The sequence below is a fragment of the Streptomyces shenzhenensis genome (assembly GCF_003688995.1).
Classification (GTDB): Bacteria; Actinomycetota; Actinomycetes; order Streptomycetales; family Streptomycetaceae; genus Streptomyces; species Streptomyces shenzhenensis_A.
The window spans coordinates 1-115,343 of the sequence record NZ_PENI01000030.1 but is presented as its reverse complement, the minus strand read 5'-3'; the positions used below and the strand labels follow the sequence as shown (position 1 = coordinate 115,343).

91 protein-coding genes and 3 pseudogenes (1 of these 94 running past the window's edge) are annotated in these 115,343 nt (G+C 70.7%); 57 read left to right on the top strand and 37 right to left on the bottom strand.

Translation table 11 applies throughout. The features are described 5' to 3' along the window. Both CTZ28_RS34815 and CTZ28_RS34810 read right to left on the bottom strand, forming a co-directional pair. Positions 1–299, bottom strand: the start of a protein-coding gene (locus tag CTZ28_RS34815; protein ID WP_183154738.1) for a 3-oxoacyl-ACP synthase III family protein. It extends 742 nt beyond the left edge of the window; the window shows 299 of its 1,041 coding nt (coding positions 1–299); its start codon is at positions 297–299; its stop codon lies beyond the left edge, outside the window. 47 nt (positions 300–346) lie between these two features. Then, a complete protein-coding gene (locus CTZ28_RS34810; protein WP_121893730.1) occupies positions 347–1,372 on the bottom strand; it encodes a beta-ketoacyl-ACP synthase III in 1,026 nt (341 codons plus the stop codon). Between the two features lie 424 nt (positions 1,373–1,796). On the opposite strand from CTZ28_RS34810, the gene CTZ28_RS34805 reads away from it, so the two are divergent. From CTZ28_RS34805 to pqqE, 9 genes are all read left to right on the top strand, one after another. After that, on the top strand, positions 1,797–3,191 hold the full coding sequence (locus tag CTZ28_RS34805) for a DNA-binding protein (RefSeq protein WP_121893729.1): 1,395 nt from the start codon (positions 1,797–1,799) through the stop codon (positions 3,189–3,191). Positions 3,192–3,250: 59 nt separating this feature from the next. Next, positions 3,251–5,497, top strand: a complete 2,247-nt coding sequence (gene katG / locus CTZ28_RS34800) for a catalase/peroxidase HPI (RefSeq protein ID WP_398657358.1) — start codon at positions 3,251–3,253, stop codon at positions 5,495–5,497. Between the two features lie 340 nt (positions 5,498–5,837). Then, complete coding sequence (locus CTZ28_RS34795; RefSeq protein WP_121893727.1) at positions 5,838–6,299, top strand: MSMEG_3727 family PQQ-associated protein; 462 nt, start codon at positions 5,838–5,840, stop codon at positions 6,297–6,299. Between the two features lie 23 nt (positions 6,300–6,322). Then, entirely contained in the window at positions 6,323–8,023 is a 1,701-nt protein-coding gene (locus CTZ28_RS34790) for a PQQ-dependent dehydrogenase, methanol/ethanol family (RefSeq protein WP_121893726.1), read from the top strand. Between the two features lie 48 nt (positions 8,024–8,071). Continuing rightward, on the top strand, positions 8,072–8,167 hold the full coding sequence (gene pqqA / locus CTZ28_RS34785) for a pyrroloquinoline quinone precursor peptide PqqA (protein ID WP_121893725.1): 96 nt from the start codon (positions 8,072–8,074) through the stop codon (positions 8,165–8,167). Positions 8,168–8,276: 109 nt separating this feature from the next. Next, on the top strand, positions 8,277–9,164 hold the full coding sequence (gene pqqB / locus CTZ28_RS34780; protein ID WP_121893724.1) for a pyrroloquinoline quinone biosynthesis protein PqqB: 888 nt from the start codon (positions 8,277–8,279) through the stop codon (positions 9,162–9,164). A gap of 4 nt (positions 9,165–9,168) precedes the next feature. Then, the gene (gene pqqC, locus CTZ28_RS34775) at positions 9,169–9,867 is read left to right on the top strand and encodes a pyrroloquinoline-quinone synthase PqqC (RefSeq protein WP_121893723.1); all 699 of its coding nucleotides are present in this window, start codon (positions 9,169–9,171) and stop codon (positions 9,865–9,867) included. A 5-nt stretch (positions 9,868–9,872) separates the two neighbouring features. After that, positions 9,873–10,202, top strand: a complete 330-nt coding sequence (gene pqqD, locus CTZ28_RS34770; protein WP_121893722.1) for a pyrroloquinoline quinone biosynthesis peptide chaperone PqqD — start codon at positions 9,873–9,875, stop codon at positions 10,200–10,202. After that, positions 10,195–11,352 (top strand): pyrroloquinoline quinone biosynthesis protein PqqE, encoded by a 1,158-nt coding sequence (gene pqqE / locus CTZ28_RS34765; protein WP_121893721.1) that lies wholly within the window; start codon positions 10,195–10,197, stop codon positions 11,350–11,352. Before pqqD ends, pqqE begins: the two co-directional genes overlap by 8 nt. On the opposite strand, the gene CTZ28_RS34760 is transcribed toward pqqE, so the two are convergent. The 5 genes from CTZ28_RS34760 to CTZ28_RS34740 form a co-directional block, all read right to left on the bottom strand. Next, entirely contained in the window at positions 11,312–11,851 is a 540-nt protein-coding gene (locus tag CTZ28_RS34760) for a manganese efflux pump MntP (protein WP_121893720.1), read from the bottom strand. The genes pqqE and CTZ28_RS34760 overlap by 41 nt on opposite strands. A gap of 169 nt (positions 11,852–12,020) precedes the next feature. Next, a complete protein-coding gene (locus tag CTZ28_RS34755; RefSeq protein ID WP_259471942.1) occupies positions 12,021–12,452 on the bottom strand; it encodes a hypothetical protein in 432 nt (143 codons plus the stop codon). Positions 12,453–12,837: 385 nt separating this feature from the next. Further along, the gene (locus CTZ28_RS34750; protein WP_259471941.1) at positions 12,838–14,157 is read right to left on the bottom strand and encodes an MFS transporter; all 1,320 of its coding nucleotides are present in this window, start codon (positions 14,155–14,157) and stop codon (positions 12,838–12,840) included. Next, positions 14,154–15,377 carry an ornithine--oxo-acid transaminase gene (rocD, locus tag CTZ28_RS34745; RefSeq protein ID WP_121893717.1) on the bottom strand — a complete coding sequence of 408 codons (1,224 nt, stop codon included), beginning with the start codon at positions 15,375–15,377 and terminating at the stop codon, positions 14,154–14,156. Before rocD ends, CTZ28_RS34750 begins: the two co-directional genes overlap by 4 nt. 2 nt (positions 15,378–15,379) lie before the next feature. Then, positions 15,380–16,609, bottom strand: a complete 1,230-nt coding sequence (locus tag CTZ28_RS34740; RefSeq protein WP_121893716.1) for a M24 family metallopeptidase — start codon at positions 16,607–16,609, stop codon at positions 15,380–15,382. Between the two features lie 137 nt (positions 16,610–16,746). Here CTZ28_RS34740 and CTZ28_RS34735 point away from each other — a divergent pair, with 137 nt between their 5' ends. The 4 genes from CTZ28_RS34735 (at position 16,747) to CTZ28_RS34720 (ending at position 20,137) form a co-directional block, all read left to right on the top strand. Further along, positions 16,747–17,637: a LysR substrate-binding domain-containing protein gene (locus tag CTZ28_RS34735; RefSeq protein WP_183154737.1), complete on the top strand. Its 891-nt coding sequence runs from the start codon at positions 16,747–16,749 to the stop codon at positions 17,635–17,637. Between the two features lie 283 nt (positions 17,638–17,920). Beyond that, on the top strand, positions 17,921–19,009 hold the full coding sequence (locus tag CTZ28_RS34730) for a 3-oxoacyl-ACP synthase III family protein (protein ID WP_121893714.1): 1,089 nt from the start codon (positions 17,921–17,923) through the stop codon (positions 19,007–19,009). 9 nt (positions 19,010–19,018) lie between these two features. Beyond that, on the top strand, positions 19,019–19,228 hold the full coding sequence (locus CTZ28_RS34725; protein ID WP_121893713.1) for a hypothetical protein: 210 nt from the start codon (positions 19,019–19,021) through the stop codon (positions 19,226–19,228). Between the two features lie 66 nt (positions 19,229–19,294). Then, the gene (locus CTZ28_RS34720; protein ID WP_121893712.1) at positions 19,295–20,137 is read left to right on the top strand and encodes an SDR family NAD(P)-dependent oxidoreductase; all 843 of its coding nucleotides are present in this window, start codon (positions 19,295–19,297) and stop codon (positions 20,135–20,137) included. A gap of 194 nt (positions 20,138–20,331) precedes the next feature. Here the strand turns inward: CTZ28_RS34720 and CTZ28_RS34715 are convergent, their stop codons facing one another. Then, entirely contained in the window at positions 20,332–21,306 is a 975-nt protein-coding gene (locus tag CTZ28_RS34715; protein WP_121893711.1) for a beta-ketoacyl-ACP synthase III, read from the bottom strand. Positions 21,307–21,756: 450 nt separating this feature from the next. Here CTZ28_RS34715 and CTZ28_RS34710 point away from each other — a divergent pair, with 450 nt between their 5' ends. From CTZ28_RS34710 to CTZ28_RS34700, 4 genes are all read left to right on the top strand, one after another. Further along, positions 21,757–22,011, top strand: a complete 255-nt coding sequence (locus CTZ28_RS34710; RefSeq protein WP_121893710.1) for an acyl carrier protein — start codon at positions 21,757–21,759, stop codon at positions 22,009–22,011. Positions 22,012–22,113: 102 nt separating this feature from the next. Then, positions 22,114–22,731, top strand: a complete 618-nt coding sequence (locus CTZ28_RS46675; RefSeq protein ID WP_147481237.1) for a hypothetical protein — start codon at positions 22,114–22,116, stop codon at positions 22,729–22,731. Further along, entirely contained in the window at positions 22,643–23,974 is a 1,332-nt protein-coding gene (locus CTZ28_RS34705; RefSeq protein WP_121893709.1) for an acyl-CoA dehydrogenase family protein, read from the top strand. The genes CTZ28_RS46675 and CTZ28_RS34705 overlap by 89 nt, the downstream gene beginning before the upstream one ends. Next, positions 23,871–25,019, top strand: a complete 1,149-nt coding sequence (locus CTZ28_RS34700; protein ID WP_310887640.1) for an ACP S-malonyltransferase — start codon at positions 23,871–23,873, stop codon at positions 25,017–25,019. The genes CTZ28_RS34705 and CTZ28_RS34700 overlap by 104 nt, the downstream gene beginning before the upstream one ends. Here the strand turns inward: CTZ28_RS34700 and CTZ28_RS34695 are convergent, their stop codons facing one another. Next, positions 25,020–25,910, bottom strand: a complete 891-nt coding sequence (locus tag CTZ28_RS34695) for a tetratricopeptide repeat protein (RefSeq protein WP_147481235.1) — start codon at positions 25,908–25,910, stop codon at positions 25,020–25,022. A 944-nt stretch (positions 25,911–26,854) separates the two neighbouring features. On the opposite strand from CTZ28_RS34695, the gene CTZ28_RS34690 reads away from it, so the two are divergent. Further along, positions 26,855–27,040 (top strand): hypothetical protein, encoded by a 186-nt coding sequence (locus tag CTZ28_RS34690; RefSeq protein WP_121893706.1) that lies wholly within the window; start codon positions 26,855–26,857, stop codon positions 27,038–27,040. Positions 27,041–27,416: 376 nt separating this feature from the next. On the opposite strand, the pseudogene CTZ28_RS48870 reads toward CTZ28_RS34690, so the two are convergent. The 9 genes and pseudogenes from CTZ28_RS48870 to CTZ28_RS34645 all read right to left on the bottom strand — a co-directional run. Next, positions 27,417–27,557 (bottom strand): annotated as a pseudogene (locus tag CTZ28_RS48870) (DUF6584 family protein); the annotation flags it as partial. Between the two features lie 278 nt (positions 27,558–27,835). Beyond that, on the bottom strand, positions 27,836–28,198 hold the full coding sequence (locus CTZ28_RS34680) for a DUF1304 domain-containing protein (RefSeq protein WP_121893705.1): 363 nt from the start codon (positions 28,196–28,198) through the stop codon (positions 27,836–27,838). A 73-nt stretch (positions 28,199–28,271) separates the two neighbouring features. Continuing rightward, positions 28,272–29,222: a hydroxymethylglutaryl-CoA lyase gene (locus CTZ28_RS34675; RefSeq protein ID WP_121893704.1), complete on the bottom strand. Its 951-nt coding sequence runs from the start codon at positions 29,220–29,222 to the stop codon at positions 28,272–28,274. A gap of 116 nt (positions 29,223–29,338) precedes the next feature. Further along, positions 29,339–30,136, bottom strand: coding sequence for an enoyl-CoA hydratase/isomerase family protein (locus CTZ28_RS34670; RefSeq protein ID WP_121893703.1), 798 nt, complete (start codon positions 30,134–30,136; stop codon positions 29,339–29,341). A 1-nt stretch (position 30,137) separates the two neighbouring features. Beyond that, positions 30,138–31,400 (bottom strand): CaiB/BaiF CoA transferase family protein, encoded by a 1,263-nt coding sequence (locus tag CTZ28_RS34665; protein ID WP_220795489.1) that lies wholly within the window; start codon positions 31,398–31,400, stop codon positions 30,138–30,140. 36 nt (positions 31,401–31,436) lie between these two features. Then, entirely contained in the window at positions 31,437–33,593 is a 2,157-nt protein-coding gene (locus CTZ28_RS34660; protein ID WP_121893702.1) for a hydantoinase B/oxoprolinase family protein, read from the bottom strand. A gap of 28 nt (positions 33,594–33,621) precedes the next feature. Beyond that, on the bottom strand, positions 33,622–35,682 hold the full coding sequence (locus CTZ28_RS34655) for a hydantoinase/oxoprolinase family protein (RefSeq protein ID WP_121893701.1): 2,061 nt from the start codon (positions 35,680–35,682) through the stop codon (positions 33,622–33,624). Between the two features lie 50 nt (positions 35,683–35,732). Continuing rightward, positions 35,733–37,007, bottom strand: coding sequence for a hydroxymethylglutaryl-CoA reductase, degradative (locus CTZ28_RS34650; protein ID WP_121893700.1), 1,275 nt, complete (start codon positions 37,005–37,007; stop codon positions 35,733–35,735). Between the two features lie 325 nt (positions 37,008–37,332). Beyond that, a complete protein-coding gene (locus CTZ28_RS34645) occupies positions 37,333–37,836 on the bottom strand; it encodes an ATP-binding protein (protein WP_183154735.1) in 504 nt (167 codons plus the stop codon). Positions 37,837–38,055: 219 nt separating this feature from the next. On the opposite strand from CTZ28_RS34645, the gene CTZ28_RS34640 reads away from it, so the two are divergent. Further along, positions 38,056–40,029 carry a helix-turn-helix domain-containing protein gene (locus CTZ28_RS34640; RefSeq protein WP_121893698.1) on the top strand — a complete coding sequence of 658 codons (1,974 nt, stop codon included), beginning with the start codon at positions 38,056–38,058 and terminating at the stop codon, positions 40,027–40,029. Here the strand turns inward: CTZ28_RS34640 and CTZ28_RS34635 are convergent. The 6 genes and pseudogenes from CTZ28_RS34635 to CTZ28_RS34615 form a co-directional block, all read right to left on the bottom strand. Further along, positions 40,006–40,668, bottom strand: coding sequence for a cysteine hydrolase family protein (locus tag CTZ28_RS34635; protein ID WP_121893697.1), 663 nt, complete (start codon positions 40,666–40,668; stop codon positions 40,006–40,008). The genes CTZ28_RS34640 and CTZ28_RS34635 overlap by 24 nt on opposite strands. 86 nt (positions 40,669–40,754) lie before the next feature. Beyond that, positions 40,755–41,750 carry an ABC transporter permease gene (locus CTZ28_RS34630; protein WP_220795487.1) on the bottom strand — a complete coding sequence of 332 codons (996 nt, stop codon included), beginning with the start codon at positions 41,748–41,750 and terminating at the stop codon, positions 40,755–40,757. A gap of 34 nt (positions 41,751–41,784) precedes the next feature. Continuing rightward, positions 41,785–42,645 carry an ABC transporter permease gene (locus CTZ28_RS34625; RefSeq protein WP_121893696.1) on the bottom strand — a complete coding sequence of 287 codons (861 nt, stop codon included), beginning with the start codon at positions 42,643–42,645 and terminating at the stop codon, positions 41,785–41,787. After that, entirely contained in the window at positions 42,642–42,782 is a 141-nt protein-coding gene (locus CTZ28_RS50025; protein WP_259471944.1) for an ABC transporter ATP-binding protein, read from the bottom strand. The genes CTZ28_RS34625 and CTZ28_RS50025 overlap by 4 nt, the downstream gene beginning before the upstream one ends. Before the next feature lie 144 nt (positions 42,783–42,926). Then, a pseudogene (locus CTZ28_RS48860) lies at positions 42,927–44,396 on the bottom strand (ATP-binding cassette domain-containing protein); the annotation flags it as partial. A 19-nt stretch (positions 44,397–44,415) separates the two neighbouring features. Next, positions 44,416–46,011, bottom strand: a complete 1,596-nt coding sequence (locus CTZ28_RS34615) for an ABC transporter substrate-binding protein (protein WP_183154734.1) — start codon at positions 46,009–46,011, stop codon at positions 44,416–44,418. Between the two features lie 301 nt (positions 46,012–46,312). Between CTZ28_RS34615 and CTZ28_RS34610 the strand changes: the two genes are divergently transcribed. From CTZ28_RS34610 to CTZ28_RS34540, 15 genes are all read left to right on the top strand, one after another. Beyond that, complete coding sequence (locus CTZ28_RS34610) at positions 46,313–47,596, top strand: metal-dependent hydrolase family protein (protein ID WP_183154733.1); 1,284 nt, start codon at positions 46,313–46,315, stop codon at positions 47,594–47,596. After that, positions 47,593–48,363: a TetR/AcrR family transcriptional regulator gene (locus CTZ28_RS34605; protein ID WP_121893693.1), complete on the top strand. Its 771-nt coding sequence runs from the start codon at positions 47,593–47,595 to the stop codon at positions 48,361–48,363. Before CTZ28_RS34610 ends, CTZ28_RS34605 begins: the two co-directional genes overlap by 4 nt. 343 nt (positions 48,364–48,706) lie before the next feature. After that, on the top strand, positions 48,707–51,040 hold the full coding sequence (locus CTZ28_RS34600) for a M4 family metallopeptidase (RefSeq protein ID WP_121893692.1): 2,334 nt from the start codon (positions 48,707–48,709) through the stop codon (positions 51,038–51,040). A gap of 282 nt (positions 51,041–51,322) precedes the next feature. Next, positions 51,323–53,002, top strand: coding sequence for an ABC transporter substrate-binding protein (locus tag CTZ28_RS34595; RefSeq protein WP_121893691.1), 1,680 nt, complete (start codon positions 51,323–51,325; stop codon positions 53,000–53,002). Then, the gene (locus CTZ28_RS34590) at positions 52,995–53,930 is read left to right on the top strand and encodes an ABC transporter permease (RefSeq protein ID WP_259471940.1); all 936 of its coding nucleotides are present in this window, start codon (positions 52,995–52,997) and stop codon (positions 53,928–53,930) included. Before CTZ28_RS34595 ends, CTZ28_RS34590 begins: the two co-directional genes overlap by 8 nt. Next, on the top strand, positions 53,927–55,015 hold the full coding sequence (locus tag CTZ28_RS34585) for an ABC transporter permease (protein WP_183154732.1): 1,089 nt from the start codon (positions 53,927–53,929) through the stop codon (positions 55,013–55,015). The genes CTZ28_RS34590 and CTZ28_RS34585 overlap by 4 nt, the downstream gene beginning before the upstream one ends. A gap of 5 nt (positions 55,016–55,020) precedes the next feature. After that, complete coding sequence (locus CTZ28_RS34580) at positions 55,021–55,710, top strand: alpha/beta hydrolase (RefSeq protein ID WP_121893690.1); 690 nt, start codon at positions 55,021–55,023, stop codon at positions 55,708–55,710. Next, a complete protein-coding gene (locus CTZ28_RS34575; protein WP_121893689.1) occupies positions 55,707–56,723 on the top strand; it encodes an ABC transporter ATP-binding protein in 1,017 nt (338 codons plus the stop codon). The genes CTZ28_RS34580 and CTZ28_RS34575 overlap by 4 nt, the downstream gene beginning before the upstream one ends. Then, positions 56,720–57,694 (top strand): ABC transporter ATP-binding protein, encoded by a 975-nt coding sequence (locus CTZ28_RS34570; protein WP_121893688.1) that lies wholly within the window; start codon positions 56,720–56,722, stop codon positions 57,692–57,694. The genes CTZ28_RS34575 and CTZ28_RS34570 overlap by 4 nt, the downstream gene beginning before the upstream one ends. After that, positions 57,691–58,455: an amidohydrolase family protein gene (locus CTZ28_RS34565; protein WP_121893687.1), complete on the top strand. Its 765-nt coding sequence runs from the start codon at positions 57,691–57,693 to the stop codon at positions 58,453–58,455. The genes CTZ28_RS34570 and CTZ28_RS34565 overlap by 4 nt, the downstream gene beginning before the upstream one ends. Next, positions 58,452–58,901 carry a cytidine/deoxycytidylate deaminase family protein gene (locus CTZ28_RS34560; RefSeq protein WP_121893686.1) on the top strand — a complete coding sequence of 150 codons (450 nt, stop codon included), beginning with the start codon at positions 58,452–58,454 and terminating at the stop codon, positions 58,899–58,901. The genes CTZ28_RS34565 and CTZ28_RS34560 overlap by 4 nt, the downstream gene beginning before the upstream one ends. A 40-nt stretch (positions 58,902–58,941) precedes the next feature. Continuing rightward, positions 58,942–59,790 (top strand): creatininase family protein, encoded by an 849-nt coding sequence (locus CTZ28_RS34555; protein ID WP_121893685.1) that lies wholly within the window; start codon positions 58,942–58,944, stop codon positions 59,788–59,790. Positions 59,791–59,887: 97 nt separating this feature from the next. Then, positions 59,888–60,541, top strand: coding sequence for a cyclase family protein (locus tag CTZ28_RS34550; protein ID WP_121893684.1), 654 nt, complete (start codon positions 59,888–59,890; stop codon positions 60,539–60,541). Then, a complete protein-coding gene (locus CTZ28_RS34545; RefSeq protein WP_121893683.1) occupies positions 60,538–62,112 on the top strand; it encodes a gamma-glutamyltransferase in 1,575 nt (524 codons plus the stop codon). Before CTZ28_RS34550 ends, CTZ28_RS34545 begins: the two co-directional genes overlap by 4 nt. A 144-nt stretch (positions 62,113–62,256) precedes the next feature. Next, complete coding sequence (locus CTZ28_RS34540) at positions 62,257–63,030, top strand: hypothetical protein (RefSeq protein WP_121893682.1); 774 nt, start codon at positions 62,257–62,259, stop codon at positions 63,028–63,030. A gap of 178 nt (positions 63,031–63,208) precedes the next feature. On the opposite strand, the gene CTZ28_RS34535 is transcribed toward CTZ28_RS34540, so the two are convergent. Together CTZ28_RS34535 and CTZ28_RS34530 are read right to left on the bottom strand one after the other, a co-directional pair. Further along, positions 63,209–64,234 carry an ADP-ribosylglycohydrolase family protein gene (locus tag CTZ28_RS34535; protein WP_121893681.1) on the bottom strand — a complete coding sequence of 342 codons (1,026 nt, stop codon included), beginning with the start codon at positions 64,232–64,234 and terminating at the stop codon, positions 63,209–63,211. Beyond that, a complete protein-coding gene (locus CTZ28_RS34530) occupies positions 64,231–65,199 on the bottom strand; it encodes an ADP-ribosylglycohydrolase family protein (RefSeq protein WP_220795483.1) in 969 nt (322 codons plus the stop codon). The genes CTZ28_RS34535 and CTZ28_RS34530 overlap by 4 nt, the downstream gene beginning before the upstream one ends. Before the next feature lie 142 nt (positions 65,200–65,341). Here CTZ28_RS34530 and CTZ28_RS34525 point away from each other — a divergent pair, with 142 nt between their 5' ends. From CTZ28_RS34525 to CTZ28_RS34510, 4 genes are all read left to right on the top strand, one after another. Continuing rightward, complete coding sequence (locus CTZ28_RS34525; protein WP_121893680.1) at positions 65,342–66,352, top strand: LacI family DNA-binding transcriptional regulator; 1,011 nt, start codon at positions 65,342–65,344, stop codon at positions 66,350–66,352. A gap of 10 nt (positions 66,353–66,362) precedes the next feature. Continuing rightward, positions 66,363–67,709 (top strand): ABC transporter substrate-binding protein, encoded by a 1,347-nt coding sequence (locus tag CTZ28_RS34520; RefSeq protein WP_121893679.1) that lies wholly within the window; start codon positions 66,363–66,365, stop codon positions 67,707–67,709. Continuing rightward, positions 67,706–68,578 carry a carbohydrate ABC transporter permease gene (locus CTZ28_RS34515; RefSeq protein WP_259471937.1) on the top strand — a complete coding sequence of 291 codons (873 nt, stop codon included), beginning with the start codon at positions 67,706–67,708 and terminating at the stop codon, positions 68,576–68,578. The genes CTZ28_RS34520 and CTZ28_RS34515 overlap by 4 nt, the downstream gene beginning before the upstream one ends. A 77-nt stretch (positions 68,579–68,655) precedes the next feature. Continuing rightward, positions 68,656–69,408 carry a carbohydrate ABC transporter permease gene (locus CTZ28_RS34510; protein WP_183154731.1) on the top strand — a complete coding sequence of 251 codons (753 nt, stop codon included), beginning with the start codon at positions 68,656–68,658 and terminating at the stop codon, positions 69,406–69,408. A 93-nt stretch (positions 69,409–69,501) separates the two neighbouring features. Here the strand turns inward: CTZ28_RS34510 and CTZ28_RS47360 are convergent, their stop codons facing one another. Then, entirely contained in the window at positions 69,502–69,663 is a 162-nt protein-coding gene (locus CTZ28_RS47360; protein WP_183154730.1) for a hypothetical protein, read from the bottom strand. Positions 69,664–69,932: 269 nt separating this feature from the next. Beyond that, positions 69,933–70,337, bottom strand: coding sequence for a hypothetical protein (locus CTZ28_RS46670; protein WP_147481234.1), 405 nt, complete (start codon positions 70,335–70,337; stop codon positions 69,933–69,935). Between the two features lie 223 nt (positions 70,338–70,560). Between CTZ28_RS46670 and CTZ28_RS34505 the strand changes: the two genes are divergently transcribed. The 10 genes from CTZ28_RS34505 (at position 70,561) to eutC (ending at position 82,198) form a co-directional block, all read left to right on the top strand. Continuing rightward, a complete protein-coding gene (locus tag CTZ28_RS34505) occupies positions 70,561–71,295 on the top strand; it encodes an SDR family NAD(P)-dependent oxidoreductase (protein WP_121893676.1) in 735 nt (244 codons plus the stop codon). Between the two features lie 93 nt (positions 71,296–71,388). Then, complete coding sequence (locus tag CTZ28_RS34500; protein ID WP_121893675.1) at positions 71,389–72,108, top strand: SDR family NAD(P)-dependent oxidoreductase; 720 nt, start codon at positions 71,389–71,391, stop codon at positions 72,106–72,108. A gap of 55 nt (positions 72,109–72,163) precedes the next feature. Further along, positions 72,164–73,051: a nitrilase-related carbon-nitrogen hydrolase gene (locus CTZ28_RS34495; protein WP_121893674.1), complete on the top strand. Its 888-nt coding sequence runs from the start codon at positions 72,164–72,166 to the stop codon at positions 73,049–73,051. 60 nt (positions 73,052–73,111) lie between these two features. Beyond that, positions 73,112–73,954 carry a polysaccharide deacetylase family protein gene (locus CTZ28_RS34490; RefSeq protein ID WP_121893673.1) on the top strand — a complete coding sequence of 281 codons (843 nt, stop codon included), beginning with the start codon at positions 73,112–73,114 and terminating at the stop codon, positions 73,952–73,954. A gap of 124 nt (positions 73,955–74,078) precedes the next feature. After that, complete coding sequence (locus CTZ28_RS34485; protein ID WP_121893672.1) at positions 74,079–75,179, top strand: sugar ABC transporter substrate-binding protein; 1,101 nt, start codon at positions 74,079–74,081, stop codon at positions 75,177–75,179. 32 nt (positions 75,180–75,211) lie between these two features. After that, a complete protein-coding gene (locus tag CTZ28_RS34480) occupies positions 75,212–76,756 on the top strand; it encodes a sugar ABC transporter ATP-binding protein (RefSeq protein ID WP_183154729.1) in 1,545 nt (514 codons plus the stop codon). A 57-nt stretch (positions 76,757–76,813) separates the two neighbouring features. Continuing rightward, positions 76,814–77,857 (top strand): ABC transporter permease, encoded by a 1,044-nt coding sequence (locus CTZ28_RS34475; RefSeq protein WP_220795481.1) that lies wholly within the window; start codon positions 76,814–76,816, stop codon positions 77,855–77,857. 245 nt (positions 77,858–78,102) lie between these two features. Further along, positions 78,103–79,938 carry an ABC transporter substrate-binding protein gene (locus tag CTZ28_RS34470; RefSeq protein WP_183154728.1) on the top strand — a complete coding sequence of 612 codons (1,836 nt, stop codon included), beginning with the start codon at positions 78,103–78,105 and terminating at the stop codon, positions 79,936–79,938. Positions 79,939–79,946: 8 nt separating this feature from the next. Continuing rightward, positions 79,947–81,356 (top strand): ethanolamine ammonia-lyase subunit EutB, encoded by a 1,410-nt coding sequence (locus CTZ28_RS34465; protein ID WP_121893669.1) that lies wholly within the window; start codon positions 79,947–79,949, stop codon positions 81,354–81,356. Next, positions 81,353–82,198: an ethanolamine ammonia-lyase subunit EutC gene (gene eutC, locus CTZ28_RS34460; protein WP_121893668.1), complete on the top strand. Its 846-nt coding sequence runs from the start codon at positions 81,353–81,355 to the stop codon at positions 82,196–82,198. Before CTZ28_RS34465 ends, eutC begins: the two co-directional genes overlap by 4 nt. On the opposite strand, the gene ctaD is transcribed toward eutC, so the two are convergent. Beyond that, complete coding sequence (ctaD, locus tag CTZ28_RS34455) at positions 82,175–83,923, bottom strand: aa3-type cytochrome oxidase subunit I (protein ID WP_121893667.1); 1,749 nt, start codon at positions 83,921–83,923, stop codon at positions 82,175–82,177. The genes eutC and ctaD overlap by 24 nt on opposite strands. 261 nt (positions 83,924–84,184) lie before the next feature. Then, positions 84,185–86,044: a sigma-54-dependent Fis family transcriptional regulator gene (locus CTZ28_RS34450; RefSeq protein WP_121893666.1), complete on the bottom strand. Its 1,860-nt coding sequence runs from the start codon at positions 86,042–86,044 to the stop codon at positions 84,185–84,187. 225 nt (positions 86,045–86,269) lie between these two features. Between CTZ28_RS34450 and CTZ28_RS34445 the strand changes: the two genes are divergently transcribed. From CTZ28_RS34445 to CTZ28_RS34405, 9 genes and pseudogenes are all read left to right on the top strand, one after another. Further along, the gene (locus CTZ28_RS34445) at positions 86,270–88,183 is read left to right on the top strand and encodes a hydantoinase/oxoprolinase family protein (protein ID WP_121893665.1); all 1,914 of its coding nucleotides are present in this window, start codon (positions 86,270–86,272) and stop codon (positions 88,181–88,183) included. 29 nt (positions 88,184–88,212) lie between these two features. Continuing rightward, a complete protein-coding gene (locus CTZ28_RS34440; RefSeq protein WP_121893664.1) occupies positions 88,213–88,641 on the top strand; it encodes an acetone carboxylase subunit gamma in 429 nt (142 codons plus the stop codon). 37 nt (positions 88,642–88,678) lie between these two features. Then, a complete protein-coding gene (locus tag CTZ28_RS34435; protein WP_121893663.1) occupies positions 88,679–90,808 on the top strand; it encodes a hydantoinase/oxoprolinase family protein in 2,130 nt (709 codons plus the stop codon). Between the two features lie 38 nt (positions 90,809–90,846). Next, positions 90,847–93,150 (top strand): hydantoinase B/oxoprolinase family protein, encoded by a 2,304-nt coding sequence (locus CTZ28_RS34430; protein ID WP_121893662.1) that lies wholly within the window; start codon positions 90,847–90,849, stop codon positions 93,148–93,150. A 44-nt stretch (positions 93,151–93,194) separates the two neighbouring features. Next, the gene (locus tag CTZ28_RS34425) at positions 93,195–94,250 is read left to right on the top strand and encodes a zinc-dependent alcohol dehydrogenase family protein (protein ID WP_121893661.1); all 1,056 of its coding nucleotides are present in this window, start codon (positions 93,195–93,197) and stop codon (positions 94,248–94,250) included. A gap of 98 nt (positions 94,251–94,348) precedes the next feature. Next, entirely contained in the window at positions 94,349–95,155 is an 807-nt protein-coding gene (locus tag CTZ28_RS34420) for a hypothetical protein (RefSeq protein WP_121893660.1), read from the top strand. A 108-nt stretch (positions 95,156–95,263) separates the two neighbouring features. Further along, positions 95,264–96,097, top strand: a pseudogene (locus CTZ28_RS34415) (alpha/beta fold hydrolase). Next, a complete protein-coding gene (locus CTZ28_RS34410) occupies positions 96,090–96,686 on the top strand; it encodes a TetR/AcrR family transcriptional regulator (RefSeq protein WP_121893659.1) in 597 nt (198 codons plus the stop codon). The pseudogene CTZ28_RS34415 and the gene CTZ28_RS34410 overlap by 8 nt, the downstream one beginning before the upstream one ends. 22 nt (positions 96,687–96,708) lie before the next feature. After that, positions 96,709–97,095, top strand: coding sequence for a hypothetical protein (locus CTZ28_RS34405; RefSeq protein ID WP_121893658.1), 387 nt, complete (start codon positions 96,709–96,711; stop codon positions 97,093–97,095). A gap of 25 nt (positions 97,096–97,120) precedes the next feature. Here CTZ28_RS34405 and CTZ28_RS34400 read toward each other — a convergent pair whose 3' ends face one another. From CTZ28_RS34400 to CTZ28_RS34370, 7 genes are all read right to left on the bottom strand, one after another. After that, a complete protein-coding gene (locus CTZ28_RS34400) occupies positions 97,121–97,987 on the bottom strand; it encodes a serine/threonine-protein kinase (RefSeq protein ID WP_183154727.1) in 867 nt (288 codons plus the stop codon). A 32-nt stretch (positions 97,988–98,019) separates the two neighbouring features. Then, positions 98,020–98,898, bottom strand: a complete 879-nt coding sequence (locus CTZ28_RS34395; protein WP_121893657.1) for a TauD/TfdA dioxygenase family protein — start codon at positions 98,896–98,898, stop codon at positions 98,020–98,022. Positions 98,899–98,935: 37 nt separating this feature from the next. Then, on the bottom strand, positions 98,936–99,631 hold the full coding sequence (locus CTZ28_RS34390) for a hypothetical protein (RefSeq protein WP_183154726.1): 696 nt from the start codon (positions 99,629–99,631) through the stop codon (positions 98,936–98,938). Continuing rightward, a complete protein-coding gene (locus tag CTZ28_RS34385; protein ID WP_121893737.1) occupies positions 99,576–100,706 on the bottom strand; it encodes a GSCFA domain-containing protein in 1,131 nt (376 codons plus the stop codon). Before CTZ28_RS34385 ends, CTZ28_RS34390 begins: the two co-directional genes overlap by 56 nt. Positions 100,707–100,719: 13 nt before the next feature. Then, positions 100,720–109,824, bottom strand: a complete 9,105-nt coding sequence (locus CTZ28_RS34380) for a non-ribosomal peptide synthetase (protein ID WP_121893656.1) — start codon at positions 109,822–109,824, stop codon at positions 100,720–100,722. After that, on the bottom strand, positions 109,824–113,801 hold the full coding sequence (locus CTZ28_RS34375) for a non-ribosomal peptide synthetase (RefSeq protein WP_121893736.1): 3,978 nt from the start codon (positions 113,799–113,801) through the stop codon (positions 109,824–109,826). The genes CTZ28_RS34380 and CTZ28_RS34375 overlap by 1 nt, the downstream gene beginning before the upstream one ends. A gap of 1,258 nt (positions 113,802–115,059) precedes the next feature. After that, the coding region (locus CTZ28_RS34370) for a VOC family protein (protein ID WP_121893735.1) at positions 115,060–115,343 on the bottom strand (284 nt) is incomplete at its 5' end.

Below are 115,343 nucleotides of genomic sequence, written 5' to 3'. Positions count from 1 at the left end.
GAGGGGCAGGGCTCATCCGGGGTAGTGGTGGCCACCAGGATCAGCCCGAGCTGCTCGGCCGTGAGTCCGGCTGACATCAGGGCACTGCTGACCGCCTGCGCAGCCATGTCCGACGTGGCCTGGTCATCGTCGGCGACGTGTCGACTGCGGATGCCTGTTCGCTCCAGTACCCACTGCTCGGGCATCCCCACCATCGTGGCTGTGTCCGCGAAGGTGCGGACCCGGGGCGGCAAGTACGTGCCTATGCCGGTAATACCGATAGACGTGCGTTGTTCGTGAACCGCAAAATCGGAAGACACCGGGTTTCCTCCCCATTATTCGAAAAGTGCGTTCTGTGGCGCGGGCGTCAGCCACTGCTCGGACGAGCCGGCACGCCATGAATCGGTTTGACATCGGGCCAGTTCAGCGCAACTGAACCCCAGGTCAGTCCGCCCCCGAAGGCCGTGAGCAGGGTCCGGGCCCCCGGCTCGACCCCATCGCGGGTCGCCGCGTCCGCCATGGCCAAGGGCAAGGACGCCGCAGCGGTGTTGCCCACCTCGGCGATGTTGCCGAACCGATGACTCGAATCGACGCCCAGCCGGTCACCGACGGCGTCGACGATGCGCTGGTTGGCCTGATGGCTGATGAAGACATCGACCGATTGGGACGGCCACCCGGTGCGGGACAGTACGGAGAGGCAGGAAGAGGTCATCCGCTGAATCGCCTGCGCGAAGACACTGTGGCCCTGCATGCGGAAGTACCTGTCCTCCTTCGGGGCAGGCACGTCACGATGCGGAGCTCGCGAGCCACCCGCAGCGATCGCGATGAGATCGCTGTTGCTTCCGTCGCTTCCCAGGTCGAAGGCGCGGATCGCTCCGGGCTCCTCCTCATCGCCCTGTTCCAGCAGCACGGCTCCGGCGCCGTCGCCGAATATGACCGCAGTCCCTCGATCCGAGGGATCAATGATCGACGTATAGACCTCTGCCCCGATCACCAGAGGACGGGCACACACGCCGGAGGAGATCAGCGATGAGGCCAGTGCGAGCCCGTAGACAAACCCGGAGCACACAGCCGAGATGTCCACAGCCGGCACATCGACCAGGCCGATTCGGGCGGCCACCTCGGGCGCGGTCGCGGGGCATGGACGATCGGGGGTGGTCGTGGCCAGCAGAACGAAATCAGCGTCCATCCCCGCGGAGCTCAGAGCTCCGGCCCCGGCGACGGTCGCGAGGTCCCCGGTGCCCGTCCCCGGTTCGACCCAGCGACGGCGATGGATGCCCGTGCGGGTACGGATCCAGGTATCCGACGTCTGCAATCGGTCCTCGAGATCCTCATTGGCAACGACACGTTCCGGCAGACACACACCCATCCCACGAATCACACTGGCAGACATGGCTATACCTCCCCCTCGCTTTTCGCATGCTCCGCTGGCCCAACCTGGGCCGACGCATGGCACAGGTGAGCGAGACCGCCTACGCCAAGGCGCATTGCCACGCCCGCAATCACTGCGCGTACGCGTCGCTTCCACCTGTCTCCCGTGCGCCATCAGGAAACCCCGCACGCGAATCGCCGGGGAAGAGCATCCGGCACCGAGCGCGTGAACGCGTTGAACGGCGCTTCACGGGACCGCGCAGTGATCAGTTCGGTGGGTCGCCGCAGCCCGAAAAGCGGTGATCAGTCGCTTCACCTGGGCGGATGCTTTATCGGCACCCCCAACCTAGGGTGGGGAGTACAGGTCGTGACACAACCTGGGACGAGTGACGAAGCAGAAAGACCCGCATCGGACGTCGGGGACGCACCAAGGGCAGTTGTGAACCATGAGGGATGCACATCGGCTCGAACCCATCCCGGTGCACCCGGGCGGCGGCAGCGTGCTCGCGGCGTGGGAACGGTTCGTGCAGGGCGAGGATCACGTCCTCGGGATCCGGCCTCTCGTCGCGATCTCCTGGCATCGCTGCCGGGAGCAGTACCAGGTCGATCCGCACCTCGCCAAGGCTCCCGTGGCCGTCGCGGAGCCCGACCACACGCCCGAGCACGACGTCGTATTCGCCGAGCTGGGTTTCCGTGCCGCCTCGGTGGCCCACGAAGTCGGCAGCCTCGGTGGCGCGGTCACCGTCACGGATGCCACCGGCCGGATCCTGGCCGAGTGGGGTGATCAAGCCACGCTCGCCCGCGCCGGCGACTCCAATCTGGCGCCCTGGTTCTGCTGGTCCGAGCGCGCGGTCGGCACGAACGGCATGGGTACGGCGCTCGAGACGCACGGCCCGGTACCGATCAGGGGCGCCGAGCACTGGTGCGAGGCTTTCCACAGCTGGGCCTGCGCGGGGGTCGCGGTGCGAGACGTGGTGACCAGGGAACCGATCGCGGTCCTGAACATCTGCTGCTGGCGCAGGCAACTCCCCGCGTCCGCGGAAAGCTGGCTGGCGAACGCGGTCACCATGACCCAGGACTCGCTGAAGAGACGCGCCCGTGACAGCGGCGCCGAGTTGGTCGCGGCCTACACACAGGCCAGGGCGCGTTCCGGTACGGCGCTCGCGGCGGTGGACACCGCGGGCAAGGTGGTGGTCGCCGACGACGTGGCCAGCGTGCTCCTGGGCGTGCCCGCGTGCACCCCGGCGGTCGATCCCACGCTGCGCTGGAACCCCGGGCTGCCGGAATTGATCACAGCTGCCCGGTACGCCACCAGCCAGGCGGCCCGCAATCCCGACTGGGTCGGCTCGACAGAGATCTTCGCCCGCCTCGCCGACGAGCCGACATCGGTCAGCATCCGCCCCGTCTTCACCTCGGGACGTCTGATCGGGAACCTGGTCTCGTTCGGTGCCTCCGACGGGGCAGAGCTGCCGCAGGCGGAGGGTCCCGCGCACCCCCGGGTACAGCCGCGCCGGCTCGTCGCGATGCGCGACAACCGGATGGTGCTGCTGCGGCTGCCGGAGGTCTCCTTCGCCGAGTCGCAGGGAAACAACGTGTGGCTCGCCACCGATCAGGGGCGACTGCGAGCCGCCTCCCTGAGCCTCGACAAGCTCGACAGTGAGCTGGCGGATGCCGGCTTCCTGCGGGTGCACCGCCGGTATCTGGTCAACCTCAGCCGCGTCCGGGAGATCGAGCGCGGGCTCAAGGGCGAACTGTCTCTGGTCATGGACGACCGGGCGGATGAAATGGTGCCGGTCTCCCGGCGGAACGCGCCGGCCGTGCGTCGTGCGCTGCACCTCTGAGCCCCTGTTCCCGGAAGGAGGTTCCCGTGTCCGACAGTCCGAACGCCCTTGTCGGCGAGATGCACACCGGGCGCGCGGGCGGCCTCGGCCTCTCTGTCCCGGCCGGGCACCGCAGCCACCCGACCGGAGGCGCGAGCAACCGCGACTGGTGGCCGAACCGGCTCAACCTGGCGGTCCTCCGGAAACACCCCGCCATGGCCGACCCCATGGGCGAGGACTTCGACTATGCCGAGGAGTTCCGGACGCTCGACCTCGACGCCCTTGCGCGGGATGTCGACGAGGTCCTGACGACGTCGCAGGAGTGGTGGCCGGCCGACTTCGGCCACTACGGGCCCCTCGTGCTCCGGATGGTGTGGCATTGCGCCGGGACGTACCGCGTCGGCGACGGCCGCGGTGGCGCGAGCGCCGGCATGCAGCGTTTCGCGCCGCTGAACAGCTGGCCGGACAACCGCAACCTCGACAAGGCGCGCCGGCTGCTCTGGCCGGTGAAGAAGAAGTACGGCCGCAGGATCTCCTGGGCCGACCTGATGGTCTTCGCGGGCAACCGCGCCCTGGAGACGATGGGTTTCAGGACGTTCGGCTTCGCCGGCGGCCGGGCGGACGTCTGGGAGCCCGACGAGGACGTCTACTGGGGTCCCGAGCACGCCTGGCTCGGCGACGAACGCCATGGCGGCGTCCGGGAGCTGGAGCCCCCGCTGGCCGCCGACCAGATGGGCCTCATCTACGTCAACCCGGAGGGACCGAACACCGTCCCTGACCCGCTCGGCTCGGCCCGGGACATCCGCGAGACGTTCCGGCGGATGGGGATGAACGACGAGGAGACCGTCGCGCTGATCGCGGGCGGCCACACGTTCGGCAAGACCCACGGCGCGGCCGATCCGGACGCCTGCCTCGGCCCCGAACCCGAGGGCGCCCCTCTCGAGGGGCAGGGCCTGGGCTGGAAGTGCGGCTACGGCACCGGAAAGGGCGCGGACGCCGTCTCCAGTGGGCTCGAAGGCACGTGGACACCCACGCCGACGAGATGGGACAACAGCTACTTCGAGACCCTGTTCGGCTACGAGTGGGACCTGGAGCTGAGCCCCGCCGGTCTGTGGCAGTGGATCCCGAAGGACGGCGGCGGGGCCGGCACCGTGCCGGACGCCCACGACCCCTCGACGACACACGCCCCGACGATGCTGACGACGGACCTGGCGCTGCGATCGGACCCGGTCTACGAACCGATCTCGCGGCGCTTTCTGGAGAACCCGGACCAGCTCGCGGAGGTGTTCGCCCGGACCTGGTTCAAGCTGACGCACCTCGACATGGGCCCGATCCAGCGCTACCTCGGACCGCTGGTTCCCCGGGAGACGCTGCGCTGGCAGGATCCGGTCCCCCCGGTGGACCACGAACTCGTCGGGGCGACGGACATCGCCGTGCTCAAGGGCCGGATCCTCGCCTCCGGACTTTCGGTCTCCCAGCTCGTCTCGACCGCGTGGGCGTCGGCCTCGACGTTCCGCGTCAGCGACAAGCGGGGCGGGGCGAACGGCGCGCGCATCCGCCTTGAGCCGCAGCGGAGCTGGGAGGTCAACGACCCCGGCACACTGGCACAGGTGCTGCGCACCCTGGAGAAGGTCCAAGAGTCCTTCAACGGCTCCCCGACAGGGGGCAGGAAGATCTCGCTCGCCGACCTCATCGTGCTCGGCGGGGCCGCAGCCGTCGAGCAGGCCGCCAGGACCGCCGGCCACGACATTCAGGTCCCCTTCGTGCCGGGACGCACCGACGCCACGCAGGAGTGGACCGATGCGGAGTCCTTCGCGGCGCTCGAACCGCTCGCGGACGGATTCCGCAACTACCGCGGCAGGGGCGGCCGGCTGCCGTCGGAGCACCTGCTGATCGACCGCGCGAACCTGCTGAATCTGAGCGTGCCCGAGATGACGGTCCTCGTGGGCGGCCTGCGGGTGCTGGGCGCCACCTACCAGCAGTCGTCGCTGGGCGTCTTCACCTCCACGCCCGGGGCGCTGACCAACGACTTCTTCGTGAATCTGCTCGACACCGGCACGGAGTGGAAGCCGGCCTCCGCGACCGCGGAGATCTTCGAGGGGCGCGACCGCGTCACCGGCGAGGTCAGGTGGACCGGTAGCCGCGTCGACCTCGTCTTCGGCTCCGACTCCGAGCTGCGTGCCGTCGCGGAGGTCTACGCGAGCGACGACGCACGGGAGAGGTTCGTGCGGCACTTTGTCGCCGCGTGGGACAAGGTCATGAACCTCGACCGGTACGACCTCGCCCGCCCCTCCGCCGGGGCCCGGATATCGGGAGACGCGTCGTGACCGGTCCGGGCCGGTGAGCGATCTCGTCGCACCGACGAATCGATGCCGGCGGTGGCACATCGGCTGCGAACGGCGGCCGGCTGCGGACGAACGGCATGAGCGGTCCGGACCTGCCCGCTGCCTTGTCGGTGTGATCCAACCGGCGTAGCGTGTTTGTTGACCATCATTTTGTCCGCCTTTGTCGGTGTGATTCACCCGACGTAAGGCGCTCTTGGACTGCCGATTGCAGCCGGGTGCCGGGCGACACAGAAAAGGAAATTTCGAGGTCGATTCGGAGACCGTTTTCACCCCAGAGATATTCGGGACGAAGAGATATTCGGGACGAGGAGAGTGAAGCCCGATGACGACCGCGCAGGAGCGAGCCGACCTGCTGGACAAGATCGGGTTGGCCGCACAGAACAAGGCAGCGCTGGGTCAAGTGCTGGGAACCGGACGTATCGGGCGGGCCGTCGAGAGGTCGGATGGCCACATGGAGGCCACCATCCGCATCAACCCGGATGAGCTGACCTGGGATCCCTCCATTCTGGTCATGCCCCATGGAGGCGATATCGAGCTCGAACTCGTCAATGACGACCTGAACACACACTGCGCGCTCCTGCCGAGCAACGGGGACCGGAAGTTCATCTGGTTGGTGAACCATTCACGGGGACACGCGACCCTCAACCTCGACGGGCCGGGCTACTACTGGTTCGGCTCGACCACGGGCAATGACGAGGGCCGGGGGCTGACCGGGGCCGTCGTCGTCCTGGGGGACGCTCCGCCGGAGGCTCGCCTGGACCGTCCCGAACAGCCGCGGCCGTAGGAAGAAGCAGGAGGTCGAGGAACATGACCGTCGACTACGTGGACGCGGGTGTGGCTGTCGACCAGGGAGCCCTGAGCGGCAAGGTCGCGGGCGGGGATGTCGCGCCGCCGGTAGTGGCCGGTGTCGACTACGAGCGCATACTCAATGCCCGCGAGGAACCTCAGAACTGGCTCACCTACTACGGCGCCTACGACGGGCAGCGGTACAGCCCGCTGGACCAGATCAACACGGAGAACGTGAAGCGCGTCGTCCCCGCCTGGGTCTTCCAGGCCGGCACGACCGGCCTGATCGCGGGCGCGTCGACCTACTCGTTCGAGGCCGCCCCGATCGTCGTCGACGGGGTCATGTTCCTGTCCGGCTGGGACGGCTGGGCGTGGGCCCTCGACGCGAAGACGGGCGTGGAGATCTGGCGGTACAAGCACGCGGTCCCCTTCGACGTGTCCTTGTGCTGCGGGAACGTGAACCGTGGGGTCGCCGTGGCTCAGGGGAAGGTCTTCTTCGTCACGGCCAATGCCCGGCTGCTCGCACTCGACGCCACCACCGGCAAGCGGGTCTGGGACAAGACCTATGGAGACGTCCGGGCCGGGGAGAGCGCCACCCTCGCCCCGCTGGTCGTGAAGAACATGGTCATCGTCGGAAGCTCCGGCGGCGAGTTCGGCGTACGCGGCCACCTCGACGCGTTCGACCTCACCACCGGCGAGCACCAGTGGCGCTGCTACACGGTGCCGAAGCCCGGGGAGCCCGGCTCGGAGACCTGGCCCGCCGAGGGCGAGGCCTGGGCACGGGGCGGGGCGAACTGCTGGGTCACCGGCACCTTCGACCCGGAGACGAACCTGCTATACGTCGGCACCGGCAACCCGGCGCCCGACTTCGACGGGGGCGTCCGCGAGGGCGACAACCTCTTCACCGACAGCATCATCGCCGTGGACGTGGACAGCGGTCAGATCCGCTGGCACTACCAGTGCACCCCGCACGACGTGTGGGACTACGACAGCATCGCCGAGTGCATCCTGTTCGAGGAGGACGGGCGCAAACTGCTCGGGCACTTCGACAAGAACGGCTACTTCTTCGTCCTCGACCGCACGAACGGCGAGCGGGTCAGGATCACTCCCTTCGTGGACCGCATCACGTGGGGCGCGATCACCAGGGACGGCCAGGTGACGGCCAAGGTGTACCCGGACAAGGAGGGCGAACCGGTCCACTTCTTCCCGGGTCCGGCCGGCGCCAAGGAATGGACACATGCGGCCTACAGCCCCAGGACCGGTCTGTTCTACGTCCCGGTCCAGGACACCGGGGCCACGGCCACCCGGTGGCGCCGGGAGTTCAAGGAGAGCATTCCGTACTGGGGCGCGGGCGTTCAGGTGGACATCGAGGACATGGCCGGGTCCATCAGCGCGTTCGACACCACCGGCGAGGAGAAGTGGCGCTGGCGCAACGAACTCCCGATGTGTGCCTCGGTGCTGGCCACCGGCGGTGACCTGGTGTTCGCCGGTGAACCCTCCGGAGAGTTCAACGCGTTCGACGCCCGCACCGGGGAGCTGCTGTGGCAGTTCCAGTGCGGAAGCGGCCACCACAGCAGCCCGACCACCTACATGGTCGACGGCAGGCAGTACATCGCTGTGCCGGTCGGTTGGGGCGGGTGGGCCGAGGGGTTCCTCCCCGGCATGCTCGGCGCGGGGCACGGAAGCGCCCTGATCGTCTTCGCCCTCCCGGAATCGTCGTAGCGCGTGACCGGAACCTGCCGCAGTTCGGGGCAGAGAGGAGGTGGACCCATGGAGTCGCAGCTCGCTGTGTGGGAGACGCCCGAATTCGAGGAGATCGGAGTCGCGGCCGAGGTGACCATGTACGTCGCTCGGCTGGCGGACTAGCCGAGGTGGGACGGCGCCGGACCTGGTCCGGCGCCCTCCGGCCGTTCGGGGCGGCCACAGACGGCCGGGCCGGCGACGGACCCGGATCTTCGACCAACGGAGTGTCGGTGTGATCCTGCGAGTGCTGGGCTCGGCGGCGGGGGGCGGCTCCCCGCAGTGGAACTGCGGCTGCCCGGTGTGCACGGCGGTCCGCTCCCGGGCCGGGCTCGCGCGCACCCAGTCGTCGATCGCTGTCAGCGCCGACCGCCGCCGGTGGTTCCTCATCAACGCCTCGCCCGACATCCGCGCCCAGATCGAGGCCTTCCCCGGTCTGCACCCGCACGGTGACCGGACGACGCCGCTGGAGGCGGTGCTGCTCACCGACGCCGAGCTGGACCACACGCTGGGCCTGCTTCTGTTGCGCGAGGCCCGCGCCCTGCTGCTGTACGCCACGCCGGCGGTGCACGAGACCCTGAGCGCCGGCTCGGGGATTCTGCGCACACTCGAACGCTACTGCCCCGTCGATTGGCGGACAGTGACCCCCGGCGCCCGCCTCGCCCTGGCGGACGGGCTGTCCTGCCGGGCGTTCGACGTGCCCACCACCAAGCGCGCTCGGTTCGGCCCCGGGGCGGACCACGGCCGCGTCGTGGGCTACCGGCTGACCGACGAGCGCAGCGGCGGGACACTCGTGTACCTGCCGGCGGTGCAAGCGCTGACGGCGGCCCTGCGCGCGGAGATCGAGGGCTGCACATGCCTGCTGATCGACGGGACCTGCTGGCGCGACGACGAGCTCGTACGGCTCGGTCTGGCCGGCAAGACGTCCCGGGAGATGGGCCACCTGCCCATCGACGGCCCTGACGGCAGCCTGGCGCAGCTCCCGTCGCTGGGCGTGGAGCGGACGATCTTCGTACACCTGAACAACACCAACCCGGTCCTCCTGGAGCACACTCCCGAGCGGCGTACGGTGGAGGAGAGGGGCATGGAGGTAGCCATGGACGGCCTCGAGGTCCAGGTGTAGGGCCGTGACAGCGCCCACCACGAGCACCGGCGCCGACGCCTTCGTCGAGACGTTGCGGGCCCACTCACGGCGATACCACGACCAGCACCCGTTCCATGTCCGGATGAACGCAGGCTGGCTGAGCCCCGGGCAGATCCGGGGCTGGGTGGCCAATCGCTTCTACTACCAGGAGAACATCCCCCGCAAGGACGCCGCGATCCTCTCCAACTGCCCCGACGTCGAGGTCCGCCGCCGCTGGATACGACGGATCCTCGACCACGACGGCACCGCCGCCGGCGAGGGCGGCATCGAGGCGTGGCTGCGTCTCGGCGAGGCCGCCGGGCTGACCCGCGAGGAGATCCTGGACCACCGGCACCTGGTACCCGGAGTGCGGTTCGCCGTCGACGCCTATGTGAACTTCACGCGGACCCGGCCGTGGGTGGAGGCGGTGGCGTCCTCGCTCACTGAGCTGTTCGCGCCCGACCTGATGGCGGCGCGGCTGGCCGCGTTCGAGCGGTGGTACCCGTGGCTCGACCCCACGGGCCTCGCCTACTTCCGCGCCCGTCTGGAGCAGGCACCCCGCGACTGCGAGCACGCCCTCGAGGTGGTCACCGCGCACTGCCTCACCGCCGAGTCCCAGGCGCGCGCCGTCGACGCGCTGTCGTTCAAGTGCGACGTCCTGTGGAGCCAGTTGGACGCCATCGACCATGCCTACCCGGAGTGACCGCCATGGACCTGACCCCTACCGGAGCGACCCAGACCAGCGCCACGACCCGACCCGGTGTCACGGTGTCCGACGCGGACCGGCCCCGGCTGGCGCGCCATGTCAGGCTGACCTTCTCCCGGACCCGGCAGTGTCAGGTCCTGCTGCACCCCGAGACGGTGGTGGTGCTGAACGGCACCGGCGCGGACATCCTCGAACTGTGCGACGGCCGGCACACCGTGGCCGAGATCGTGACCGAGCTGGGCACCCGCTACCAGAGCGTCCCCGACGACGAGGTACGGCAGTTCCTGACCCGGCTCGTCGCCCGACGCTGGCTGGAGGTCGGCGATGGATAGCCCGTTCGGTCTGCTGGCCGAGCTCACCTACCGCTGCCCACTGGCCTGCGCGTACTGCTCCAACCCGCTGAACCTGGCCGACTACCGGGACGAGCTGACCACCGACGAGTGGCGGCGAGTGCTGGCCGAGGCCGTCGACCTGGGGGTGCTGCAGTGCCATCTGTCCGGCGGGGAACCGCTGCTGCGCCGCGACCTGGTGGAGATCGTGGCGGACGCCCACGATCTGGGCCTCTACACCAACCTGATCACCAGCGCCCTCGGGCTCTCCCGTCCGAGGGCCGAGCAGCTGCGGGCGGCCGGTCTGGACCACGTACAGATCAGCATCCAGGCCGACGAGCCGACCAGGTCCGACCGGATCGCCGGGACTCCGTCCTTCCAGCGCAAGATCGAGGCGATGGGCCTGGTCAAGGAGCTGGGCTGGCCGCTCACCGTGAATGTGGTGCTGCACCGGCTCAACATCGACCGCGTCGCCGACGTGCTGGCCCTGGCCGAGAGGGTGGGCGCCGACCGGGTGGAACTGGCCAACACCCAGTACTACGGCTGGGCCTGGCGAAACCGTGACGCGCTGCTGCCGAGCCGGGCCCAGCTCGAAGCGGCCGAGGTCGTCGTACGGGCGGCGCGCGAGCGGTTGCGGGACCGCATGGACATCATCTACGTCCTCCCCGACTACTACAGCCGCTTCCCGAAGCCCTGTATGAGCGGCTGGGCCTCCCGGCAGCTGACCGTGACACCGAACGGCGACGTCCTGCCCTGCCCGGCCGCCCATTCCCTGCCGTTGCCGCGGGCCAGCGTGCGGGAGGATCCGTTGGCGCGGATCTGGGCCGAGTCCCCGGTGATGACCGCGTTCCGCGGGACCGACTGGATGCCGGAGCCCTGCCGGAGCTGCCCCCGGCGGGAGCTGGACTTCGGCGGCTGCCGCTGCCAGGCGTTCCTGCTCACCGGCGACGCGGCCCGTACCGACCCGGTCTGTCATCTGTCGCCCGACCATGCCCTGGTCGCCCGGGCGGTCGAGGCCGCCAACGCGGACTCGCGGGCCGACGAACTTCCGCTGGTCCCACGCCCGCACGGGGTTCGCCGGCCGGCCGGGGTCCCGGGTGGAGCGGAGCCGGCTAGCCGCCGAACCACAACGGCAGCGCCACAGCGGCGATGATGAGGGTGACCCCGCTCAGCAGGTCCGAGCGGATCCGGACGAGGCGCGCCGCAACCCGCCCGAGCCGGAGCCCGACCAGCGACATCACCGCCGTGATGACGCCGAAGACGGCGGCCGAGAACCAGGGCGAGAGCCCGATGATCCCCAGGCTCGCCCCGGCGAACAGGTTGTCCAGGCTCAGTGTCAACGGGATACCGAACAGCGCCCACGGGTGGTCCAACTCGTCCGGCTCGGGGTTCCGCAGGGCCGAGATGACGAGATAGAGGCCGTACCCGCCGAGCGCGGCCGCGCCCACCACATCGGCGACGCCCCCGAGGGACTCCCCGATCTGGCGCCCGATCAACAGCCCCACCAGCGGCATGATCGCGTCCCACAGCCCGAAGGTCAGCGCGACCTGCACCGCACGCTTCAGACCGAATGGGACGGTGCCGAGCGCGATCGACACGCGGAAATTGTCGAGACTGAGCACGAAGCCCAGGACCAGCATTTCCCAGATCATGGCAACGCCACTTCCCGACGACGACCGACGCCGGCAGGAATGGCCCTGTATCGACCAGCATTCGCCACAACTAAATATGATATCGCAGGCGATCCACCCAATAAACCAACCAAGCCGCCCCTCGAAAACACGGGATAGCACGAAAATCCCAGGCTTCGACGGCTCCGGCCTAGTGCCAGGCGTAGACGCGAACAGGGTCCAGGTGGAGTTCATTGGGACCCAGGCAATCGGCGGCCCAGGTAGCGAGACGCGAGCCGCAGGAGCACGCCAGGTTAGGGCCGTGCGCACCGGTGGGGCCGCAGCACCCGCTCCAGTTGTCCCCGCAGGTGAAGTGGGTGAGGCGAGGCAGGATGTCGTCGGGGTGGACAACGACGCTGTCGCGCTGGCCCGCGGAGACAGTGGCCCAGGTGTCGAGCCGCAGCAGCTCGCGGCCCGTGTTGTGGGGGTGACGGCGGGGTGCGGCGGCCAGGGCGAAAGGCGCGCCCCACGGGTCGGGGTCGATGGCGTAGTGCCCGCGCGGGACGGTGGATCGGGCCCGCCCGGTCTTCTTGTCCCGGCCGTCGTCCGGGTCGCCGACGTCGGGGACAGAAGACAGAACCACCAGGTCCCCGGTAAGCGCCGTCCCGCACTTGGCGCAGTAGAAAACAGTCACATGTGAGCTTCTACCGCGTTGCGGACCGGCCCGGCACGTGGAATATCGCCGGCCTGACGATCGCCACATGAGAAATCCGCCATCCTGCCGCGGCTTGGTCGGTAGGTGTGATCGTCGGCGTGCCGGGACGGGTATAGTCGATCTTGGGCTGGTCGCCGTGACCGAGGGCGGCTGGTGCTGCGTCGGTGGTCCAAGGAAAGACGTCCCGCTTCCTGCGGGGAGATGCAGGTGCAAGGCCTGCCCGGCGCTCGATCGCCCCGGCAGCTCTGGGTGTGTGCTGCCGGGGCAGGGCCGCTCGGGCAACGGCGCTTGAACCGAGCGCTCGCGCGGAGTGTCAGAGGAGTTCTTTGCTGGTCTCTTTCGACCAGCAGACGGCCGCGATGGTGATGAGAGAGGCCAGGGCGCTGTAGCCGGCTACGGCCTGCCCGGTGCCGAAGCTGCTCAGCAGGGCGACGCCGATGAGCGGGGCGACGCTGCCTCCGGCGATGCCGGCGAGCTGGTAGCCGATGGAGGAGCCGCTGTAGCGGACGTTGGTGGGGAAGAGCTCGGTGATGTAGGCGCCCATGGGGCCGAACATGGCCGCCTGGCCCACCAGACCGACGGTGATCGCGAGGATCGCCGCTCCGGCCGATCCGGTGTCGAGGAGCGGGAAGAAGGCGAAACCCCAGAGTCCGACGGCGGCCGCGCCCGCGAGGTAGACGGGGCGTCGTCCGACACGGTCGGACAGGACGGCGAAGGCCGGGATGGCGACGAGTTGGAACACTGAGGCCACGATCACACCGTTCAGCACGAGGGACCGTTCCAGTTCCAGCTGCTGGGTGACGTAGGTGATGGAGAAGAGGGCGAACGTGTAGTAGGAGACGTCCGAGGCGATCCGCATGCCGATGGTGACCAGCAGCGGCTTGCGTTGGGTGCGGAACACCTCACGCAGGGGGTGATGCGAGGCGGGTTGCTCGGCGATCTCCTTGAACAGGGGGGATTCCTCGACGGTCTTGCGGATCCAGAAGCCCACGCCGATCAGCAACGCGCTCAGCAGGAACGGGATGCGCCATCCCCAGGCGTTGAAGGCATCCTCGGAGAGGACCGCGTTGGCGAGGGCGAGGGCTCCGACGGCGAGCAGGTTGCCCATGGGCATGCCGATCTGGGGCCAACTGGCGTAGTAGCCGCGGCGGGCGGCGCCACCGCTGGCTTCGCCGTGTTCGGCGACGATGGCGACGGCGCCGCCCCATTCGCCGCCCAGGCCGAGGCCCTGGCAGAAGCGGAGGACGACGAGCAGGAGGGGGGCGGCGATGCCGAGGGTGCCGTATCCGGGCAGCAGCCCCATGAGGAAGGTCGACAGGCCCATAAGCATCAGGGTGGCCATGAGTGTGGACTTGCGGCCGTGCCGGTCGCCGAGGTAGCCGAAGAGGATGCCGCCCAGGGGACGCGCGATGAAGGCCACGGCGTAGGTGGCGAAGGACAGCAGGGTGCCGGTGAGCGGGTCGACGTCGGGAAAGAAGACCTTGTTGAAGATCAGTGCGGCGGCCGAGCCGTAGAGGAAGAAGTCGTACCACTCGATGGATGTGCCGACGAAACTTCCGATGATGGCTTTACGGAGTCTGGTGCCGGAGCCGGCGGCGGTTGGCACGGGTGTGGCGACGGGCGCTGGTCTCACTGGCCTGTCCTTTCGTCGAGTACGGCTGCCAGTTGCTCGATCGCCCAGGTCAGGTCTGTGGTCTCGGCGATGATGGGTGGAGCGAGGCGGATGGTGGCGCCATGGGTCTCCTTCGCGAGGACTCCGCGCCGCATCAGCCGTTCGCAGATCTGCCGCCCGGTGGCCACGGCGGGGTCGATGTCGACACCTGCCCACAGGCCGCGGCTGCGTACGGCGGTGACGCCGTGGCCGATCAGCTGGTCGAGTCGGCCGGCCATGTCCTCTCCCAGTCGCTGGGCGCGCTGTTGGAGGCTGCCGTCGCGCAGCAGGGCGATCACGGCGCGGCCGACGGCCGCGGCGAGCGGGTTGCCGCCGAAGGTGCTGCCGTGCTGGCCGGGTCGGAGTACGCCCAGGACGTCCCATCCGCCGACGACCGCGGAGACGGGGAGGATGCCTCCGCCGAGTGCCTTGCCCAGGAGCATGAGGTCGGGGCGGACGTCTTCGTGGTCGCAGGCGAAGGTGCGTCCGGTGCGGGCGAGTCCGCTCTGGATCTCGTCGGCCACGAACAGGACGTTGCGGTCGGTGCACAGGTGCCGGACCGCGCGCAGGTAGCCGTCCGGCGGTATGACGACACCGGCCTCGCCCTGGATCGGTTCGATGAGTACGGCGACGGTGGTGGCGTCGATCGCGTCGGCCAGCGCGTCGGTGTCTCCGAAGGGCACGGAGCGGAAACCGGGTGTGTAGGGGCCGAAGCCGGCGGTGGCGTCCTTGTCGCCGGAGAAGGAGATGATGCTGGTGGTACGGCCGTGGAAGTTGCCGTCGGCCACGACGATGGTGGCCTGGTTCTCGGGCACTCCCTTGATCTCGTAGCCCCATTTCCGGGCGATCTTCAGGGCGCTCTCCACCGCTTCGGCGCCTGTGTTCATCGGCAGGACGGCTTCCGTGCCGGTGAGGTCGGCGAGTTCGGCGCAGAACGCGCCGAGTTGATCGTGGTGGAAGGCCCTGCTGGTCAGGGTGACGCGGCTGAGCTGGTCGACGGCGGCCTGCACGAGCCGGGGGTGGCGGTGGCCGAAGTTGAGGGCCGAGTAGCCGGCCAGGCAGTCGAAGTAGCGGACCCCGGTGGTGTCGGTCACCCAGGCTCCGTCCGCCTGGCTGATGACGACCGGAAGCGGTGCGTAGTTGCGGGCGGTGTGGGCCTGTTCGAGAGCGAGGGCCGTGCTGCCGCTGGGCGTGTTCTCCATGGTCAGTTCACCACCGTCAGCTCGTGCGGCAGTCGGTGCAGCACCTCGTGGCCGTCCGCGGTCACCAGCACGAGATCCTCGATCATGATGGCTCCGGTGTCGGAGGAGTAGGCGGGGGTCTCGACCGCCAGCACCATTCCCGGCCGCAGCAGCCGGTTCTCGGCCGCGCTGATGTAGGGCGGCTCTTCGTGGAAGGTGTCGATACCGACCGAGTGGCCGTAGTGACCGCGGGTGAAGGCAGGGTAGCCGCCGGCGCGGATGTGCTGCTCGGCCGCGCGGAACACCTCGCGGACCGGCGTACCGGGGCGGATGGCCGCGCGGGCCTTCTCGTGTGCTTCGAGGAGGACGTCGTACAGGCGGCGCGCGGCGGGCCGGATGGTGCGGTAGGCGTAGGTGCGGCCGCCGTCCCCGCGGTAGCCGTCGACGGTGACGCCGCAGTCGAATTTGATGAGGTCGCCGTCGGCGAGGCCGCTGTCCGTCTCCGAGTCGACCCCGATCTTGGTGGACGAGCCGACCGCGGGCAGGATCCACTGGTCCGAGTACCCGGCGTAGCGGGGAGCGGCCATGGCCGCGGTGAGTACGCCCTGTTGGTAGCGGTGGCGCAGGTCGAGGGCGGTGAGCCCCGGGCGCAGGTCCGTGACCGCATGTGTCATACCTGCCTCGGACAGCTCGGTGGCCCGCCGCAGCCGGTCGATCTCGAAGTCGAACTTCACACTGCGCAGTTCATAGAGGTCGTCGGTCATGTCGGTCCACGTCAGCTCCGGGGCGAAGGCGGCGACGCGGCTGATGGTGTCGTGCAGGACATAGCGCAGATCGGTGCCGATGGTGCCGTTGAGAAGGCTCCGGTCGGCGAGCACCGAGCGCAGCACCTCGTCCTGCTCGGCCGTGTCGTACTGAGCCGGCCTGGCATGCTGCACCGTCGGCGCGGAGGCGCCGGTGAGATCGGCCGCGTCCCGCAGTTCCACCCAGACGCGGAAGGGGCGGACGTCCTCGAAGCCGGACACCTGCCGGGCCTGGTCGGCCTCGAAGTCGCTGATCACCAGGGCAGGGGGCTGCGCGGGGTCGGCCGGGACGACGGCGACGACCGTCCCCAGCATCCGCCACCACTCCATCAGGAAGTAGCTCTGGAAACCGGTCACATAGAAGACGTTCGAGGGGGTGTAGGCGACGTAGGCATCCAGGCCCCTGTCCTGCAGCCGTTTTCGGATGGCGTCGATGATCTGAGTGCGCATGAGTCGTCCTGGAAGAAGGCATGGCGGCAGCCGCAGAGATCATGACCGCCGGTGACCCTCCTACCGTGGCGTCCGCTGTGTGATACGTCCAATATCTAACTGTTGGCTCTGTGAGTCGCATGCGATATGAACAGGGTATGGAGATCAGACAGCTGCGTTATTTCGTGACTGTTGCCGAGGAGTTGCACTTCGGACGGGCCGCCACACGCCTGCACATGTCCCAGCCGCCGCTCAGCCAGCAGATCCAGCGTCTCGAACGGCAACTCGGCTTCGCTCTCTTCGAACGCACACGACGCTCGGTCACGCTGACCCGAGCCGGCCGGCTCCTGCTGGAAGAGGCGCGCCGCGCCCTCGCGCAGGCCGACCGCACCGAGGACATCGCTGAACTGATCCGCTCCGGCACCGCGGGCACCGTCCGCATCGGTTTCGTCGGCTCCGCTCTGTACGGAGTGCTGCCGCGCGCGTTGCGCAGTTTCCGCGAGCAACTCCCCGAAGTGCACTTCTCCGCCCGGGAGATGGAATCCAACGACCAGATACGGGCCCTTCAGGACGACATCATCGACCTCGGTTTCACCCGTCCCCCGCTCCCCCTGGGCGGCCTCAGCAGCCTGGACATCCACGAGGAGGAGCTGCTCGTCGCCCTCCCCCACGATCATCCGCTGCACCGCCGTGGAGGCCCTGTGGCCCTGGCGGAACTGGCGCAGGAACCGTTCGTCCTGTTTCCCCCCGAGCACGGCAGCGGCTTCTGGTACACCGTCGCACGGGCCTGCGGCGACGCGGGTTTCTCACCACGTGTCGCCTACGAAGGCGAACACATCCACACCATGATCGGCATGGTCGCGGCCGGCCTGGGTGTGTCACTTGTCCCTGCCTCCGCGAGTCAGCTGCAACTCGCCCAGGTCCGCTACGCGCCGCTGGCAGGACCACCCGTACGCCTGGGACTCAGCCTCATCTGGGACGAAACCCGAGCGGTACCGGCCTTGAAGAACCTCATTTCCGTGGCCGCATCTGCCGCACACGAAAGGTGAAGCGGGCAGCTCCTTGTGGTTCGTCGGTGACCGGCGACCCTGCTCTCCGGTTCAACGCGTTCACGCATCGGCGTACGGGGTGGGTCGCGTCCCGGCATGCCGATCATGCCTACTGGTAACCAGCCACGCCACCTTCTGGAGGCTCAGGTGGGTGGGCCACCTACAGTCGACATACTCGTCCGCTCTCTCGTCCCGTGCGCGGATAGGCCTTCCCTAAGGGCAACTCCCCTACGCGCATCCCCGGCCGTGCCCGGTGGCCGCCTCTTCGATCCTGGAGACCGAGATGACAGCTGCGCCCACCGCTGAGTCGATCGGCGTACTCGGCATGGGGACATACCTCCCTGCCCACCGCCGGAGCAACGAGGAGGTGGCGGCCATGGCCCCAGGTATCAGCGCCCAGTGGATCGCCCGGCGCACCGGCGTCCTCCGTAGACATATCGCGGCCGCTCACGAAGCCGCTTCCGACCTGGCCGCCGCAGCCGTCACGCGAGCGTTGGCGGCGGCCGGTCTCGACGCCGAGCAGCTCGACCTGATCATTGTGGGCACCGGGACCCCTGACGAGTTGGGCCCCTCCACGGCCTGTCGTGTCCAGGCGCTCATCGGAGCCCACCGCGCGGTCGCCCTGGACGTGACCGCTGCCTGCGCCGGGTGGGTCTTCGGTGCCCGCGTGGCACGGGACTGGCTGCTCCAGGACACAAATGCTCGCTATGCGGCAGTCGTGGGAGTCGATGTGTTCTCGCGTTTTCTCAACCCCGACGATCGCAGCACCGCCGTGTTGTTCGGCGACGGCGCCGCCGCGTCGGTGCTCGGGCCGGTGGCCGCCAGCGGCGGCTTCCAGGACTTCCACCTCGGAACGGACGGCAGCGGTGCCGACCTGGTCCTGATCCCCTCGGGGGGCAGCCGTCACCCGGCCAGCGCCGCCACCCTGGCAGACAGCGGCCACACCGTCCAGATGCGCGGACCGCAGATCACCTCCTTCGTCGATTCGGCATTTCCGCGCGTCGTCTCCGCATGTCTGGACCGTCACGGCCTCGGCGTGAAAGACATCGACATCTATGCCAACCACCAGCCCAACCCGGTTCTTCTCACCAGACTGGCCGAGAAAGCAGGTATTCCGTCCGACCGACTGGTCATCGTCGGTGACACGGTCGGCAACATCGGCGCGGCCAGCGCGCCGTACGCCCTGGCCGCTGCCGCCGACCGAGGTCGACTCGCTCCTGGTTCACGCGTACTGATCACTGCGTACGGCGCCGGGCTGGCCTGGGCCGGCTCTCTGCTCACCTGGACCGGCGCCCCCGTGCATCACCAGGCATCCGACGACGGCGACCACTCAGCGCCCGACCAGACCGGTACGCCGTCCACCTCACCCTGAGGGATCCTCATGAACTCCCCGTTTGTGCAACTGGCCTCCCTGGTCACCACCGTCCATATGACGCAGGTATCCGACCTGAACCGTGCGCGCGATATCGGCCGCCCGGACTTCGACGCCGGGGTCATCGACTGCCTGCTCAGGGTGCTTCACGCGGACCAGAGTCCTGCCCTGCGCCCCGACGCCCTGCCCACCGCGGCCCAGAAGTCGCATCGTGCGTGAGTGTGCACCGCACCCGCCCTGAAGCCACCTCTCCGTCCCCTCTCCCGCTATCAGAAGGGTTCTTCGATGAGTGCTATGGATCTGTTCCGTCTGGAGGGCGCCCGCGCCCTGGTGACGGGCGCCTCTCGGGGCATCGGCAAGGCCGTCGCCGAAGCCCTCGCCGACGTGGGCTGCGATGTCGCCGTGACCGCCCGCACGACAGCTGCCCTCGACGACACTGTGCAGGCGGTGGAAGGCCGCAACAGGAAGGCCGTTGCCATCGCCGGGGACCTCGCCGAGCAGGGTGTCGCGGCCGACCTCGTCGACCGGGCGGCCTCGGCTCTGGGCGGCCTCGACGTCGTGGTGCACAACGCGGGCGTCACCCCGGCTGATGAGAACGGCGCGCCCGTGGTGGCTCCGCTGCAGGACCAGCCCCAGGATGTCTGGGACGCCGTCATCTCGGTCAACCTCAACGCGACGGCCGCCCTCTGCCGGGCAGCCCACCCGTATCTGGCCGACTCGGACCGGGCCAGCCTCGTCCTGATGTCCTCCTCGGCCGCGCTCATCGGCTTCCCCATGATGGAGTCGTACGGCGCCAGCAAGGCCGCGCAGGTCTCCCTCTCCCGCAGCCTCGCGGTCGGCTGGGCCCAACAGGGCATCCGCGTCAACGCCTTGTGCCCCGGCTGGACACGTACGGACATGACCGCGTTCGCCACCGAGACCGGGCCGCTGTCCGACTGGCTGGCGAGCCATGTACCGCTCGGCCGGTGGGCCACCGTGGACGAGGTGGTCGGCGCCGCGCTCTTCCTCGCCTCACCGGCCTCGTCGTACGTGACCGGCCACGCGCTCGTCGTCGACGGCGGGCTGGCCGTTCCGGACGCGGGCCTGGCGGGTCGCTCCCTGCCCCCGTCGCCTTTCGCCGCGGCCTGACCGCCGGCTCCACCGGTACCCCCGGTCCGGGGGAAGGGCCGCGAATCGGCCCGCCGGCTCAACGGCGGTCGTCGCGGAAGACGGCGCCCTTCTCCCGGGCCAGACGAAACACCAGTGCCGCAGGACCTCGCCGGTCCTGCGGCTTCTCCGGTGGCCCGGGCCATGCAGCGCCGGTCCGATGGACTACGGCACTCTCACGGGCAGACGAACACCTGTCCGGCATAGGTAAGGCCGGCGCCGGCGGCGACCGCAACGACGATGTCGCCTGATTTCACCCGTGATTCCTTGCGCAGGTGGTCGAACGCGATGGGGATCGATGCCGCTGACGTGTTGCCGGAGTACTTGATGTCGTCAGCGACGATCACATCGTCTCGCATGCCCTGCGTCCGCAGCGCTTCCTCCGTGGCCTTGATGATCCTCAGATTGGCCTGGTGCGGCAGCAGGACATCCATGTCGGCGGGCGTGAGCCCTACGGCGTCGAGTGCCTGGACCGCCGCGGCCGGCATCCGCGTGATCGCCCAGCGGAAGATCGTGTTCCCGGCCTGCTGGATGTACCGGTTCTCGTTCAGACGCAGCCTCTCCGCCTGCTCCCCCGCGCTGCCCCACACCACGGGGCCGATCTCCGTCGTTCCGCTCGCCCCGACCAGCGCAGCCCCGGCTCCGTCGGCGAAGATGACCGCGGTTGTGCGGTCCCGCGGGTCCACGAAGTCGGTGAGCTTCTCCGCCCCGATCACCAGCACGTAGCGGGCCGACGCGGCACGGACCAGGTCGGAGGCGACCGCGAGTCCGTAGCAGAATCCGCTGCAGCCCGCATTGAGATCGAATGCACCGGCGTCGGGTATGCCGATCCGATGGGCGACTCTGGCGGCCGCATTGGGAATCTGCGCTTGCATCGAGCAGTTCGGCACGATCACGGTGTCCACCGACTCGGGTGAGACCCCTGCGTCGGCCAGCGCGTTCTTGCCGGCTTGTACGGCCATGTCGATGAGCGACTCGTCGCTGTCGGCGAAGCGTCGCTCGCTGATGCCGACACGCTGCCGGATCCACTCGTCGCTGGTGTCCAGACGGGCGCAGAGTTCGGCATTGGTGACGACACGGTCCGGTTGCCGGCTGCCCACGCCCAGGATCCGTGAGCCTCCGGACGGCCGTGGCCGCAGTACGGGGCTCATCGCGCACCTGCCATCAGCGAAGCATCTCGGTCCAGTTCGGCAGCGGCCACGCGTGGGTCATGTGTGATCGGCATGCTGGATGTCGCTCCTTTGCCACTCGTGAAAGAAAGAGATCATCCGCTCCGTGTGAATGCCCGGCGACTGGCCGAGGCCTATCGGTAAGACGGCTCTCATTCGGTGAGTGTTCGGTAGCGGATGAGGGTGCAGGTACTTCATTCAACGGAACCCACTCACACAGAGGCCAGATGCCTGACCATCCGGGCGCGTGAACGCGTAGAACGCTTGTGGCGCACGTTCAACGCGTTCACGCCCTCGCGAGGCGTTGGTCATTCCCTTCACGTGCGTCCATGGTGCTTCCTGGGGATGCACTGGAAGACGGGGACGCGGCCGGGCGCCGGTCGCCCCTGTCCCAGCGCTGCCGCGTCCACGAGCCACCGAAGAAGGATCACCATGTCCGACACGTACGACCGCCTGGCGCAGCTGCTGACGGCGAAGTTCGACGTACCTGCTCAGGCGATCGGCCCGGAAGCCACTCTCCACGACCTCGGTCTCGACTCGCTGGCCGTGGTGGAGCTGTTCGTTCATGTGGATCAGGAATGGCACATCCCGGTCGACGAGGACGAAGCCGAACCCGAGCAGACCGTTCATCAGGTTGCGGCCTACGTCGACGCATGCGCTGTCCGACAAGGTCCGAGAACGGTCTGAGGGGACGAGCGCACCACGCCAACGCCAGATATCGCTCTGATCGCCAGCCACCCGATTGCACGACGAGACGCAATGCCGGCACTTCACGTTCGAGGGGACAACATGGCAGGATCCACTTCCGTGCGCGAGGTGTTTGGCTCGCTCCTGCACAGCGGAGTCAGCGATTCCGTGCGGGAAGAGACGACGCGTCTGTTCAGTCACGACATTTTTCGGCCGCGCAGCAATCTCAACGATGCCGAGCGGAGCAGTCTGATTGTGCAGCGGCTTCGGCACATCTGCGAAGGGGCCTCAGTCCCCAACCTTGTCCTGGATCCGGAGCGGATGCTCGCCTACACCGCTGCCGCAGCCGTCGTGGACCCTTCGCTCTGCGTCGCCATGCTGACTCATTTCGGGCTGTGCCTTTCGTTCCTGGAGGACTCAGGGAGCGATTCTGACTGGTTGCAGCACTTCAAGAACAAAATCGCGAGCGGCCAGACCATAGGGTCTTTCCTGATCACCGAGATCGGGCACGGAAACAGTCACCTCGCGGGACGTACCGAAGCCGTCTACGACAAGGGCACCGACGGGTTCATACTCAACACGCCCGACATGGCTGCTCAGAAGTTCATGGGGGGGCAGCTGCGAGGATGCCGTGTCCAGGATCGGCGTGGTTTTCGCGCGGGTGATCGTCGACGGACAGGACCGGGGGTCCTTCCCCTTCATGGTCGAGCTCGCGGATGAGTCAGGTCCGCGTCCCGGCATCCGTATGACGACGGTGACCACCGACGTCGTACCCCAGCGATGCTCCCTCATCGAGTTCGACCATGTCTGGCTTCCCCGGGCCAACTGGCTGAGCGACAACGCGTCGATCGGTGCGAACGGCGAGTTCATCGATCCGCTGGAGAGTCAGGACGCGCGGCTGGCACGGTCCCTGTCGACGGGTCAGAACGTGTGGGCCGGCGGGGCCGGGGCGCTGGCGGCTGTCAGCCGTGTCGCTGTCGCATCGGCCCTGCGTTTCTCCACCCAGCGCCGTACCGCCGCTCGCATCGGGCCTGCTCTTCCGGTTCTCGACTACTCGACTCAGCAGCGCCCCCTCTTCAGCTGTCTCGCCGAAGCCACGGCCATTTCGTGCCTGGCGAACACCTTCCGCTCCGCGCGGATCGATCTCATCAAGGCCTGGCGGCGAGGTGAACGCCCCACAGTAGGAACGGACACCATGACCTGGGCGCCGTGGGCTTCCGTCCACCGGGACATGGCCATGGGCAAGGTGATTGCCGCCAGATCCGCCGAACGCATCACGCGCGAGTGCCGACTGCGCTCGGGAGTCCTCGGGACGATGGCCTCCAGCCGCTTTCTCAGCTACCAGAGCCTGGGGCACATGCTGAGTGTGGCCGGCGGTGACAATCTCCTCACCATCCTGGACACCGCGCGCACGCTCGTGGCCCAGGCCGCCGATCTTCCGGCTCCCGATCCCGGTCTCGACACTCAGGGCATGAGCCTTCACGATGCGTCCCTGTGGCGTGAACTGCATCAGCAGAGGGTTTCCCGTCTCGCCGGCCGCATCAGTGACGCCATGGCGCGCCTCGCCCCTGAGGAGCGTGCGGGCTTCGAGGCCTGGAACCCCCGGCTGACCCAGGTCCGCGAGCTGGGTGAAGCGTACGGGGAAAGCCTCGTCCTTGAGCATATGTTCGCTGCGGTCGATGCGCTGCCGGCGGGTGAGGGCGCCGATGTCGCCGGCCGGCTGTGCGCCGTGCAGGCGCTTGAGCAGCTGTCGAGGAATGCCACATGGTATCTGTGCGAGGGCCTGATGAGCGTCAAGCAGGTACAGGAGATCGCCCCGACACTCGATGAACTCGTCAGCTCCCTTGTGCCGTACACCGATGACCTCGTCGCAGCATTCGCCGTGGACAGCTCGTCCTCCCACGCGCTGCTCCTGGCCGACGACTACGTCCAAGAGCTCGGTGCGACCCGCTCCGAGCCCTGACCGGGCAGCTCCATGCACGCACCCTCGTGTTGATGAGCGAGTTGCACCCCAAGAGGCGGACATGAGAAGTGACGCTCCCGCGAACAAGCCCACGGTGATGCACGTCTTCCCTGGTCAGGGGGACTTCTCCCTCGATGCGCTGCGGAAGGCGGTGCAGGCTCGTCCTGTGGTGAACGCCGCAGCGCGCAGGGTGTTCCCCGAGGTGGACGCCGCCGTGGCAGACCTCGGCATACCCGCACTGGAGCCGTTGCTGTGGGCACCCGCCCAGCAGAACGTGCCTGCTTCGGCTCCGCCCGGTACGGCGCAGGTTGCACTCTATGCAGCCTGCGTCACCGTGCATGTCGCGTTGTGCCAGGCAGGTTTGCCCCCGGACAGACTTGCCGGGGTGAGCTTCGGTGAGATCCCGGCGTTGGCCGCCGCGGGGGCCTTCACCGTGGCTGACGGGGCCAGAATCGCGGTGGCGCTCGCTCGTGCCCTGCCACGGAACACCAGCGGAATGGTGTGGCTCGGCGTCGGCGAGAAGGACGCCATACGGTTCCTGGCCGAACTCGGCGACGAGCGAGTGGCGCTCGGCTGTGTGAACGGCCCTGATCAATGCGTGGTCGCCGGCACCTCCGCCGCACTCATGGCGGTCCAGCAGCTCGCGAAACACCGGGGACTGGCGTCCGGCAGGATCAAACTGCCCTACTACGCCCATCATCCCGAACTGGCAGCCGCCGCTGCGGAATTCGAGTCCGCGGTGCGCGCGTACCCAGCGCGACCGCCGGGCCTTGCCGTCTTCTCGGCCGCACATGGCCGAGCCTATCGCCAGGACGAGGACATTCATCACACACTCGCTCAGGTGATCACCAGGACGGCACACGTCCCCCGTGTGATCGCGGCCGCCTGCGCAGACCGGCCCGCGCTGCTGCTGGAGGCCGGAACGGGAGCGTCCGCGACCCAGAGCGCTCCACAGCTCTCGACCGGCATACGGGCCAGAGCGCCGCTCGCCGACGAGGACTTCCCCTGGCCTGCGCCCGGGCAACTGCCGGCTGCCGAGTCGTAGTCAAGAGGTGATGTGCGGGCCACGCAGCTCCGCCGCCCGATCCCACAAAGAGACGACGCGACGCTGTCGCCTGTGCGGACGAAGGGCGCTTCGCAGTCTGATGAAGGCTTCGTCCATGTGATTCGACCTGATGTGTGGATAGTGGTCGAGGAAGAGGTTCCAGTGCACACACGCCTGTTCCACATGGCCACCGTCCAGGAGCAGTTCGGCCAGCCGCGCCTGGGTCAGGGCCTGGCTTCTGCGGTGCGCCGGCGACCGGTGTCGTAGACAGTCCTGGAAGGCCACGACAGCATCGGCGCGCCGTCCCATACGCATCAGCGCCTGGGCTCGCTGGTAGTCGAGACCTGCCCGGGGGTAGGCGGTGAAGGGTCCGGACGGGCTGGTGGCCTGCCCGTGGCGGGTCTCGGCGTCGGTCAGATCCTTCAGGGCAAGGCGTTGCTCGCCCCCGTGCGAGCGAGCCACCGCGCGCTGGCTGAGCAGGAACGCCATGACGGCGTGGCCGGCGTCTGTGCCCACGGTCTGCAGCGCGCCCTCCGCGAGTTCGGCCGCGTATTTGTACTGGTGCATCCGAAGTGCCTGTGCGCTCATGGCGCGCAGGGTGATCGCGTACAAGGTGCGATGGCCCGCTTCGCCGGCCAGTCCGAGTGCCGTGTGGAAGTAGCGCTGGGCAAGGCCGGGATACCCGGCGTCGTCGGTTATCTGGGCCAGCAGATGGGTAAGTTCGGCGCAGGCGGCCAGCAGGTCGCGGCGTACCGGGGCGCTGGCGCTCAGGGCCAGTACGCGGCTCACGTCGTCTGCGAGGTAGGCGGCCAGGGCCGATCGGCCGTGACCACCGCCGCGGTGCTCCGCTCGATCGGCGACGAGGTGCACCATCTCCTGCATGATCTCCACGTCGGCAGTTGTCGCACGCCGCCCTCGGGTAGGTGGGGTGGTGCGCGGGAGTGACCAGTCGTGAAGGACGACGGCGGTCAGGGTATAGGCAGACCTCGTGAGGAAGGCACGCCGATAGGGGTCGGTGTCCGCGTGAGCGATGTCGACGAGGTACCGCGTCGGTGAACTCTGGGCGATCTCGGGGGATATGAGCCAATCGTCGTGCTCCGAGGGCGCCGCAAGTCCCGTGGCCTCCGGGGTGATCAGGCGGCCGGTACGTCGGCTCAGTGCCGCGGCGACCAGTTCCGGCACGGGAGGGCGTGGGCGGGAGCCTGCGATCCAGTGTGCCACCGAGGTGCGGTCGTATCTCAGGGTCAACGACTGTGCTCTGCCTAAGAAGTTGACGGCACGGGCCAGATCACCAGCGGTCCAGTCCGCCTCGGTGAGCAAGGCGGCGAGTCGTGGATTTCGCGCACGTCCAGTCACAGGTTGATCTGTTCCCGGAAGATCGCGCACCAAATCATGAACACTCGGCCGCGAGCTCACAAGACAAGCGGAGTCTACTACTCCTACAGCTGTTCGTCTCCTGGCTTGCGTCATCAAAAGTGGCAGCGGCGGGAGCCGGCTTGGCGGCGTCTTCGCCGGGCCGACCACGTCAGTGCTGTGCCGGTACCGGCTGTCGGAGTGGTGGAGCTCGTACGCATCCGGACCGCACTCGCGGACGGCCGCCCCGTTCACCGCGCCAACAGGCTCGTCCACCGGTAGCGGCCCGTCCTGCCGTCCGCGCTCGCGTTCATACCCACGTACGCGTGCGGAGGGGTCTCGGGAGTCACGATGACGCCGTCGGCGCGCACCGATATACGACAAACCTGCCGGTCAGGGAACTGCGGCAACGACCTACGCCGATCGACTGAATGACACAAGACTCTGCTCATGACACCTCGCAAAGCGGTCATAAGTGGATCATGAACGATCCCTTGGATGACTTAGTCGCCGCCCGCTCTCGCGCCGCACTGGCTACCGCCGCCGAGCCCCCTGAGGCCCTTGCTCAGACCGTTCCTCAACACCTCGGGCAGGCCACCGAGGCCGACTCGCAGGACTGGACCGATTTCAGTTCCCGCGACAGCGACGAGGACGGGCTCCGCCAGTGAACGGGAACGCTGCCGCGGCAGCGGGGAGTCGGGGCCGGCAGGAACGTGGGCTGTGACGCACAGCCAACTCACCGATGATCAGCCGGAAGTTGGTCGAGCCGTATCTGGCAATGGGTGAGTACGGCCCATGCCCGGAACGCCGCACCATCTACCGATACCGACACTTCCCGGCTAGCAAGCCCCCATTCGCCGGTCCCGGCCGCACCCCTCACCGAGGCACGCCCGGGACCGGCATGGGTGTCCCATTCACCGCAACTCAGGCCGGCCTGACCAAGCTTCGAGTGGCGCCCCCAAGAGCCCCGGCGACCTGAGTCAATCGAAGAGGGCGACGAGTCCGTTGACCCAGATAGCGAGAAACGCGAGGACCGCCACCTCGGGCAAGCGCCTCAGGGCCCTGCCAGGCAAGTGCCCGCAGGCGCTGCGGAGCTGTGTGGTATCTCGCCTCGAAGGCGGAGGTCTCGGCTGCGTCTCCGTCCTGTTCGAGGTACATCCACCGACCCGCTTCTGCAGGCTCCCCGTTCCACGGGTTCAGCGTGGGGAGCGGTCGCGGCCCGCTCTGGGGTGCGTTGTCGCGCCGCCATCACTCCCCCCCCGCGGCGACGAGCTTCGGCTTGCGCCCTGCGCTGCCGTCCGGCGGCGTTCGCCTCCGCGCCGCGAGGCCCGATCGGACCCCCGTGCCGCCTCCCAGCGTTGCGCCAACTCAGGGCGGCACGATCCAGGGCACGAGTCCGTCTCCCGATCATGCCGCCCACCATGGACAGTTCAGTCAGCCCCGTTCAACTTGCTGGGCGACGCTCAGCGGGCGGCCAGTACCAGTGCCAGTCCGATCAGCGCGGGAACGGTCTGCACGAAGACGATCTTTCGGCTGGCCGTGGCGGCACCGTACGCGCCGGCCACAGCCACGCACACCAGGAAGAACACCTTCGCCTGGAACCCCACCGGATCGGATGCCACCGCACCCCACACCAGACCGGCGGCGAGAAAGCCGTTGTACAGCCCTTGGTTGGCCGCGAGCGCCTTCGTCCCGGAGGCGAACTCGGCACTGGTCCCGAAGGCTGCCCGGGCCCTGGGGCCGGTCCACAGGAACATCTCCAGGACCAGGATGTAGACGTGCAGAGCGGCGATGAGCAGTACCACGGAGGTTGCGATGATCGACATGAGTAACAGGTTCACACACTCCCGCGCTGAGCTCGGCACCCGACATGTCGACACGCACTGGGGGCACGCGGTGTCAGGTGAGCGCCGTGACGACGCGGGAGGGGCTGGGGCGGCCCAGGTGGTCGGCCATCCAGCGGCTGGTGGTCGCCAGGGCGGTCAGATCGACCCCCGTGTCGATGCCGAGTCCGCGCAGCATCCAGACCAGGTCTTCCGTGGCGAGGTTGCCCGTGGCGCTGCGGGCGTAGGGGCAGCCCCCGATGCCGCCGGCGGAGCTGTCGAACTCGGTGACGCCCGCGGTCAGCGCGGCATGCACATTGGCGAGGGCCTGGCCGTAGGTGTCGTGGAAGTGAAGTGCGGTCCGCTCCAGCGGGATGCCCGCCCCCCGTACGGTGTCGAGGAGTTCCAGGACATGGCCGGGCGTGCCGGTGCCGATGGTGTCGCCCAGCGACAGGGACGTGCATCCCATGTCGAGGAGCCTGCGGGCGACCGAGGCGACCTTGCGGGGCTCCACATCGCCCTCCCAGGGGTCGCCGAAGCACATCGACACATAGCCGCGTACCGGCAGGCCCGCGGCGCGGGCCCGCCGCACGACGGGTTCGAACATCGCCAGCACCCCCTCCACGTCCCGGGCCAGGTTGTTCTGCGCGAAGGACTCCGTCGCGCTGGCGAATACGGCGATCTCCCGGGCACCGGCGGCCAACGCCCGCTCCAGACCCCGGTCGTTGGGAACGAGGACCGGAAGGCGGATGTCGTCGAGGGGCGCCACGGACGTGAGTACCTCGTGGGCGTCGTCGAGTTGGGGTATCCACCGGGGGGAGACGAAGCTGGTGACCTCGACGGTGGTCAGACCCGCGTCGACGAGCCGGCGGACGAACTCGACCTTGACGGCTGTGGGGACGCGGACCGCTTCGGCCTGCAGGCCGTCGCGGGGGCCGACCTCGTAGATGCGGACCCGTTCGGGCATGCCCGGTTGGGGGGCGATGCGGGGCAGTACGTCGGCGAGCGGGGTGTTCTGGGATGTCATGGTGTCCCCGTCAGGCGGTGGGAAGGGCGAAGAGGGCGGCCACGCAGGAACGTCGCGCGCGGCGAACGGCGTCTCGCGACGGCGGGCCGGAAGGGCGACGTTCCTGCGTGGATCCGTCATACGAGGGGCTTCTTGACGTTCCGGCGGGAGGGGAATTCGGGCGGACGGCGCTCGGCGAACGCGGCCAGTCCCTCATGGGCGTCCGGGGCGGTGAACGCCCGCTGCCCGTACAGCGCCTCGGAGTGGAAGGCCTGGTCCTGCGGGAGGTCCCCGAGGCGCAGCACCGACTCCTTGATGGTCTCCAGGGCGGTGCCGCTGCGGGCGGTGAGCCGGTGTGCCCGGTCCATCGCCGCCTCCAGCAACCGGTCGGCCGGCACCACGGCGTTGAGCAGCCCGTACCGCAGGGCGGTGTCCGCGGTGATCCGCTCGCCGAGCAGCATCAGCTCCATGGCCCAGACGTAGGGGATCTGTCGGGCCAGCCGGGTCAGGGTGCCGCCGGCCGGGACGACTCCGACGCCGCTTTCGGGGAGCCCGAACTCGGCCGTGTCGGCGGCGATCCGCAGGTCCGTGGAGAGCATGATCTCGAACCCGCCGCCGAGGCAGAGCCCGTTGACCGCCGCGATGACCGGCTTGAACAAGGTGGTGTGCTTCTGGTGCGCCTTGTCCCACCGGGAGATGTCGAACCGCCCCTCGGCGAGCGCGGGGATCGATTCGGTGAGATCGGCGCCGACGCAGAAGGCACGCTGCCCCGCGCCCGTGAGGACCGCGACGCCGATCGAGTCGTCGTCGCGGACCTCGTCGAAGGCCGCTCCCAGTTCCTCGTACATCGCCAGGGTCAGCGAGTTCAGCTTCTCCGGCCGGTCGAACCGGATGAGCGCGACCGGTCCGTCACGGTCGAGTGTGATCCCGCTCATCTCAGACCACCCCCGCCTCGTGCAGCGCGCGGATGTCTTCCTCGGCGAGGTCGGCGAAGGCGCGCAGCAACTGGTCGGTGTGCTCGCCGACTCGGGGAGCGAGTCCCCGCGGTTGGGCCGGGGTGACGTCGAGTTTGACCGGCGAGCCGACCATGCGCAGCTGGCCGAAGTCGGGGTACTCGACGTCTACGATCATGTCCCGGGCCTGGATCTGAGGATCCTCGATGACCTCCCCGATGTCCTTGATCGCGCTCAGTGGCACCAGGTCGCCTGCGAGTTCCTCGAGTTCGAGCTTCGTACGATCGGCGAACCACCGGTGCAGCAGCGGCCGCACCCGGCGCTCGTAGACCTCCGGCGTGAACCGCTTGGCCATCGTGTCGATCTCCGGGTCGCCGGCCAGTTCGGGTTCGCCGAACATGTCGCAGGTCAGCCGCCAGAACTTGTCGGTGTAGCCGCCGAAGAAGACGAAGCCGTCCTTGCACGGGTAGAGCTCGTAGGGCTTCACGAACGGATGCTCGTTGCCGAGGGGAGTCGGTACCTTGCCCTCGACGGTGTGCGAGACGACCGCGTTCTCGGTGAGGCTGAGCACGGAGTCCTGCTGGGAGATGTCCACCAACTGCCCCTCGCCGGTGTGCTCGGCGTGCCGCAGCGCGGCGAGCGTGCCGATCACGGCGTAGAGCGTGGCCGACAGGTCGCCGATGATGGTGCCGACCCGGACCGGCGGGCGGTCCGGGAAGCCGTTCATCGACCACAGACCGCCGGTGGCCTGCGCGCTGTTGTCGTACGCGGGCTTGCGCCGGTACGGGCCGGTCTGGCCGTAGCCGGAGATCGCGGTGTACACCAGACGCGGATTGATCTTCCGCAGCTCGCGGTAGCCGACGCCCAGCTTGTCCATGGTTCCGCCGCGGAAGTTCTCGACCAGGACGTCCGCGCGGCTGACGAGCGTACGCAGCAGTTCCTTGCCCTCGGGCTGGGACAGGTCCAGGGTCATGCCGAGCTTGTTCCGGTTGTACTGGGCGAAGAACCCGCTGAACGCCTCGCCCTCGGGCGATGTCAGCAGCGGGGGGAACGCCCGTGCATAGTCCGGGTCCTTCGGATTCTCGATCTTGATGACCGTCGCCCCGAGGTCCGCGAGCATCATCGAGCAGAACGGCCCGGCGACCACCCGTGTGATGTCGAGGACCACGACGCCGCGCAGCGCCCCGCGTGCGGGACCGCCCGGCAGGACGGCACCGAGGTCGAACTCACCGTTGAACTCCGTCACGCGACAACACCTCCTTGTTCGAGTACCACTGGGGAATCAGCGGGTCGTGGCGGCTTCGACCCGGATGCGTGCGTCGAGCAGGGTGCCGCACTGCGGGCTGTAGAACTCGTCGAGGAGCACACGCTGCCCGTTGTCCCGGGGGCGTACGCGGACGCCGTACTGGCCCAGCCGGTCGGCGGCCACCCGCGTGGTGACGACGGCGTCCTCCCGCCAGTCGTCCTTGGTGCTGACGAGGGCACCGCTGGCCGGGCAGTACCAGCCGTCCGCGGCACGGCGGGGCGCGGAGGCACCGGCGGTGGCGTCGGCGGCGACCGGCGCGGTCGGCTCCCCGCCGATCCGGGCGGCGCGCATCGCCTCGCGTGCGCGCGCCGTCGCGGCGGCGTCCACACCGCCGTCGACGAGCACCACGCCGTAGACGGCGGATGCCGTGCGGTCGGTGATGTACGCGTCCCGGACGTCCTTGGCGACGAGCCGCGGGTCGCGCAGGAGGGGGTCTCCGTAGCCGCCGCCACCGGCGATCCACTGCACGAAGACGTCGCCGGCCGAGACCTGCACCGAGGACTGGTTGATGGCCAGCAGGTCCCGCGTGTCGCAGGCGAGGCTGTCGTCGGTGGCCACCGTGCCCGCGGCGAGCAGGTCGGCGACGTTGGACCGGCGCAGGATCTCGTGCCCGCTGCCCCCGCCGGGGAGCCCGCCGCCGTATCCGTCGGCGACCACCTGGGCGCTCGGGGCGAACACGGTCTGGCTGGCGGCGGGCGCGCCGTGCAGGGTCCAGGCGAACTCCAGTCCCAGGCCGCCGCGGTGGGCGCCGTGCCCGGCGCTGGCGATGTTGAGCCGCTTCCACAGGTAGAGAACGGGATAGAGCATCTCGTTCATCTCGACGTCCGGGAGCATGTTGTTGACCTGTGTCATCATCCCGGCGCAGTCCAGACCGTCGGTGTCCGGCTGGGCTCCCGCCCCCATGCCTCCGCCGTCCATGTTGAACAGCACGAAGTACTCGCCGTCGTCCGAGGTGCCGGCCGAGATGCCACCGGTCCACGAGTCGGCCCACACACCCTGGGTGCGGCCGCGGACGGTCTCGTCGGCGCTGCCCCGGCAGGCCTCGTTCATCAGCTTGGTGACCAGCCGGCTGACGCGGGCGCCGGTCGTCAGGTGTCCGTTGCTGATCGGGGCCGGGGGCGTGGGGTTGACGATGGAGCCCGGTTCGGCGATGACCTCGAAGGCGGTCATCACACCCTCGTTGAACGGCACGTCCCAGGCGAGGATGGGTACGACCGCGGTGGCGACGCTTCCGACGAGGGCTCCGTAGCTGCAGTTGACGAAGCCGTCGGTCTGCTCGCTGGATCCGGTGAAGTCGAAGGTGATCTGCTCGCCCCGCTTGGTCATGGTGCAGGCGACGCGGTACAGCTCGTCCACGTGGCCGTTGTGCTCGGTCCACTCCTCGGCCGTGTACGTTCCGTCGGGGATCTGCGCGACGCGGTCACGGACCACCTGCTCCGCCAACTCGAAGCTGAGCCGGGTGTACTCGCGGAAGTCGTCGAGCCCGAACTCCTCGATCGTGGCGAGAAGCCGTTGGATCCCGGTGTTGTTGCTGGCGACCAGGCTGCGCACGTCGTTCCAGAACAGCGCGGGCACCCGGACGTTGTTGAGCAGGATGCGGCGCACCCATTCGACGGGCTCGCCCTTGTCGAAGATCTTCACTCCCGGCGGCAGCCGGAGCGCCTCGCTGTAACAGTCGTAGGCCCCGGGGGCGAAGCCGCCCGGCGTCATGCCGCCGACGTCGACGAGGTGGGCCTGGGACTGCGCCCACCCGATCAGCTCGTCACCGTGGAAGATCGGCGAGATCACGTTCGTGTCCGGCGGGTGACTCGCACCGGCGGTGTGCGGATCGTTGCAGATGAAGGCGTCGCCGGGGGCGAGCGGCTCGCCCGCGATCTCCTTGACCAGGTTCTGCACGGCGACGCTGCCGGAGCCGATGTGGAACTGGACGTAGTCCGAGTAGGCATAGATGCGGCCCGTCGGGTCGAACAGCGCGGTGTTGAAGTCGCCGGCCTCGGTGATCACCGGCGAGCCGGACGAGCGGATCATCGCGATGCCCATCTCCTCCACGATGGAGTCGAGACGCATACGGATGACCTCGAGCGTGACGGGGTCGAACCCGGCGGGGAGCCGGCCGGTGGCGGATTCGGTCATGTGGGTCTCCTGGGTGAGGCCGTGGCGTTCAGAGGGACGACTCGAGGCGGATGAGGAAGTGGCCGGCTTCGGTCAGCTCCACCGTGGCTCCGGTGGGCACGTAGACGGTGGTGTCGGGCTCTTCGAGCAAGCACGGTCCCTTCGCCCTCGCCAGCGCGGCGAAGCCGCGGTGCACATCCACCTCGGTCCGTGCCCCGGTGACCGGTTCGAGGATGGTGCGGCGCAGCAGTTCGTGGCTCTCCTCGCCGGCTTCCGCGATGCGCCGGACCTGCTGGACGTCACTGCGGCCGACCGCGCGCACTCGGGAGTTGACCAGCAGGATGTCGGTCTCGGTCCAGGCCGTGCCGGCCCCGAACTCGGTCTCGTAGTCGGCGATGAACCGTGCACGCAGTTCGTCCTTGTCCGCCTCGGTGAAGGTCCCGCCCTTGAGCCGCGTGGTGACCTCGAAGATCTGGCCGACGAACTTCATGTCGGCCTCGCGGTACAGCTCCCGCCGGTCCTCGGGGATGCCCTCGGTCTCGAACCACGCCTGCGCGCGCTGCTCCAGGGCCTGGAACTCGCGGTCCAGGTCGGCGGCCGGCTGCTGCATCGTCCAGGGGCTGGTCTGTACGGCGGAGTAGACGGAATCGGCGTGCATGAGTCCGTAGGCCGAGAACACCGCGGCGTTGCGGGGGATGACGAGTTCGGTCACACCGATCTCGGCGGCGATGCTCGCGGCGAACAGGCCGCAGGCGCCGCCGAACCCGACGAGGGTGAACTCCCGTGGGTCATGGCCCCGGTTGACGGTGATCTTGCGCAGTGCGTTCGCCATCTGGGAGGTGGCGAGGCGGTACACCCCCTCGGCCGCGGCGTCCTCGGTCAGTCCGAGGGGCTCCGCGACGTGTTCGCGCAGCGCCTCGCGGGCCAGGTCCTCGTACAGTTCGACGGTCCCGCCGAGGTAGTAGGCGGGGTTGATCAGGCCGAGCACGAGCGCAGCGTCGGTGACCGCCGGGCGGGTTCCGCCCTTGCCGTAGCAGGCGGGACCGGGGGTGGAGCCGGTGCTGTGCGGGCCGACCCGGAGCAGGCCACGGCCGTCCACCCAGGCGGCGCTGCCGCCGCCGGCGCCGATCGTCTCGATGTCGACGACGGTCAGACTTGTCGGCAGTCCGCCGATCTCGGCCCGCGGGAGCAGCCGGAACTCGTCGTCCATGATCGCGGCGGCGTCCAGGCTGGTGCCGCCCATGTCGGCGGTCAGGACTCGGCGCCGGCCCAGCTGTTGCCCGAGCAGCCGGGCGCCGGTGACGCCGCCGACCGGCCCGGAGTTGAACATGGAGATCGGCGCCTTGCTCGTCTCCTCGACCGACAGGAAGCCGCCGTGGACCTGCATGATCTGCACACGGGTACGCAGGCCGCGGGCGCGCAGTTCCTCGGCGAGGTGGTCGAAGTGGGAGGCGACGAGCGGTTTGACCGCGGCGTCGAGCGCCGTGGTGACCATGCGCTCGTACTCGCGGTAGACGGGTGTCAGGCTGCTGGAGAGGGTGAACGGGACGTCGGGGTGGTGCTCCCGCAGATACCGGCCGATGGCCTGCTCGTGTGCGGGGTTGCGGAACGACCACAGCAGACATACGGCGACGGCCTCCGCACCCGTGGCGAGCGCGGCGTCCACGGCTGCGGCGATGGCCTCCTCCCGCAGCGGCACGAGGACGTCGCCGTGTGCGTCGACGCGTTCGGCGACCTCGATGACGCGGCTGCGCTCGACGATGTCGGGCGGCGACAGCATCTTGTGCGGGTCGCGCTCGTCGGTCCGCGCCGACCGGGCGATCCGCATCGTGTCGCGGAAGCCCTGCGTCGTCAGGAGGGCCACCGTGGCGTACTTCTGCTCGTCGACCGCGTTGGTGACGATCGTGTTGCCGAGCACGAACCGGTCGACGGCCGGATAGAACTCCTCCTCGGACATGCCCGCGCGCTCCTGCAGCACGGCCAGCGCGCCCAGGATGCCGGTGGTGACGTCCTTCGTGGAGAACGCCTTCCCGCGGACGGCGCGGTCGTCCAGGACCGCGACCGCGTCGGTGAATGTGCCACCGACATCGATACCAACATGTAGTGCCATGTCTCAGTGTCTCCCTTGACTCATGAACATGCGGGCGGTGAGGCGAGGCGTCAGCCCTGGTCGCGGAGCTCGGCGAGGACTCTTTCGGCGTGGTCGGCGCGCACGACCCGGTCGGTAATCAGCCGGGCGACCACGAGCGGCAGCTCCTCGGGGCTGGCGCCGACGGTGACGGCGATGTTCCGGGCGTGCAGCGACATGTGGCCGCGCTGGATGCCCTCGGTCGCCAGGGCCCGGACCGCGGCGAGGTTCTGCGCCAGACCGACGGCGGTGATGACTTCGCCCAGCTCACGAGCGGTGGTGACGCCGAGCAGGGCCACGGCTGCCTGGGCGACCGGGTGCACCTTGGTGGCCCCGCCGACCAGGCCGACCGCCATCGGCAGCTCCAGCGCGCCGACCAGGTTGCCGTCGGAGTCCTTCTCGAAGTGTGACAGGGACGTGTACCTGCCGTACCGGCCGATCGCGTGCGAGTGGGCACCGGCCTCGACGGCGCGGGTGTCGTTGCCGGTGGCCAGCACGACCGCGGTGACGCCGTTCATGATCCCCTTGTTGTGGGTGGCGGCCCGGTACGGGTCCGCCTCGGCCAGGGCGGCGGCGTGCACGATGTCGTCGACCACCTCCGGCCCGCCGAGCGTGTCGGCGTCGAACACGGCACGCGCCCGGCACAGCCGCAGGTCGGCCTTGTTGCTGAGGATCCGCAGCAGCGTGCGCCCCTGGGCGATCTCCCCCACCCGCCCGGCGATCGCCTCTGCCATGGTGTTGACGGCGTTGGCACCCATCGCGTCGCGTACGTCCACGATCAGGTGCAGCACCACATAGGTGTCGCCGGGAGCCTCGACCAGGTGCACATCCACGTCCCGGACGCCGCCGCCGAACCGGAGCAGCTGCGGGTCCTGCGCGTCGGCCAGCGCGATCAGCTCGTGACGTGCTTCGAGCAGCCGTAGCCGGGCGGTCTGCGGGTCGGCGACGTCGAGGATCTGGATCTGGGCCCGCATGAGCGGGTCCGTGGTCGAGGCGGCGAATCCGCCGGCGACGCGGGCGATACGGGCGGCGTTGCTGGCGGCGGCGATCACCGATGGCTCCTCGGTGGCCATGGGGATCAGATAGTCGCGGCCGTTGACGGTGAAATTGGTGGCCACGCCCAGCGGGACGCCGAGGACACCGATGGTGTTCTCGACCATGTGGTCGGCCTGCTCGAGGGTGAGGCCGTGCTCGGGATCGAGCACGTTCAGACTCTCCGGCTCGACCGCGGCGCTCTGCGCGATGCGGGCGCGGCGCTCGCTGATCGACAGATCCTTCATGCCGGAAAGCCTGCTGTTCACTGCCATGGGTCCTCCTGTTTTCAGTTGCGGGCCGCAAGCGGGACGGGCCCGGCGGAGCGGGCGGGCAGCGGTATGGCGCCCGGGGCCCGGCGGTCGGGATGCCGTCGGGTGCCGCGGCCGTGGCTCATCCGGCGGCCGGGCCGGAGCCCTCCGCCCCGCCGGCCGACGACCGGTGTCCGCCCGGTTCGCGATGACGGTGCCGCCGGGCGTGGCGAGGGCGGCCCCGCATCGCTTCAACCGGTGATCGTGGGTTCCTCCGATGCGCGGCGGTGTCAGGGCGCCGCGCACCGGGATCGTCGGGGTGTCTTCTCGGTGATCCGGCCGGGCCGTTTCACCACCCGGCCGGCGGCCGGCGGCCGGGCAGGTCCTGCGGACGTCCTCGTGGCGTGGGAACCGGAATCCGCAGCTCGGCGCGGACGGCCGTGCCCTGTGCGTTCCGCTTCACCCGGCATGTCGTGGAGTAGGCGTGCACCAGGCGCAGCCCCCGCCCGTCCACCTGGTCGGGCAGCCCGGCGCCACGGCATCGGTCCTGCCACGTGCCGACGTCCTTGACCTCGACCGCGGCCGTGCGGTCGCCGACCGTAAGGAGCAGGCTGACCTCGGAGCTTCCGCTGTGCAGCACACTGTTGGTGACCAGCTCCGTGGCGATCACGCGCAGCGCGTCGACGGTCTCCTCGGGTGCCCCCCACCGCGTCGCCATGTCACGGGTGAAGGCCCGCAGAGCGGGGACCGCCCGGGTCTCCACGGCCATGGCACACACGGCGGAGCGGTGCCGGGGCACGGCCCCGCCGTACCGGCGGCGGTACGTGGGTTTGAGTGACTGTTCATCGATCATGATCATGTCCTGCGGTGAACACTCCGTCGGAACGCCGGAGCGTCGCACTGCGGTCGGGGTGGGCATCGGACACTGCGATACGGCCTTGTGACCAGCAGATGTTCATTGGATGACGCCGCTGTCACAACTCAGACTCTAGGTACGCCATGTGACGGCGACCATGTACGGTGAACACACAGGGCGGAGTTCTTAGTGGATGATTCACACAGGATGGTGAGCATGGGTGCACCCCGGGACACCGAACGGGCACCGCAGGCCGGCGTCTCGGTGGCCACTGTGCTGGCCCTGCTCGATCTCGCCGCGAAGGGCCGCCCGGACGAGCCAGACGCCGTGCTGGATCTGCTGCTCACCGAGCAGCTCGACACCGCCACGGCCGCGCAGGTGGGCCGCCGGGTCCATGAGCTCCAGGGCGCGGTGGCCCGGTTGCACCGGCGCGGTCAGGAACTGGCCGCACTGTTCTCCAGCGCACGGGAGCTCGCCGAACTGCACGACGTGGATCTGCTGATCACCCGGCTGGTGCGGCGCGCCCACGACCTGGCCGGTACCGATGTCACCTACCTGTCCGAGTTCGACGAGACCACCCAGGAGCTGCGGGTCCGTTCCACCGCCGGGGCGGTCGCCCCGTCCTTCCAGAAGCTGCGGGTGCCGCCCCACATCGGTCTGGCCAGCAAGGTCGTCGAGTCCCGCGCTCCGCAGTGGACCTCACGCTACGAACAGATGCGCGACGTGCCCCATGTCGACAGCATCGACCGCGCCGTGCGCGCCGAGGGCCTCGTCTCCATCCTGGGTGTCCCGCTGATCGCCGGCGGCCGGGTCCTGGGAGTCCTGTTCGCCGCCAACCGCACCGAGCACGCCTTCTCCCCGGAAGAGGTCTCCCTGCTGTCGGCCTTCGCCGACAACGTCGCCGTCGTCCTGCAGTCGGCCCGTCTGCTCACCCAGGCCCGCGACGCGGCCGCCGAGACGCAGCGCGCCTATGACGCGCTGGCCGACCATGTCGAGGCGATGGAACGCGCCAGCCGGGTGCACGAGGAGCTGACCGCCGCGGTGCTGCGCGGCGGCGGCGCCCCGGATGTCGCGCGGACGCTGGGAGCGGCACTGGAGCGGCCGGTGGTGATCCTCGACGAGGCCTATGCCGTGCTCGCCGCGTCCGACGACCGGAGCACGGCCTCGGTGATCGACCCGCCCGCCGTCCGGTCGGCGATCACGGACAGCCTGCGCTCCGGACGCTGCACTCCGCTGGACCCGCCGACCGGCGAGTTCCACACCGCGGTCGCCGTACTCGCCGGGGAAATGATGCTCGGTGGCCTGCTCATCGGTGACGGCGCGGTCGAACTCGGCGCGGTGGAGCAGCGGACCATCGAGCGCGCCGCACAGATCACCGCGCTGCTCACCCTGAAACAGGATGCGGTGCTCTACGCCGAGGACCATGTGCGCGGTGAACTGCTCGGCGACCTCGTCAGCCTCGATGTCCGGCGTCACGCGAGCCTGCCCGCCCGGCTGCGCGCCCGCAGACTGCGCCCGGACGAGCTGCGCACCGTCGTCATCACCGTGGTGGCGCCCGAACAGCGCCGTGCGGCGCTGCGGGCCGCGCAGACCGTGGCCGCGCCGTCCGGTCTGGCGGGAGAGGTGGACGGCATCGTCACGCTCGTCGTACCGGAGAGCGACGCGCAGCGTGCCGCGACCGCCGTCCGCGACCGGGTGTGTGCCGGCACGGGTGTCGGCGAGGTGCTGACCGTGGCCGCGCCCCCCGCGGAGAGCCTTGACGAACTGAGCGCACGTTTCTCGACGGCGCTGGACTGCAGCCGGGTGCTGACCGCCCTCGGTATCGAGGCGGCCGCGGTCGCGGCCGACGCCTATCTGCCGTACACGACCCTGTTCGCCCACGACCCCACCAGCGTGCGGGAGTTCATCGACCGCACCATCGGCCCGGTCCGGCGCTGGGACGCCGAACGGGGGACCGACCTGCTCGGCACGCTGCACCGCTTCGTGGACTGCAACGCGAGCCCTGCCCGCACCGCACGGCTGATGGGCGTGCACAGCAACACCGTGCTGCAGCGGCTCGACAGGGTCACACAACTGCTCGGCGGTACATGGCGCGAGCCGGAGTCGTTCTTCCGTATCTCGGTGGCGGTGCGCCTGCACACCCTGTCGGAAACCCTGCTGGGCACCTCACACCCGCTCCGGCAGCCCTGACAGGCCCGCGAGGTGAGTGCGGTCGGCGCGCTCCACCTCGGGGTTGGGCGTGGCCGTCGCCAACCACTCCAGTACGTCGCGCTGTTCGACGAGGGCGTCCCGCTGAAGGTAGTGGATGGCGCGCAGCGCCGCGTCATGAGCCTCCCGGCTCGAACCGCCTACGCAGTCGGTCACCACCCGCACCCGGTAGTCGTGCTGGTGGGCGTCGACGGCGGTGTAGTGGACGCAGACGTCGGTGAGTCCGCCGATGAGGATCACGGTCTCGGCGCGGTAGGCCTTGAGCACGATCTCCAGTTCGGTGCCGAAGAACGCGGAATAGCGGCGCTTGCGGATCAGGAACTCGTCGGGACGCGGTTCCAGGCCCCGGGACAGCTCCGTCTCCGGCCGGCCCTCGATGCAGTGCGGGCCCTCGGCGCCGTCGAGTTCGCGTCCGATGTCGACCAGGTTGGGCTTGTGGACCTCCTGGATCCACACGACGGGGATGCCCTGTTCGCGGGTGCGGGCGATGAGTTCACGCACCTTGGGAGCGCGCTCGGCGCGTCCGTCCATGTGCGGGATCTCGGTGCGGGCCGCGGAGGCCTCGACGTCGCCGCCCTGGATGTCGACCACGATCAGCACGACGTTGCCGGCTGCGTTCATCGGGGGTTGTTCCTTTCTCGTGGACCGCGGCGAACGGGGCCGGGCCCGGGCTGGGGTGTGCGGGGTGCTCACGTCGCCGCAGGGACTCAGCCGAGCGCCAGGCGGCGGTCGGCCACGACCTGGAGGATGTCGACCACGGCGTTGAGGACGACGTAGACCACGCCGAGGATCAGCGCGACCCCGGTGATGCCCGGCAGGTCGGCGGCGGCGACGGACGCGTCGAGGTAGGAACCGACGCCGGGCCAGTCGAAGATCTTCTCGACCACGACGAGTCCGGCGAGCAGGGCACCGGCCTGGATACCGACCATGGACAGGGCGGGACCGAGCGAGTTGCGTGCGGCGTGCCGCAACAGCACCGCGCGCTCGGACAGGCCCGCCGCGCGTGCGGTCCGGGCGTGGTCCGCCTCCAGGTTGGCGGTGAGCCCGTCGACCAGCACCCGGCCGATGGCGACGGCGGGGGCGATCGCCGCGCACACGGCCGGCAGCACGAGGTGGGTGACGGCGTCACCGAACACGTCGGGCCGCCCGGCGAGAAGACTGTCGGCCAGCAGCAGGCCGGTCGGCCCGGTGGGCGCGTCCCGGACGGAGGTGCGTCCGCCGGCCGGCAGCCAGCCCAGGTGGCCGTAGAAGACGAGGACGGCGACCATGCCGAGCAGGAAGGTGGGGGCGGCGGCGCCCGAGAACAGGATCGCGCGGACGATCCCGGCGCCGCGCGCGCCGCTCGCGCACAGGTAGGAGAAGACGGAGCCGAGCAGTACGGCCAGGAACAGCACGCAGGCGGCGAGTTCGAGACTGGCGGGCAGGACGGCGGCGAGGTCGGAGGCGACGGGGGTGCGGGTGCGCAGCGAGTTCTGGAGGTCGCCGTGGAGCAGGCCGGACAGGTAGTGCAGGTAGCGGGGCAGGACGGGCTCATCGAGGCCGAGCCGGGCACGGGCCGCGTCGAGTGCGGCCTGGGAGGCGTTGGCTCCGGCGTAGGCCTTGGCCGGGTCCGTGCCCGACACCTGCTGAAGGGCGAACAGGGCCACGGTCAGCGCGAGCAGGACGCCGAGCATCGCCGCGGCGCGGCGCAGGGCGAAGGTCACGGGGTTCGGTCCTCTCCGGGACGGGAGTGCGGGGTCACCGGCGGCGCAGCAGGTCGCGGACGGCGTCGCCCGCGTAGTTGGCGACGACGGCGAGCAGCATGACGGCGATTCCGGGCACGATGGGCACCCACCAGGAGGTCAGCAGATACGGCATGCCCTGGGCGGCCATGGCGCCGAGTTCCGGGGCCGGGGCGGGCGAGCTGAGACCGACGAAGGACAGCGCGGACAGGGCGACGACGAGTCCCCCGACGTCCTGGCTGGCGGCGACGACCACCGTGGGACGGACGCCGGGCAGCAGGTGGCGGACGACGCGCCGGCCCCAGGGGACGCCGGCCTGCCGGGCCGCCTCCAGGTGGGGCCGGGCCGCCCAGGCGCGGATCTCGCCGCGCACGAGGCGGGCGTACAGCGGCCACCACACGACGGCGATGCCGATGAGCGCGCTGCGGTAGCTCGCTCCGAGGGAGGCGGCTACGGCCAGGGCGATGACGAGTCCCGGCAGGGCCAGGAACAGGTCGGTCACGCGCATGAGCACCGCGTCGGCCCAGCCCGGCAGGGCTCCGGCAAGGACCCCGACGAGGCCGCCGAAGAGCACTCCGAAGGTGATGACGACGGCCGCGGCGAAGAGGCTGGCGCGCATCCCGTACAGGACACGGGCCAGCAGGTCGTAGCCGAGGGCGTCGGTGCCGAGCAGGTGGCCCGCGCTGCCCGGGGGCAGGAAGGCGTCGCCGCTGCGCAGGACCGGGCTGTGCGGGCTGAGGACCGGGGTGAGCAGGGCCAGCAGGACGAGCGCGGCGAGTGCGCCCAGGGCGAGCCGGCCCGCGACGACGTGGTGCGGGCGGCCGGCCGTGGTGGCGGTGCGCCGCCGGCCGCCGGTGAGAGAGCCGAGCGCCGTCACCGGGGGCCTCCGGTCGTGCTGGGCCGCCGGTGGCGGGGTCCGGGTACGGCGTCGAGGAGGGTGCGGGTGTAGTCCTCGGCGGGCCGGGAGCACACGCGTTCGGTGGGGCCCTCCTCGATGATGCGGCCGGCCCGCATGACGGCGATCCGGTCGGCGATGACGCGGGCCGCCGCCAGGTCGTGGGTGACGAACAGGACGGACATGCCCAGTTCCCTGCGCAGCCGGCCGAGCAGGTCGAGCACGGTGGCGGCGAGCGTCACGTCCAGGGCGGAGGTGGGTTCGTCGCAGAGCAGGACGCGGGGCGGCACGATCACGGCGCGGGCGATGACGACCCGCTGCCGCTGGCCGCCGGAGAGCTGGTCGCCCCGGGCGCGGGCGGTGTCGGCGGGCAGGCCGACGGTCGCGAGGGCGTCCGTCACCGCTGTCCGGCGTTCGGCGCGGCTCAGGCCGGAGGCGGTCACGGCGAGCCGTTCCGCCAGCATGTCGCCGACGGTCAGCCACGGGGTGAGGGAGGAACCCGCGTCCTGGAAGACCATCTGCGGTGTGCCGCCGGACACCCGTACCTCGCCGGAGGTGGCGCGTTCGAGTCCGGCCACGATCCGCAGCAGGGTGGTCTTGCCGCAGCCGCTCTCACCGACGAGGGCCACCGACTCGCCCTGGGCCACGTCGAGGTCGACGCCGCGCACGGCGTGCAGTTCCCGGCGGGCCCAGGGCGGTCCGGAGCGGAACACCCGGGCGGCGCCGCGCAGTCGCACGGCGAGGTCGTCCCCGATGACCGGCTCGGGCCAGCGGTCGGGCAGGTCCCGGTCGGCCGCCGCGACCCGGCCCGCGGTCAGCACCCCGTCCGCGGCGACGGCCCGGCCGCGCCCGCCGCCGGCCAGTTCGACGACGGTGGCCGCGGTCCGCCGCCCGGTGGTGCGGTCCTGTTCCCCGGGCGTGGCCCGGCGCAGGGTGAGCGGATGCTCCCGGGGTGTGTCGAGGCCGATCCTGGCGGCGAGCAACCCCTGGGTGTAGGGGTGGTGCGGGTCGTGGAGCACCTGCTCGGCGGTGCCCTGCTCGACGAGGACTCCCCGGTGCATGACGGCGATCCGGTCGCTGATCTGCGCGGCCACCCCCAGGTCGTGGGTGACGAACAGGACCGCGCAGCCGATGTCGTCGCGCAGCGACAGCAGCAGGTCGAGGACCTGGGCCTGGACGGTGACGTCGAGCGCCGTGGTGGGCTCGTCCGCGATGATCAGGGACGGTGTGCGGGCGATGGCCAGCGCGATCATCACACGTTGGCGCAGGCCGCCCGACAACTGGTGCGGGAACGTCTTCAGCCGCTGTTCGGGGTCGGGGATGCCGACGGCGGTCAGCAGCCGGAGCCGTTCGGCACGGTCGGGCTAAACCTCTCCCAACTGGGCGCCGATGGTCATCGTCGGGTCCAGGGAGGTCATGGGGTCCTGGAAGACCGCCCCGACATGCCTGCGGCGCACCCGGCGCGCGGTCTCCTCGTCCGCGGTGAGCATGTCGGTGCCGCCCAGCAGGACGGATCCCCCGGTCCGTGGCCGCGACCGGTGCGGCAGCAGTCCCATCGCGGCGAGCCCCAGCACGCTCTTGCCCGAGCCGGACTCCCCCACCATGGCGACGATCTCGCCGGGGTGTACGTCGAGGCTGACCCCGCGCAGGGCGTGCACCTCCTCGCCGTCGCGGGTGAGGTGTACGTGCAGGTCGCGCGCGGCGAGCGTGGGCTCGCGGCTGTCGGTGCTCATGTCGTCCGTCGCCGCCATGTCAGGAGCGGCCGAGGGCGGCGAAGTGCAGGACGTTGTACTCCAGCAGGTTCTGGGCCTCGCGGGTGCCGGTGATGCCGGGGACGGTGAGCAGGGTGGTGTTGAGTGAGCCGATGGAGAACCAGTAGCGGGAGTCGATGACCGAGCGGGCCACCGCCGTGTACGCCGATGTGTCGGTGGTGGTCAGCGCCTTGTCGAGGTTGGCCTCCAGTCCGTCGACCTCGGCGCCGAAGAGGTCCAGGCCGCCCTTGGGGGTGTAGATGATCCGGCCCCAGGAGTCGGGGTGGCCGGCGTCGGGGAAGACGCCGAAGACGGCGAGGTCGGGGGCGGCGCCGAGGTCGTCGGTGAGCTTGTAGATGGTGCCGGCCGCGTAGGCGACGGCCTCGGTCGTAAGACCGGCGCTGTTCATCCGGGAGGCGAGTTCTTCGGCGACCGCCTTGCCGTCGGCGCTGCTGGCCGCGTAACCGACGCGGATCGTACGGCCCTTCGCGGGCGCCGAGCGGGCGAGGGCGGCGAGGGCGGTGTCGTCGTGGGTGATGCCCTGGTCGTCGGCGGCGGGGTCGAGCATGCCCTGTGGGAACAGCTGGCCGGTGGGTTCCTCCAGACTGCCCATGGCGGCGGACAGGATGGCCTTGGTGTCGATGCCCGAGAAGAGCCGTTCGCGTTGCCCGGTGCTCCTGAACGCCTTGGACGCGGGGTTCACGTAGATCATCTGGGTGGTCATGTTGGGGAAGGTGCTGGCGCTGACGGCCTTGCTGCCGGCGTAGGACTCGAAGGCGGACTTGTTGAGGTTGCCGAGGATGGCGTCGATCTCGCCCCGCTCCAGCTCCAGTTGGGCGCCTGAGGCGTTCTGGGATATCTCCAGGTCCACGGTGCCGAAGGTGGGCTTGGTGCCCCAGTAGTCCTTGTAGGCGGTCAGTTCGTAGTGGCTGCCGGTCCTGGCGGCGGTGAGTTCGTAGGGGCCGGTGCCGGCGTCGTGGGTGGTGAGCCAGGTCTGCGCGTGGTCACCGCCGGCGTGCTGCTTCAGGGCGGTGGGGCTGATCAGTTTCAGGCCGAAGGGTGAGGCGAGGTAGTCGAGGAAGGCGGAGTCGGGGGCCTTCAGGGTGAGCACGGCCGTGTGCTCGTCGGGGGTGGTGACGCCGGTGACGTCGGCGGTCATGTAGGCGGGGCCGCCGTCGACGCTCGCGCGGCGTTCGACGGCCGCGGCGACCGCGGCGGCGGTGAGCGGGGTGCCGTCGTGGAAGGTGACACCGTCGCGCAGGGTGAAGGTGTAGGTGAGGCCGTCCTTCGAGACCTTCCAGGAGGAGGCGAGGGAGGGGACGATCTTGGCGGTCTCGCTGCCGTCCTGGTACTTCACCAGGCCCTCATAGGTGTTCTGAATGATGTTCAGACCCGGGCCGTCGTAGTTGATGTCGGGGTCGGGCGGCGTGGTGTAGGTCTGCACGACGGCCGCGGTGAAGACGTCCGTGCCGGCGGCGGCTCCGGACTGCGCGGCCGAGCAGCCGGTGAGCGCGAGGACCGTGGCGGCGAGGGCGGCCCTGGCGCCGCGGCCATGTCGTACGGGAAGAGCGCGTGGGCCGGCCGGGACGGCGGTCATGGCACTGGATCGCATCAGGACCCTCTCGGTGAGGAGGTCCGGCGGACGGGCCGCGCGGAGGACTCGGGGATTCCTGTCAACGACCGAAAAGTAGAGCCGCGATGGCCGGAAAGGGTTTCCCCGGAGTTGCCCGGAGTTGCCGAACGGTAAATTCTGTCATTGATAGAAAACCCTCCGGGGGGTTGGTACGGTGGCCGCATCCAGCCCCGAAAACCCGTGTTGCGCAGGCATGTTCGGCCGCCTCGCCCCGGGCGGAGCACCGGACCGCCGCTGGATCACGGACCACCGGAGGAGGCCCAAGGTGCCGCAGGAAGCCCAGCACACCGCTCCCGCGCTGCTGCTCAGGAACATCACCGTGCTCGACGGTCTGGCCGACGAGCCCGTACCCGGCCAGGACGTCCTGGTGGAGGGCGACCGGATCCACACGCTCGCGCCCACGGGGACGCTGCCGCTGCCCGCCGCGGCCTCCCCCGGCCGGCTGCGGGTCCTGGAGTGTGCGGGGCTCACCGTCCTGCCGGGCTTCTTCGACTGCCATGTGCACATGAGCACCTGCCCGGACGCCGACCGGTTCGACACACTCATGGCCCCGGAGAGCCTGCTCACACTGCGCTCGGTGCCCGCACTCGCCGCCACGCTCGACGCGGGCATCACCTCGGCGCGCGACCTCGCGGGCGCGGACTCCGGCTTCCGGGAGGCGGTCACGGCCGGACACGTGCGCGGCCCCTCGCTCCAGATCGCCCTGCGGATCCTCAGCATCACCGGCGGGCACGGGGACTGGCGGACCGTCCGCGGCACCCCTCTCGACTCGAGCCCCGGCGCGGGCGTCGTCGCGGACTCGCCCGCGGGGTTCGTACGGGCCGTACGCGAGGTCGTGCGCGAGGGCGCCGACTGGGTCAAGGTCGCGGCGACCGGGGGCATGACCAGCCCGCGCCGCACACCCGAGGCGGGCGGGCTGACGGAGGCCGAACTGCGCGCCGTGGTCGACGAGGCGCGACGCCACGGCGTCGTGGGCGTCGCCGCGCACGCCCAGGGCGCCGCGGGCATCGCGGCCGCGGTGCGGGCCGGTGTCCGCAGCATCGAGCACGGTTACCTGGTGGACGACGAGACGCTCCAGGACATGGGCGAGCGCGGCACCTACCTGGTGCCCACGCTCTCCGCACTGACCCGCCCGGTCGGCGCGGAGGGACCGTCCCGCGACGCGGAGCGGCGGCGCCGGCTCCGCGAGACGGCCCTGGAACGCCTGTCGGCCGCGCTCACCAGCGGCGTCCAAGTGGCCCTCGGCACCGACGCGGGCATCGCCCCGCACGGCCGGAACCTGCGCGAACTGGCCCTGATGGTGCGGCTCGGCCTCTCCCCCGCGGCGGCCATCGCCGCCGGCACCTCGGTCGCGGCGCGGATGTGCCGTCTCGACGACGAAGTGGGCAGCGTGCGCGCCGGGTTGCGGGCGGATCTCGTCATCACGGACGTGGACCCGCTCGCCGACATCGCGGCGCTGGGCGATCCCGGCGCGATCCGCACGGTGATCCAGGCCGGACGGATCGTCAAACACACGGTCACGGCGCCGGGGATCGGCAGGGCGGCATGACGGACGCCGGACGCCAGGCGGCGGTCCCGCCCGGCCGGCAGCCGGGCGAGGGCAAGCCGGGGCGGCCGCGGTCCGCGCCCAAACGGCACAACGGCCTGAGCACCCGGGAGGAGATCCTCCAGGCCGCCTCCCGGCTGTTCGGCGAGCAGGGATACGCGAAGACGACGACCCGGCAGATCGCCGACACCGTGGGCATCAAGCAGTCGACGCTGTACTACCACTTCGCCGACAAGCGGGCCCTCCTCGTCTCCCTGCTCTCCAGCACCGTCACCCCGGCGCTGGCGTGCGCCCGCTGGCTTGGCGAGCGGGATCTCGACCCCGTCGTACGGCTGTGCGCGCTGGTCTCCTTCGACCTGGACACGCTGCTGCGCGACCGGCACAACCTGCACGTCGTGTACCACCTGCCGGAACTGGAGACGGACGACTTCACGCCGACCCGCGCCGCCCAGACGGTGCTGCGCGACACCTACCGGGACTTCAGCCGCGCGGCCCTCGCGTCGCTGCATCCGCCCCGCGAGGCCGCCGAACTGGCCGAGGACATGGACCTGGTGTTCGCCCTGGTGGAGGCCTCGGTCTCGCAGCGTCAGTGGGGCGGCGAGGAGAACCGGTTCCGGTATGCCACCTCCGCCCTGCGCGGGTCGCTGCGCCTGCTCGGCGTCGCCCGAGCCGACATCCCGGACGTCATCACCCGAGCGGAACAGGCCCTGGCCGACTACCGGGCCGAGGTGGGCGACCCGCCGCTCCGAAGCGGCCATGACGCCGGCTGACGAGCACTCGTCCATGTCGATCCGCGCACAGCGGGACACACAGCGGGACACACAGCGGTACGCACAGCGGTGGCGGGATACAGCCAACCTCGCTGGTTAGCGCCGTATTGCCGCCGCGTAAAGGTACACGTGGCGCAGCCCGCACCAAGTCGGCGCGCATAGCCGCCCGTTGACCGGCTTTCGGACATCGATCTTCGCAGTGGTGACAACGTCCGGACGCCCTGAAACGATCTGTCCGCGCCCGAGCGGCACCCGCCTTGTTCCCACCGCAGGACCGACAGCCCGCGGTTCCCCCCTTGATCCCACCGCTGTCCGCCGACAGCCGGTGAGAGGAGCTGCCCACATGACCGACTCGCCCAGGAACGACCGCCGTTCACTCTCTTCTCCCCGTACGGGGCCACGACGTGGCCGTCTGGCCGTCATGCTCACCGCCACCATGACCGCGCTCGTCGTCGCCGCCCCGACTGCCCGGTCGGCGCCGATCCCGGAATCCCGTTCCACGACACCGGCGGCGCGGCACATCGACGCGGAGCCCAGACCCGGGGCGCGCGGCGTGCCGCTGTCCCGCGCGCAACGCGCCGAACTGATCGGCCACGCCGCCGAGTCGACGCGCGAGACGGCTCGCGGACTCGGCATGGGAGGCAAGGAAGGACTGGTCGCCAAGGACGTGGCCAAGGACGCCGACGGCACGGTGCACACCCGCTACACCCGCACCTACGCCGGACTCCCGGTGATCGGGGCCGACGTGATCGTCCACGAGCGGGCCGGCGAACAGAGCGTCACGCGTACGGCACCGCGGGCGCTGACCGTGCCCACGACCGAAGCCGTCATCTCCTCGGCCACCGCGAAGAAGACGGCGCTCAGGGCTGCCGACGAGGAGCCCTCCCTCGTGTCCGAGGGCGCGGCGTCGTCGCGGCGGGTGGTCTGGGCGGCGGACGGCTCCCCCCGACTGGCCTGGGACAACGTTGTCACCGGCGTCCGTGCGGACGGAACACCGAGCCGTCTGCATGTGGTCACCGACGCGGTCACCGGCGCCCGGCTCGCCTCCTACGACGACATCCAGGCCGGTGAAGGCCACAGCCAGTACAGCGGAACGGTCCAGCTGGCGTCCGTGCGCAACGGCGACGCCTACCAGCTCGCCGATCCGCAGCGCGGCAACCACCGCACCTACGACGTCACCGGCGGCGTACGCACCCTGCTGACGGACAGCGACGACGTGTGGGGCGACGGCAGCCCGGACTCGGCGCAGACAGCGGCGGTCGACGCCGCCTACGGCGCCCAGCGCACCTGGGACTTCTACCACGACCGCTTCGGCCGCAACGGCATAGCCGACGACGGCGTGGGCGCCGTCTCCAACGTGCACTACGGCACCGGATACGCCAACGCGTTCTGGGACGACCTGTGCTTCTGCATGACGTACGGCGACGGCCGCGACGGGCGGCATCCGCTGACCCAACTCGACATCGCCGCGCACGAGATGACCCATGGCGTCACCTCTGCCACGGCCGGTCTGATCTACACCGGGGAGTCCGGCGGGCTCAACGAGGCCACCAGCGACATCATGGGCACGGCCGTGGAGTTCTTCACGGGCAACGCCGAGGACACCCCTGACTACCTCATCGGTGAGCTGGCGGACGTCCGCGGCACCGGCAATCCCCTGCGCTACCTGGACCAGCCGTCCAAGGACGCCTCCGCGAAGGGGACCTCACAGGACTACTGGACCGCCGGGACGAAGAAACTGGACCCGCACTTCAGCTCCGGGGTGGCCAACCACTTCTTCTACCTGCTGGCCGAGGGCAGCGGAAGCAAGACCGTCAACGGTGTCGCCTACGACAGTCCCACCTACGACGGCAAACCCGTCGCGGCCCTGGGCCTGGCGAACGCCACCGAGGTCTGGTACCGGGCGCTGACCCGCTACATGACCAGCACCACCGACTACGCCGGCGCCCGCGCGGCCACCCTCCGGGCCGCCGCCGATCTGTTCGGCACCACCAGCGACGCCTACGAGGCGGTCGGCAACGCCTGGGCGGCGGTCAACGTCGGTCCCCGCTACGTCAATCACATCGCCGCCGATGCCCCCTCCACGCGCGACGCGGCCGTCGGCCAGCCGGTGAGCCGGCAGATCACCGCTACGTCCACCCGGCCCGGCGCGCTCACCTACGCGGCCACCGGTCTGCCCGACGGACTGGCCCTGGACCCGGCCGACGGCCGTATCTCCGGCACGCCCACCCGCGCCGGCACGTTCGCTGTCACCGTCACCGTCACCAACTCGGCTGCGGAGCGGCTCGACCTGCCCTACGCCTGGACCGTGCTGGACTCCGGCGGCGACCACTTCGTCAACCCCGACCGCTACGACATCCCCAACTGGCGGACGATCGAGTCGCCTCTGTACGTGACCGGCCGCACCGGGAACGCGTCCGCCGATCTCAAGGTCAGCGTCGACCTGGTGCACGACTTCATCGGTGGCCAGGTCATCGATCTCGTGGCCGAGGACGGCACGGTGATCCCCGTCAAGGACTTCGTCTGGGACACCGGGACCGAACTGCACGCCACGTTCACGGTCGACGCGTCGGCGCTGCCCGCCAACGGCGTGTGGAGGCTGCGCGTCATCGACAACACCCCGGGGATCTTCCTCGTGGACCCGGGCCACCTCGACCGCTGGAGCCTCACCTTCTGACCCGGACCCCGGCCGCCTCGACGGCTTTCCGGGGTCATCGCGACACGTGGCCGTGTCGATCAGGCCGCGAGCAGCTCACGCAAGACGCTCGGCCGGGATTTCCCGGCCGGGCGTCTTGCGTGCGCGGCGGTTGAGTTCAGCCGCGACGTGTTTGCCGGGATCTGGTTCACACGTCTTTAACCCATGGGACACAAGAGGGAATCGGGAACCACTGAGCATGCTTTTGGATCCAATCCAGCGTAGATTTAATCCATTCTCAGGATCGGTGCCCAAGGAGGCCCCATGCCGGACCAGACGCCCGGATCACCCTCGCCCGCCTCCACCTCGTCGTCGGTGTCGGCCATCGCCTCGCAGGATGTCTCGCGCCGGACGATGCTCCGAGGCGCCGGCCTGCTCGGGGTGGGCGTGGGATTCGGGCTGCCCGCCCTGCTCAGCGCCTGCGGCGCCGCGGCCGACGACGCGGGCGGCGGCAGCGGGGGCGGCACCCTCACGCTGGCCATCGACGCCACCAGCGCCGTCAACGACCCCGCCTTCTACACATCCCTGGGCGACTGGATGGCCGTCGACTGCATCTGCCGCGGCCTGACGTTCATCTCCTTCGAGACGAACGAGCCCGCACCGGACCTGGCGAAGAAGTGGACCATGTCCGACGACAGGCTGACCTATACCTTCACCCTGCGCGAGGGGGTGACGTTCCACGACGGAACCACGCTCACCTCCGCCGACGTACTCGCCAGCCTCGGCCGCCAGTTCGACCCCGAGGACAAGACCCTCCCCAAGGGCGCGACCCGGCCGCTCGCGCGTCTGGGCGCCAATGTCGCCTCGCTCACCGCGCCCGACGACATGACCGTCACGATGGTCCTGAAGCAGCCCGACCGGACCCTGCTCGCCAAGCTGTCCGACATCGGCGGCCGGATCATCTCCAAGGCCGCGCTGGACAAGTACGGCGCCGACATCGGCAAACACCTCGTGGGCACCGGGCCGTTCGCCTTCTCCTCCGCCACGTCAGGGCAGTCCGTCACGCTCAAGGCGTTCGACGGCTTCCGGCTGGGCAAGCCGCCCCTCGACCGGCTGGTGCTGCGCCAGGTCCAGGACCCCTCCACCATCGTCAGCTCGCTGCTCAGCGGCGATGTGTCCGCGACGCAGTTCGCCCCGTACTCCGCCGTGTCCCAGCTGCGCAAGGACAGCGCGGTCAAGGTGTACGACACCCCGCACAACGCGAACGCGATCATGATGATCGACGCCCGCCGGGTCCCCGAGCTGAAGGTCCGCAAGGCCATCAACCTCGCCATCAATCGCAAGGCGATCCTCCAGCAGGCGTTCTACGGCATCGGCGCCGAGCCCAAGGGCTACGCCATCCCGCCCGCCCAGACCGGCTACGACACCGCCCTGGCCGACCTCAGCACCCAGGACACCGCTCAGGCGACGCGGCTGGTCGAGGAGGCAGGCGCGAAGGGGCGCACGATCCGGCTGATGGCGGCCAGCGACTCCTGGCACCCCAAGGCGGCCCAGATCATCGCCCAGAACCTCACCGACGTCGGCTTCAAGGTCGCCACCACCTCCGTGGACCCGGCGACCTACTTCAGCCGCCTCCTCGACGCGAACGACGACTACCACGACCTGATGATCTGGGAGCGCAACACCTACGTGCCCGACCCCGACGACATGGTCGGCGCAATGGCGAGCACCACCGGCATCTACGGCTCCAAGCTCTCCGGCATGGACACCCTGAAGGGCGCGGCCTCCCTCACCGACGACCTGTACGCGGCGAAGAACCTCACCGATGCGACGAAGCGCACCGCCGCCTACACGCGCATCCAGCGCCAATGGGCCGAGGAGTACATGGTCCTGTCGATGCTGGCCTGCTTCAGCAACCTGGTCGTCAGCGGCTCGAACGTGACGGGCATGAACACCGACGCGCTGGCCAACCACCGCTGCTACCTGGAGAAAGCCAGTGTCTGAGACCCGGGCCGCGGCCGAAGCCGCCCCGGTGCCGGCTGCGGCCCCCGCGGCCCCTTTGCCGAAGCCGCCGTCCGGCGCACCGGGCCGGCGGCTCGTCGATGCACTGCGCCACCGCACAGTGGCCCGGTCCTGGCCCGCGTCGCTCGCCTGGCTGCTGCTGGCCGCAGTGGTGCTGGTCGCCCTGCTCGGGCCGCTGCTCGTTCAGGCCGACCCGCTGCGGCAGACCTCCGCCGCGTTGCTGACGCCCGGTTCGGCGGGGCATCCGCTGGGCACCGACGACCTGGGCCGGGACGAGCTGGCCCGGCTGGTGCACGGCGCCCGGCCGCTGCTGCTGGTGTCCTTCGCGGCGACCGCGCTCGCGGCCGGCGTGGGCACGCTGGTCGGACTCGTCGCCGGATACGCGGGCGGCATGGTGGAACAGATGCTGATGCGGCTGGTCGACCTGGCGCTGGCCTTCCCGTCCATCCTGCTGGTGATCCTGCTGGTGGCGGCGGCCGGACCGGGCACGGTCAGTCTGATCCTCGGCATCGGCATCTCCCTCGCGCCGGGACTCGCCCGGCTGGCCCGCACCCTGACCGCGCGCGAGGCCGCCAAGGACTACGTCGTCGCCTGCCGCCTCGGCGGCACGAGCGCGCCCCACATCCTGCTCCGCGAGGTGTTGCCCAACATCGGCGGTCCGCTGCTCGCCCAGGTCGTCATGACGCTGTCCGTCGCCGCCGGATTCGCGGCGGGCCTGTCCTACCTCGGCCTGGGCATCCAGCCGCCCCAGCCGGACTGGGGGTACATGGTGCAGGCCGGGCAGGAGTTCCTGTTCACGGCCCCGCGGCTGGTCGTGCTGCCCGCCACGCTCACCCTGCTGTTCGTCGTGGCGTGCAACTTCGTCGGCGACGACCTGCGCGACGCCCTCGACCCGAGGGGGACGGCATGAGCGCCGGCACCCTGATCCGGCCGCGGCTGCCCCGGCTCCCCCGGCCCGCGTGGCTGTCGGGCGGCACGGCGGTGTTCCTGCGCCGGCTGGCCGCGATCCCGGTCGTGCTGTTCGCGCTGGCGTCCGTGGTGTTCGTGGCGATACGGCTGCTGCCGGGCTCCCCCGCGACCTCGCTCGCGGCGGGCGGCAACACCGCTTCCGCCGAGGAGTTCGGCGCCAACGAGGAGCGCATCACCAAGGCGCTCGGCCTGGACCAGCCGCTGCTCACCCAGTACGGGCACTTCCTGGACGACCTCGTCCATCTGCGGCTGGGCACCTCGTTCTACGGCTCCAACAGCGTCCTCGGCCTGCTCGGCGACGCGCTGCCCGCGACCGTGGAACTCACCCTCGCGGCCATGACGGTCGCGGTGCTGATCGGTGTGGTCACCGGTGTGGTCGCGGCGCTGCGCAAGGGCAGTTGGATCGACACCTCCACCCGGGCCGTGGCCACCGTCAGTTTCTCCCTGCCCTGGTTCGCGCTCGGGGTGCTGGCCATCGTCGTGTTCGGTGTGTGGCTGCGCTGGCTGCCCGTGCTCGGCCGGCTGCCCAGCTCCCTGGACTACCGGCCGACCACCGGCTTCGTACTGCTGGACGCCATCCTCCAGGACCGGCCCGAGCTGCTCTGGCCATGGGTCCAGCATCTGATCCTGCCCGCCATCACGCTCGCGCTGTCGATGGCCGGGTTCATCACCCGGATCGTGCGCGCCTCCGTGCTGGAGGTGCTCGGCGACGACTTCGTACGCACCGCCCGGATGAAGGGCCTCGGCGAGGGCGCGGTGGTCCGCCGGCACGTCCTGCGCAACGCCTGGCTGCCCATCGTCACCGTCCTGGGGCTCCAGTTCGGCTCCCTGCTGGGCGGCTCGGTCGTCACCGAGACCGTCTTCTCCTACCCGGGCGTCGGACGCCTGCTCGTGCAGGGCGTGCTCCAGCGCGACTACCCGGTCGTACAGGGCGCGGCACTCGCGATCGCCCTGCTGTTCACCCTCGTCAACCACGCGGTCGACCTGCTGTGCACGGTCCTCGACCCGCGTCTGCGCAAAGGATGATCCGGATGGACATCGTGCTGGTACACGGCGCCGGCGGACGGCCCACCACCTGGTCGGCGGTGCAGCCACTGCTGACCGCCCGCGGCCACCGGCTGTTCACGGTGACCAACCCGATGACCTCTCTCGCCGACGACATCGCCGAGACCGCGGCCGCGCTGGCGGGGACGAGCGGCCCGGTGCTGCTCGCCGGGCACTCCTACGGCGGCGCGGTCATCACCGGCGTCGGACGCGACCCGCGCGTCAAGGGCCTTGTCTATGTCGCCGCGTTCGGACCCGACGAGGGCGAGACCGTCAACGGGATCGTCGAGCGCTACGAGCCCGCGGAGATCTCCACGTACATGCGGCGTGGTCCGAACGGCGAGTGGAAGTCGCAAGCGAGCCCGGAGTTCTGGGCGGAGATCGGCCCGGACCTGTCGGCCGGGCAGCGGGCGGTCGTCGAGGCCGAGGGACGGCAGGCCGACGACCTGATCTTCACCCAGGCCACCGGTGTCCCCGCCTGGCGGTCCCTGCCCAGCTGGTATCTGGTCGCCGACGACGACCGCACACTGCGCCCGGAGATCCAGAACTTCATGGCCGTACGGATGAAGGCGACCGTCGAACACGTGCCGGGCAGCCACTACACCACCCTCGTACGGCCGGAGCGGGTCGCCGACCTGATCCACCGGGCCGCGCTGGCCGTGGGCGGCGCCGTATGACCGCGCCCGAGGCAGTGCTCGAAGTCCGCGGCCTGCGCGTGCAGTTCGATGTTCCGGCGGGTCGGCTGCCCGCCGTCGACGGGGTGGACCTGACCCTGCGCAAGGGCGAGATCCTCGCGCTGGTGGGCGAGTCCGGATCGGGCAAGTCCGCGCTGTCGATGAGCCTCGTGGGTCTCAACCGTGGCCCGCACACCCACATCAGCGGATCCGTCTCCTTCCGGGGCCGGGAGCTGGTGGGCGCGTCCGAGCGCGCACTGCGCCAAGTCCGCGGCAAGGACGTGGCGGTCGTCTTCCAGGACGCGCTCGCCGCGCTCAACCCGCTGCACCGGGCGGGCGCGCAGGTCGCGGAGACGATCCGCGCCCACGCCGACGTGCCGCGTGCCACGGCCGCGAGCCGGGCCGTCGAGCTGCTCGGCGAGGTCGGCATCGCGGGTCCGGCGCGCGCCGCACGCGCCTTTCCCCACCAGCTCTCCGGTGGCATGCGCCAACGCGTGATGATCGCCATGGGGTTGGCCAACGACCCGGCGGTGCTCATCGCCGACGAGCCGACCACCGCGCTCGATGTGACCATCCAGGCCCAGGTGCTGACGCTGTTGAAGCGGGTCCAGCGCGAACACGGCACGTCCGTACTCCTGATCACGCACGACCTCGGGGTGGTCGCCGAGGTCGCGGACCGGGTGGCGGTGATGTACGCGGGCCGGATCGTGGAACAGGGCACACGGGACGAGGTGCTGTTCGACCCCCAGCACCCTTACACGATGGGGCTGCTCGGCTCGGTGCCCCCGCTGGACGGGCCGGTGCCCGAACGGTTGCCGGCGATCCCGGGCAGCCCGCCGAGCGGGGTGGAGCGGCCGTCGGGCTGCGGTTTCCAGCCCCGGTGCGCATTCGCCCACGACGGCTGCGGGGAGCGCCCCGCGCTGCGGCGGCGCTACGGCGGCACGGCCCATCTGGACGCCTGCGTGCTGCCAGAGCAGGCCCGGGTGCGGGCCCGTGCGACGGGAGCCGCCGTATGAGCGAGGTACTGCTGAGCGCGCGCGGACTGCGGGTGGACTACCCGGGCCGGGCGGGCGGCCGCGTCCGGGCGCTGCGGGACGTCGACCTCGACATCGCGCAGGGCGAGACGCTGGGCCTGGTCGGCGAGTCGGGGTGCGGCAAGTCGACGCTCGGCCGCGCCTTGCTGCGGGTCGTGGAGCCGTCGGCGGGCCGGATCGACTTCCTCGGCGCCGATCTGACGCGGCTGCGCGGCCGGCGTCTCAAGCGGACCCGGGCCGAGTTGCAGATGGTGTTCCAGGACCCCTTCGGCTCGCTCAACCCGCGCCGCAAGGTCGCCGAGATCGTGGCCGAGCCGATGCTGCGCGCCCGGGGTGCGAGCCGGGCCGAGGCCGAGCGTGCCGTGGCCGGGCTGCTGGACCTGGTCGGGCTCGGGGCCGAGGCGGGCGGGCGCAAGCCGCACGAGTTCTCCGGTGGGCAGCGCCAGCGCATCGGCATCGCACGGGCCCTGGCGTCCTCGCCGCGGTTCGTGGTGGCGGACGAGGCGGTCTCCGCGCTGGACGTGTCGATCCAGGCCCAGGTGCTGAACCTGCTGTCGGAGCTGGTCCGCGACCGGGGTCTGACGATGCTGTTCATCTCGCACGACCTCGGCGTCGTCAGGCACATCGCCGACCGGGTCGCCGTGATGTACCTCGGGGAGATCATCGAGATCGCCTCCCGGGACGCCTTCTTCACCGGACCGGCACACCCGTACAGCGGCGCGCTGCTGGCCGGCGTGCCGGTGCTGCGGCCCGGCCCGCCCCGCGAACGGCAGCTACTGGAGGGCGAGTTGCCCGATCCGGCGAATCCGCCCGCGGGGTGTCTGTTCCGCACCCGCTGCCCGTTCGCGACCGACATCTGCGGCACCCGGCACCCGGAGCTGCGCGAGATCGCCCCGGGGCGCAGCGTGCGCTGCCATCTGCCCCTCGACACCGCGAGTGAGGACCCGCATTGATCATCGACGCCTACAACACCACGCAGGACGTGCGCGGCCGCTCCGACTACCTCACCGGGGCGCGCAAGGGCGAGGCCCCGCCGCCGTACCGGCCCTTCGAGCCGCGGCGCATCCTCGACCGGATGGACGCGGCCGGGGTGGACATGGCGATGGTGTGCTCGCTGGCCCAGCGGATCGAGAACGACTTCATCGCCTCGCTGGTGGCCGCCCACCCCGACCGGTTCTTCGGCTTCGGGCAGGTGCTTCCGCAGGCCGACGACGCGATCGAGGAGATCGACCGGATCGCCGACGCGGGTCTTGCGGGCCTGAAGCTGCATCCGAGTCTGCACGGCTACCACGTGGCCGACCACGGTCTGCTGGACCCGGTGTTCGAGGCGTGTGCCAGGCGCGGGCTCATGGTGCTCGTCAACGCACTCGACGACGCGTTCTGCGCGCCGCTGGCCATCGAGGAGATCGCCCGCGACCACCCCGGGGTGCCGACGATCATCGCCCATATGGGCGCCGTGTGGAACGTGCCGGAAGCGATCATCGTGGCCGAACGGCAGCCGCACATCTACCTGGAGACGTCCGCGACGCTGATGAGCGACGTGAAGCGGGCGTACGCACGGCTCGGGCCCCGGCAGATCCTGATGGGCAGCGAGTGGCCGGGCTCGGACTTCGACCTGGAGCGCATGAAGATCGCCAAGGCGGTCGGGGACGAGAAGGACCGGGCGCTGATCGAGGGCGGCAACATGGCGCGTCTGCTGGGGCTGAGCGGATGAGCGCCGCGCCGGTGCCCGTCCCACCGGAGATGAGCGACGGCGACGCCGAACTTCTGTCTGTGGCCCAGGCGTTGCTGGCCCGGGTGTGGCAGCGGGACCGGCACGAGGTCGCCACCGCCCTGCGCACCGCGGACGGCCGGATCCATACCGGCGTGCACGTCGAAGGTTCCTGCCGGCGCAGTTCCGTCTGCGCCGAGGGTGTCGCCCTGGGCACCGCGCGGGGCGCGTTCGCGCCCGCTGCCCCGCTGGCGGTGACCGCGGTGGTGTCGGTACAGATCAAGCCCGCCGGGCAGTTCCGGATCATCGCCCCGTGCGGGGTGTGCCGCGAACTCATCAGCGACTACTGCCCGGACGCCACGGTGTGGATCACCACCGTCGACGGCGACCTGCCGGTCGCGGTCCGTGCCCTGGATCTGCTGCCGGAGAAGAGCCGGCGCCGCTGGTGATCCCGGCCGAACCGGACAAGTCCCTGAGGAGAGGAGAGAGATGTCGTCCGTCATCACCGGTCCGAACGGTCTGCGCGTCCCCACCGGACTGGACGTGCCCGCGCTCGCCGCGCAGCTCGGTGGCACCGGTGCGCCCCTGCCGTGGGAGGAGTTGACCTGGCAGGAGGCCGAGACCACGGTCGCCGGGCACGACGCCGTCGTCATCCCGGTGGGCGCCACCGAACAGCACGGCCCGCATCTGCCGCTCGCCGTGGACACCCGGATCTGCGAGGCGGTCGCCCTGGGTGTCTCCGCGCTGACCGGTGTGCCGGTGCTGCCGCCGCTGAGTTTCGGGGTGTCCGCCTCGCACGGCGGCTTCGCCGGGACGGTGGCACTGCGCCCCGAGACGCTGATCTCCGTCGTGGAGGATGTGATCGACTCCTTGTACGACAGCGGGGTACGGCAGTTCGTCCTGCTGAACGGCCACATCTGGAACAACGGCGCCCTGGACGTGTCGGCCGAGAAGCTGAGGGTGCGTCACCGGGACGCTCGGGTAAGGGCGTTGGGGTACGTGACGATGTACCCGGGGCCGGAGGTCGACGGTCATGTCACCTACGGCCGTGCACTGATGCACGCCAACTACTTCGAGACCTCGGTGATGCTGCACCTGGCGCCCGGACTGGTGCGGATGGAGCGGGCCACCTCGCACCTCGACGTCGATTCCTTCTGGGACTACCGCATGGACCAGGTCAGCGAGACCGGCGTGTGGGGCAGGGACGTCACCGAGGCGAACTCCGCACACGGGCGGGCGGAGTTCGACCGCTGTGTGCTCACCACCGCCCGTGCGGTCGCGGCGGCCGTGCGCGAGCCCTGGCCCAGCGCGACGCACCGGCCCGACGGCCCCGCCTGATCACCCGCTGCCGGACACGGCAGCCCCACCGCCGCCGTCCACAGCCTCACCACGCTGGCCCTATTCACAGACTATTCGCATCCCAAAGGAGCGTGTCATGCAGCTCGATGTGACCAAGGCGATCGACGTCTCCGTGCCGATCCACCCCGGCATGCTGCACTGGGGCCGCCGGCCCGAGGTGGAGGTCGTCGAGTCGCGGACGGCGGGTGATCCGTCCAACGTCAGCCGCTGGCGCGTCGGCGCCCACACCGGGACGCACATCGACGCCCCGGCCCACTTCATCGACGGCGGCAGGACCGTCGACCGGCTGGACCTGTCGGCCCTCAACGGGACCGCCCGGGTGCTCGACCTCACCCACGTCAAGGAGCAGATCACCGCGGCCGACCTCGACGCGGCGGGGCTCGGCACCGAGGAGCGGGTGCTGCTGCGCACCAGCAACTCGGAGGGCGTGCTGCGCAGCCCGTGGAAGGCCCGGCAGTGGGTCGGCCTGGCCCCGGACGGCGCCGAGCGGCTGATCGAGGCGGGGGTGCGCACGGCCGGCATCGACTACCTGAGCATCGAGGCGGTCGCCTACACCACCCACTGGGAGACGCACCAACTGCTGTGCGGTGCGGACGTGTTGATCCTCGAAGTGGTCGATCTGCTGCATGCCCCGGCCGGCGTCTACGACATGCTGTCGCTGCCTGTGCCCCTCCAGGGCGCCGAGGCAGCCCCCTCCCGGACCCTGCTGCTGCCCCGGGACACAGCGTGAGCCCCGGCCACGGGCTCGTCCTGGCCGCTCCGCACCCGGCGGCGCTCGACGCGGCCCGGCGGGCGGCCGGACGTGGCGGCAACGCCGTGGACGCGGCGCTGGCCGCTGCCGCCGCGCTGACCGTCGTCTACCCCCACCAGTGCTCCCTGGGCGGCGACCTGATCGCCCTGGTGCACCCGCCCGACGGCACGGTGCGCGCGGTGTTGTCGGCCGGGGCGGCGGCGGAGGACACCGACGTCGAGGCGCTGCGCGCGGCGGACTCCCGGATGCCGGCGCAGGGACCGCAGACCGTGACGGTGCCCGGGGTGGTGGCGGGCTGGGCGGCGCTCGCCGCGGCGTACGGCACGCCGGGCGCGCTGCCCGCCGCGCTGCGGGACGCCGCCGGGCTCGCCCGGGAAGGCGCGACGGTGTCCGCCGGGCTGGCCCGCGCCGTACGGGACAGTGCGCCGCGGATCGCGGCCGATCCCGGTCTGTCCGCGCTGCTCACCGGTCCCGACGGCCGCCCGGTGGACACGGGCGACCCGCTCCCGCAGTCTCGGCTGGCGAAGGTGCTCGACGAACTCGCCGACGATCCCTCGTCGTTCTACCGGGGCGCCGTCGCCGAGGCGCTCGCCGCCGGGCTGCGCCGTCTCGGCAGTCCGCTCACCGCCGCCGACCTGGCCGCCCATCGGGCCGAGTTCGCCGAGCCGTTGCGTGTCGATACGGCGGACGTCCGCTGGTGGGCCGCTCCCCCGCCCAGCCAGGGCGCCGTCCTGCCCTCGCTGCTGACCGCGGCGGCCGACACCGCGGACCTGTCCGCACCGGAACGTACCCGGCTATTGGCCGCCCGGTGCCAGGACGCCTCGGCCGCCCGTGACCGGCTGCTCGGCGACCCGCACGGGCAGTCGCTTGACCTGGCGGGGCTGCTGGACCCGGCGCCCCTGGCCGGCGCGCTCCCGCCGAGGCCGCCGTTCCGGCCCTCAGGTGACACCGTCGCGGTGACCGCCGTGGACTCCTCGGGTCTTGCGGTGTCGCTGATCCAGAGCGTCTACCAGACCTTCGGTTCCGGGCTGTGCGACCCGGGCACCGGGATCGTGCTGCACAACCGTGGTTCGGCGTTCAGTCTCGTCCCCGGCCATCCCGGCGTGCTGCGGCCGGGCGCCCGCCCGCCGCACACGCTGTGCCCGGTGATCGGCTCGTCCGGCGCGCTCCTGCTGGCGGCGGGCTGCCAGGGTGGCCGGGCCCAGCCGCAGATCCTGGCCCAGACGCTGCCCGCTCTGGCCGATCCGGACGCGGATCCGGTGGCCGTGCTGGCGCGCCCGCGCTGGGTGATCGGCGCCCGTGACATCGGCTTCGAGGAGCAGACCCTGCTCGCCGAGCCCGGCTCGGTCCCGGCCTCGACGGCGTCCGCGCCACCCGGACTGCCCGTCGTCGTCAGCGACGCACCCACCGATCTGGCCGGTCACGTCCAGGTGGTCCGGCTCGCCCGCGACGGCCGCCTGGACGCCGCCTCCGCCCCCCGCGCCGACGGCGGCACGGTCCGTCACACCCCGAGCGCCCCCGGCACCACCCCGGAAGGAACCCCCGTATGAACACCCTCGCGCCCCGGCCGGTGCCGGCCGCCGGTCGGCTCGCGCCACCTCGCGCGTCCCGAGGAGTGGCCGGGTGATGCCGGTGGCCCGGGCGCGGCTGCGGCTGGAGCCGGACGGCTTCTCCGACGGCGGGCACGGCTGCGGATGACAGCCGGGTACGGGCCGCTCTCGCCGGGTCGGCTGCTGGGCGGGCTCGCGGTCCTGGCCGTGACGGGCGCCGCGGCGGTGACGGGCGGCGGCGGTGGGCACGGCTCCCATGCGCACGCTACGGACGCTTCGGCCGCTGTCGGGGTGCTGGGCGCGGTCGTCTCGTTCACGCTGGCGTTCGCCTGGCCCTCGCTGCGGGTCGCGCTGGCACCCGAGGTACGGCGGCTGACCGGCCGCTCGGTGCTCGCCGCCGGGGCGGCCGCGTGTGCGCTGGGCGCACCGCTCGCCCTGACGCGGGCGCCGGACGGCGTGGACGCCCATGTGTGGGCGATGGTCCGCTTCGAGCTCCTCGCGGTCCTCGGGCCGGGTCTGCTCGCATACGCGGTCCGCGCGGCGCACACACCGGAGCGGGGGGAGGGTCGCGGGGCGCGTCTGGGGGCGGTCGTGTGGACGGTGTCGGCGTACGCCTGGCATCTGCCGCCGCTGCACACACTGGACGGCGCGGGGGCCGAGGCCGCGCGGTCGTTCACCTGGATGACGGCGGGCATGCTGATGTGCCTTCCCATGGCCGCCCGCTGCGGCCCTTTCCTCGCCGCGCACCTCACGGTGCTGCCACTGGCGGCGCTGATGGCGGCCACCGGACGGGTCGCGGCAGGACTGCTGATGGCGGCCACCGACGCGACCATGACCCTGTACCTCCACAACCGCCTTCGCACAAAGGGCCATCACCTCCCCGGAACCACGGGATCCACTCCTGACCCGATTCCGTGACGACCCCGATGAACCCACCCGGACCTCGCCATTGCAAGCCTGGGGAGGTGGTGTCCTTCCTGGTTGGGTGGGGCCGCTGGGGAGTGGTTTCCGGCAGCGGCCCCAGGCATCGGGGCGAGAACCACCTCCAGGCGGGCGGGCGCATCGTCTGCGCCGGTCGCGGCAGCGGTGGTGACGTCTACTGGTTGCCGGACGCTGTCAGGCGGTTGGCTAGGTCGCTCAGGCGTATGCCTTTCAGGCGCGGGTTGAGAGCGCCGGGTAGCTCGTCGACGTGGCGGCGCCAGGACTCGGGGACTACGGCGCCCGCGGCCCCGCACAGGGCACCGACCATGGCGGGCATGCTGTCCGACTGGCGGGAGACCAGGGCGGCTGCGCCGAGGGCCGTGGGCAGATCGCCGCCGGACAGCTCGGCCAGTGCGAAGGCCACCGGCAGGGTCTCCGGCGCTACGCAGGCATGGCTGTAGACAGCGGGAGCCAGCTCGGCGACCAGGTCGGGGACGGCCTCGAAAGGGCTGGCCGCCGAGTCCCGAATCCGGCGTGAGACGGCCAGGTTGCGGCCGAGCCAGCTCTCGTCGGGCACCGCGGACGCCGCGTCGGCCAGCGCCTCGGCCAGCGGGACACCGGAGACCAGCGCGGCAACGGCCCTGGCCATGGCCTGGGTGGCCCAGACGCCGTCCGCCGCGTGCGATATCCGGGCGTAACGGCCCGCGACCTCAGCGGCGGCAGCCGGGTCACCCGCGTAACGGATGCCGATCGGCACACCTGCCGGCACGACTCCGTCCGACCAGTGCTCGGGGTTGTCGTTGCCGGTGGCCGGGGGAACCAGTCCGCGGGCCGCGTTGATGACGGCCGAGCGCTCGGCGACACCCGTCCACACGCCATCACCGCCCGTCCAGTCCAGCCAGCCACGGAACAGGTCGGTATGGCTGTGGTCTTCCTCACACTCAAGCAGGACCAGCGAGGCGACGGCCGCAGTCTCGGCGTCGTCGGTGGGGCTCAGCGGAACAGGATCCCCCGCCCCCAGCGTGAAGGGCAGCAGTGGGCGGGAGACCCGCTGCTCGTCCAGCGCGGCGGAGAACTTCCATCCCGCCTCCCGCGCCCAGGCCGACCTCGCCTGTCGGTGAAACTGGGCCGGCAGTCCAGTCGCGTCGCCGACGGCCAGCCCGAGCAGTGCGTTGAGCGCGCGGTCACGAACATGTGTCATCCCGTGGTTCCCAGTTCCCTCAGACGATCGGCCAGTTCAACAAGGTCGGTCCCCGCTGTCGCCGTGACACACCGACCGCGCACCTTGGTGACCTGGTCACGCCATATGGGCGGGATCGCCTGGGCGCCGTGCAGAGCACCTGCCAGCGCGCCGATCACGGCGGCGATGGTGTCGGAGTCCCGGCCTATGTTCACTCCGGCGAGGACCGCCTGCTCGAAGTCCGCCCCGTAGGCGGAGAAGAGACCGAAGGCCAGGGCCACCGCTTCGGGGGCGGTGTCCCACCAGGGGTAGTGGAACAGCGATATCTCCGCGTAGAGCTCCTCGTCCGGGGATCCCGAAGACGCGGCGATCTCGAGCGCCCGCGCGACCAGCCGGGCGGACCAGGAGTCCACCGGCAACGCGGCCACCCCCGCTGCGACGACCTCGGCCGGGGTGGTGCCGGTGAGCGCGGCCGCAACGGCCGCGGCGACAGCCTGGGCTGCGTAGACGCCGTCCCTGGAGTGGCTGACGGACGCATCGACGGCGGCGATGCGAGCGGCTTGCGCGGGATCACCGGAGCAGAGGATTCCGACCGGGGCGACCCGCATGGCCGCGCCGTCGCTCCATGTCTCGTAGCTGTCCGAGCCGCTGACCGGTGGCCGCAGTCCGGACCGCAGGTTGGCGATGGCGACCATCTCGCTGAAGCCGGCGCCGTAGAAACCCCCTTGCTGCTCGCCGACCGTGGCCATCCACAGGTCGGCCACGTCGTCGCTGGTGATCTCTCGCCCGTGCCGTAGCAGGCCCAGAGCACACAGAACGGCGTACTCGGTGTCATCGGTGCCGGCCGCGTCGTCGGACAGAAAGCCGGTGACTCGGCCGAAACGTTCGCGGATGGCATGCAGGGTCATGCCTTCCGTGGGCGCGCCGAGTGCGTCGCCGGCGGCGAGCCCCAGTAGCGCCCCTCTGGCCCGGTCCTGAGTGGTCACTCCACCTCCTGAGTTGCATCGTTTTGCGCGGCAGATGTTACAACGAAGAATCTTCTTAACTGCGGAGACGCTAGCCCGTTGACTTGTCGGCACGCAATCATGCAGAGTACCGGCCAAATCGATTTGCGCACTGTGAGGCGGCGTGAGGGAAGCGAAGAAGCAACCAGGTATCGCGGAGGTCGCGGCGGCGGCCGGCGTCAGCGTGACCACGGTCTCGCATGTGCTCAGCGGGCGACGCCCGGTCAGCGCGGCGACCAGGGCGCTGGTGGAGACAGTCATCAAAGAACTGGGCTACCGGCCGAACCCGTCGGCTCGCGGCTTGCGGACACAGCGCAGCGAGTCGATCGCGCTGATCGTGCCCGACCTGACCAACCCGTTCTACACACTGGTCGCCGCCGGCCTCCAGGACGTGCTGATGGAGAGTGGATATCTGCTCTCCATCACGGACGCCGCGCAGCCGGGGCGGGCACTGCCCGAGGTGGTACGCCACGTCCTGGCGCGGCGGGTCGACGGGATCGTCCTGGCGTCGTACGGAGCGACTGACGACGACATCGCCTCCATCGCGGAGACCGGCACCAAGCTCGTGCGGCTCGGCAGCCGGTTCCGTGCCGACTTCGGCGACGTGGTCCGAGCCGACGACGTGGGCGGCATGCACGATGTGGTCGACCATCTGCTCGCCCGCGGATACCGGCGGATCGGGTTGGTCAACGGCGAGTACGACGCGCAGCCGAGCCAGATGCGGCTGGAGGGCTACACCCGGGCGCTGCGCGAGGCGGGCCGGACAGCCGACCCCGACCTCATCCACTTCGGCACCTTCAGCCGGGCCGGCGGCGCGGCGGGCGCCCGGCGGCTGTTCGACTCCGCACACCCGCCGGACGCCATCGTCGGCGGCAACGACCTGATCGCGGTCGGTGTGATGGACGCGGCCAGAGAACGAGGCCTCGCCATACCCCGCGATGTGGCGATCACCGGCTACGACGACATCGAGGCCGCGTCGCTCGTGACTCCCGCACTCACCACCGTGCACAACCCTGCCCGCGAGATCGGCAGGACGTGTGCGCGGATGCTGCTCGACCGGCTGGCCGGCAAATACGACGACGTGGCGCGCGAGGTCGTACTCGCCCACCGCCTGGTCATTCGCGAATCATCCTGAGGAGACCACCATGCCTTCCCCCATGTCCCGCCGCAGCCTCATCAAGCTGGGAGGCGGTCTGCTGACCGCAGGCACACTTGCCGCGTGCGGCAGCGGCTCGTCGTCCGGCTCCGGCACGGTGACCTACTGGGCCGCCTTCACCGGCAGCGACGTCGAGCGCTACTTCAAGAAGAACTTCATCGACAGATTCAACAAGAGCACCAAGAGCGTCCAGGTCAGAATGGATGTCAAACAGCTCCAGACACTGGGCAAGCTGACCGACACCGCCGTCGCCGCCGGCCGCGGCCCCGACGTGGTCTACTCCGACGGGCCGTCTTCGGCGCTGTCCTTCGCCAAGAGCTCCAACACCGTCCCGCTGGACTCCTACGCCAAGAAGTACGGCTGGCAGGACAAGTTCCTGCCCTGGGCCTGGGAGGCGAGCAAGGTCGACGGAAAGCTCTACTCCGTGCCCGTCGGATACGGCTCGGTGGTGCTCTACTACAGCCCGGCGGTTTTCAAGAAGAACGGCTGGGCCGTGCCCAAGTCCCTTGCGGAGTTCGAGGACATCTGCACCGCGGCCAAGGCGAAAGGGATGATCCCGGTCGGCGCCGGCAACAGCGGGTACACGGCACAGAGCGAGTGGTACCTCACCGCCTTCCTCAACGCGGCGGCCGGACCCCAGGCACTCTACGAGGCACTCACGGGCAAGCGCCCCTGGGACGACAAGGTGTTCGTCGACGCGATCACGCTGTACAAGCAGCAGATAGACAAGGGCTGGTGGGGCGGCGCCCCGGACCGCTACTTCACCAACACCGACACCGACATGTTCACCGGGCTCGCTCAGGGCAAGGTCGCCATGTACATCACCGGCACCTGGAGCTTCGCGTCCGCCGACTCCTTCTTCACCGGAGACCAGAAGTGGGAGTGGGCACCGCTGCCTTCCCTCAGCGACACGGTGAAGCCCGGTGTGTTTCCGCTCGCCATCGGCACCGCGCTGTCGGTCAACGCGCGGGCGAAGAACCCCGCAGGCGCGGCCGAGTTCATCGATTCCATGATCGCCGACCCGCAGGACATGCTCGACTACCTGGCTGCCACGGGCACCAACCCCGCCCCGCTCAAGTTCGATCAGTCCGCGTACCCGCCCAGTACGGACGACCGCGTGGCCCGCCTGTATCAGACGATCCAGCAGTCGACGAACCTCGGCTACGCGAGCTGGTGTTTCATGCCGCCGAAGTCGGACACCTACCTCTACACCGAGTTCGACAAGGTCATCACGGGCAGCATGAAGCCCGCCGAATTCTGCAAGGGCCTGCAGAAGACATTCGCCGACGAACTCGCCGCCGGGTCGGTCCCCAGCCCCTTCGAGCCCACGTCATGAGGGGTGCACAGCTCAAGGCATGGCTGTTCATGGCCCCGCTCGTGGCGGTGAACCTCCTGGTCATCGCCGGACCTGGGCTCATGTCGGTCTACTATTCGTTCACCGACTGGGACGGCCTCAATTCCCCTGGGCTGGTCGGCTTCGCCAACTACACCGCGTTGTTCGGTGATGCCGACTTTCTCCGGGCTCTGCTGCACAACCTGCTGTGGACCGCGTTCTTCCTCGTGGTGCCGATGTCGCTGGGTCTGCTCGGCGCCTTCCTGCTGACCCGGATCAAGCGGTTCCAACTCGTCTTCCGGGTGCTCTACTTCGTCCCGTACGTCATCGCCACCGTGGTGTCAGCCACCATCTGGCGGCAGATACTCAGCCCCACCAGCGGGATCGGCCCGGCACTGAGCGACCTGGGCATTCCATGGCTCAAGGATGTCAACTTCCTCGGCGACGGAGACATCGCGCTCGGGACTGTCGCGTTCGTCAACAACTGGCAGTGGTGGGGATTTCTGGTGGTCATCTTCCTGGCCTCCATGCAATCCATCGAGCCCTCGCTCTACGAGGCGGCCAGAATGGACGGCGCGAACACCTGGCGGGAGTTCTGGCACATCACTCTGCCGGCCATCCGCCCGACCTTCATGTTCCTCTCCCTGATGACGGTGATCTGGTCGTTCCTGGTCTTCGACTACATCTACATCCTGACCCAGGGCGGACCCGCAGGTTCCACCGACGTACTGAGTACGGTGATGTACCGCATGGCCTTCGAACAGCAGCAAGCCGGGTACGCGTCGGCCATCGGCGTCATCCTCGCTCTCATCAGCGCCGCGACAGTCGGCGGCTACCTCTACCTCCGCCGACGTTTGAAGTGGGAGATGTGATGGCGCGACGTGGCACAGCGAAACGTCCCTTCGCTTACCTCATCCTGATCATTCTTGCCGCCTATGCCGTCGTACCGATGGTGATTTTCCTCCTCGCCTCGCTGAAGACGCCGGGCGAGATCAGCCAGAGCCCACTCAGCCTGCCGGGCAAGTTCCGCTGGGAGAACTTCGCCACCGCGTGGTCCGATGCGGACATGGGCCGCGGTCTGGGCAACAGCGCCCTCATCGCGGTCTCCACGGGAGCCGGGGTTGCCGTGATCGCCGGGTGCGCCGCCTACGCGCTCACCCGGCTCGCGCTGCCCAAGCCGGGGCTGTTCATCATGTACCTGCTGGTTGCCAGTTCGCTTCCCATCCAGCTGTTCCTGGTGCCGCTGCTCTCGATGTGGACGAAGATCGGACTCTACGACAACAGGTTCGGGCTGATCGTCATCTACTGGGCGATCTACAGCCCGTTCGCCACGCTGCTGATCCGCACCTTCCTGCTGGCGGTGCCCAAGGACTATGAGGCGGCGGCACGGCTGGACGGGGCCGGTGAGATCACCGTCTTCACACGGATCGTGTTTCCGCTGATCTGGCCGGGTGTGCTCACCGCGGCACTGGTGGCCGGGCTGCAGGCATACAACGAGTTCCTCCTGGCCGTCACCTTCATCCAGGACAGCACGAAGCTGCCGGCCTCCGTCGCGCTCTACTCCTTCCAGCAGGGCCTGTCCCCCAACTGGGCACTCGTCAGCGCGGCCGGTCTCATCATGGTCCTGCCGGTACTTGTGCTGTTCATCGTTCTCAACCGCCGCTTCGTCGAGGGCTACACCTCGTCCGGCATGACCGGATGAACGACGAAGGTCACGCCCGGGCTCGCGCCGCCGTTGACCGAGTTCCGCAGCACATGCCGGGCTCCTTGAGCCCCTTCGAGCGCGCCGTACGCACTAGTCGGACTTCGAGGACCGCAGGACTCGGCCGATGGCCAGGGCCGGGTGGATGGCGAGGGCGAACAAGGGCAGCACGAGGTGCTCGACCGTGTCGCCGTGAACCAATGAGCCGAACAGCAGCCAGTGCCACTCCCCCGGCACGGCACCGGGGTCGCGCACCCACCCGGAAACGGGAAACCAGCCTGCGGCAGATCAGGCCACCCAGCCAGCGCAGCACGCTGGCCACGGCGAACAGCAGCGCCAGCAGCAGTGCGACCACGACTGGGATCCCGACGACGTGGCGGCCCTGGAAGCCCGGAGGCGTGGCGACCGACGGCTATTCCGCCCACGCCTGGACCCACAGACCAGCAGCCGTGAGGATTCGATACATCTGGGCCGGCCCCAGCGCGGAGTTGGCAGCGGCATCGTCGGCTACCTGGGGGTCCGGGTCAGAGAGCAGGCGCTCCAGCAACGCCTCCGTGATGTTGGGGTGACGGGCGACCCCGCGGCGCAGGAAGGACTCGGCAGCGGCGGCGAGTTGCTGAAGGGATCGGCACCTTGCGGTCCACCATGTCGCGGACAAAGTCGGTGTACGCGTTACGGATCGCCGGATCGGGATGCTCGGCGATCCTTCGGCGCATCTCCGGGGAAATCCGGTCCCCGTGCAGGCCCACCGCGGTGTTGTCGTCGCCGTGCGTCAGCAGAGCCTCGACAACGGCGTCCTCCAGCCGCCCGCGACGCAGCGAAATGCCGTGTCGGCCGGCCTTGTGTGTGGCCAGGCGCACCAGGACGTCCGGACGGGCTGCTGGGTTCCGCCCCAGGCCGGACAGTTGCGGATGCTCGTGGCTTGTCATGCGGTCAACCTAGTCGGGCCGCTGCGGGCCAGTTCTCCGTCGGTCCTTGGGCCGGGGAAGGCCTTCGTGTCGGCCCGATGCCGAGCACCCCCAGTTCGCGGGCCTGTGGCAACAAGTAAGCAGTTTTACGGACGTAGGCGGTCGCGCCCCTTCCTACTGTGCTCCCACGAGTTGCTCGGCCGGCACCGCCGGATCCGCGGGCGGCTCCGGACGGAGGGCACGCATGCATCGCTTGTCGGGAAAGGTCGCGCTGGTCAGTGGCGGCGCGCGGGGCATCGGGCGGGGCATCGCCGAGATGTTCGCGGCCGAGGGGGCGACCGTCGTGGCCGTGGACGTCCTCGACCCCGCGGCCTCCCCCACCGTGACCGGACCCGGGACCCTGGAGTCCGGCCGGCTCGACGTCACCGACGAGCAGGGGTGGGCGGCCGTGGTCCGGGACATCGAGGAGCGCCACGGCCGGCTGGACGTCCTGGTCAACAACGCCGGGGTCGGCTCCTACCAGGCCATCCACGAACTGGACACCGCCGAGTGGAACCGTGTGCTGGGCGTCAACCAGACCGGGGTGTTCCTCGGCATGCGGGCCGCGATCCCCGCGCTGCGCCGGGCCGGCGGCGGCTCCCTCATCAACATCTCCTCCATCTACGGCGCGGCGGCCGTGCCCGGCTCCCTCGCCTACCAGGCCACCAAGGGCGCGGTCCGCAGCATGACCCGCAACGCGGCCATCACCTACGCCACCGAGAACATCCGCGCCAACGCGGTGCTCCCGGGCTGGATCCGCACACCCATGACCGAGGCGCAGACCAGGGAGTTCAACGACGCCGTCATCGCCTCCACCCCGATGGCCCGCGGCGCCGAGCCCCGCGACATTGCCTACGGCTGTGTCTATCTGGCCTCCGACGAGTCGTCGTACGTCACCGGCACCGACCTGGTCATCGACGGCGGTTTCCTCGCCCGCTGAACGCCGGACGTGCCCCACGGCCGCAGCGGCCCGCACACCACCCACCCCCGGACCCCGTCGGCCCCGGCCGACCGCAGAAACGGAGAACACCCCATGGGCCGTCTGTCAGGCAAGGTGACCCTGGTCACCGGAGGCTCCCGCGGCATCGGCCGGGGCATCGTCGAAGCCTTCGTGCGCGAGGGGGCCGTCGTGGTCTCCGCCGACCTCAGCGGCGCGACCCCACCCGTCGAGGGCGCCGAGGAGGTGCGCCTGGACGTGACCGACGAGGACGGCTGGGCGGCCGTCGTCGCCGAGGTGGAGCGACGGCACGGCCGACTCGACGTCCTCGTCAACAACGCCGGGCTCATCTCCTACGAACCCATCCACACCCTCACCCTCGCCGAGTGGGAGCGCGTGGTGCGCGTCGACCAGACCGGGGTGTTCCTCGGCATGCGGGCCGCGATCCCCGCGCTGCGCCGGGCCGGCGGCGGCTCCCTCATCAACATCTCGTCCGCCTGGGGCGTCGTCGGCGGGGTCGGCACCCATGCCTACCACGCCAGCAAGGGCGCGGTCCGCAGCATGACCCGCAACGCGGCCATCACCTACGCCACCGAGAACATCCGCGCCAACGCCGTGATCCCCGGCTGGATCGCCACCCCGCTCACCGACGCCCAGCCCGCCGAACTCAACGCCGCCGTCCTGGCGGGCACCCCGATGCGACGCGGCGGCACTCCCGCCGAGATCGCGCACGGCTGTGTCTATCTGGCCTCCGACGAGTCGTCGTACGTCACCGGCACCGACCTGGTCATCGACGGCGGACTGCTCGCCCAGTGACCGCGGGCGCCACCGGAGGACCCGGCATCCCACCCCCGGAGAGGAAACGAAGACCATGCCAACGACCCTGACCGTCGCCGCGGTCCAGTTCGAGATGCGCGAGGTGGACGGCTTCGCGGCCTTCGCCCGCCAGGTGCGCAGACTCCTTGACCGCACCGACGACGCTCAACTCGTGGTGCTCCCCGAACTGTTCACCGCGGCACTGTTCACCGCCCGGCCCGGCTGGCGCGACGAACCCCCTTCCGCGCTGGGCCGCATCGCCGACTACACCGACGACTACGCCGCGCTCTTCACGGAGTCGGCCCGCACCCGTGACCAGGTCATCGTGGCCGGCAGCCACCTCGTGCGCGCCCCGGACGGCGAGGGCGTCCTCAACACGGCGTTCGTCTTCTTCCCCGACGGATCCGTCAGCCGGCACGTCAAGACCCATATATTCCCGGCCGAATCCGGCTGGGGTACGCGCGAAGGCGACGTCCTCGCCCCGTTCCCCGTCGGCCCGGTCACCGTCGGTGTCTCGGTCTGCTACGAGACCGAGATACCCGAGGTCTCCACGATCCTCGCCCGGCAGGGCGCCGAGCTGATCGTCAGCCCCTCGTACACCTTCACCGAGGCAGGTTTCTGGCGGGTCCGGCACTGCGCCCAGGCCCGGGCCATCGAGAACCAGGTGTATGTCGTCCACTGCCCCACCACCGGGAACCCGGGCGCCCCGCTGTCCCCGGGCTGGGCCAGGGCCTCCGTCCTGTCCCCCTGCGACAGCGGGTTCGCCGCCGACGGGGTGCTCGCCGAGGCGGCCACCAACACCGAGGACGTCATCACCGCCCGGCTCGACCTCGACCTCCTGCACGAGAACCGCCGCACCGGAGCCGCCACCACCCACGGCGATCGCCGCCGCCGCTCCGGCCTGTACCGCCGCTACGCCGAGGCGCTGCTCCCCCGGGCCTGAGCCGCCGTCACCGGGCGCGTCCCCTTCCCGCTGCACCCACCTCACTCACGGAGACACCTCATGCCCCTGCACCTTCCCGAGGGCAAGACCCTCGCCGTCAACATCGGCGCCGACTTCGACGCGCACAGCGTCTGGATGGGCACCTTCAACCTCAGCAGCCCCAGCTACCTCTCCCGGGGCGAGTTCTGCGCCGAAGTCGGTGTGCCCCGGCTGATCAGCCTCTTCGACCGCTACGACATCCGCGCCACCTGGTGCACCCCGGGCCACTCGATGGTCACCTTCCCCGAGCGGGTCCGGCAGATCGTCGACGCCGGGCACGAGATCGCCGCACACGGCTGCTACCACGAGGGCGTACCGAAGCTGGACGCCGACACGGAGCGGCGTCTGATGGCGGCCCAGCTCGCGCAGCACGAACGGTACGTCGGGGTCCGCCCGCGCGGCTACCGGTCGCCCGCCTGGGACTTCACCGACCAGACCCTGAGCGTGCTGGAGGAGAACGGCTTCGAGTGGGACTCCTCCCTGATGGGCCGCGACTTCGAGCCGTACCACCCGCGTCCGGTCGAGGTCGGCTGGGAGGAGGGCAGCAGCTTCGGCCCGGCCAGCCCGCTGCTGGAGTTCCCCGTCTCCTGGTTCCTCGACGACTTCCCCGCCGCCGAGTACATCCCCGGCGTCAACCAGGGGCTGGGGTCGAGCGAGGTCATGTTCCAGCGCTGGAAGGACCATTTCGACTTCGCCTACCGCAACGTCCCGGGCGGTGTCCTCACCCTCACCGTCCACCCGCAGACGATCGCCCGCGCCCATTACCTCATGGGTTTCGAACGGCTCATCGAGTACATGGCCGGCCACGAGGGCACCTGGTTCGCCACCCTCAGCGACATCTACGACACCTGGCGCGAGGACTGACCTCCGCGCTCTCTCCCCCCGACCGGCCCACCCGCACCCCGGCCCGCCCGCACCCACTGCGCCCCGCCCCACCGCGGTGCCTCCGTCCCACCCTCCGGCCCGCCCTTCAGGGAGAACCACCGCCATGAACGCTCCGCTCACCACACCGTCCGCCGGCAGACGGACCGCCCGTGCCCGCACCGGACGCCGGCTGCTGCGCACCGCCGCCGTCGCCTCCACCGCCCTGGCCGTCCTCGGCTCCGCCGCCGCCTGCTCCGTGCCCTCGCAGGAGGCCGGCACCCAGTCCGCGGCCACGGCGAAGGGTCCCGACAAGGTCTCCGACCTGAAGATCGCCTATTTCTCGGCCGGCACCAGCAACGCCTACCTCCAGGCCGCCATCGCCGCCGCGAAGAAGAAGAGCAAGGACCTCGGCGTCGGCCTTGACGTCTTCGACGGGCAGTTCGACGCGCAGAAACAGTTCGACCAGATCCAGACCGCGCTCACCAGCGGCAAGTACAACGCCTTCGCCGTCGAACCCAACGACGGTAACCTCGTCTGCAAGCTCCTCACCCAGCAGGCCCCGCGCAAGGGCATCCTGGTCTCCGTCTTCAACCTGCCCATCTGCGGCCGGGCCACCCGGCTCGGCGACGCGACCTGGGAGCCGGGCACCGTCACGTACGTGGGCGGCCAGACCCTCGATGTCTACGAGCAGTGGGTGGCCCAGGTCATCAAGGACAACCCGGACGGCGCGAAGATCGCGTTGATCTCGGGCCCCGACCTCAACGCCAACACCATCTGTTTCCAGAAGGCGGCCAAGGAGTTCGCGAAGCACAAGGGATTCGAGGTCGTCGCCCAGCAGACCACCGACTACACCACGCCCAAGGGCAACTCGGCCGCCCAGACCATCCTCCAGGCCAACCCCGACCTGAACGTCATCATGTCCAACTTCTCCGGCATGAGCCGGGGCATCGTGCAGGCCGTCAACAGCGCCGGGCGCAAGGGCAAGGTCAAGATCTACGACTTCGGCGGCGACAAGTGGGCGCTGAACTCGGTGCAGAAGGGCGACCTGGAGCAGAGCGTGATGATGCTCCCCGCCCAGGAGACCGAGGAGGCCATCCAGGCCCTCGCCGACCACGTGGCCGGCAAGAAGGTCCCGCACTTCATCAACCTCACCGAGTCCTCCGAGCTTCCGGGTACCCCCTTCGCCACCCGCGAGACCGTCGACACGTTCCGTCCCGAGTACTGACCGGAATGCGCCACGGCAGGACAGGAGCCACCATGCCCGACACACTCCCCGCGCCGCCCCCCGGCCCCACCGCGGCCACCGCCCACCCCGCCGTCGTCTGCCGGGGCGTCGCCAAGATCTTCGGCCGCACCTATGCCGTACGCGACGTCGACCTGGAGATCCCGGCCGGCACCGTGCACGCGCTCGTCGGCGAGAACGGCGCCGGCAAGTCGACACTCCTCGGCATGATCAGTGGCCGGCTCGCCGCCGACACCGGCACCGTCGACGTATTCGGCAACCCGCTCGGCGCGGGCGGTCCCCGCAGGGCACGCGGGCTTGGACTCGTCGCGGTCTACCAGGAACTCACCATGGTCCCGGCCCTCAGCGCCGAGGCCAACGTCTTCCTCGGCGGCACTCTCTCCCGACGCGGGTTCCTGGCCCGCCGCGAGATGCGCCGCCGCTATCTGCAGATGTGCGCGGACTTCGAGGTCAGCATCCCGCCCGACGTACCCGTGCGCACCCTGTCCGTCTCCCAGCAGCAGATCCTGGAGATCATGCGCGGGGTCCAGACCGACGGACGGATCCTGCTCCTCGACGAGCCGAGCGCCGCCCTCGCCGAGCACGAACGCGACATCCTCTACCGAGTCCTGGACCGGCTGCGCTCGCAGGGCACCACCATCGTCTTCGTCAGCCACAACCTGGACGAGGTGCTGCGTCTCAGCGACAGCATCTCCGTCCTGCGCAACGGCCGGCTCGTGCGCACCGGCCCCCGCGCGCAGTGGAACCGCCAGGAACTCATCCGCGCCATGGTCGGCCGGGAGATCGAGGTCACCGCGCGCGGCGGCACCCATGAACCCGGCGCCCCCGCACTCGAGGCGTCCGGGGTCACCGTCCCCGGTGTGCTCACCGACATCGATCTCCGGGTCCACGAGGGCGAGATCGTCGGGCTGTGGGGGCTGGTCGGCTCCGGCCGCACCACCTTCCTGCGCGCCCTCGCCGGACTCGACCGCACCTCCACCGGTGAACTGCGCCTGGCCGGCACCCCCGCATCCTGGCCCCGTTCCACCCGGCAGGCCATCGCCGGCGGCGTGGTGATGGTCCCCGAGGACCGCAAGAACGGTCTCGTCCCGGCCATGGACGGGACCGACAACATCAGCGTGGGCATCACCCGTTCCACCCGGGCCGGCCGCGTCGACCAGGGTGCCGAACGCCGGCGCGCCGAGCACTACACGCGTTACTTCGGCTTCGCCGCGGGCCGGCTCGGCTCTCCCGTCCGGCATCTGTCCGGCGGCAACCAGCAGAAGGTGCTGCTCGCCAAGTGGGCGGCCCGCGACCCCCGGGTCTTCCTCATCGACGAACCCACCCGGGGCATCGACGTGGGCGCCAAGTCCGAGGTCCTGGCCTCCCTGGTCAGCCTCGCCAAGGACGGTGCCGCCGTCGTCGTCACCTCCTCCGAGCTGGAGGAAGTGCTCGCCATCGCCAACCGTCTCCTTGTCTTCGCCCACGGCCGGGTGGTCCGCGAGATCCCCGCCGACTCGCCGGACTTCCGGGTACGCGACATCGTCCGCCTGGGCTTCCTCGACAAGGACCCCGACTGATGCCGCGCCCCGTCCGCCGGCCCCGCCCTGCCACGACCACCCACGAGGTGAGCTGAAGTGAACCCGTCCACCGTCTCCCCATCGCCCGCCGCTCCCGGCGGCGGGCCCGGCACCGCCGCCGTGGCCCCGCCCGCCACCGCCCCGGACGCCGACACCGGCCGTGCCGCCGGGCTGCGCTCCGCCGCCCTGCGGTTCAGCATGCTGTGGGTCCTGCTGCTCCTCGTCGCCGCGGCGACCGTGCTCTACCCGGGATTCCTGCGCCCCGCCAACCTCCAGGACATCCTGACCCAGAACGCCGCCGTCGGGATCATCGCCGTCGCGATGACCTTCGTCATCATCTCCGGCGGCTTCGACCTCTCCGTGGGCGCCACCTACGCGCTCGGCTCCACCATCTTCGCCGGCGTCACCAAGAGCACCGGCTCCGTCGCCCTCGCCGGGGTCTGCGCCCTGCTCGCGGGCCTGGCGGTGGGCGGCGCGAACGGCACCATCATCGCCCGCTGGAAGGTCAACCCCTTCGTCACCACCCTCGGCATGTCCTCGGTCATCGCGGGCCTGGCGTACGTCTACTCCAACTCGGCCCCTTTCATCGTCGACCAGTTCTCCTTCCAGTACCTCGCGCTCACTGCGGTCGCGGGCGTGCCGCTGCCGATCTGGATTCTGCTCGCCGTGTTCCTCGCCGGTGCCCTGCTGCTGTCGCAGACCGGCTACGGCCGCAACATCTTCGCCATCGGCGGCAACGAGGAGGCCGCCCGGCTCTCCGGCCTGCGGGTGCCCTGGCTGGTGGGCAGCGCCTATGTGATGACCGGGGTGATGGCCGCGCTGGCCGGCATGATCGACGCCTCCCGGCTGGGCGTCGGCCAGGCCGACGTCGGGGCCACGGTGGCGCTGGACACCATCGCCATCGTGGTGGTCGGCGGCACCTCTCTGCGCGGTGGTGAAGGCGCGGTGTGGCGTTCCGCGGTCGGGCTGCTCATCCTGGCGACGCTCACCAACGTCTTCTACAGCCTCAACATCAGCCAGCACTGGCAGCTCATCGCCAAGGGCTGCATCGTCGTCACCGCCGTCGCCCTGGACTCGCTGCTGCGCAGCCGGCGTACCTGACCGCGCCCACCCGCAGCCGCCGGCCCGGTCCGCTCCCGGAACGACAGCGCCGCCGCGCCCCACAGCCGGAGACGGACCGGGTCCGTACGCCCGTCACGCCGCTCAGCCACCCGCAAAATGTTCCTTACTCATTCGTTACGCGTAACTGTGTCGTATTCCTCCGGAGCTGTGCATGATGAATGCGCTCACCGCACCGGTCGTTGCGGCCCGTGGCTGTTCGAGCACCATGGACGGGAGGCACGCCTGTGTCAGATCGGAAACGGCCCGAAACCACCTGGCCCGCCCGGAGCCCCGCGCAGCCGCCCGCCGCCGCGGTCGTCCTGGCCGACGGGACGGTGGAGGCCGAGGACACCTCGGGCCGCATCGCCCCCAGCCCCGCCGTGCACTTCCTGCGCGCCCACCCCGACCTGACCGACCTCGTACTCGCCTGCGTCCGCACCGAACCCGGCAGGACCGGTTTCATGTGGACCGACGGCGCCGTCCGCACCCTGGTCCGGGTCTGGGTGGACCCCTTCCGGGACCCCCGGGGACGCTCCATGGGCCGGGTCCTCATAGAACCCTGCCACCCGTCCCCGTACGGCCTGACCCTGCGCGAACTCGACGTGCTCACCCTGGTGGTGGCCGGACTCACCAACAACGAGATCGCCGAACGCCTTGTCACCAGCCCCCGTACCGTGACCACCCACGTGGACCGGCTCCTGACCAAGCTCCAGCTCTCGGGGCGCGCGGCGGCCGCGGCCCTCGCCCTCGACCAGGGCCTGGTGCGGCTGCCCCTGCCCGGCGGCAGCACCCGCTTCGAACGGCTGCGCCTGGGCCGGGTCGCCACCGTCGCCCAGGGCGGTGCCCCGGTGCCCTCCCCGGTCCCCAGCAGCCCGCGCCCGCTGCGCCGCCGTCCCCTGCTCCTGGGCGCCGCGCTGCCGCTGACCGGGCCCGCGGCCGACGACGGCCGCGAGATGCTGCTCGCCACCCGGCTCGCCCTGGAGGAGATCAACGACCTCGGCGGCATCGCCGGCCGCCGCATCGAACTCGTCACCGCCGACTTCGACGTCACGGTGCACGAGTCGGTCCGCGCCGCCTTCACCGAACTGGTGGAGCAGGAGGTGGACGCCCTCACCTCGGGCTACATCGGCCCCCAGGACGTCGCCCACGAGATCGCCGCCGACTACGGCTGCCCCTATCTGCACGCCGCGACGCTCGACTCCATGGTCTCCCGGGTGGCGGCGGACCCCGACCGGTACGGCGGGATCTTCCAGGTCTGCCCCAGCGACACCTGCTACGGCCCGGGGTTCGTGCGCTTCCTCACCAGGCTCCGCGACAGCGGCCAGTGGCGGCCCGAGTCGAACCGGCTGATGGTCGTCCAGGGCGTGTGGCCGCTCGGCAACCTCGGCCGTTCCGCGATGGCCACCGCCGTGGAGAGGGGCGGCTGGACCCTCCAGGTGATCTCCGACATCGGCATGTCGGACGACGCGTGGCAGCGGACCGCCCGTCAGGTCCGCGCCGCGGCCCCCGCCGCGGTGCTCGTCGGCCACTACTTCATGCCGGGCAGCCTCGCCTTCCTGCGGGAACTCCTGTGCGACGGACCGCCGATCCTGCCGTACCTTCTCTACACCCCGTCCATCCCCAGCTTCCGCCACAGCCTGGGCGCGCTCTCCGAAGGTCTGCTGTGGGCCACCGTCACCGGCACCTACTCCGACCACCTCGGCCAGTCCTTCGCCGCCCGCTACCGCAAGATGCACGGCATCTCCCCCGGCCGCTCCCACGCGGGCATCGCCTACGACCGGGCCCGGATGATCGCCGGTGCCTGGGCGCAGGTGGACGACCCCCGTGACCACCGCCGGGTCGCCAAGGCCCTGCGTTCCACCATCCACCGCGGCGTCAACGGCTCCTACTACTTCGCCGACCCCGGCCAGGCCGCCCTCGCCTACCCGGAGATGACCCCCGACCCCTCCATCGGCCAGGCCCACCTCGTCTACCAGATCCAGGGCAGCCGGCAGCGGATCCTGTCGCCGTCCCCGTACGCCGACGGGCAGTTCCAACTCCCGCCCTGGTACGCGCGGAACGCCGTCACCTCCCTCGCCTAGGAAGGAACATGAAGAAATACCACCAGCAGGTGGCGGGTACCACCTATGCCTTCGACGGTCTCGTGGACGTCCTGGCCAAGGCCAGTCCCCGCCGCTCCGGCGACGAACTGGCAGGCTGTGCGGCCGAGTCGGACGCCGAGCGGGCGGCGGCCCTGTGGGTCCTGGCCGACCTGCCGCTCGGCCGCTTCCTGGACGAGCCGGTCGTCCCGTACGAGAGCGACGACGTCACCCGGCTGATCCTGGACCGGCACGACGAAAGAGCCTTCGCCCCGGTCGCCCATCTGACGGTCGGCGGGTTCCGGGACTGGCTGCTGGCCACGGCGGCCCTGCCGGACGCCGCGGCGCGGCTGACGGCCGTCTCCCGCGGTCTCACCCCCGAGATGGTGGCGGCCGTGTCGAAGACCATGCGCCACCAGGACCTGGTCGCCGTGGCCCGGGCCACCCGGGTGACCTCGGCCTTCCGCACCACGATCGGCACCCCGGGCACACTCGCCACCCGGCTGCAGCCGAACCACCCCACCGACGACTCCCGCGGCATCGCGGCGGCCGTGCTCGACGGCCTGCTGCTGGGCTGCGGCGACGCCGTCGTCGGGATCAACCCCGCCACGGACTCCCCACAGGCGGCGGCCGATCTGCTGGAGCTGCTGGACGGCGTCCGGCAGCGCTACGACATCCCGGCCCAGTCCTGCGTCCTCACCCATGTGACCACCACCCTGGACCTGATCCACCGGGGCGCCCCCGTCGACCTGGTGTTCCAGTCGATCGCGGGCACGCAGGGCGCGAACGAGAGCTTCGGGGTCACTCTTCCGCTCCTGTTCGAGGCCGAGGAGGCGGCCCGGTCGCTGGGCCGCGGCACCGTGGGCGACAACGTGATGTACCTGGAGACGGGGCAGGGGTCCGCGCTCTCCGCCGGGGCCCACATCGGAGCGGGTGGCCGACCGGTGGACCAGCAGACCCTGGAGGCCCGCGCCTACGGCCTGGCCCGCGAGCTGAACCCGCTCCTGGTGAACACGGTGGTGGGCTTCATCGGCCCCGAATACCTCTACGACGGCAGGCAGATCGTGCGGGCCGGTCTGGAGGACCACTTCTGCGGACGTCTGCTGGGACTGCCCATGGGCGTCGACGTCTGCTACACCAACCACGCCGAGGCCGACCACAACGACACCGACACACTGCTCCTGCTGCTGGGGGCGGCGGGATGCGCCTTCGTGATCACCGTGCCGGGCGCGGACGATGTCATGCTCGGCTACCAGAGCCTGTCCTTCCACGACGTGCTCACCGCGCGGAACGTGCTGGGTCTGCGTCCCGCGCCGGAGTTCGAACGGTGGCTGATCCGGACGGGCCTCGCCGACGGATCCGGCCGGATCCTCCCCGTCGACCCGGCCGCCGGCCCGCTGTGGGAACTGGCGGGCGCATGAGCGACCTCGTACCCGGCAACTCCGGCGACCCCTGGGCCGCGCTGCGTCGCCTCACCGGCGCCCGCATCGGACTGGGGCGGGCCGGTGACTCACTGCCCACCCGTCAGCTGCTCTCTCTGCACACCGCGCATGCCGTGGCCCGGGACGCCGTCCACCGTCCGCTGGACACGGACGCCCTGGTGGACCGGATCGAGGCCGTCGGGCTCGGCGCGCCGTACATCGTCGGCTCCCGGGCCGCGGACCGCGGGACGTATCTGCGCCGGCCCGATCTGGGCCGGCTGCCGGGCGACCTGGGAGGTCTGCCGGTGTCGGGCGCGGACGTCGGCGTCCTGCTGTGCGACGGGCTGTCCCCCGGTGCCCTGGAGCGGCATGGGCCACCGTTGCTGCGGGCGCTGCGCGAGGCGCTGCTCCCGCAGGTGTCGGTCGCGCCGCCGGTCCTCGCGACACAGGCCCGGGTGGCGCTCGGCGACCACGTCGGCGCGCGGCTGAACGTGACGACCATGGTGGTCGTGATCGGCGAACGCCCCGGTCTGTCCGTCCCCGAGAGCCTCGGTGTGTACGTGACCCATCTGCCCAGGCAGGGGCGCACCGACGCCGAACGGAACTGCGTCTCCAACATCCATCCGCCCGACGGCCTGGACTACGCGGAGGCCGCCCGGATCACCGCCTCGCTCATCCGGGGGGCGAGGGCGCTGGGCGCGTCGGGCGTGGCTCTCAAGGACACCTCACGGGAGCGTCCCGCCGTACCGACGGAGGGAGCCGGCGCCCCGACCGCGAACGACGGGAGTACGCCGACGGAACCTGCCACCGCCTCAGCCTCAGCCGAGCGGCCGCGGCGGTGACGCCGGAGGCTGTCCGCGCTCTTCGCGGCCCGGGGCAATACCCGCCTCGGCCATGGTCACTTGGGGACGGTGCAGATCGAGGGCCGGTGATTCGGAGCGGATACGCGGCAGCGTGACGAAGTTGTGGCGCGGCGGCGGACACGTGGTCGCCCACTCCAGCGAGCGGCCGTAGCCCCACGGGTCCTCGACGCCGACCATCGGCGCCCGCGTGGCGGTCTTCCAGATGTTGTAGAGGAACGGCAGTACCGACAGTCCGAGCAGGAACGAGCCGATGGTGGACACCGTGTTGAGCATGGTGAAGCCGTCGGCCGTCAGATAGTCGGCGTACCGGCGCGGCATGCCGTCGACGCCGAGCCAGTGCTGGACGAGGAACGTCCCGTGGAACCCGACGAAGAGGGTCCAGAAGTGGATCTGCCCGAGGCGCTCGTCGAGCATCCTTCCCGTGAACTTGGGCCACCAGAAGTAGAACCCCGCGAACATCGCGAAGACCACGGTGCCGAAGACCGTGTAGTGGAAGTGGGCGACGACGAAGTACGAGTCGGAGACATGGAAGTCCAGCGGCGGCGAGGCCAGGATGACACCGGTCAGGCCACCGAAGAGAAAGGTCACGAGGAATCCCGTCACCCAGAGCATCGGCGTCTCGAAGGAGAGACTTCCTTTCCACATGGTGCCGATCCAGTTGAAGAACTTCACCCCGGTCGGCACCGCGATCAGGAAGGACATGAACGAGAAGAAGGGCAGCAGAACACCGCCGGTGACATACATGTGGTGCGCCCACACCGTGATCGAAAGACCCGCAATGGAGATCGTCGCCGCGATCAGGCCCAGATATCCGAACATCGGCTTGCGGGAGAACACCGGGATGATCTCCGAGACGATCCCGAAGAACGGCAGCGCGATGATGTACACCTCGGGGTGACCGAAGAACCAGAAGAGGTGCTGCCACAGCAGTGCCCCGCCGTTCGCCGCGTCGAAGACATGCGCCCCGAGCTTGCGGTCCGCCTCCAGCGCGAGCAGGGCGCCGGCCAGGACCGGGAAGGCGAGCAGCACCAGGACACCGGTCAGCAGCACGTTCCAGGTGAAGATCGGCATACGGAACATGGTCATGCCGGGGGCGCGCATGCAGATGATGGTGGTGATGAAGTTGACCGAGCCGAGGATGGTGCCGAAACCGGAGAAGGACAGCCCCATGATCCACAGGTCGGCACCGACACCGGGCGAGCGGACCGCGTCGGAGAGCGGGGAGTACGCGAACCAGCCGAAGTCGGCCGCGCCCTGCGGCGTGAGGAAGCCGGCGACCGCGATCAGCCCCCCGAACAAGTAGAGCCAGTAGGCGAACATGTTCAGCCGGGGGAACGCCACATCCGGCGCGCCGATCTGCAGCGGCATGATCCAGTTCGCGAAACCGGCGAACAACGGCGTCGCGAAGAGCAGCAGCATCACGGTGCCGTGCATCGTGAACGCCTGGTTGAACTGCTCATGAGAGATGAGCTGCAGACCCGGCTGGGCCAGCTCGGCGCGCATGAGCAGCGCCATCACACCGGCGACCAGGAAGAACCCGAACGATGTCGCCAGGTACAGCGTGCCGATCGTCTTGTGGTCCGTGGTCGTCAGCCATCTCACGACCGCGCTTCCCACACGCGCACGGCGTAGGGGCAGCTGGCTCTCGTAGGCCTCTTCGGCCGCAGAGTCCGCGCCGCCACGAGGCTGGCCGACGGTGCCCATGCTCGGTCTCCTTTGCATCCTGAGCCCGCCACCGAATCGACCACCGCGCACAGCGGCATCGGACGACGCGCCCCACTGACCGGGCGCGACACTACAGACGCCATCGCCCGGATCAAGAGCAACGCGCTGACCGACCCGGTCGGTCACTTCGTCATACGGCAGTGCGTGAAATGCGCGCCCCAGTACGGCAAAACGATGCTCCTCCCGGACATGCGCCCGCGCGCCCCCGCACGCCGGCGTGCGGGACAGTCCCGGCTCCCCTCAAGCCGTGATTCCGTACGACCGCAACTTGCGGTACAGGCTGCTGCGCGCCATGCCGAGGTGCTCGGCGGCGGCCACCCTGTTCCCGCCGGTCTCCCGCAGCGCCGCGATGATCGCGTCGCGCTCGGCGGCCTCGATACGTGTGAGGTTCTTACGGGACCGGGTCTGGCAGTAACTGGGCAGGTCCTGGTTCTGGATCTCCCCGACCGGCCGCGACCGCAGCGCATGGGTCAGGGCCTCGCGCAGCTGCGAGACATTGCGGGGCCATGTGTACTGAGTGATGGTCTGCAGGGCCTGGGGGGAGAGCCGGACCCGCCGGCCCGGTGCGATCTCCCCCAGGACCCGGTTGACGATGAGCGTGAGGTCCTCGGTGCGGCAGCGAAGCGGCGGGATGGTCACCGCGACCTCGAAGTGCCCGAGGAGGGCATGGAACGGCAGGTCGGAGTCGAGGCTCGAGTCCGACACCGTCGCGGCGAACGCGACGGGTGCCGTCGTCGCGCCGAGGGTCGTGAAGAGCTCGTCGATGCGCTCGACCCCCTCCGTGCTCGCCTGGTCGATGTTCCGGACGATGCACAAGGTCTGCTCCCGGGCGCTGTTGAGCAGCGCGTCGAGATCGCTCTCCGCACCGGACCGCAGCTGAGACGCGTCCACGGAGACACTGCGCCCGCCGGGGTGGTCGGCGTGGAAGAGCTCGGCGACGAGGGTGAACTTGCCCGTGCCGGTCTCGCCGAGGACGATCGTCGGTGCTTTCGTGGCGAGAGCGTCGCGCAGCTCCGAGCAGGCCCGCATCCACCCCGGGGAAGAGCCGGACGCGATCGGCACGTGGGGCCGACGCAGGTCGCTGACGAGGACCCTGGTCTCGGCCCCCGCCACGGCCACCTGGGGAAGTACATGGTCGGCGAATCCCACGCCGGGGACGGGGATCTTCGGATCGCACGCCTGGTCGGTGACGACCTCGGCGATGACGACGATGCCCGCCGTGTCGGAGCCCGAGACGATACGGGTCCCGCGTATCCGGATGACCCGGCCGGAGTGGAGGGTCATCGTCTCGCTCACGCGATCGCTGCGCGCCATGAGGAAGGTCGCGTACTCCCGGACAGCCAACTGCTCGACCGGGTCGAAGACGGCTTGGGCGGCGCCGTTGGCCATGGACACGGAGTCCGCGAAGGCGAAGACCGCCTGCCGGGTCGAACGCGTGTCGGCCCGCAGGTAGGTCTCGAAGAGTGCCTGCTGAGCCTGGTTCCGGTCGAGCAGCAGGTTGCGCCCGATGTCCTTGGCCGCCGACTTGACGAGCGTGTGCATGAGCGGGCTCCACGTCTCGGCCAGCGCGGAGATGTCGAGGATGCCCTCGAGGCGTCCGGTCAGCGGGTCGATGATCGGCGCGCCGGTGCAGGCGAAGGCCTGCAGCTGCTCCGTGAAGTGCTCCGGCCCGACGACGGACACGGCCTGCCCCGCCTCGAGGACGGTCCCGACCCCGTTGGTGCCCATCTTCCCCTCGGCGTAGTTGAACCCCGGGGAGAACGCGACCCGGTCGAGCAGCCGCCCGACCGCGGAAGAGGAGTCCCGGCGCTGGATCAGGCGGGCCTGGTTGTCGGTGAGGGCGATGACGAGCGGCAGATCGGCGGTGTCGCTGCCGAGCTGGTCGAGGACGGGCTCGGCGCACCGGACGAGGCGGGAGCCGATGTCGAGGTCGGCGCTGAAGTCGGTGACCGGACGGTCGATGTCCACCCCGGCCTGCTGACTGCGCTCCCACGACGCGGCGAGCACATCAGGCACGCCGGCGGCGCCCTGCCGTCCGTACTCGAGGAAGTCGGCCCGGGCAGCAGCCGTCCTCAGGAGTCTGCTCTGACTCTGGGGCATAGGACCTCCTCGTCGAGGGCCACGGGCGCATGGCGTCCGTCACATGATGTCCCGGCGGGCAGGCCGAGCCAACCCGCGTTCATGTCCCAAGTTGGGACGGCCGCGGAGCGTGAGACGCGGGGACGGTGAATGTCACCGTCGAGGGCGACGGCCAGGCCGCGGCATCCGTGCCCGTCCGCGCAGAGGCCGAGTCGCTCCACGGATCCGCTGCGCCCAAGGAGTGGCATGGACACCCTCATCAACATCGACAACGGTGGGACCCTCACCGACATCTGCGTCTGGGACGGCACCGGCTTCACCTTCACCAAGACGCTCACCACGCCCCACGATCTGTCCGAGTGTCTCTTCGCCGGAGTGGAGAAGGCCTCCGCGGCGCTCTACGGCAGGGCCGACATCGAGCGGCTGCTGCACACGACCCAGCACATCCGCTACTCGACCACACAGGGCACGAACGCGCTAGTCGAGCGCCGCGGCCCGATGATCGGCATTCTCACGACGATGCCGGATCTCGCGGCGGCGATGCGGACGACCGAGGCCGAACGGGACCTCTTCGACGGCCTCGTGGGCGACCGCGTCCTCGTGGTCGACGTGGCCGCCGACGAGGAGTCGACCGAGTTCGATGTGGTCCAGAAGGTCAACCGGCTGGCGACGCTCGGGGCCGCACGCGTCGTCGTCGCCGGCGGCGACCCGGAGCAGGAGCGCCGGCTGCGGGCCGTGCTCCTGCGCACGTTCCCGCGGCACCTGCTCGGGTCCGTCCCGCTCATCTACAGCTGGGACCTCGCAGGCGACCGGAGCGCCCCCCGCCGGGCCTGGTCGTGTGTCATCAACTCCTTCCTCCATCCGACGATGGAGCGCTTCCTGTACGGCGCGGAGCGGCGCCTGAAGTCCTACAAGATCGTCAACCCGCTCCTCGTCTACCGCAATGACGGCGCGTCCTCACGGGTCGCCAAGTCCGTCGCCCTCAAGACGTACTCCTCCGGCCCCCGCGGCGGGCTCGAGGGCACGGCGGCCCTGGCCCGCGCCCACGGCTTCGAGCACACCCTCATGATCGATGTCGGAGGCACGACGACGGACGTCGGTGTCGTGGTCGGTGACCACGTGGCCGCGGACGAGCGGGGCACGATCAGGGGCGTCCCGATCTCCTACCCGATGAGCAACGTCCACTCCAAGGGCGTCGGCGGGTCCTCGGTCATCGCCGTCGAGGACGGACGCATCACGGTCGGGCCGCAGTCCGTGGGAGCCGCCCCCGGACCTGCCTGCTTCGGCTTCGGGGGCAGGCAGGCGACGATCACCGACGTCAATCTGCTGCTGGGCGTCCTCGATCCGGACACCTATCTCGACGGCACGTTCAGGCTCGATGCCGAGCGCTCCCGGACCGTCGTCACCGAGACCGTGGCGGATGCGCTGGGGATCAGTCTGGAGGAGGCACTGGTCCGGATGGAGCAGGCCTTCTTCGAGGCGCTGTCCTCCGCGTTCGCGCACCTGGTGCAGGAGAACACGACGCTGGCCGCGTTCGGCGGGGCCGGGCCGATGAGCGCCACCGGCGCCGCCCGGCCCGCGGGGGTGAAGCGGGTCCTCGTCCCGCGCACGGCGGCGGTCTTCTCCGCGCTCGGCATCTCCTTCTCCGACATCGGCAAGACGTACGAGGCCGGCGTGCCCGAGCCGACGACCGCGGCGACGAGGACGACGTACGACGAACTCCTCGGCCGGGCCGAGCGCGACATGTTCCAGGAGGGCTACCCGCTCGCCGCCTGCGCTGCGTCGTGGCAGCTGGTCGTCGAGGAGGAGGACGGGACGCCGGTGTCGCGTGGCCCCTACCGTCCGGGCGACGCCGTCGGGCACCCGGAAAGGCGGGTCTCCCTCCAGCTCACCATCACCGCGCCGCTGCCCCACCCGGAGCTGACTGCGGATCAGGAGGTGGAGACCCGGCCGGCGTCGTCCGTCGGGAGCCGCTCGGTGCGGTCGGCCGCCGACCGCGTCGACGAGGTGCCGGTGCACGTCCTCACCGAGCTCAGCCCCGGAGACACCGGCGCCGGCCCGGCGATCGTCGAGGGCCCCTTCTTCACCGCGCGGGTGCTGCCCGGCTGGACCTTCCGGGTCACCTCGGGCGGCGACCTGCTCCTCCACGACACCCACTGACGGCCGCGACCGCGAAAAGGAGGGCTCCCATGCGGGTCCCCATGACCGAATACCTCGTCATCGACCTCGACACCGAGCGTTGGGTCTGCCGCGTCTGTGCCCAGGACATGGGCAGCGCACACGGCACCTACAAGGAAGGCACCCTCGTCCACGACCGGGACCCCCGGCAGATCCACCAGCCGGTCATCGACCCCGAGCGGTACGAGTTCACCTTCTCCCCGGACCCGGAGTACTGCCGGATCCTGGAGTACTACTGCCCCGGCTGCGGCACCCAGATCGAGGCCGAGTACCTCCCGCCCGGCCATCCGCCGGCCGTCGACCTGCTCATCGACGTCGCCGCGCTCCGGGCGCAGTGGGCGGAGCGCGGCGTGGATCCCGAGGAGATCCACACCTACGGCCCCGGGGCGGACGCCCAGCAGCACACCGCCGCCCTCAAGGCCATCGGCCACGTCCGCTGACCCCGCACCCCGTCACGCGAGCCCTCCGGGAGTACCCATGAAACGTATCTCCGTCGACATCGGCGGCACGTTCACCGACTGCTTCTTCGTCTGGGACGGCCAGTACATCGAGGCGAAGGCCCTGACGACCCACCACAATCTCGCCCTCGGTTTCAACGAGGCCCTCGACCTCGCGTGCAAACGCGCGGGGCTCGACCGGGGCACCGTCCTCAGGAAGGTCGACTCGGTCCGCTACGCGACCACGCTCGGCACCAACGCACTCATCGAGCGCAAGGGCCCCCGGGTCGCCGCGATCGTCACCCATGGCTTCGAGGACACCATTCCGCTGTCCCGGGGCCGTGGCTACGGCGAGGGCCTTGACTACTCGATGCAGCAGAACCTTCCCGCGGCCCAGCGGCCGGAGCCGATCGTGCCCCGCCATCTGATCCGCTCCGTCAAGGAGCGCATCAACTCGGCGGGCGGGATCGTCGCCGCTCTCGACCCCGAGGACGTCCGTCTGGTCGTCCGCGAACTCGTCGACGCCGGTGCGGAGGCGATCGTGGTCTCCCTCGTCAACGCGACCGAGAACCCGGTGCACGAACTCGCGATCCAGGAGATCATCCTGGCGGAGTTCCCCGCCCACGAGCTCGGCGCCATCCCGGTCCTCCTGGGCCACCAGGTCTCCGGCCGCAAGGGCGAGTACGTCCGGGCGACGTCGACGATCATCGACGGCTTCCTCCACGAGATCATGTTCCACGCGCTCACACAGCTGTCGAACAACCTGCGCGACTCGGGCTACGACAAGCCGATGCTGGTCATCCACAACTCCGGTGGCATGGCGCAGATGAACTCCACCGACGCCCTCCAGACGATCCACTCCGGCCCGATCGCCGGCGTCGGGGCCGCCGAGCACCTCTCGAACGAGACCGGGCTGGGGCATGTCATCTCGACCGACATGGGCGGCACGTCCTTCGACATCGGGCTCGTGCCCGAGGGCGGCGTCAAGCACTACGACTTCCTGCCCACGATCGACCGCTGGCTCGTCTCGGTCCCGATGGTCCACCTCGACACCCTGGGTGCGGGAGGCGGGTCGATCGCCGACTACGACCGTATCCACGACTCGATCAGGATCGGCCCGGAGTCGGCGGGTTCGAACCCCGGTCCGGCCTGCTACGACCGCGGTGGTCTGCGCCCGACCGTGACCGACGCCGATCTGCTCCTCGGTTATCTCGATCCGGAGAACTACGCGAACGGCTACATCAAGCTCAACCCGAAACGCTCCCGGTTCGCCATCGAGGAGACACTGTGCGACCCGCTCGGCATGAGTGTCGTGGACATCGCGCGGGCGATCAAGGACGGCGTCGACGAGCAGATGGCGATCGGTATCGGCAAGGAGCTGCGGGTCCGCGGCTATCTGCCGGAGGACTTCACGATGCTCGCCTATGGCGGCAACGGCCCGCTGCACGCGTGTGGCATCGCCCGGCACGCGGGGATCAAGCGGGTGCTGGCGCCACCGTTCTCCTCGGTGTTCTCCGCCTGCGGCGCCGGAAACATGAAGCAGCTCCACTTCCACGAGCGCGGCGTCCACGTGACGCTGTACAACGCGACGTCCCGTCAGCTCTACGACGGATACGACGAGTTCAACGCCGTCGTCGCGGAGTTGGAGGCGCGCGGTCGGGAGGACCTCGTCCGGCAGGGCTTCGCGGCGGGGGACGTGAGGTACCGGCTCGAACTCGACATGCGCTACGGCAACCAGCTGCTCACCCAGGCGGTGGCGCTGGAGGACATCAACCGCATGAACGGCGTCGGCGACGTGCTCACCATGATCAAGGTCTTCGGCGACGTCTACAGCCACCGTTTCGGGGCGTCGAGCGCGGCGCCGGAGGCCGGCATCCGGTGCAACACGGTCCGGGTCGCCGCCTATGTCGACGGGGACGTCGTGAGCTTCGACTCCCTCGAAGCCGGCGGACACCGGACGGTCCCGGTCGAGCTGTCCCGCCGTGACGTCGTCTTCATCGGCCACGCCGAAGCGCTCGACACACCCCTCCACGACCAGAGCGCGCTCACGCACGAGCACGTCATCCATGGTCCGGCGATCGTCACCACGGAGAACACCACGTATCTCGTCGAACCCGGCTGGCGTCTTGAGCCCACGCGCCAGGGCGCGGTCTGGTTCCTCCAGGACTGATCCCGGCCCGCCCACGCGCAGCAGAAGGAGCCATTGGCATGACCACCATCGATGACAAGCCGTCGACGATCCTGACTCCCCAGGAGCAGGAGTGGGTCGACCAGTTCATGGACGAGACCACCCTGTTCCTCGGCCCGGACCCGGCCATCATGCGTGACCACGGCATCTCGTCGAGGTCCGGGCACGAGGAACGGGCGATCGCGGCCGGTGTCGACCGCCTCCAGGTCGAACGCATCCGCAAGCGCATCGCCGGCGCGCTCGACGAGGGCTACGAGATGTGCGAGGCGCAGGGAGCGGCGCCCGGCGCGAAGTGGGGCGACCTCACGACCGCCATCTACACCGCGGCCGGGGACGTCTCGTACCTCTCCTGCCATGGCGTCATCGCGTTCAGCGCGATCCTGCACCATCCGATCCGCTACATCATGAAGTACTGGAAGGACGAGCCGACCGTCGGGATCCACGAGGGCGACGGGTTCATCCACAACGACGCGCGGTTCGGGAACATCCACAACACCGACCAGTCGATGATCATGCCGATCATCAGGGGCGGCGAGATCATCGCCTGGGTCGCCGCGACGATCCACGAGGGCGAGAACGGCGCCTGTGAGCCGGGCGGTATGCCGTCCGGCTCGGAGACTCCCTTCGACGACGGGCTGCGGATGAGCCCCTTCAAGATCGTCGAGCGCGGGCGGCTCCGTCGCGACCTGCTGACCTTCCTCCAGCACTCGGTGCGTGACCCCAAGCTCCAGCTCGCCGACCTCAAGGTGAAGATCACCGCGGTGCGCAAGATCATGGAACGGGTCGACAAGATCATCGACGAGGTCGGTGTGGACACCTTCGTCGCGGCGCTGCGGACCACGGTCGAGGACGTCGACGCGGAAGTGCGCCGCCGGATCAGCGAACTACCCGATGGCACCTACCGGTTCGACCAGTTCATGGACTCGACGCTGAAGGAGAACATCCTCATCAAGTTCGCCTGCAAGATCACCGTCAAGGGCGACACGATGACCGTCGATCTGCGCGGCACCGGCCCGGAGATCCTCAACCGCGCCATCAACAGCCCGCTCTGCTCGGTCAAGTCGATGTTCATGCAGGCCATCCTCGCCTTCTGGTGGCCGGACCTGCCGCGCTGCACCTCGGCCATGAGCTGCATCGAGATCATCTCCGACGAGGGCACCTGGGCCGACGCCTCCTACGACGCGCCGATGGGACAGTCGCTCCAGGCCTCGTTCCGCGGGTTCTCGGCGATGCAGGCGCTCTACAGCCGGATGTCCTTCTCCACCCCGAAGAAATACAGCAACGTCGTCGCCAACTGGTTCAACCAGATCAACACGTTTCTCTGGGGCGGGATCACCCAGCACGGCGACATGGTCGGCAACCTCTGCGCGGACCTCAACGGCATGCCGGGCGGCGCCAAGCCCTTCCGCGACGGCGAGGACGCGATCTCTCCCCTCTTCTGCGCGATGGCCGACACGGCCGAGCAGGAGGTCATGGAGGAGGAAGTCCCCTTCATGCAGCTGGTGTCCAAGCGGCTGGTCCGCGACAACATGGGCTTCGGCAAGTTCACCGGCGGGATGGGCTACGAGATGATCGTCGCCGTCGAGGGCACCCCGCAATGGGGGTTCATGACGGTGACGTCCGGGGCGAAGTTCTCCTCCGTCTACGGCATGTACGGCGGCTACGGCTGCGGCACCTACCCGCTCGCCATGGTCAAGGGAACCAACGTCTACGAACACATCCGCCGGGACAACAAGAAGTTCGACCTGTCGATCGAGAAGGTCATGAACGAGCGTCCCTTCGAGGACGGCCGCTACGCGACCTACCACATGGGTCTGCAGTTCGACATCGCCAAGGACGGCGAGCTGTACATGATCAGCCAGGGTGCCGGCGGCGGCTACGGCGACCCGCTGGAGCGGCTGCCCGAATCGGTCGTCCAGGACGCCGAACTCGGGCGGATCAGCCGGCAGGTCGCGGAGGAGATCTTCGGCGTGCGCTACGACCCGCAGACGTTCCGCCTCGACGTCGAGGCCACCGGGGCCGCGCGGGACGCCGCCCGCAGGGCCAGGCTCCGGCGGGGCAAGCCCTTTGCCGAATTCTGCGCGGAGTTCGTCACGGCCGAGCCTCCGAAGGACCTGCTCTACTACGGCTCCTGGGGTTCGGACACCGCTGACATCACGGCGACCGTGTTCACGAACGACGGCCCGCAGCGAGTGACGGCTCCGCTCAAGGAACTCCCGCTCGTCATGGTCCCCGACCGCCGCGAGATCAAGATCGCCCGACTCGAGGAACGGGTCCGCGAGCTGGAGGACAAGCACGGCGAAGAGGTGCACCGCAAGTCCTGACCCGTCCTCGACTCACCCGCTGTGCCACGCACAAGGAGACACCGATGAAGGCACTCGTCCACCACGGCGCCGGTCACAAGTCGTGGGACACCGTCCCCGACCCGACGATCGAGGCGCCGACAGACGTGATCGTCAAGATCGACGCCACCACCATCTGCGGCAGTGACCTGCACATCCTCAAGGGCGACGTGCCCTCGGTCGCCGAGGGCCGGGTCCTCGGGCACGAGGGCGTCGGGACGGTCGTGGCGACCGGGAGCGCCGTCAGCACCCTGGCCACCGGGGACCAGGTGATCATCGCCTGCATCAAGAACTGCGGGCGGTGCGCCTACTGCCGCCGCGGGCTCCACTCCCACTGCGCGGGCGACGAGGGGGCGCCGGGCATGGGGTGGATCCTCGGACACCTCGTCCACGGCACCCAGGCCGAGTACGTCCGCGTGCCGTACGCGGAGACCTCGCTGCACAGACTGCCCGAGGGGGTCACCCCCGCGGAGGGTGTGATGCTCTCGGACATCCTCCCCACCGGCTTCGAGATCGGCGTTCGCTACGGGCGGGTCAAGCCGGGCGACACCGTGGCGGTCATCGGCGCCGGGCCGGTGGGCCTCGCGGTGTCGGCCACGGCGGGGCTCCAGGGCGCCGCGCGGATCATCGCGATCGACATCGACGACCACCGCGCACAGCAGGCGCTCTCCTTCGGCGCCACCCACGCGGTGAACTCCGGCGGCAGCGGCTGGCAGGACGAAGTCCGCGCGCTCACCGACGGAGACGGGGTGGACGTCGCGGTGGAGGCGGTCGGGATCCCGCACACGTTCGCCATGGCGCTCGACCTGGTCCGTCCGGGCGGGAACGTCGCCAACGTCGGCGTGCACGGCAAGCCGGTGGAGCTGCCGCTCCAGGACCTGTGGATCAAGAACATCGCGATCTCCATGGGCCTGGTGAACACCGACACCCTGCCCATGCTGCTCCGGCTGGTGCGCGACGGGCGGCTGCCCGTGGACCGGTTCGCCAGCCACCACTTCCCGCTCGACCGGATCCTCGACGCGTACGACACCTTCGCGGACGCGGCCAAGACCAACGCCCTCAAGGTCGTCCTGGGCGGCTGAGCCGGCCGCCCGCGCCCGGTGGGGAGCCGCACCGCGGCTCCCCACCGGGCCCCCTCCTCATCTCTCCTCCGAGCCGTATCTCGACGCCGGGAACACCCATGGCCATGGACTTCGCCTCCCTCCTCTCCGCCCCGCCCTCCGGTCGCCCGACCGCGCTGATCGTCGACCACCAGCACTACGCCCGCGCCGTCATCCTGCAGGGCCGCCCCGTCCCGTGGACCGACCCGGTGGCCTTCGCGCAGTACGCCGGGCAGGCCCAGGGCCTGCTCCGGTCCGACGCCACCCTGCTGGATCTGGGCGCCTACTACGACGACGCCCTCGCCCGCCAGGACACGCTGCGCGCCGCCCTGTCGGCCCGGCCGCGGACCGGGTACGCCCTGCGCACGCTGCTGGCGCACGAGCCCACCGCCGTCGCCGCTGCCGAGCTGACCGAGATCGTGGCGCAGACCTCTGCCGCGCCGCTCGTGGTACAGATCCCGTCCCCGCTGCTGTGGCTGGCGCGGACCCACGAGCTCAGCGGTGCCGGTCCGCTCACGGACCTGAACGCCGATCACCCGGAGACCGCCGCGATGTACGTCGCGGACTGGCTGCGGCGGCTGGCGGCACCGTCCGTCTCGATGCTGCTGCTCGACGAACGCGACCCGCGCTCGGGCCGGTTGCCGCAGGTCGACGACAGCGTTCACACACCGGTCGGCAATGTGACCGACCACTACCGCTGGGCGCTGGGCCGCCGGACCGGGCACGGCGTGCGGGTCGTCGGCGCCGGGCTGACCGGACCACGGATCCCGCAGGAGTTCTGGCACGGTGCCGGCGTGGCGCTCCCGTCCGGTGACTTCCTCCTGGCCGACATCCCTGCGGACGCCGCCCCGGAGACCGTCCTCGCCCAGCTCACCAAGCTCAACTGACCGGGGACCGGAGGGGCGGCGGGAATCGGTGGGTCGGGCGGGTGCGTTGACATGTCTGGCTAACGTCACTAGCTTATAGCTAACCGAGTTAGCCAGCCGGAGGACGTCATGACCGAGCACCTTGCCATCGGCAACAACACCATCGCCTACGACCTGATCGGTGAGGGCCCTCTCGTCGTTCTGGCGCACGGCCTGGGCGACAGCCGGCATTCCTACCGCTTCGTCGCCCCGGCCCTGGCCACGGCCGGTTACCGGGTCGCGAACGTCGACGTGCGCGGCTGCGGCGACTCCAGCCTCGGCTGGGACGGCTAAAGCCGCACCGACATCGCCGGCGACCTGGTCGCCCTGGTGCGTCACCTCGGGGGCCCGGCCGTGATCATCGGCCATTCGATGAGCGGCGGAGCCGCGACCATCGCGGCCGCCACCGCGCCCGACCTGATCACCGGCGTCATCGAACTGGCACCGTTCACCCGCAAACAGCTGAACGACCTCGGCGGGCTGATGCGGGTGAAGCGCTACCGGGCCGGCGCCACCCGGATGGGGCGGGTCGCCCTGCTGGGAAGTCTGCCAGCCTGGAAGCAGTACCTCGACCTGGCGTACCCGGTCAAGCCCGCCGACTGGGACAGCGAACTGGCGCGCATAGAGGCCAAGTTGAGCGAGCCCGGCCGGATGAAGGCGCTCCAGGCCATGTGCCAGTCCGCGGCCGACGCCGGCGCGCAGTTGCCCAACGTCGCCTGCCCGGTCCTGGTGATCGAGGGCAGCGCCGACCCCGACTGGGCCGACCCGCGCGCCGAGGGCGAGCGGATCATCGCCGACCTGCCCGAGGGCCTCGGTGAGCTGGCGGTCATCGAGGGCGCCGGTCACTACCTGCACGCGCAGACCGCTGAGCAGGTCGTCGCGCTGACCCTGCCCTTCCTGGCCAGGACGGTGACCCGTGCCTAGGGCCGGCCTGGACCCGGCGTCGGTCACCGAGGCAGCCGCCACGCTGGTCGACGAGATCGGGTTCGCCCAGCTCAGCATGGGCCTGGTCGCCGAGCGGCTCGGGGTCAGGACCCCCTCGCTCTACAAGCACGTCACCAGCCAGGCCGACCTCGCCCACCGGATCGCCGTCCTGGCCGCGACCGAACTCGGCGACGCCATCCGCGACGCAACGCAGGGCCGCGTCGGCGGCGACGCCCTCGCCGCCGCCGCGCAGGCCATGCGGACGTACGTACGAGAACATCCCGGCCGGTACGCGGCACTCAACAGTGCCCGCCCGGACGGACCCGACGACCCGTTCGTCCCCGCCAGCGCCCGGGCACTCGACTCCCTCTCGGCCGTGCTCCGCGGATACCACCTGGACCCCGCCCAGGAAATCCACGCCCTGCGGATGCTGCGCAGCACGCTGCACGGGTTCGCGACCCTCGAAGTCACAGGCGGCTTCCAGCACGACACAGACGTCGACGACAGCTTCATCTGGATGATCACCTTCATCGACCGAGGACTCCGGGCCGCCACGGCAACCCCCGGGCCCGCCGCGCCCACACGCTGACAAACGACAGGCGGCCACTACGGTGATCGACAAGAATCCGTCCCAGAACGACTACGCCAGAGGGGCACTTCGCTTCCTCACCGAACTGATCGCGTGGGTGGGCGCTCCCTGGGCCCTGTGGCCGCACTCGCCGGCCCTGGCGATCGGCGCCGTGGTGCTGCTGATCGGGCTGCCCATGGTCTTCAGCACGCCGGGCGACAGACCGGGCGGCGACACACCCATAGCGGTGCCCGGCATCGTGACGATCCTCCTGGTGCTGATGCAGCTCGCAGCCGCCACAGCGGCAGCGTGGGCGCTCTGGCCCTGGTGGGCCGCCGCGGCAACGACCGTGCTGTGCCTGATCGTGACAGTCACCGAACAACCGCGCTGGCGCTGGCTGCTCCGCGCGCCAGGTCGAGACCGAGCCTGACAGGGCCTAGGGTCTTTCGTTTGGATCAGGCCGGATCAGGGAGCGGGGTCTGGTGCCGTGGATCGCAAGGCGGAGGAGGGCGGCAGGGCGGAGCCCTGACAACCGACGACAACGCCGCGAGGCGCGGTGCCAGGGCCCGCGAGCCCGGCCTGATCCAAACGAGAGGCCCTAGCGCCATGAGCAGGCCCTCGGCCAGTCGGGAGGCCTGCGGGCCGTCGTCCCGCGCCGTCGTGGCGCGGACGACGGCGCGCAGTTGCGCTCCGGGGTAGGTGTCGGCATAGGCCCGCGCGTCACCGGCCGCGTACGCCGAAGCGAGCGCGTCACCGAGTGCCTCGGTGTGGGCCTCGGCGAAGGCCCGGGCATTGGCGTCAGTGCTCAACTGTGCGTACGCGTGGCCGTACGTCCGGGCCTCGGCTGCGGAGAACCCGTTGGCCAGCGCGTGGTCGCGGGCGCCGGCATGCCCCTCGGCGTAGCTGCTCGCCCGGTCGTAGGCGGCGGCGTGCAGCCACAGCGACACCGGTCCGAGGGCCGCCCTCCAGGTGTCCCGGCCGGCCGGTGTCCCGCGCGCCGCCGCGCGGTGCAGGGCGCCCAGTGTGTCGAACGCGCCCGGTTCGGCACCGGTTGCCGTCTCGGTGAGGAGCGGCAGGACCGTATGCGCGTGCCAGACGTGCACGGCGCGCAGGCCTGCCGGGTGTTCCGCCGCGGTCAGCAGGCCGTGCAGACGGGCCGCCCAGTCGGCCCCGGCGGCCGACGGCAGATGCTCGTGGACGGCCGTGGCGAGGCGCCACAGCCAGATCGGCGGCGGTGCCCCGGCCACGCCCGCGCCGGGAGGTTCGTCGGCCGGGGCCCGCAGCGCGGCGAGGAACGCCTCCGAGTCGGCTGTCGTGGTCATGGGGCACCTTCGCTTCCGTCGGCGGGAACCGGTCAGGCGTGCAGGCTCGTGCCGTCGATCGCGACGCGACGGCCCTCCCGGGTGTGCGGGAAGTAGTCCCACACGGCGTGGTGCTGGACGCTGCGGTTGTCCCAGAACACGAGGGTGCGTTCCTGCCAGCGGACCCGGCAGTGCAGCAGCGCGGTCCGGGCTATGTGCGCGTACAGCAGCTCCAGCAGGGCGTCGCTCTCGGCTCGGGACAGCTCGGTGATGTGCGAGGTGTAGGGGGCGTTGACGAACAGCAGCTTGCGGCCGGTCTCCGGGTGCCGGACGGCCACGGGATGGACGGTGCACGGCACGTCGTACTCGGGCGGCGGGGTCTGGCCGGCCGCGGTCCACGGCAGGGCACCGTCGTGGACCGCGGTCAGCCCGTCCAGGAAGCCGCGCATGGCGGGTGAGAGCAGCTCATAGGCGAGGTGCATGTTGGCGAAGAGGGTGTCGCCGCCGCTGCCGCCCTCGGGGATCGTGGTGATGTACAGCATCGAGCCGAGCGAGGGCTCGGCGTCGGCGGTGCCGTCGGCGTGCCAGCCGTTGCCCGCGACGGCCCGGGACTCCTTGGTCGCCTTGATCTCCAGGATGTACGGGTCGGAGCCCTCGGGTGCGAGGGCGACAGGGTGCAGTTCGCCGAAGACGCCCGCGAACCGCTTGTGTTCCTCCGGTGTGATGTCCTGGTCGCGGAAGACCAGGACGTGGTGGGTGTGGAAGGCGTGCTTGAGTTCCTTCTCCTGCTCGGGTGTCAGCTCCCGCGCGAGGTCGAGGCCGGTGACCTCGGCGCCCAGCAGCGGGGTGATGGGGGCGACGGTGAGGGTGGCGTAGGGCTCGGCGGGGCGGGTGGTGAGCCGTTCGACGGCCCGCAATGCGTAGTCCTCCATGAGGGACCTCCGTGGGATCGAGTGGGCGGGTGCGGGGTCACACTCCGCGGTCGAGGAGTTCGGCGACCACGAGGCGGCCGAAGGCGAGGTTGCCGTGGATGGTGTCGTCGGTCCGGCAGAAGGCGGGACGCTGCCGCCGCGATCCGTCGGTGACGCGGGCGCGCAGGTCGACGATCTCGACGCCGCGTGCGGCGAGTTCGGCGCCGATGACGTCCTGCGCCGCGAAGAAGACACGTGCGTCGGAGATGCCGGGGACGCGTTGCGGGGGCAGGGGTGCCAGCACGCGCAGGCCGGCTTCGGCGGTGTGCTCGTAGAAGGCGAGCGCGCCGCGGACGGTCGCCCTGACCAGGGCGGCGAACAGGCCGCTGCGCAGGAAGCCGTCCGGGACGGTGCCGTGCCGGTCGCGGTGGATGTCCCAGTTCTGCCGGGTGGCCACGGTGTGGGCGCTCAGGCCGAAGGTGCACACCAGCGGCACGGGCAGACCGGCCAGTGCGCTCACCTCCAGGGTGTCGAGGAACTCCCGGAACAGCCGCTGGGCCTGTGTGTCCCGGAAGGCGAGGCCGTCGCCCGCGATGTCGAAGAAGGGGCCGAGGAAGTCACGGCCGGACCCGACCGGGCCGCCCGCGAAGGGGAGTTCGGCGGCCCGGGCGGCGCGTCCGACGCAGCCGGCGTGGGAGTCACCCAGCAGGAGGAACCGGGCGGGGGGCGTAGTAGTCGAGTACCGCGTCGTCACACCAGTCGTCCTCTCCGCCGGCGGCTGGGGTGGTCTCCTGGGCCGCGGGCCGCCCCGGACCGGGCGGGCCGTCGTGTGCCGGGGCCGGACCGGCCGGGCCGTTCACGAGAGTTGCCGGGCCGGTTCGGCCCTGCACGGCCGTGAAGAAGTGCCGCATCACGAAGGCCACACCGCCGGGACTGACCGTGCGCAGGTTGGGTTCGTAGCACGCCGCCCGGTAGGGGAAGCCGGTGACGATCTCGTACGACGGGAAGTAGTCGACGTCGTCCGACTCGTCGGCGAGCTGTCCGGCCGCCGCGCGCAGGACGGACTTGGAGTGCGTGGTGGCGACGAGGGCGTGGCGGCCGGTGGCGGTCGCCGTCAGCGGCACCGGGGAGACCGTCAGGACGGTGCGCAGCCGCGGGTTGACGCCGCGTGCCATGTCGAGGACAGCGGTGAGGTCGCGGTGCACCCGGGTCACCGTGTGGTTGTGCAGGACGTGCCGGGCGGGGTCATAGGTGCCGCGGACGGTTCCTGGGCACATCGGCAGCACGGTGCCGGTGCGGCTGTCGTGCCATGCCTCGGTCAGGCCGAGGGTGAACACGAGGACGGTGGCCTCGGTCAGGGCGGTGCGGACGGCGGCGAGGGTGACCTCGCGGGAGCGCAGCAGGGCCTCGGGCGAGGCGAACCCGTCCGGTTCCACGGTCGGCCGGTAGGGATCGTGGCAGGCGCCGGCCTCCGCCCACACCTCCTCGGGCGGTCTCTCCTCGCCGAGCGCCCAGGCCACCCACTGGCGCAGGCCCGCGGCGGTGTAGATGTTCCCGGTGCGGAACGAGAAGCGGCGGTAGCCGCGCGCCGCGTGCTGTGCGGGGGTCAGTCCGGGGGGTGGCGGCTCGGCGTCGTACCAGTGCATGCCCTGCTCCAGGAGGGCACGGCCGATGTGTCCGGCGAAGCAGGATCCGGCGGTGACGACCGGATCGTCCTGGCCGATGGCGAACTTCGGCGTCCACAGGTCGGTGATGTCCGCGGGTTCGGGTTCGGCGACCGCGGTGCGCCAGAAGGACCGCGCGGGCAGGCGCAGGTAGGGGTGCTGCACGGTGGTCACCTCCTCAGGACCGTCGGACGGGGTCCGGCTCGTCGGGCGGGGCCGCCGCCGCGAGGACGGCGGCGATGTCCCGGACGTGGGGCTCGGTGACGAGTTCGTAGTGGTCGGCGTCGATGCGGTGGACGCGCAGCGGCCGGGGCAGATGGTCGTCCCAGTCGTCCGGGGCGGTCGGTTCCGGCGCGAGGTGTCCTTCGGCAACGAGGCGTTCGGCGAGCCACACGGTGGTGGGTGTGGCGTCCAGGCGCGGCACCCGGTGCTCGGCCATGGCGGCGAGGTTGGCACGGCAGCAGCGCGCGAGGCGTTCGGCGTAGCTGCGGCCCGGCTCCGTCAGCGGTCCCGCGCCGTTGCCGCTCAGCTCGCGGGCGAAGACGGCGTCCACCTGCTCCTCGTCGTAGGCGGCGAGGCGTCGCCCGGCGCCGGGCGGGGGCGGGTCGAGGAGGTACAGGGCGGACACCGCACGGTTCTCGGACTCGGCGAGCGCCGCCATGGACAGGGCGGTCCACGCCCCGAACGACCAGCCGGCGAGCCGCAGTCGGCGGTCGGGGCCGGGAAACGCGTCCCGTACGGCGGCCAGATAGCGTCCGGCGCGGTCGGTGATCGACCAGGAGGGCAGCGCGGGGTCGCGCAGCGCCGGGTCGGCGATCAGACAGACCGTCAGATCGTCCGGCAGGGCCGCGACCAAGGGGCGGTAGGCCTGGATGTCACCGCCCACCGGATGCACCAGGCACAGCACGTCTCCGCCCGTGCCGGGCTGCCACACCTCCACGTCCACGGCGTCCGGCGGCCGGGCGCCGGTGCCGAGGTGGCCGAGGATCTCGGCGAGACTCACCCGGTGGCTGAGGCGGGACAGTTCGATGTCGGTGCCGAGCCGGCGCTTCACCTCGTCGAGGAGTTCCAGGAGGGTCAGCGAGTCGGCGCCCAGGTCGTACAGTGCGGTCTGCGGATCGATGGTGTCCACGCCGAGCAGGTCGAGAAGGATGCCGGTGAGTTCGGCGGCGGGGTCGTCGACCGCGGCGGCCGGGCGCGCGTCGGGTACCGGTTCGTAGAAGACCGGCGCGGTGGCCAGGTCCGTGGTGTTGACCATCAGGTGCGGCAGTTGCAGGTGCAGGGCCCGCTCGAACACCGCCGCGCCCTCCGCGGGTGTGAGCGCGACCGCGAGATGTGCCTGGTGACGGGCGTCACCGCGCAGCGCGTCCCGCGCCATGCCGACGTCCCGCCACACGTCCCAGCCGATGCTCATCCGCACGGTGGTGTCTCCGTCGGGGGGCGCGTGGTGGGCGTAGGCGTCCAGGCAGGCGTTCGCCGCCGCGTAGTCGAACTGGCCGACCCCGCCGAACCGGGCGGCCATCGACGAGCAGAAGAGCGCGTGGTCGGGGTGGTGCCGGGCGATGAGGAGTTCGACGAGCAGCGCGCCGCGCAGCTTGGCCGCCGTGGCGCGGCGCGCGGTGCCGGGCTCGCGCCGGGCGAGGAGGCCGCCCGCGGCGGTTCCGGCGGCGTGGACGATGCCGGTGAGTGCGCCGAGGTGCGGGGCCAGCCGCTCCGCGACCGCTTCCGGTTCCTCGGTGGCGAGGTCGGCGGGTACCAGGGTGACGCGGTCGGCGAACGCCCTGAGCGCGGCCGGCGTATCGGTGCCGCGCGCCACGAGGACCACGCGGTTGCCGGGGTCTTCCAGCAGGCGTGCGGCCAGGGTGCTGCCGAGGCCGCCGGTGCCGCCGAGCACGAGGTGGGTGCCTGCGGCGGCCGGGCGGACCGCGGCCGGAACGGCTTCCGGCGCGGGGACGGGCTGGATCGTGCGGCACCACCAGAACCCGTCGCGCAGCGCCGTCGCCGTCACCGTCTCGGGGAGGGTGGTGTCGAGGAGCAGGTCCGGCAGCCGGGCCGCCCAGTCGACGGGGCGGGGTCCTGGCAGGTCGGCCCAGCGCAGGGATACGCCCAGTTCCTGCCGGGGGACTTCGAGGGCCGCGGCGAGCAGGCCGACCTCGGGGGTGCGGACGGCGCCGGTGACCGGCTGTGCCCCGTGGGACAGCAGCCAGGCGCGCGGCCGTCGGCCGTCCGGGAGGTCGGCCAGCGCCAGGGCGAGCGCGGCGACCGTGTCGAGGCAGGCCCACTGGGCCGTCTCCAGGGCAGAGGTGCGCGGGCGGCCGTCCAGGGCGAGCGGCAGCGCGTGCAGCCAGTCCACGTCGGGTGCGGTGGGGCCGGTGACGCGCGTGAGCAGGGCGGCGAGGTGTGCGGGCTCGGCCGGGTCGGCCTCGTAGCGGTCGTCGTCGAGGCGGACGAAGGCGTCACCGGCGCGCACGGTCACGATGCGGGCGTAGTGCGGTGCGAGGAACCGCCGCCACGTGCCGTCCGACTCGGGTGCGGTGACGACCACGGCGGTACGGCGGGGTTCACGGGCGGCGACGCGGGCGCGGCGCAGACGCGTCCACGACGGCTGGTGCAGCCATTCGGCCGCGGGCAGCCGGACCGCCCCCTCGGATGCGGGTGCTCCGGCCGGTCCGCCCGCCGACGGCGCGGGCTCCGGCCGATCGGGTGCGCGCGGGAAGTCGTAGTCGGCCGTCTCGAAGGCGGGCGGCGGGAAGTCCCAGGGTGCGGAGGCAGGGCCCGCGGGCCATACGAGGGTGTGTCCGGCCGTCCATGCCTCGGCGAGGGCGTGCGGGTCGAGGCCGTCGACGGGCAGCGGGGTCGATGAGGGTGGCGCGGTCACCGTCAAGGAGCGCAGCCAGGCGACGGCGGAGGTGGCGTCGGGGCAGACCGCCGCCGCGCGGTGGCCGAGCGCGGCCCTGCCTGCCTGGAGGTGGCGCAGCACCCGCGGATAGGCGCCGGGATGCGCGTCGAGGTAGTCGGCGATGCGGCGGGCATCGGCGCGTACGGCGGCCGCGGAACTGCCCGACAGCGTCAGGCAGGGCACTGTCTCCGGCTCTCGCGGGGCCTGCGTGTCCTGCGGCTGTTCCAGCAGCACGTGGGCGTTGGTCCCGCCGATGCCGAAGCTGCTCACGGCGGCCACCCTGGGCCGGGCCGCCGGCCAGGGCTCGGCCGCGACCGGTATGCGGAACGGGCCGTCGTCGATCTCGGGGTTGAGCCGGTCGAAGTCGGCCGTGGGCGGGATGACCCCGTGGTGCACGGCGAGCACGGCCCGCACCAGGCCGACCACGCCGGCCGCGGCGCCCAGGTGTCCGATCTGGCTCTTCACCGACGACAGCGGCACCCGCGCGTCGTCCGCCAGTGCGTAGGCCTGGCGCAGCGCGGCGGCCTCCACGGGGTCGCCGAGTCGGGTGCCGGTGCCGTGTGCCTCGATGTACCCGAGGTCGGCGGCGTGCCGGCCGCTGCGCGTCAGGGCGGCGCGGATGGCGGCCCGCTGTCCGGCGAGGGCCGGGGTGCTGTAACCGAGCTTGTCGGAGCCGTCGTTGTTGACTCCCGATCCCGTGAGGACGGCGTACACGGTGTCGCCGTCGCGGCGGGCGGCGGCGAGCGGTTTGAGGACGACGACGCCGGTGCCGCTGGCCGCGACGGTGCCCTCGGCGTCGGCGCTGAAGGGCCGGCAGTGTCCGTCCGGCGAGAAGATGTGCTGCGGCCGGTAGGTGTAGCCGTCGGTCAGCTCGGTGTCGACGAGGACGCCGCCGACGAGCATCACCTCGGCATCGCCCTGCCGCAGCATGCCGGCGGCGACGTGCACGCCGACGAGGGAGCTGGAGCACGCGGACTGGATGGTGAACGCCGGGCCGGTGAGCCCGAGGTGGTAGGCGGCCTTGGTGGCGAGGAAGTCCTTCTCGTGGTGCTGGGCGAGGCGGAAGGCGTCGGGCAGCGCGCTGGTATCGCCCTCGCGCAGCATGCGCTGGAAGTAGGTGTTCTCGCCGCAGGAGGTGACGATCCCGACCCGCCGGGTGGTCGGGTCGCCGAGACCGGCGTGGGCGAGTGCCTCGACGCAGTTCATCAGCAGATGGCGTTGCTGGGGATCCATCAGCCGGGCTTCGTGCGGGCTGATGGTGAACCGGCCCGGGTCGAAGGCGAGCAGGCCCGCCAGCTGGCTGCGGGCGCCGGTCCTGCCGTCGGTCGCGGGAAAGTGCTCGATGCCCCGGCGCCCGCTGGTGACCAGGTCCCAGAAGGCGGCCAGGTCGGGCGCACCGGGCAGGCGCACGGCCATCCCGACGACGGCGACGGGTTCATCGACGGCGGTGGGTTCGTCGAAGGCAGCGGGTTCGTCCGCTCGTGCCGCATCCGTCCCACGGGCCGGACCGGCGGCGGTGGCCCCGTCCGTGATGAAACGGGCCAGCGCGCGGACGCTGACGTGCTCGAACAGATCGGGTACGGAGAAGGGGAGGTCGCCCTCGCCCGCGCATCTCAGATGGAAGCGCATCAGGTCCAGGCTGGTGGCCCCGGCGTCGAAGAACCGCTGGTCCACGCCGGCCGACTTGCCGGTCGCCGTCTCGAACAGCTCGGCCAGCCGTCGTTCGAGGGGCGAGGAGGTGTCGGCCGTGGGAGCGGTCGGCAGCAGGTCACGGCCCGGTGCGGTGAGTGCCGCCCGGCGGTCCAGCTTGCCGCTCGGTGTGCGCGGCAGGTCCGCGAGCAGGCGGAAGCGGGCGACGCGTACGTAGGCCGGGAGCAGGCCGGCGAGGTGTGCGGCGAGACCGGCCGGGTCGGGGTCCGCGCCGCGGCACTGGAGGACGGCCAGCAGCCGGCCGTCCTGTACGGCGGCGACGGCGCCCGCCACCCCGGGGTACTGGAGCAGCGCGGCCTCGACCTGTCCCAGCTCCAGCCGGTGTCCGCCGAGTTTGACCTGGCCGTCGTCGCGGCCCGCGTAGTGCAGCAGGCCCTGCCGGTCGAAGTGTGCCCGGTCGCCGGTGCGGTAGAAGGTGCCGAGGCCGGGGTCCTCGACGAACCGGTCGTGGTGTGCGCCGTCGTCGCCGAGGTAGCAGCGTCCGGCCATGGGGCCGCCGATGAGTAACTCGCCGGTGACACCGGGCGGTACGGGGAGGTCCGCCTCGTCGACCACGCGCAGCACGGCTCCCGCCACCGGGCGCCCGATCGCGGGGCGCAACGGCCAGTCGGCGGGGTTGCCTTCGAGGCACAGGCCGCTGACGACGTGGGTCTCGGTCGGGCCGTAGTGGTTGAACAGCCGGGCTCCGGAAAGCCCCGCGAACCAGCGGCGGATGGCGTCGGTGCACACCAGTTGCTCGCCGGCGGTCACGACGTCGCGCAGCCTGGACGGGAACCGCCCGAGGCGCACGCCGTGTTCGGCGAGCAGGTTCAGGGCCACATACGGCAGGAAGATCCGTTCCACGGCCCCGTGCTCCAGCTGCTCCAGCAGGGCCGGAACGTCCTGCCGCCAGGCCGGTTCGATCAGGCGCAGCTCGCCGCCGGAGCACAGGGTGGTCAGGATCTCCTGGAAGGAGACGTCGAAGGACAGCATCGAGAACTGCTGCGTGACGGCGGGCCCGCGCAGTGCGCCCTCGGCCCGCTGCCAGGTGAGCAGGTTGCACAGGGTCCTGTCGGGTACCTGGACGCCTTTCGGGGTGCCGGTGGAGCCGGACGTGAACAGGGTGTACAGCGGGCGCAGCCCCTGGTGCCGGTGGGGTACGCGGGCGGCTCGGGGCGTGTCGGTGCGGGTGACCGTGTGCCGTGGCAGGTGGGGCGGGGCGATGGTGTCGAGGACGCCGGCTGCCCCGTCGTCCTCGGGGGCCACCAGGACACACAGCGGATCCGCCTGGTCGAGCACGTGGCGCAGCAGGGACGGCGGATAGGCGGGGTCGAGGGGGACGATGGTCAGGTTGAGCCGGGCCGCCGCCAGGAGCGCGACGACATGTTCGACGGAGGGCTGGAGGTAGAGGGCCACGGCCGCCGGCGCGGCGGGATCGGCCGGCCGGAAGGCGCTCAGCGCCGACGCCAACTCGTTGGCCTGCGCGTCGAGTTCGGCATACGTGAGGGTGGTCCCTGCGCGGGTGACGGCGGGGGCTTCGGGGGTGCGGGCGACCTGGCGGGCGAATCCGTCGGCCACGGTGGCGAAGTCCGGCTCCGACTGCGCGCCGCGGCCCGTGCCGGCGGCCAGGGTCCGGCGGTGGGGGGCGACCAGTTCGCGCAGGGTGATCCCGGTGCCGGCGGTCAGGTGGTCGAGGGTCTCGCTGAAGAGCCGGGCAGCGGCCTCGGCGCGCTCGGTGCCGATGTCGTCGCGGTACTCCCACAGGCAGTCGAAGCCGGACTCGTGCTCGACCACCGACAGGGTGAGGGCACACTTGGCGCCCGTCGGCTCCGGCCAGCGCGGCCGGACCTCGCAGCCCGCCAGGCGCAGTCGGGAGAACTCGGTGTTCTCCAGCACGAACAGGTAGTCGAACAGCGGGGTGCGGTCGCGGAACGCCCGGTCGGTGAGGACGTCGGCGAGGGCGACCTCCTGGCCTTCCAGAACGGCGCGTACGGTGCCGGCGTGCGCGGCGAGTTGAGCGCTCAGGGTGTCGTGCGGCCGGGCGGTCGGATCGAGGAGCACGGTGTTGGCGAACATGCCGACCGCTTCGGCGAACTCGGGGCGGGGACGGTTCGCCACCGGGGTGGCGACCAGCGGGCGGGTCTGTCCCGTCACCCCGTACAGGCTCGCGGTGAACGCGGACACCAGGAGCTGGAACCTGGTCAGGCCGGCTTCCGCGGCACACCGGTCCAGGGCGGTGCGGCGGACCAGGTCGAGGGAGGTGCGCAGCAGCCTCGCCCGCGGTCGGTCCGTTCGCCCGGGAACGGGCAGGGAGGGTGACAGCGGTGTGTCGCCGCCGTAGTGGGCGAGCAGGCGCGTGCGGCGGCGTTCGTAGCCGTCACTCGTGTGCCAGTCGCGTTGCCAGCGCGCGAAGTCGAGGGGTGTGGTGTCCGGTGCCGGGCGGTGGCCGGCACCGGCGTACGCCACGCTGAGGTCATGGAAGAGCAGGTTGAGGGACCAGCCGTCCACGGCCACATGGTGCAGGTGGACAAGCAGGAGACCGCCGTCGGACCGCTCGGCCCAGGCGGCGCGGAGCATCCCCGGCTCGGTGAGGTCGAAGCGGTGGGCGAAGAAGCGGTCGGCGGTGTCCTGCCACCGCTCCCCCGGCCGGCGATCGAGCACTTGCCAGGGGTCGTAGGGCTTTTCGATGCGCTGGAGCAGCCCGTCAGCGGCGGGGACCAGCCGGGTGCGGAGGGCGGGGTGCCGCTCCACCAGCGAGCGCACGGCGCGGTGCAGTGCTTCGGTGTCGACGGGGCCCTCGATCCGGAAGACGAGCGGCACGTCGTAGGAGCGGTCCTGCGGGTCGCGTACGTGCAGGAGCCAGAGGCGTTCCTGCTCGCCGGTGGCCGGTGCGACCGGCTCGCCCGTGGCCGGCGGCACCGGCGGGTGCTCGCCCGTGCCGGGATCCGGGGTGTGGACCGCGTCCGCGAGGGCGGCGAAGTCGGCGCGCAGCACCAGGTCCTGGGGCAGGTCGACGGCGAAGCGGCCGAGGATCTCGAAGCGGAACCGCAGCGCTTGCAGTGAGTCGCCGCCGCTCTGGGCCCAGCGGTCGTCGGGGCGCAGTCCGCGAACGCCGAGGATCTCCTCGGCGACGTCCAGCACCGGCCGCTGCTCAGCACTGATGTGCGCGGCACCCGCTCGTGTGCCGCGCCACGGTGTTCCCGCGGCGCCGAGCAGGGCGGCCCGGTCGACCTTTCCGTTGCCGGTCAGCGGGAGCGCGGTGACCAGGTAGGTGTGGTGGGGGCGCATGTACGACGGCAGGGCGGTGGTGAGGTGGTGTTCGTAGCCGTCGAAGGCGAGGCCGTCCCCGGCGACGAGGAAGGCCAGCAGCTCGTTGCGGTCCGCCGCGTCGCGCCGGGTGCACACGTATGCCTGGCGGACGGCGGGCAGGGTCAGGATCTGCCGTTCGACCTCGCCGGGTTCGATACGGAAGCCGCGCACCTTGACCTGCCGGTCGGCCCGGCCGACGTAGGTGACGCGTCCGTCCGCGTCCCCGCGCACGAGGTCGCCGGTGCGGTACCAGCGGCGTGTGGTGCCGCTCCCGTCCGGCAGCTCGACGAAGCTGCGTGCGGTCTGCTCGGGCAGGTTGCGGTAGCCACGGGCCAGGGCCGTTCCGCAGAGCAGCAGTTCGGCCACTTCGCCCGGCTCCGCGGTGCGGCCGTCCTGGGTGCGCAGCAGCAGGCCGGTTCCCGGCAGCGCGGTGCCGATCGGGATCGAGTCGCCGTCGAAGTCCCGTGGGATGGGGTGGCAGAGGGCGAACGTCGTCGCCTCCGTCGGCCCGTACACGTTGTGCAGGACGGTGCCGGCGTCGGGATTGGCCTCGTACCAGCGGCGTATCACTCCCGGGTCGAGCCGTTCGCCGCCGACGAGGACCTGGGTGGCGTCGGCGAAGCAGTGGGGCGCCTTCTCGACGACCGCGTTGAACAGGGCCACCGTGATGAACAGGGTGTCCACGCGGCGCTCGCGCAGTACGGCCGCGAGCCGCTGCGGGCTGTGCACCTGGGTGTCGTCGAGCACGACGCAGACGCCGCCGGTCAGCAGCGGGGTCCACACCTCGAAGCTGAGGGCGTCGAAGGCCGGGTTGGCCAGGCAGGCGTAGCGGCGGCCGGGCCGCAGGTCGATATAGCCGGGGCGGGCCAGCCGCAGCACTCCGGCGTCGGTGACCTCGACGCCCTTGGGGCGGCCCGTGCTGCCGGAGGTGTAGAAGACGAAGCCGGTCCCGGTGCTGCCGTCGGGCGCCGGCGCCGGCCCGGCCACCGGCTCCGGGGCGAGGAGCAGGTCGGCGTGGACTCCGCCGGGGTGGGCGGTCTGTCCGTCGTGGACCACGATCACGGCACCGGAGTCCGCGAGGATGTGCTGTTGCCGGTCGTGCGGGCTGAGCCGGTCGAGGGGGACGACGGTGGCCCCGGCGCGGCGGATGCCGAGCAGCACGCAGACCAGTCGCCAGGAGCGGGGCAGGCAGACGGCGACGGCCTGGCCGGGGCCCACTCCGCGGTGGCGCAGGTGTGCGGCCACCCGGCCGCTGAGCCGGTCGAGTTCCGCGTAGTCGAGGACCCGGGTGCCGTCCTCGACGGCGGTGGCCGTGGGCGTGCGGCGGGCTCGGTCGAGCACGGCCTCGGCGAGCGAGGCGGACGCCGGGAGGGCGGAGGTGTCCATCAGGCCTCCCCCACCGGCGCGGCGACGGCGTCCGGCCGCGGTGTCAACCGTGGGTCGTGGTGGGCCAGTTCGGCGGCCAGCAGCGCGGCGACCCGGGCGGTCTCGGTGCCTTCCAGGATCTCCCAGTGGTCGCACTCCATCGTCTCGACCCGGAACTCGCCCTGCGCGCGCCGCCGCCAGAAGTCGCGGACCTGGGCGTGGAAGGGGGTGTCGGCGCCGTCCGGCACGGCCTGGGCGAGGACGAGGCGGGCCGGGGAGACGGCCGGCACGTGGTCCCGGGCGGTGAGCCTGTTGTGGTTGTAGAGACGGAAGTAGCGGTCCACCTGGGCGTCGTCGATGCCGGGATACATCCCGTTGAACCTCACGAGCTTCTCGCGGAACTCGGCCGCGTCGACGGTGGTGATCGCTTCGCGGGCAAAGGCGTCGTCGGTCGCCTGGGTGTCGAGCAGGACGACGCTGACGTCACCGCGTCCGGCGTGACTCAGCCGGCGTCCCATCTCGTGGGCGACGAGCCCGCCGTAGGACAGCCCGGTCAGCACGAGCGGCCCTTCGCCGAGCGGTTCGAGCAGGCGCAGATATGCCTCGGCCATGGCCGCCACCGTGGGCAGGACCTCCTCCCCGGGGTTCACGCCCGGGGACTGGATGCCGTACAGACCGGTGTGTTCGGGCAGGAAGGCGGCCAGCGGGAGGTAGCAGAAGGCGGTGCCACCGGCGGGGTGCACGCAGATCACCCGGGGGCCCGTGCCGCGGCGGAACTCGATCAGGCTGCCCGGCGCACGGTCGGTGCCGTCCGCGCGCAGCAGCGCGGCGAGCGACTCGATGGTGGGGCGCACCATCACCTCGGCGACCGGCAGTCGGCGGCCGAAGGTCTCGGTGACGTGGTGGGCCATCTTGATGGCGGAGAGGGACGTGCCGCCGATGTCGAAGAAGTTGTCGCCGACCCCGATGGCGGGGTGGAGCAGGATGCGCTGCCATATTCGGTACAGGGCGTGTTCGATGTGGTCGCGTGGGCTGGCGGTGTTGACCTGGTCGGACGTCTGCTCGTGGGCGAGCCGCAGCAGTGCGGGGCGGTCGAGTTTGCCGCTGCGGTTCAGTGGGAGGCCCGCCAGGTCCACGAGCACGGCGGGGATCATGTAGTCGGGCAGGCTGTGGGCGAGTGCGGTACGCCAGTCGCCGCTGAGCGGCGCGCTCCCCCGGCCGACGCCGGCGACCAGCCGGGGCTGGCCTGCCGCGTCGCGGTCGGCGAGGACGACGGCTTCCCTGACGCCCGGCAGACGCATCAACGCCGCCTCGATCTCGGCGGGTTCGATCCGGAAGCCGCGGAGCTTGACCTGGTCGTCGGCGCGTCCCGCGTAGTGGACCTGGCCGTCGTCGCCCCAGCGGGCGAGGTCTCCGGTGCGGTAGACGCGGGCGCCGGGGACGAACGGGTCGGGCAGGAAGCGTTCCTCGGTGAGGTCGGGGCGGTTCAGATAGCCGCGGGCCAGGGACGCGCCGCCGAGATAGACCTCGCCCACGACGCCGGGCGGGACCGGCTGCATATGGGCGTCGAGCACATAGCAGCGGGTGCCGGGCAGCGGCCGGCCGATGGGGCAGGGGCGTTCCAGCGGGCGGGGCCGGTAGTGGGCGGTGCTGTACAGCGTCGCCTCGGTGGGGCCGTATCCGAAGCAGACGCGCAGGCCCGGCAGTTGCTCGGTCATGCGGTGCAGTGCGGCCTCGGTCAGCGACTCGACACCGGTCAGCAGCTTGCGCAGGTGCAGTCCGCGCAGGCGTGCGGCGGGATCCTCGTCGATCCACCGGACGTAGGCGGGTGGCAGGAACGCCTGTGTCACCCGGTGTTCGCGCATCCAGTCCAGCACGGCGTCCGGGTCCGCGCGCAGTTTCTCGGGGACGATGTGCAGTTCCCCTCCGATGGTCAGGGGCAGCAGCAGTTCGTGGATCGAGGCGTCGAAGGCGATGCTCGACCAGGCCGAGCCGACCTCGCCGGGGGCGGTGCCCATCCGGTCGTGCCAGACCGCGAAGAGGTTGAGGACGCTGCGGTGCTCGACGGCGACGCCCTTGGGCCGTCCCGTGGACCCGGATGTGAAGATCACGTAGGCGATCCGGTCCGGGGCACGGTCGACGCCGGCCGGTGGACGGTCCCCCGTCGCTCCCTCGGCCGCCACGGTGCTCAGCTCCAGCCACTCTGCGGGGCGGTCACCGGTGGCGTGGTCGCTCAGGACGACGGGGCAGCCGGCGTCCTCGACCATGGCGGCGAGGCGTTCGAGGGGCTGTCCGGGATCCAGCGGGAGGTAGCCGGCCCCCGCCTTGAGGATGCCCAGGATGCCGACGACCAGGTCACAGGTGCGTCGCGCGTGCAGTCCCACCACATCACCGGGCCGAACGGAGCGGGCGGCGAGGGCGTGCGCAAGCCGGTTGGCGCGTCGGTCGAGGGCCGCGTAGTCCATCGCGTGCTCGTCGTCGACGACGGCCGTACGCGTGGGATGCTCACGGGCTCGGGCCTCGAAGAGCTCCGTGATTCCCGTCGCCGTGCGCAGGGCGGTCGCCGTCGGATCGGCCGGTCCGGCCGCACCGGGGTCCTGTGTGGCGTCCCCCTCCCCGATCAGTGCCTGGCGCTCCCGCTCCTCCATCAGTTCCAGAGTGTGGATGTCGCGGTCCGGGTGCCGGGCCATGTCGGTGAGCAGATGGCGCAGGTGTCCGGCCCAGCGCTCGGCGGTGGTGGCGTCGAAGAGGGCGGTCGCGTGGTCGAGGTGTCCGGTGATCCGTCCCCCGGACTCGGTCGCCGACAGGGCGAGGTCGAACTTGGCCGGGGCGTGCGCGATCGGGAGCGGCTCGGCCGCCACCCCGGGCAGCCGCAGCAGGTCGTGCCGGTCCGGAACCCAGGCCAGCATGGTCTGGAACAGCGGGGTACGGGAGGCGCTGCGCGGCGGGTTCACCAGCTCGACGATGCGTTCGAAGGGCAGATCCTGGTGGTCGAGGGCGTCACGGACGACCGCACGGGTACGGGCCAGTGCCTCGGCCGCGGTGGGGGAACCGGACAGATCGATGCGCAGCGGAAGGGAGTTGACGAGGAAGCCGATGAGACCGGCGGCACCTGGTCCGCGCCGGCCGGCGAACGGGCTTCCGACAACGATGTCGTCCTGCCCCGACAGCCGGGACAGCAGGGCGGCCCAGCCGGTCAGCACGGCGACGAACAGGGTGGCTCCCTGGGACCTGGCGAGGTCGCGGAGGGCGGCCGTGACGTCCGTGTCCAGAGCGAACTCGACGCGTCCGCCCTCGTATCGCTGCTCCGCCGGACGCGGGCCCCGAGTGGGCAGCTCCAGCACGGGCGGTACCTCACCCAGCACGCGTTTCCAGTGGTCCTCTTGAGCGGCGAGGGCCCCGCCGAGCACGGCCTCGCGCTGCACCTGCGCGTGGTCCGCGTACTGCACGCCGAGTTCCGGCAGATCCGCCGTGCCGTCCGCCACCGACGCCGTGTACAGGAGGGAGACCTCCTTCATCATCACGTTCATCGACGCGCCGTCGTAGATGCTGTGATGGAACGTCAGCAGCAGCACATGGCGTTCGGCGTCCAGCGCGATCAGCCGGCCGCGCCCGAGCGGCCCGGCCGCCAGGTCGAACGACCGCTCCGCCTCGGCCCGTTGGCGCTCGGCCACGCGCTCGTCGGCGTCGGCGTCTGCGCTGAGATCCTCGAAAGTGAGAGCGAACCCGGCTCCCGGCGGGTCGATGTGCTGGCTCACACCGCCCGCCTCGGCCACTAACCTTGTCCGCAGAGTCTCATGACGGTCGGTCAGGATATCGAAGGCCCTCACCAGGGCGTCTCGGTCGAGCGGTCCGGTGAGCGTGAAGGCGAGGGTCTCGTTGTACGCGGCGTTCGCGCCCGGGAGTTGAGCCAGGAACCACAGTCGCTGCTGGGCGAAGGAGGCTGGGCGGACGCGAACGGGCCCAGCTGCGGGAACGGGGTGGGGTGTGTTCTGCACCGGCAAGGCCTGGCCTTCCTATGGGGGGTGGGACCGGGGGCGGACCGAAGGCGCAGCGAATCACGGCACCGTGCGGAGTGCCGTAATCGGGAGAATGTCGATCGACGGGTGAGACGTGCCGGAGAATACGATGGACTTACCTGGTCACAGTGATGCGCCGTTCATGTGAAGTTCCTTGGGGTTTTCCGTGACACACCCGTGATCATCAGTCAGACCCCGAGAGCATGTCAATACTTGACTTGTCTTCATGTAGACGCGAGATCGCGAATACCCGCAGAACGGTCACTTGAGTAAATAGACAGGCATACTTGACGGTACGGCCAGGAACCAGCCGGGGCCCGTAGCCGGCCGGGGACAGCCACCTGGCACCAGCCCCAGGATCACGCTCACCACAGTTGCGTGAATCGCCGAGTCACGGGCGGGAACGGGAATTGTATCGGCGGTGTTTCCTGGCATGGCGAGCAGCGGCGACACCGGACCCTTCTCACCGAGCACGGTCCACATCGTGACCCCACCACTTTTCCGGGGGCGTATCGACCTCACCGGCAGTTCCGTCAATCTGTGGGGTGCCCGAAGTACGGCTACAACGCGATCGCGCGGTAACTCAGCGCGGCGCCGACGATCTCCCCGGCGGGGGCGTCCAGCAGCTCGGCAGGCGAGTGGAAAACGGAGCGGCCCGCGGGCCGGCGGAGGAGTCCATGTTCCGGCGCGCGTTCGCCTTGATCGGCGGGGGGGACTCGACCAGGTCATTGATGCCTGGCTTGACACCAGGGCGACCCGGACCGCGATCCCCGCGGCCTCGGCCGTGAGCATGGGACACGGCCGCCGGGCCTGCCGCGCGATCAGGGCCGTGCCGGCGCCGCCCACGTCGCGCAGGTCCGCCGCACGGTCACGGAGCAAGGCAAGAGGACCGTCGAGGCCGTGTACCTCATTGCCGGCGACCGACGCGCCGATCCCGCGACACTGGCGGCCCGGGTCCACGGACACGGGAAGATGGAAAACCAGCTCCGCTGGGTCCGCGACGCGACTTGCCAGGAGGATAAATCCGCAGGTCAAGAAGGGAAAACCCGCGTGACGGCCTCGCTGCGGGGCCTGGGCGTCAGTCTGCCGTGCTTGGGCGGCCGGGCCGGCATTGCCGCCGGTGACCGCCATCACGCCCGAGACCCGCCGTGAACGCTGAAGCCGCTTCACACTGCTTGAGCGGCTCTGCCGTGTCCCTGGCGGCCGGTCTGCCGTGCCGGGGACCGGGCCGGTCGGCTCAGTGGCGGTCGTGGAGGGTCACGTGGTAGCCGTCGGGGTCCGCGAATGTGAAGGTGCGGCCGAACGGCCCGTCGATGGGTGCTGAGACGATCGTCGTGCCGGCGGCGGCGAGGGCGTCGTGGATGTCCTGCGCGTCGGGGGCGTGCAGCCACAGCGCCATTCCCTGGCCCGGCTGCGTGATCGCGTCCAGGTCGACGCCCGCGACGACGTCGCGGACGGCGAACGCGATCGGCTTGGTGTCGAACACGACAGCGTGCGGCGGTCCTGCGTCAGAGCGCTTCA

Bases quoted from the DNA above. Each gene is read 5' to 3' on its own strand.
- CTZ28_RS34810 (WP_121893730.1), bottom strand. From the start codon at position 1,372: ATGTCTGCCAGTGTGATTCGTGGGATGGGTGTGTGTCTGCCGGAACGT.
- CTZ28_RS34805 (WP_121893729.1), top strand. From the start codon at position 1,797: ATGAGGGATGCACATCGGCTCGAACCCATCCCGGTGCACCCGGGCGGC.
- katG (WP_398657358.1), top strand. From the start codon at position 3,251: ATGCACACCGGGCGCGCGGGCGGCCTCGGCCTCTCTGTCCCGGCCGGG.
- CTZ28_RS34795 (WP_121893727.1), top strand. From the start codon at position 5,838: ATGACGACCGCGCAGGAGCGAGCCGACCTGCTGGACAAGATCGGGTTG.
- CTZ28_RS34790 (WP_121893726.1), top strand. From the start codon at position 6,323: ATGACCGTCGACTACGTGGACGCGGGTGTGGCTGTCGACCAGGGAGCC.
- pqqA (WP_121893725.1), top strand. From the start codon at position 8,072: ATGGAGTCGCAGCTCGCTGTGTGGGAGACGCCCGAATTCGAGGAGATC.
- pqqD (WP_121893722.1), top strand. From the start codon at position 9,873: ATGGACCTGACCCCTACCGGAGCGACCCAGACCAGCGCCACGACCCGA.
- pqqE (WP_121893721.1), top strand. From the start codon at position 10,195: ATGGATAGCCCGTTCGGTCTGCTGGCCGAGCTCACCTACCGCTGCCCA.
- CTZ28_RS34760 (WP_121893720.1), bottom strand. From the start codon at position 11,851: ATGATCTGGGAAATGCTGGTCCTGGGCTTCGTGCTCAGTCTCGACAAT.
- rocD (WP_121893717.1), bottom strand. From the start codon at position 15,377: ATGGAGAACACGCCCAGCGGCAGCACGGCCCTCGCTCTCGAACAGGCC.
- CTZ28_RS34740 (WP_121893716.1), bottom strand. From the start codon at position 16,609: ATGCGCACTCAGATCATCGACGCCATCCGAAAACGGCTGCAGGACAGG.
- CTZ28_RS34735 (WP_183154737.1), top strand. From the start codon at position 16,747: ATGGAGATCAGACAGCTGCGTTATTTCGTGACTGTTGCCGAGGAGTTG.
- CTZ28_RS34730 (WP_121893714.1), top strand. From the start codon at position 17,921: ATGACAGCTGCGCCCACCGCTGAGTCGATCGGCGTACTCGGCATGGGG.
- CTZ28_RS34725 (WP_121893713.1), top strand. From the start codon at position 19,019: ATGAACTCCCCGTTTGTGCAACTGGCCTCCCTGGTCACCACCGTCCAT.
- CTZ28_RS34720 (WP_121893712.1), top strand. From the start codon at position 19,295: ATGAGTGCTATGGATCTGTTCCGTCTGGAGGGCGCCCGCGCCCTGGTG.
- CTZ28_RS34715 (WP_121893711.1), bottom strand. From the start codon at position 21,306: ATGAGCCCCGTACTGCGGCCACGGCCGTCCGGAGGCTCACGGATCCTG.
- CTZ28_RS34710 (WP_121893710.1), top strand. From the start codon at position 21,757: ATGTCCGACACGTACGACCGCCTGGCGCAGCTGCTGACGGCGAAGTTC.
- CTZ28_RS46675 (WP_147481237.1), top strand. From the start codon at position 22,114: ATGGCAGGATCCACTTCCGTGCGCGAGGTGTTTGGCTCGCTCCTGCAC.
- CTZ28_RS34700 (WP_310887640.1), top strand. From the start codon at position 23,871: ATGACCTCGTCGCAGCATTCGCCGTGGACAGCTCGTCCTCCCACGCGC.
- CTZ28_RS34690 (WP_121893706.1), top strand. From the start codon at position 26,855: ATGAACGATCCCTTGGATGACTTAGTCGCCGCCCGCTCTCGCGCCGCA.
- CTZ28_RS34680 (WP_121893705.1), bottom strand. From the start codon at position 28,198: ATGTCGATCATCGCAACCTCCGTGGTACTGCTCATCGCCGCTCTGCAC.
- CTZ28_RS34675 (WP_121893704.1), bottom strand. From the start codon at position 29,222: ATGACATCCCAGAACACCCCGCTCGCCGACGTACTGCCCCGCATCGCC.
- CTZ28_RS34670 (WP_121893703.1), bottom strand. From the start codon at position 30,136: ATGAGCGGGATCACACTCGACCGTGACGGACCGGTCGCGCTCATCCGG.
- CTZ28_RS34660 (WP_121893702.1), bottom strand. From the start codon at position 33,593: ATGACCGAATCCGCCACCGGCCGGCTCCCCGCCGGGTTCGACCCCGTC.
- CTZ28_RS34655 (WP_121893701.1), bottom strand. From the start codon at position 35,682: ATGGCACTACATGTTGGTATCGATGTCGGTGGCACATTCACCGACGCG.
- CTZ28_RS34650 (WP_121893700.1), bottom strand. From the start codon at position 37,007: ATGGCAGTGAACAGCAGGCTTTCCGGCATGAAGGATCTGTCGATCAGC.
- CTZ28_RS34645 (WP_183154735.1), bottom strand. From the start codon at position 37,836: ATGATCGATGAACAGTCACTCAAACCCACGTACCGCCGCCGGTACGGC.
- CTZ28_RS34640 (WP_121893698.1), top strand. From the start codon at position 38,056: ATGGGTGCACCCCGGGACACCGAACGGGCACCGCAGGCCGGCGTCTCG.
- CTZ28_RS34635 (WP_121893697.1), bottom strand. From the start codon at position 40,668: ATGAACGCAGCCGGCAACGTCGTGCTGATCGTGGTCGACATCCAGGGC.
- CTZ28_RS50025 (WP_259471944.1), bottom strand. From the start codon at position 42,782: ATGCGGGCCGGCCGCATCATCGAGGAGGGCCCCACCGAACGCGTGTGC.
- CTZ28_RS34615 (WP_183154734.1), bottom strand. From the start codon at position 46,011: ATGACCGCCGTCCCGGCCGGCCCACGCGCTCTTCCCGTACGACATGGC.
- CTZ28_RS34605 (WP_121893693.1), top strand. From the start codon at position 47,593: ATGACGGACGCCGGACGCCAGGCGGCGGTCCCGCCCGGCCGGCAGCCG.
- CTZ28_RS34600 (WP_121893692.1), top strand. From the start codon at position 48,707: ATGACCGACTCGCCCAGGAACGACCGCCGTTCACTCTCTTCTCCCCGT.
- CTZ28_RS34595 (WP_121893691.1), top strand. From the start codon at position 51,323: ATGCCGGACCAGACGCCCGGATCACCCTCGCCCGCCTCCACCTCGTCG.
- CTZ28_RS34585 (WP_183154732.1), top strand. From the start codon at position 53,927: ATGAGCGCCGGCACCCTGATCCGGCCGCGGCTGCCCCGGCTCCCCCGG.
- CTZ28_RS34580 (WP_121893690.1), top strand. From the start codon at position 55,021: ATGGACATCGTGCTGGTACACGGCGCCGGCGGACGGCCCACCACCTGG.
- CTZ28_RS34575 (WP_121893689.1), top strand. From the start codon at position 55,707: ATGACCGCGCCCGAGGCAGTGCTCGAAGTCCGCGGCCTGCGCGTGCAG.
- CTZ28_RS34570 (WP_121893688.1), top strand. From the start codon at position 56,720: ATGAGCGAGGTACTGCTGAGCGCGCGCGGACTGCGGGTGGACTACCCG.
- CTZ28_RS34560 (WP_121893686.1), top strand. From the start codon at position 58,452: ATGAGCGCCGCGCCGGTGCCCGTCCCACCGGAGATGAGCGACGGCGAC.
- CTZ28_RS34555 (WP_121893685.1), top strand. From the start codon at position 58,942: ATGTCGTCCGTCATCACCGGTCCGAACGGTCTGCGCGTCCCCACCGGA.
- CTZ28_RS34550 (WP_121893684.1), top strand. From the start codon at position 59,888: ATGCAGCTCGATGTGACCAAGGCGATCGACGTCTCCGTGCCGATCCAC.
- CTZ28_RS34540 (WP_121893682.1), top strand. From the start codon at position 62,257: ATGACAGCCGGGTACGGGCCGCTCTCGCCGGGTCGGCTGCTGGGCGGG.
- CTZ28_RS34535 (WP_121893681.1), bottom strand. From the start codon at position 64,234: ATGACACATGTTCGTGACCGCGCGCTCAACGCACTGCTCGGGCTGGCC.
- CTZ28_RS34520 (WP_121893679.1), top strand. From the start codon at position 66,363: ATGCCTTCCCCCATGTCCCGCCGCAGCCTCATCAAGCTGGGAGGCGGT.
- CTZ28_RS34515 (WP_259471937.1), top strand. From the start codon at position 67,706: ATGAGGGGTGCACAGCTCAAGGCATGGCTGTTCATGGCCCCGCTCGTG.
- CTZ28_RS34510 (WP_183154731.1), top strand. From the start codon at position 68,656: ATGGTGATTTTCCTCCTCGCCTCGCTGAAGACGCCGGGCGAGATCAGC.
- CTZ28_RS46670 (WP_147481234.1), bottom strand. From the start codon at position 70,337: ATGACAAGCCACGAGCATCCGCAACTGTCCGGCCTGGGGCGGAACCCA.
- CTZ28_RS34505 (WP_121893676.1), top strand. From the start codon at position 70,561: ATGCATCGCTTGTCGGGAAAGGTCGCGCTGGTCAGTGGCGGCGCGCGG.
- CTZ28_RS34500 (WP_121893675.1), top strand. From the start codon at position 71,389: ATGGGCCGTCTGTCAGGCAAGGTGACCCTGGTCACCGGAGGCTCCCGC.
- CTZ28_RS34495 (WP_121893674.1), top strand. From the start codon at position 72,164: ATGCCAACGACCCTGACCGTCGCCGCGGTCCAGTTCGAGATGCGCGAG.
- CTZ28_RS34490 (WP_121893673.1), top strand. From the start codon at position 73,112: ATGCCCCTGCACCTTCCCGAGGGCAAGACCCTCGCCGTCAACATCGGC.
- CTZ28_RS34485 (WP_121893672.1), top strand. From the start codon at position 74,079: ATGAACGCTCCGCTCACCACACCGTCCGCCGGCAGACGGACCGCCCGT.
- CTZ28_RS34480 (WP_183154729.1), top strand. From the start codon at position 75,212: ATGCCCGACACACTCCCCGCGCCGCCCCCCGGCCCCACCGCGGCCACC.
- CTZ28_RS34465 (WP_121893669.1), top strand. From the start codon at position 79,947: ATGAAGAAATACCACCAGCAGGTGGCGGGTACCACCTATGCCTTCGAC.
- eutC (WP_121893668.1), top strand. From the start codon at position 81,353: ATGAGCGACCTCGTACCCGGCAACTCCGGCGACCCCTGGGCCGCGCTG.
- ctaD (WP_121893667.1), bottom strand. From the start codon at position 83,923: ATGGGCACCGTCGGCCAGCCTCGTGGCGGCGCGGACTCTGCGGCCGAA.
- CTZ28_RS34450 (WP_121893666.1), bottom strand. From the start codon at position 86,044: ATGCCCCAGAGTCAGAGCAGACTCCTGAGGACGGCTGCTGCCCGGGCC.
- CTZ28_RS34445 (WP_121893665.1), top strand. From the start codon at position 86,270: ATGGACACCCTCATCAACATCGACAACGGTGGGACCCTCACCGACATC.
- CTZ28_RS34440 (WP_121893664.1), top strand. From the start codon at position 88,213: ATGCGGGTCCCCATGACCGAATACCTCGTCATCGACCTCGACACCGAG.
- CTZ28_RS34435 (WP_121893663.1), top strand. From the start codon at position 88,679: ATGAAACGTATCTCCGTCGACATCGGCGGCACGTTCACCGACTGCTTC.
- CTZ28_RS34430 (WP_121893662.1), top strand. From the start codon at position 90,847: ATGACCACCATCGATGACAAGCCGTCGACGATCCTGACTCCCCAGGAG.
- CTZ28_RS34425 (WP_121893661.1), top strand. From the start codon at position 93,195: ATGAAGGCACTCGTCCACCACGGCGCCGGTCACAAGTCGTGGGACACC.
- CTZ28_RS34420 (WP_121893660.1), top strand. From the start codon at position 94,349: ATGGCCATGGACTTCGCCTCCCTCCTCTCCGCCCCGCCCTCCGGTCGC.
- CTZ28_RS34400 (WP_183154727.1), bottom strand. From the start codon at position 97,987: ATGACCACGACAGCCGACTCGGAGGCGTTCCTCGCCGCGCTGCGGGCC.
- CTZ28_RS34395 (WP_121893657.1), bottom strand. From the start codon at position 98,898: ATGGAGGACTACGCATTGCGGGCCGTCGAACGGCTCACCACCCGCCCC.
- CTZ28_RS34380 (WP_121893656.1), bottom strand. From the start codon at position 109,824: ATGGACACCTCCGCCCTCCCGGCGTCCGCCTCGCTCGCCGAGGCCGTG.